At 72.4% G+C, this 112,246-nt stretch carries 105 protein-coding genes, 2 tRNA genes and 4 pseudogenes (1 of these 111 running past the window's edge); 46 read left to right on the top strand and 65 right to left on the bottom strand.

The window, feature by feature from the left end; all coding sequences use genetic code 11:
- Positions 1-15, top strand: partial view of a GNAT family N-acetyltransferase gene (locus N8I86_RS22640; RefSeq protein ID WP_198960297.1) — the end only. It extends 441 nt beyond the left edge of the window; only the last 15 of its 456 coding nucleotides appear in the window; the start codon falls outside the window, past its left edge; it ends in the stop codon at positions 13-15.
- Positions 16-488: 473 nt separating this feature from the next.
- Here the strand turns inward: N8I86_RS22640 and N8I86_RS22635 are convergent, their stop codons facing one another.
- From N8I86_RS22635 to galT, 8 genes are all read right to left on the bottom strand, one after another.
- The gene (locus tag N8I86_RS22635) at positions 489-1,148 is read right to left on the bottom strand and encodes a hypothetical protein (protein WP_263278571.1); all 660 of its coding nucleotides are present in this window, start codon (positions 1,146-1,148) and stop codon (positions 489-491) included.
- Entirely contained in the window at positions 1,141-1,383 is a 243-nt protein-coding gene (locus N8I86_RS22630; RefSeq protein WP_263278570.1) for a hypothetical protein, read from the bottom strand. The genes N8I86_RS22635 and N8I86_RS22630 overlap by 8 nt, the downstream gene beginning before the upstream one ends.
- A gap of 136 nt (positions 1,384-1,519) precedes the next feature.
- A complete protein-coding gene (locus N8I86_RS22625; protein ID WP_263278569.1) occupies positions 1,520-2,125 on the bottom strand; it encodes a hypothetical protein in 606 nt (201 codons plus the stop codon).
- Positions 2,126-2,151: 26 nt separating this feature from the next.
- Positions 2,152-4,329 (bottom strand): hypothetical protein, encoded by a 2,178-nt coding sequence (locus tag N8I86_RS22620; protein WP_263278568.1) that lies wholly within the window; start codon positions 4,327-4,329, stop codon positions 2,152-2,154.
- A gap of 6 nt (positions 4,330-4,335) precedes the next feature.
- On the bottom strand, positions 4,336-4,782 hold the full coding sequence (locus N8I86_RS22615; protein WP_073888548.1) for a hypothetical protein: 447 nt from the start codon (positions 4,780-4,782) through the stop codon (positions 4,336-4,338).
- A 216-nt stretch (positions 4,783-4,998) separates the two neighbouring features.
- Complete coding sequence (gene galK / locus N8I86_RS22610) at positions 4,999-6,153, bottom strand: galactokinase (protein ID WP_073888546.1); 1,155 nt, start codon at positions 6,151-6,153, stop codon at positions 4,999-5,001.
- The gene (gene galE / locus N8I86_RS22605; protein WP_123437006.1) at positions 6,153-7,115 is read right to left on the bottom strand and encodes a UDP-glucose 4-epimerase GalE; all 963 of its coding nucleotides are present in this window, start codon (positions 7,113-7,115) and stop codon (positions 6,153-6,155) included. The genes galK and galE overlap by 1 nt, the downstream gene beginning before the upstream one ends.
- The gene (gene galT, locus N8I86_RS22600; protein WP_263278567.1) at positions 7,112-8,173 is read right to left on the bottom strand and encodes a galactose-1-phosphate uridylyltransferase; all 1,062 of its coding nucleotides are present in this window, start codon (positions 8,171-8,173) and stop codon (positions 7,112-7,114) included. The genes galE and galT overlap by 4 nt, the downstream gene beginning before the upstream one ends.
- Before the next feature lie 209 nt (positions 8,174-8,382).
- On the opposite strand from galT, the gene N8I86_RS22595 reads away from it, so the two are divergent.
- Positions 8,383-10,074: a sodium:solute symporter family protein gene (locus N8I86_RS22595; protein ID WP_073888540.1), complete on the top strand. Its 1,692-nt coding sequence runs from the start codon at positions 8,383-8,385 to the stop codon at positions 10,072-10,074.
- 21 nt (positions 10,075-10,095) lie between these two features.
- Positions 10,096-10,440 (top strand): hypothetical protein, encoded by a 345-nt coding sequence (locus tag N8I86_RS22590; protein ID WP_073888538.1) that lies wholly within the window; start codon positions 10,096-10,098, stop codon positions 10,438-10,440.
- A 76-nt stretch (positions 10,441-10,516) separates the two neighbouring features.
- Here N8I86_RS22590 and N8I86_RS22585 read toward each other — a convergent pair whose 3' ends face one another.
- From N8I86_RS22585 to rsmI, 10 genes are all read right to left on the bottom strand, one after another.
- The gene (locus tag N8I86_RS22585; RefSeq protein ID WP_073888536.1) at positions 10,517-11,203 is read right to left on the bottom strand and encodes a helix-turn-helix transcriptional regulator; all 687 of its coding nucleotides are present in this window, start codon (positions 11,201-11,203) and stop codon (positions 10,517-10,519) included.
- A 236-nt stretch (positions 11,204-11,439) separates the two neighbouring features.
- Positions 11,440-13,290 (bottom strand): outer membrane protein assembly factor BamB family protein, encoded by a 1,851-nt coding sequence (locus N8I86_RS22580; RefSeq protein WP_263278566.1) that lies wholly within the window; start codon positions 13,288-13,290, stop codon positions 11,440-11,442.
- 82 nt (positions 13,291-13,372) lie between these two features.
- Positions 13,373-15,199, bottom strand: coding sequence for an outer membrane protein assembly factor BamB family protein (locus tag N8I86_RS22575; RefSeq protein ID WP_073888533.1), 1,827 nt, complete (start codon positions 15,197-15,199; stop codon positions 13,373-13,375).
- A 234-nt stretch (positions 15,200-15,433) separates the two neighbouring features.
- The gene (locus N8I86_RS22570) at positions 15,434-17,242 is read right to left on the bottom strand and encodes an ABC-F family ATP-binding cassette domain-containing protein (RefSeq protein ID WP_123437011.1); all 1,809 of its coding nucleotides are present in this window, start codon (positions 17,240-17,242) and stop codon (positions 15,434-15,436) included.
- A gap of 204 nt (positions 17,243-17,446) precedes the next feature.
- Positions 17,447-18,340, bottom strand: coding sequence for a 4-(cytidine 5'-diphospho)-2-C-methyl-D-erythritol kinase (locus N8I86_RS22565; protein ID WP_263278565.1), 894 nt, complete (start codon positions 18,338-18,340; stop codon positions 17,447-17,449).
- 96 nt (positions 18,341-18,436) lie between these two features.
- Positions 18,437-19,306, bottom strand: a complete 870-nt coding sequence (gene rsmA, locus N8I86_RS22560; RefSeq protein WP_073888528.1) for a 16S rRNA (adenine(1518)-N(6)/adenine(1519)-N(6))-dimethyltransferase RsmA — start codon at positions 19,304-19,306, stop codon at positions 18,437-18,439.
- Between the two features lie 119 nt (positions 19,307-19,425).
- Complete coding sequence (locus N8I86_RS22555; RefSeq protein WP_073888526.1) at positions 19,426-20,904, bottom strand: resuscitation-promoting factor; 1,479 nt, start codon at positions 20,902-20,904, stop codon at positions 19,426-19,428.
- Positions 20,905-21,061: 157 nt separating this feature from the next.
- Positions 21,062-21,958: a TatD family hydrolase gene (locus N8I86_RS22550; RefSeq protein ID WP_263278564.1), complete on the bottom strand. Its 897-nt coding sequence runs from the start codon at positions 21,956-21,958 to the stop codon at positions 21,062-21,064.
- Between the two features lie 47 nt (positions 21,959-22,005).
- Positions 22,006-22,428 carry a hypothetical protein gene (locus N8I86_RS22545; RefSeq protein ID WP_073888522.1) on the bottom strand — a complete coding sequence of 141 codons (423 nt, stop codon included), beginning with the start codon at positions 22,426-22,428 and terminating at the stop codon, positions 22,006-22,008.
- A gap of 354 nt (positions 22,429-22,782) precedes the next feature.
- Positions 22,783-23,631 (bottom strand): 16S rRNA (cytidine(1402)-2'-O)-methyltransferase, encoded by an 849-nt coding sequence (rsmI, locus tag N8I86_RS22540; protein WP_073888520.1) that lies wholly within the window; start codon positions 23,629-23,631, stop codon positions 22,783-22,785.
- 137 nt (positions 23,632-23,768) lie between these two features.
- On the opposite strand from rsmI, the gene N8I86_RS22535 reads away from it, so the two are divergent.
- Positions 23,769-25,526: a dolichyl-phosphate-mannose--protein mannosyltransferase gene (locus tag N8I86_RS22535; protein ID WP_263278563.1), complete on the top strand. Its 1,758-nt coding sequence runs from the start codon at positions 23,769-23,771 to the stop codon at positions 25,524-25,526.
- An 84-nt stretch (positions 25,527-25,610) separates the two neighbouring features.
- Here N8I86_RS22535 and N8I86_RS22530 read toward each other — a convergent pair whose 3' ends face one another.
- Positions 25,611-25,826, bottom strand: a complete 216-nt coding sequence (locus N8I86_RS22530) for a hypothetical protein (protein ID WP_073888516.1) — start codon at positions 25,824-25,826, stop codon at positions 25,611-25,613.
- Between the two features lie 228 nt (positions 25,827-26,054).
- On the opposite strand from N8I86_RS22530, the gene N8I86_RS22525 reads away from it, so the two are divergent.
- Together N8I86_RS22525 and N8I86_RS22520 are read left to right on the top strand one after the other, a co-directional pair.
- Entirely contained in the window at positions 26,055-27,689 is a 1,635-nt protein-coding gene (locus N8I86_RS22525) for a penicillin-binding transpeptidase domain-containing protein (protein WP_263278562.1), read from the top strand.
- 97 nt (positions 27,690-27,786) lie between these two features.
- On the top strand, positions 27,787-29,454 hold the full coding sequence (locus N8I86_RS22520) for a penicillin-binding transpeptidase domain-containing protein (RefSeq protein ID WP_123437017.1): 1,668 nt from the start codon (positions 27,787-27,789) through the stop codon (positions 29,452-29,454).
- 44 nt (positions 29,455-29,498) lie between these two features.
- Here N8I86_RS22520 and N8I86_RS22515 read toward each other — a convergent pair whose 3' ends face one another.
- Complete coding sequence (locus N8I86_RS22515) at positions 29,499-29,837, bottom strand: SsgA family sporulation/cell division regulator (protein ID WP_263278561.1); 339 nt, start codon at positions 29,835-29,837, stop codon at positions 29,499-29,501.
- Between the two features lie 181 nt (positions 29,838-30,018).
- On the opposite strand from N8I86_RS22515, the gene N8I86_RS22510 reads away from it, so the two are divergent.
- The 6 genes from N8I86_RS22510 to N8I86_RS22485 all read left to right on the top strand — a co-directional run bounded on the left by N8I86_RS22510 (position 30,019) and on the right by N8I86_RS22485 (position 35,030).
- Positions 30,019-31,071, top strand: a complete 1,053-nt coding sequence (locus tag N8I86_RS22510) for an energy-coupling factor ABC transporter permease (protein ID WP_263278560.1) — start codon at positions 30,019-30,021, stop codon at positions 31,069-31,071.
- Position 31,072: 1 nt separating this feature from the next.
- Positions 31,073-31,834, top strand: coding sequence for a cobalt ECF transporter T component CbiQ (gene cbiQ, locus N8I86_RS22505; protein ID WP_073888508.1), 762 nt, complete (start codon positions 31,073-31,075; stop codon positions 31,832-31,834).
- Entirely contained in the window at positions 31,822-32,589 is a 768-nt protein-coding gene (locus tag N8I86_RS22500; RefSeq protein ID WP_123437019.1) for an energy-coupling factor ABC transporter ATP-binding protein, read from the top strand. The genes cbiQ and N8I86_RS22500 overlap by 13 nt, the downstream gene beginning before the upstream one ends.
- A gap of 68 nt (positions 32,590-32,657) precedes the next feature.
- The gene (locus tag N8I86_RS22495) at positions 32,658-33,131 is read left to right on the top strand and encodes a MarR family winged helix-turn-helix transcriptional regulator (RefSeq protein ID WP_123437020.1); all 474 of its coding nucleotides are present in this window, start codon (positions 32,658-32,660) and stop codon (positions 33,129-33,131) included.
- A 177-nt stretch (positions 33,132-33,308) separates the two neighbouring features.
- Positions 33,309-33,755, top strand: a complete 447-nt coding sequence (locus tag N8I86_RS22490; RefSeq protein WP_073888502.1) for an organic hydroperoxide resistance protein — start codon at positions 33,309-33,311, stop codon at positions 33,753-33,755.
- 114 nt (positions 33,756-33,869) lie between these two features.
- Complete coding sequence (locus N8I86_RS22485; protein WP_263278559.1) at positions 33,870-35,030, top strand: serine hydrolase domain-containing protein; 1,161 nt, start codon at positions 33,870-33,872, stop codon at positions 35,028-35,030.
- A gap of 31 nt (positions 35,031-35,061) precedes the next feature.
- Here the strand turns inward: N8I86_RS22485 and N8I86_RS22480 are convergent, their stop codons facing one another.
- The 6 genes from N8I86_RS22480 to N8I86_RS22455 all read right to left on the bottom strand — a co-directional run bounded on the left by N8I86_RS22480 (position 35,062) and on the right by N8I86_RS22455 (position 40,966).
- Positions 35,062-35,337: a DUF1876 domain-containing protein gene (locus tag N8I86_RS22480; RefSeq protein WP_073888498.1), complete on the bottom strand. Its 276-nt coding sequence runs from the start codon at positions 35,335-35,337 to the stop codon at positions 35,062-35,064.
- 107 nt (positions 35,338-35,444) lie between these two features.
- Complete coding sequence (locus N8I86_RS22475) at positions 35,445-36,335, bottom strand: NAD(P)-dependent oxidoreductase (RefSeq protein ID WP_263278558.1); 891 nt, start codon at positions 36,333-36,335, stop codon at positions 35,445-35,447.
- A gap of 154 nt (positions 36,336-36,489) precedes the next feature.
- Positions 36,490-37,335: a DMT family transporter gene (locus tag N8I86_RS22470; protein ID WP_263278557.1), complete on the bottom strand. Its 846-nt coding sequence runs from the start codon at positions 37,333-37,335 to the stop codon at positions 36,490-36,492.
- Complete coding sequence (locus N8I86_RS22465) at positions 37,332-37,847, bottom strand: YbaK/EbsC family protein (protein WP_263278556.1); 516 nt, start codon at positions 37,845-37,847, stop codon at positions 37,332-37,334. Before N8I86_RS22465 ends, N8I86_RS22470 begins: the two co-directional genes overlap by 4 nt.
- Before the next feature lie 148 nt (positions 37,848-37,995).
- Positions 37,996-40,197 (bottom strand): MMPL family transporter, encoded by a 2,202-nt coding sequence (locus N8I86_RS22460; protein ID WP_263278555.1) that lies wholly within the window; start codon positions 40,195-40,197, stop codon positions 37,996-37,998.
- 163 nt (positions 40,198-40,360) lie between these two features.
- Positions 40,361-40,966 carry a TetR/AcrR family transcriptional regulator gene (locus N8I86_RS22455; RefSeq protein WP_073888488.1) on the bottom strand — a complete coding sequence of 202 codons (606 nt, stop codon included), beginning with the start codon at positions 40,964-40,966 and terminating at the stop codon, positions 40,361-40,363.
- 203 nt (positions 40,967-41,169) lie between these two features.
- On the opposite strand from N8I86_RS22455, the gene N8I86_RS22450 reads away from it, so the two are divergent.
- Positions 41,170-44,466, top strand: a complete 3,297-nt coding sequence (locus tag N8I86_RS22450; protein WP_263278554.1) for a S41 family peptidase — start codon at positions 41,170-41,172, stop codon at positions 44,464-44,466.
- Positions 44,467-44,631: 165 nt separating this feature from the next.
- Here N8I86_RS22450 and N8I86_RS22445 read toward each other — a convergent pair whose 3' ends face one another.
- From N8I86_RS22445 to N8I86_RS22430, 4 genes are all read right to left on the bottom strand, one after another.
- Positions 44,632-44,904: a hypothetical protein gene (locus N8I86_RS22445; protein WP_263278553.1), complete on the bottom strand. Its 273-nt coding sequence runs from the start codon at positions 44,902-44,904 to the stop codon at positions 44,632-44,634.
- A 94-nt stretch (positions 44,905-44,998) separates the two neighbouring features.
- Entirely contained in the window at positions 44,999-45,883 is an 885-nt protein-coding gene (locus N8I86_RS22440; protein WP_263278552.1) for an SDR family oxidoreductase, read from the bottom strand.
- Positions 45,880-46,833 (bottom strand): alpha/beta fold hydrolase, encoded by a 954-nt coding sequence (locus N8I86_RS22435; RefSeq protein WP_263278551.1) that lies wholly within the window; start codon positions 46,831-46,833, stop codon positions 45,880-45,882. The genes N8I86_RS22440 and N8I86_RS22435 overlap by 4 nt, the downstream gene beginning before the upstream one ends.
- Positions 46,830-48,407, bottom strand: a complete 1,578-nt coding sequence (locus N8I86_RS22430; protein ID WP_263278550.1) for a flavin-containing monooxygenase — start codon at positions 48,405-48,407, stop codon at positions 46,830-46,832. The genes N8I86_RS22435 and N8I86_RS22430 overlap by 4 nt, the downstream gene beginning before the upstream one ends.
- Positions 48,408-48,596: 189 nt before the next feature.
- On the opposite strand from N8I86_RS22430, the gene N8I86_RS22425 reads away from it, so the two are divergent.
- Entirely contained in the window at positions 48,597-49,229 is a 633-nt protein-coding gene (locus N8I86_RS22425) for a MerR family transcriptional regulator (RefSeq protein WP_073888477.1), read from the top strand.
- Between the two features lie 16 nt (positions 49,230-49,245).
- On the opposite strand, the gene N8I86_RS22420 is transcribed toward N8I86_RS22425, so the two are convergent.
- Complete coding sequence (locus N8I86_RS22420; protein WP_073888475.1) at positions 49,246-50,049, bottom strand: exodeoxyribonuclease III; 804 nt, start codon at positions 50,047-50,049, stop codon at positions 49,246-49,248.
- 81 nt (positions 50,050-50,130) lie between these two features.
- On the opposite strand from N8I86_RS22420, the gene N8I86_RS22415 reads away from it, so the two are divergent.
- Positions 50,131-50,607: a GNAT family N-acetyltransferase gene (locus tag N8I86_RS22415; protein ID WP_123437029.1), complete on the top strand. Its 477-nt coding sequence runs from the start codon at positions 50,131-50,133 to the stop codon at positions 50,605-50,607.
- Between the two features lie 134 nt (positions 50,608-50,741).
- Here N8I86_RS22415 and N8I86_RS22410 read toward each other — a convergent pair.
- The 7 genes from N8I86_RS22410 to galU all read right to left on the bottom strand — a co-directional run bounded on the left by N8I86_RS22410 (position 50,742) and on the right by galU (position 56,378).
- Positions 50,742-50,815, bottom strand: a tRNA-Ala gene (locus N8I86_RS22410).
- Between the two features lie 85 nt (positions 50,816-50,900).
- Entirely contained in the window at positions 50,901-51,974 is a 1,074-nt protein-coding gene (gene sepX, locus N8I86_RS22405) for a divisome protein SepX/GlpR (RefSeq protein ID WP_450169253.1), read from the bottom strand.
- 371 nt (positions 51,975-52,345) lie between these two features.
- Complete coding sequence (locus N8I86_RS22400; protein WP_241840769.1) at positions 52,346-53,026, bottom strand: GNAT family N-acetyltransferase; 681 nt, start codon at positions 53,024-53,026, stop codon at positions 52,346-52,348.
- A gap of 20 nt (positions 53,027-53,046) precedes the next feature.
- Positions 53,047-53,547 (bottom strand): MogA/MoaB family molybdenum cofactor biosynthesis protein, encoded by a 501-nt coding sequence (locus N8I86_RS22395; protein ID WP_073888467.1) that lies wholly within the window; start codon positions 53,545-53,547, stop codon positions 53,047-53,049.
- The gene (gene moaC / locus N8I86_RS22390; RefSeq protein ID WP_073888465.1) at positions 53,544-54,023 is read right to left on the bottom strand and encodes a cyclic pyranopterin monophosphate synthase MoaC; all 480 of its coding nucleotides are present in this window, start codon (positions 54,021-54,023) and stop codon (positions 53,544-53,546) included. Before moaC ends, N8I86_RS22395 begins: the two co-directional genes overlap by 4 nt.
- Positions 54,024-54,147: 124 nt before the next feature.
- Positions 54,148-55,470, bottom strand: a complete 1,323-nt coding sequence (glp, locus tag N8I86_RS22385) for a molybdotransferase-like divisome protein Glp (protein WP_263278549.1) — start codon at positions 55,468-55,470, stop codon at positions 54,148-54,150.
- A complete protein-coding gene (galU, locus tag N8I86_RS22380) occupies positions 55,467-56,378 on the bottom strand; it encodes a UTP--glucose-1-phosphate uridylyltransferase GalU (protein ID WP_073888461.1) in 912 nt (303 codons plus the stop codon). Before galU ends, glp begins: the two co-directional genes overlap by 4 nt.
- A 134-nt stretch (positions 56,379-56,512) precedes the next feature.
- Between galU and N8I86_RS22375 the strand changes: the two genes are divergently transcribed.
- Positions 56,513-57,094: a 5-formyltetrahydrofolate cyclo-ligase gene (locus tag N8I86_RS22375; RefSeq protein WP_073888459.1), complete on the top strand. Its 582-nt coding sequence runs from the start codon at positions 56,513-56,515 to the stop codon at positions 57,092-57,094.
- A gap of 83 nt (positions 57,095-57,177) precedes the next feature.
- Here the strand turns inward: N8I86_RS22375 and N8I86_RS22370 are convergent, their stop codons facing one another.
- Complete coding sequence (locus N8I86_RS22370; RefSeq protein WP_263278548.1) at positions 57,178-60,006, bottom strand: penicillin acylase family protein; 2,829 nt, start codon at positions 60,004-60,006, stop codon at positions 57,178-57,180.
- Positions 60,007-60,192: 186 nt separating this feature from the next.
- Between N8I86_RS22370 and N8I86_RS22365 the strand changes: the two genes are divergently transcribed.
- From N8I86_RS22365 to mscL, 6 genes are all read left to right on the top strand, one after another.
- The gene (locus N8I86_RS22365; RefSeq protein ID WP_404830826.1) at positions 60,193-61,779 is read left to right on the top strand and encodes a potassium/proton antiporter; all 1,587 of its coding nucleotides are present in this window, start codon (positions 60,193-60,195) and stop codon (positions 61,777-61,779) included.
- A 343-nt stretch (positions 61,780-62,122) separates the two neighbouring features.
- Entirely contained in the window at positions 62,123-63,421 is a 1,299-nt protein-coding gene (locus N8I86_RS22360) for an MFS transporter (RefSeq protein WP_263278547.1), read from the top strand.
- Positions 63,422-63,488: 67 nt separating this feature from the next.
- A complete protein-coding gene (locus N8I86_RS22355; RefSeq protein ID WP_263278546.1) occupies positions 63,489-63,797 on the top strand; it encodes an FmdB family zinc ribbon protein in 309 nt (102 codons plus the stop codon).
- Positions 63,798-63,894: 97 nt separating this feature from the next.
- Positions 63,895-64,728: an S-methyl-5'-thioadenosine phosphorylase gene (locus tag N8I86_RS22350; RefSeq protein WP_263278545.1), complete on the top strand. Its 834-nt coding sequence runs from the start codon at positions 63,895-63,897 to the stop codon at positions 64,726-64,728.
- 365 nt (positions 64,729-65,093) lie between these two features.
- On the top strand, positions 65,094-65,711 hold the full coding sequence (locus N8I86_RS22345; RefSeq protein ID WP_385323551.1) for a CpaB family protein: 618 nt from the start codon (positions 65,094-65,096) through the stop codon (positions 65,709-65,711).
- 138 nt (positions 65,712-65,849) lie between these two features.
- The gene (gene mscL / locus N8I86_RS22340; protein ID WP_123437037.1) at positions 65,850-66,323 is read left to right on the top strand and encodes a large conductance mechanosensitive channel protein MscL; all 474 of its coding nucleotides are present in this window, start codon (positions 65,850-65,852) and stop codon (positions 66,321-66,323) included.
- Between the two features lie 82 nt (positions 66,324-66,405).
- On the opposite strand, the gene N8I86_RS22335 is transcribed toward mscL, so the two are convergent.
- Complete coding sequence (locus N8I86_RS22335; RefSeq protein ID WP_107423580.1) at positions 66,406-66,582, bottom strand: hypothetical protein; 177 nt, start codon at positions 66,580-66,582, stop codon at positions 66,406-66,408.
- A gap of 103 nt (positions 66,583-66,685) precedes the next feature.
- Here N8I86_RS22335 and N8I86_RS22330 point away from each other — a divergent pair, with 103 nt between their 5' ends.
- The 3 genes from N8I86_RS22330 (at position 66,686) to N8I86_RS22320 (ending at position 70,033) form a co-directional block, all read left to right on the top strand.
- On the top strand, positions 66,686-67,711 hold the full coding sequence (locus N8I86_RS22330; RefSeq protein ID WP_263278544.1) for a P1 family peptidase: 1,026 nt from the start codon (positions 66,686-66,688) through the stop codon (positions 67,709-67,711).
- Between the two features lie 197 nt (positions 67,712-67,908).
- Entirely contained in the window at positions 67,909-69,129 is a 1,221-nt protein-coding gene (locus N8I86_RS22325) for a L,D-transpeptidase (RefSeq protein ID WP_263278543.1), read from the top strand.
- A gap of 157 nt (positions 69,130-69,286) precedes the next feature.
- A complete protein-coding gene (locus N8I86_RS22320) occupies positions 69,287-70,033 on the top strand; it encodes a DUF6227 family protein (RefSeq protein ID WP_263278542.1) in 747 nt (248 codons plus the stop codon).
- 31 nt (positions 70,034-70,064) lie between these two features.
- On the opposite strand, the gene N8I86_RS22315 is transcribed toward N8I86_RS22320, so the two are convergent.
- From N8I86_RS22315 to N8I86_RS22295, 6 genes and pseudogenes are all read right to left on the bottom strand, one after another.
- Positions 70,065-70,316 carry a hypothetical protein gene (locus tag N8I86_RS22315; RefSeq protein WP_093475581.1) on the bottom strand — a complete coding sequence of 84 codons (252 nt, stop codon included), beginning with the start codon at positions 70,314-70,316 and terminating at the stop codon, positions 70,065-70,067.
- Between the two features lie 109 nt (positions 70,317-70,425).
- Positions 70,426-72,039: a PTS fructose transporter subunit IIC gene (locus N8I86_RS22310; protein WP_404830825.1), complete on the bottom strand. Its 1,614-nt coding sequence runs from the start codon at positions 72,037-72,039 to the stop codon at positions 70,426-70,428.
- A gap of 89 nt (positions 72,040-72,128) precedes the next feature.
- Positions 72,129-72,578 (bottom strand): annotated as a pseudogene (locus N8I86_RS39405) (PTS sugar transporter subunit IIA); the annotation flags it as partial.
- A gap of 209 nt (positions 72,579-72,787) precedes the next feature.
- Complete coding sequence (gene pfkB / locus N8I86_RS22305) at positions 72,788-73,735, bottom strand: 1-phosphofructokinase (protein ID WP_073888439.1); 948 nt, start codon at positions 73,733-73,735, stop codon at positions 72,788-72,790.
- On the bottom strand, positions 73,732-74,493 hold the full coding sequence (locus N8I86_RS22300) for a DeoR/GlpR family DNA-binding transcription regulator (protein WP_073888438.1): 762 nt from the start codon (positions 74,491-74,493) through the stop codon (positions 73,732-73,734). The genes pfkB and N8I86_RS22300 overlap by 4 nt, the downstream gene beginning before the upstream one ends.
- A 227-nt stretch (positions 74,494-74,720) precedes the next feature.
- Positions 74,721-76,157, bottom strand: a complete 1,437-nt coding sequence (locus tag N8I86_RS22295) for an MFS transporter (RefSeq protein WP_317633652.1) — start codon at positions 76,155-76,157, stop codon at positions 74,721-74,723.
- A gap of 209 nt (positions 76,158-76,366) precedes the next feature.
- Here N8I86_RS22295 and N8I86_RS22290 point away from each other — a divergent pair, with 209 nt between their 5' ends.
- Positions 76,367-77,329: a helix-turn-helix transcriptional regulator gene (locus tag N8I86_RS22290; RefSeq protein WP_263278540.1), complete on the top strand. Its 963-nt coding sequence runs from the start codon at positions 76,367-76,369 to the stop codon at positions 77,327-77,329.
- A gap of 171 nt (positions 77,330-77,500) precedes the next feature.
- Here N8I86_RS22290 and N8I86_RS22285 read toward each other — a convergent pair whose 3' ends face one another.
- The 3 genes from N8I86_RS22285 to N8I86_RS22275 all read right to left on the bottom strand — a co-directional run bounded on the left by N8I86_RS22285 (position 77,501) and on the right by N8I86_RS22275 (position 81,148).
- The gene (locus N8I86_RS22285; protein ID WP_263280138.1) at positions 77,501-78,187 is read right to left on the bottom strand and encodes a TetR/AcrR family transcriptional regulator; all 687 of its coding nucleotides are present in this window, start codon (positions 78,185-78,187) and stop codon (positions 77,501-77,503) included.
- Positions 78,188-78,931: 744 nt separating this feature from the next.
- Positions 78,932-79,930 carry a sigma-70 family RNA polymerase sigma factor gene (locus N8I86_RS22280; RefSeq protein ID WP_073888432.1) on the bottom strand — a complete coding sequence of 333 codons (999 nt, stop codon included), beginning with the start codon at positions 79,928-79,930 and terminating at the stop codon, positions 78,932-78,934.
- 429 nt (positions 79,931-80,359) lie between these two features.
- Positions 80,360-81,148 (bottom strand): dioxygenase family protein, encoded by a 789-nt coding sequence (locus N8I86_RS22275; protein WP_073888430.1) that lies wholly within the window; start codon positions 81,146-81,148, stop codon positions 80,360-80,362.
- A 104-nt stretch (positions 81,149-81,252) separates the two neighbouring features.
- Between N8I86_RS22275 and N8I86_RS22270 the strand changes: the two genes are divergently transcribed.
- Positions 81,253-81,762, top strand: a complete 510-nt coding sequence (locus N8I86_RS22270) for a MarR family winged helix-turn-helix transcriptional regulator (protein WP_073888428.1) — start codon at positions 81,253-81,255, stop codon at positions 81,760-81,762.
- Positions 81,763-81,772: 10 nt separating this feature from the next.
- Here N8I86_RS22270 and N8I86_RS22265 read toward each other — a convergent pair whose 3' ends face one another.
- Both N8I86_RS22265 and N8I86_RS22260 read right to left on the bottom strand, forming a co-directional pair.
- Positions 81,773-83,311 carry an MFS transporter gene (locus N8I86_RS22265; RefSeq protein WP_073888426.1) on the bottom strand — a complete coding sequence of 513 codons (1,539 nt, stop codon included), beginning with the start codon at positions 83,309-83,311 and terminating at the stop codon, positions 81,773-81,775.
- A 150-nt stretch (positions 83,312-83,461) separates the two neighbouring features.
- Positions 83,462-84,112 (bottom strand): TetR/AcrR family transcriptional regulator, encoded by a 651-nt coding sequence (locus tag N8I86_RS22260; protein ID WP_079192302.1) that lies wholly within the window; start codon positions 84,110-84,112, stop codon positions 83,462-83,464.
- A gap of 338 nt (positions 84,113-84,450) precedes the next feature.
- On the opposite strand from N8I86_RS22260, the gene N8I86_RS22255 reads away from it, so the two are divergent.
- Positions 84,451-85,728, top strand: a complete 1,278-nt coding sequence (locus tag N8I86_RS22255) for a M6 family metalloprotease domain-containing protein (RefSeq protein ID WP_263278539.1) — start codon at positions 84,451-84,453, stop codon at positions 85,726-85,728.
- 121 nt (positions 85,729-85,849) lie between these two features.
- Positions 85,850-87,552: pseudogene (locus N8I86_RS22250) on the top strand (IclR family transcriptional regulator domain-containing protein).
- Between the two features lie 36 nt (positions 87,553-87,588).
- Here N8I86_RS22250 and N8I86_RS22245 read toward each other — a convergent pair.
- Positions 87,589-87,771: a hypothetical protein gene (locus N8I86_RS22245; RefSeq protein ID WP_073888420.1), complete on the bottom strand. Its 183-nt coding sequence runs from the start codon at positions 87,769-87,771 to the stop codon at positions 87,589-87,591.
- Positions 87,772-88,228: 457 nt separating this feature from the next.
- On the opposite strand from N8I86_RS22245, the gene N8I86_RS22240 reads away from it, so the two are divergent.
- Positions 88,229-88,301 (top strand) — tRNA-Arg (locus tag N8I86_RS22240).
- A 312-nt stretch (positions 88,302-88,613) separates the two neighbouring features.
- Complete coding sequence (locus tag N8I86_RS22235) at positions 88,614-89,114, top strand: allene oxide cyclase barrel-like domain-containing protein (protein WP_263278538.1); 501 nt, start codon at positions 88,614-88,616, stop codon at positions 89,112-89,114.
- A gap of 277 nt (positions 89,115-89,391) precedes the next feature.
- On the opposite strand, the gene N8I86_RS22230 is transcribed toward N8I86_RS22235, so the two are convergent.
- The 3 genes from N8I86_RS22230 to N8I86_RS22220 all read right to left on the bottom strand — a co-directional run bounded on the left by N8I86_RS22230 (position 89,392) and on the right by N8I86_RS22220 (position 91,317).
- The gene (locus N8I86_RS22230) at positions 89,392-89,706 is read right to left on the bottom strand and encodes an antibiotic biosynthesis monooxygenase family protein (protein ID WP_073888412.1); all 315 of its coding nucleotides are present in this window, start codon (positions 89,704-89,706) and stop codon (positions 89,392-89,394) included.
- A 417-nt stretch (positions 89,707-90,123) separates the two neighbouring features.
- Positions 90,124-90,585 (bottom strand): hypothetical protein, encoded by a 462-nt coding sequence (locus N8I86_RS22225; protein WP_123437069.1) that lies wholly within the window; start codon positions 90,583-90,585, stop codon positions 90,124-90,126.
- Between the two features lie 108 nt (positions 90,586-90,693).
- Complete coding sequence (locus N8I86_RS22220; RefSeq protein WP_123437070.1) at positions 90,694-91,317, bottom strand: hypothetical protein; 624 nt, start codon at positions 91,315-91,317, stop codon at positions 90,694-90,696.
- 15 nt (positions 91,318-91,332) lie between these two features.
- On the opposite strand from N8I86_RS22220, the pseudogene N8I86_RS39055 reads away from it, so the two are divergent.
- The 4 genes and pseudogenes from N8I86_RS39055 to N8I86_RS22205 form a co-directional block, all read left to right on the top strand.
- Positions 91,333-91,692, top strand: a pseudogene (locus N8I86_RS39055) (helix-turn-helix domain-containing protein); the annotation flags it as partial.
- A 398-nt stretch (positions 91,693-92,090) separates the two neighbouring features.
- Positions 92,091-93,071 carry a hypothetical protein gene (locus N8I86_RS39050; RefSeq protein ID WP_317633618.1) on the top strand — a complete coding sequence of 327 codons (981 nt, stop codon included), beginning with the start codon at positions 92,091-92,093 and terminating at the stop codon, positions 93,069-93,071.
- 118 nt (positions 93,072-93,189) lie between these two features.
- On the top strand, positions 93,190-93,441 hold the full coding sequence (locus tag N8I86_RS22210; protein ID WP_073888405.1) for a hypothetical protein: 252 nt from the start codon (positions 93,190-93,192) through the stop codon (positions 93,439-93,441).
- A gap of 11 nt (positions 93,442-93,452) precedes the next feature.
- Positions 93,453-94,637, top strand: a complete 1,185-nt coding sequence (locus N8I86_RS22205; protein WP_263278537.1) for a flotillin family protein — start codon at positions 93,453-93,455, stop codon at positions 94,635-94,637.
- Here the strand turns inward: N8I86_RS22205 and N8I86_RS22200 are convergent.
- Positions 94,634-95,206, bottom strand: a complete 573-nt coding sequence (locus N8I86_RS22200) for a hypothetical protein (protein WP_263278536.1) — start codon at positions 95,204-95,206, stop codon at positions 94,634-94,636. The genes N8I86_RS22205 and N8I86_RS22200 overlap by 4 nt on opposite strands.
- Positions 95,207-95,292: 86 nt before the next feature.
- Between N8I86_RS22200 and N8I86_RS22195 the strand changes: the two genes are divergently transcribed.
- Positions 95,293-95,616: an STAS domain-containing protein gene (locus N8I86_RS22195; protein ID WP_198960295.1), complete on the top strand. Its 324-nt coding sequence runs from the start codon at positions 95,293-95,295 to the stop codon at positions 95,614-95,616.
- A gap of 89 nt (positions 95,617-95,705) precedes the next feature.
- Here N8I86_RS22195 and N8I86_RS39400 read toward each other — a convergent pair.
- From N8I86_RS39400 to N8I86_RS22180, 4 genes and pseudogenes are all read right to left on the bottom strand, one after another.
- Positions 95,706-95,801: pseudogene (locus tag N8I86_RS39400) on the bottom strand (hypothetical protein); the annotation flags it as partial.
- Positions 95,802-95,889: 88 nt separating this feature from the next.
- Positions 95,890-96,132, bottom strand: a complete 243-nt coding sequence (locus tag N8I86_RS22190) for a hypothetical protein (protein WP_263278535.1) — start codon at positions 96,130-96,132, stop codon at positions 95,890-95,892.
- A 39-nt stretch (positions 96,133-96,171) separates the two neighbouring features.
- On the bottom strand, positions 96,172-96,300 hold the full coding sequence (locus N8I86_RS22185; RefSeq protein WP_263278534.1) for a hypothetical protein: 129 nt from the start codon (positions 96,298-96,300) through the stop codon (positions 96,172-96,174).
- Between the two features lie 55 nt (positions 96,301-96,355).
- A complete protein-coding gene (locus tag N8I86_RS22180; RefSeq protein ID WP_317633651.1) occupies positions 96,356-97,843 on the bottom strand; it encodes a serine/threonine-protein kinase in 1,488 nt (495 codons plus the stop codon).
- Between the two features lie 233 nt (positions 97,844-98,076).
- Here N8I86_RS22180 and N8I86_RS22175 point away from each other — a divergent pair, with 233 nt between their 5' ends.
- The 4 genes from N8I86_RS22175 (at position 98,077) to N8I86_RS22160 (ending at position 100,095) form a co-directional block, all read left to right on the top strand.
- Positions 98,077-98,283 (top strand): hypothetical protein, encoded by a 207-nt coding sequence (locus N8I86_RS22175; protein ID WP_263278532.1) that lies wholly within the window; start codon positions 98,077-98,079, stop codon positions 98,281-98,283.
- A gap of 51 nt (positions 98,284-98,334) precedes the next feature.
- The gene (locus tag N8I86_RS22170) at positions 98,335-98,778 is read left to right on the top strand and encodes a DUF6233 domain-containing protein (protein WP_241840728.1); all 444 of its coding nucleotides are present in this window, start codon (positions 98,335-98,337) and stop codon (positions 98,776-98,778) included.
- 27 nt (positions 98,779-98,805) lie between these two features.
- On the top strand, positions 98,806-99,066 hold the full coding sequence (locus N8I86_RS22165; RefSeq protein ID WP_263278531.1) for a hypothetical protein: 261 nt from the start codon (positions 98,806-98,808) through the stop codon (positions 99,064-99,066).
- A 162-nt stretch (positions 99,067-99,228) separates the two neighbouring features.
- Positions 99,229-100,095, top strand: coding sequence for a slipin family protein (locus tag N8I86_RS22160; RefSeq protein ID WP_073888391.1), 867 nt, complete (start codon positions 99,229-99,231; stop codon positions 100,093-100,095).
- Here N8I86_RS22160 and N8I86_RS22155 read toward each other — a convergent pair.
- On the bottom strand, positions 99,998-101,230 hold the full coding sequence (locus tag N8I86_RS22155) for an MFS transporter (protein ID WP_263278530.1): 1,233 nt from the start codon (positions 101,228-101,230) through the stop codon (positions 99,998-100,000). The two genes, N8I86_RS22160 and N8I86_RS22155, sit on opposite strands and share 98 nt — an antisense overlap.
- Before the next feature lie 87 nt (positions 101,231-101,317).
- Here N8I86_RS22155 and N8I86_RS22150 point away from each other — a divergent pair, with 87 nt between their 5' ends.
- The 3 genes from N8I86_RS22150 (at position 101,318) to N8I86_RS22140 (ending at position 103,837) form a co-directional block, all read left to right on the top strand.
- A complete protein-coding gene (locus N8I86_RS22150; protein WP_073888387.1) occupies positions 101,318-102,331 on the top strand; it encodes an ArsR family transcriptional regulator in 1,014 nt (337 codons plus the stop codon).
- Positions 102,332-102,341: 10 nt separating this feature from the next.
- Positions 102,342-102,848 (top strand): glutathione peroxidase, encoded by a 507-nt coding sequence (locus tag N8I86_RS22145; RefSeq protein WP_073888385.1) that lies wholly within the window; start codon positions 102,342-102,344, stop codon positions 102,846-102,848.
- Positions 102,849-102,967: 119 nt separating this feature from the next.
- On the top strand, positions 102,968-103,837 hold the full coding sequence (locus N8I86_RS22140) for a MerR family transcriptional regulator (protein WP_073888384.1): 870 nt from the start codon (positions 102,968-102,970) through the stop codon (positions 103,835-103,837).
- A gap of 145 nt (positions 103,838-103,982) precedes the next feature.
- Here the strand turns inward: N8I86_RS22140 and N8I86_RS22135 are convergent, their stop codons facing one another.
- The 3 genes from N8I86_RS22135 to N8I86_RS22125 all read right to left on the bottom strand — a co-directional run bounded on the left by N8I86_RS22135 (position 103,983) and on the right by N8I86_RS22125 (position 106,229).
- Complete coding sequence (locus N8I86_RS22135; protein ID WP_073888382.1) at positions 103,983-104,174, bottom strand: DUF397 domain-containing protein; 192 nt, start codon at positions 104,172-104,174, stop codon at positions 103,983-103,985.
- A gap of 188 nt (positions 104,175-104,362) precedes the next feature.
- Positions 104,363-105,220: a helix-turn-helix domain-containing protein gene (locus N8I86_RS22130; protein ID WP_263278529.1), complete on the bottom strand. Its 858-nt coding sequence runs from the start codon at positions 105,218-105,220 to the stop codon at positions 104,363-104,365.
- Between the two features lie 253 nt (positions 105,221-105,473).
- On the bottom strand, positions 105,474-106,229 hold the full coding sequence (locus tag N8I86_RS22125; RefSeq protein WP_263278528.1) for a GOLPH3/VPS74 family protein: 756 nt from the start codon (positions 106,227-106,229) through the stop codon (positions 105,474-105,476).
- A 181-nt stretch (positions 106,230-106,410) separates the two neighbouring features.
- Between N8I86_RS22125 and N8I86_RS39045 the strand changes: the two genes are divergently transcribed.
- From N8I86_RS39045 to N8I86_RS22115, 3 genes are all read left to right on the top strand, one after another.
- The gene (locus tag N8I86_RS39045; protein WP_317633617.1) at positions 106,411-108,048 is read left to right on the top strand and encodes a hypothetical protein; all 1,638 of its coding nucleotides are present in this window, start codon (positions 106,411-106,413) and stop codon (positions 108,046-108,048) included.
- Positions 108,049-108,089: 41 nt separating this feature from the next.
- Positions 108,090-109,301, top strand: a complete 1,212-nt coding sequence (locus N8I86_RS39040; RefSeq protein ID WP_317633616.1) for a D-alanyl-D-alanine carboxypeptidase — start codon at positions 108,090-108,092, stop codon at positions 109,299-109,301.
- Positions 109,302-109,494: 193 nt separating this feature from the next.
- Positions 109,495-111,381 (top strand): MFS transporter, encoded by a 1,887-nt coding sequence (locus N8I86_RS22115; RefSeq protein ID WP_263278527.1) that lies wholly within the window; start codon positions 109,495-109,497, stop codon positions 111,379-111,381.
- Here the strand turns inward: N8I86_RS22115 and N8I86_RS22110 are convergent, their stop codons facing one another.
- Positions 111,382-112,230 (bottom strand): hypothetical protein, encoded by an 849-nt coding sequence (locus tag N8I86_RS22110; protein ID WP_263278526.1) that lies wholly within the window; start codon positions 112,228-112,230, stop codon positions 111,382-111,384. It abuts the gene before it with no gap.
- Positions 112,231-112,246 lie beyond the last annotated feature (16 nt).

The following is a 112,246-nucleotide window of genomic DNA, read 5'->3' as shown; positions in this document are numbered from 1 at the left end:
AAGCGCCTGACCTGACGGCGGCTCACCCCCGCGGAGCGGGCGGAGCGGGAGGCGGCGGGTAGGGGGGCCGCGGCGGGATCCTCGTCCCGGGCGGTCCCACCGGCGGCGGTGGCTGCGGCTCCATCGACCGGCGCGGACGGGCGCCGGCGGCCGGGGGACGAAGGGCGGTGCCGGGGCGGGCGGAGGCGGCGGGGGCAGCAGCGCCTCGTCGTCCGCGAGCAGGGGCCCGCCGGCCCGCAGCCGCTCGACGGTCCGCTCGGCCCGGCGCCGGGCCCGGGGGTCGTCGTCACGCCGGAAGACGAGCTGCACGGTGGCCGGGGGCGGCGGAAACCCGAGCACGGGGCCGGGCCCACCAGTCCGCTCGGCGGAGACCAGCTCGTAGCCGAGCACGTACGCGACCCTCTCGGCCCGCTCCTTCAGCGACACCCTGCCACGGAGCTCGACCACCCCCCGCCCGTCGAACCGGGCCCGGATCTCGTCGTCGTCCATCAGCGGTCCTCGTACCTGGGCAGTTCGTCGGGGAAGTCACGGGGCTTGTCGCACTCGGCCAGCCGGTAGGCGTGCTCAGAGAGCCGGTAGGCGAAGTCGGTCAGGGCCTGGCCCAGTTCCGTGCCGGAGATCCTGGCCTTCCCGATCACATATGCCTCGGCGACGACGGCGTAGGACTGATCGGCGTCGCCCGCCCGGACACCGCGGGGGGTGCAGGGGACATAGACGGAGGAGCTGACGCGGTCACCATGTATCTCTGCCAGGGCTTCGATCCCGCCGGAGGACGCCCGCACCGTACGGCGGTCGGAGGAGCCGGCGTAGTGGCTGAACCAGGTCTGCGGGGAGGCGTCGTCCACCCGCGCCACACCCGAGAGGATGGAATCCGCACTCGTGTACACGTGGCAGGAGAAGCGCAGGTCAGCACCTTCGCGCCGACGCTCGGCCCCTTCCTCCGCCGTCCGTGTACGCGGGAGCGTACGGATCACCAGGTCCCGCTCGACAGCACCGTCACACACTTTGGACGGCAGCCGCTCGAGCCCCGTCGTGAGGGCGAACCAGGTGCCTGTGCCGACGAGAAGAAGACCCACCACGCAGGCGATGAACTTCTTCGCGCTGTACTCCCTGGGCCCGCGTTCTCCGCTGCCGGACCGGTCATCCACGCGGACGCTCCTTCGTGTTGCTCAAGAACTCACTGGCGTCGTCCCAGCCTTCGTTGACCGCACGACGGACAGTGTCGTTGGTGCCGTCCTTGGGGAGATCCACATGATGCTGCTCCAAGGCGTCCGCGACGGAGGATTGCGTCTGCTGGTTCACCGAGTCCCGAGTCGCGTACAGGTCCTTGGCGCTGGCGTAGAGGGCGCCGTCGCGGGCATCTTCCCTTTTCTGGCCCTGCATCAGACGGGGCGTCGGCGGCCGGGGGACGAAGGGCGGTGCCGGGGACGGCGGAGGCGGCGGGCGTCGTCGCGCCAGGCACCCCGAAGCTCCACGATCCCCCGCCCGTCGAACCGGGCCCGTATCGCGTCGTCGTCCATCAGCGGTCCCGGTACCTGGGCAGTTCGTCGGGGAAGTCACGGGGCTTGTCGCACTCGGCCAGCTTGTAGGCGTGCTCGGTGAGCCGGTAGGCGAAGTCGGTCAATGCCTGCCGCAGCGGCACACCGGCGGCCCTGGCCTGTCCGTCTGTACGGGTCTCGCCGACGACCGCGTAGGGCTGGGAGGCCTCGTCCGGGCCGAGGCCGGGCGGATCGCAGGGCACGTACACCGACGACGTGTCCCCATCGGGACCCATCTGTGCCAAGGCTTCCACGTCGCCCACGGAGACACGGAGGACCTGATGCCTTCCCCCCGCGTTCCTGTAGTCGTCGAGCCACTTGTCGCGCGAGACTTGGACGACTCTCGCCTCCCCGGAAAGGGAATCGTCATCGCTGGTGGTCACGTGACACCAGAAACTGAGGCGGCCTCCGGCTTCCTGGCGGTCGGATCCGCTGTCGGCCGATCGCGCCCGCGGTAGCACTTGCTCGACCGTGTCCCGTGCGAGAGTGCCTTCGCACATCCTGGCCGGGAGCAGGTAGAGGCCTTTGTTCAGAAAGAGCCAGCCGGCACCACAGAAAAGACCCAGAGCGACGAAGAACAGAACCATGACCTTGGTACTACGCCATTTCTCCACTACGGACGCTCCTTGGTTCTGCTCAGGTACTCACTGCTGGCGTCCCAGCCCGCGTTCACCGAAGTGCGAATGACGTCGTTGGCGTCGTCCTTGGGTACGTTCACGTGATGCCGGGCAAGTGCGTCTGCGGTGGACCACTGCGCTTGCTGCGTGACCGAATCCCGCATGGCATACAGGTCCTTGGCGCTCGTGTACAACCCGCTGTCCTTGGCCCCATGCATCTGCTGTGCCTCGATCAGTCGGTCGACCGCCCCGTTGGCGACGGCTCCGGCCGTTCCGCCGACTGCGGCTTCCATGATCTCGCCGCCGTAGTGGGCGGGAACCTCGAGCCCGGTGAAAGCGATGGTGATCCAGCTCTTGGCTGCATCCCCCTTGTCCTTCAACGCACTGTTGTAGTCGGTCTCTCCGTCGATGGCGGCCTTCACTTCGCCATCGGCGACGGAATGCCCGACGATTCCCTCGATGACACCCGCGTTCCTGCCGATGTCTTCGAGAACGTGCTGACGTGACCCTTGGAACAAGGACGGGTCCGACAGGTGTGACTCAAGGAGGCTGCCGGTGTAGATGCTCTCCCCGAAAATGATCCCGGCCCTGCCTGCCGGGTCGGCGGACGTAGCGGAAAGAAAGCGCACCACATCGCGGACGCCCTCTCCTTGGAAGGCGTCGGGGGCATCGCTGTGCGTGAGGAAGGCGGCATCGGAGTTCGGGCCGGCCAGAGCCTGGCTGATCTCCGGCATGTACGCCGCGGCCATGTCCCCGAAGCTCTCGCCCAGCCCCTGGCTCACCAGGTTCGCGCCCCCGTCGGGGTCGGCCACCGCCTTCATGATGTTGGCCATGATCTTGACCTGGGCCGTGCTGTGCGGCGGGGCCGCGGCAGAGGTGTCACCGGCCGCGACCCCGGTGACAGCACTCTCCAGAGCCCGCCCCAAGGACTCGCCCCTGTCCGTGTACGTCGTCGTACCGAGCATGTGATCCAGGTCCGCCTTGGACGCGAAGGCGTGCTCCGACGCCTCGGGGTTGTGGGAGAGGCCGTCGAAGAGTCCCTCCAGCGGGTCCCGGCCGTCGCCGTCGCCGAAGCCGAGATCCAGGCCGTTGTAACCCTTGACCCACCGGTCGTCGGTGTTCGACTCTCCCGCACCCCTGTCCGCCTTGAACACGTCCTTGCGATAGGCGTCGAGGAACTCGGTGTCGTACTGGCCGTTGCGCATGAGGCTGCTGATGACCTGGTAGCCGAGGGCGCCGATCGGGTTCGGGGAATTGGGCGCGCGGAAGTTCGTGGTGGTCTCGTCGAGCAGGTTCTTCTTCCACCCCTGCATCGCATCCGAGTCCGAGAAGGAGGCCGTGGCCAGAGTCAGGCTCAGGTTGTTCTGCAGGTCCTTCATCGTCTCGAGTTCCGGCCCCTTGGCGCCGGCGTGGGCGTAGGTCATCTCGGTCCAGAACTGGAGCGTCCCCTTGGCGCCCAGACCCCTCGCGAACTTCTCGGCGAACAGCGGGTCGTCGTGGTACTTCGCCATCTCGCGGTTGAAGGCCTTGATGTCGTCCAGGGACATGTCCGACGGCTTCTTGGCCATCTTGGCCAGTTTCTCGGCTGCTGCGACCGCTGCGGCGGCCTCGTCCCGGTTCGCGTAGGAGGCGTCGGAGAAACCGTACTTGGCCTGGTCGACAAGGAGCCTGAGGGCTTCCGCCGCGGTGTCGTCGCTCTGTGTCGCCTTGGTCAGGATGCCCTGGATCTCCGTGACGAAGGCGTCCACGGTCTTCTGGTCGGTCGCGCCGGTCTTCCCGCTGGGGTCCGACGACCAGTCGGGTCGGGTGTTGCCCATGACGGAGAACGTGCCGTCGTGGTTGTCGACCACGGTCAGATTCTGGTCGTTGGCCCGCTTGATCGCGTCGTTCACCTGGGTGCGGTAGCCGATGAGCTCGCCCCGGGTGTCGCTGAGGATCTTGGTGATGGAGTCGGCCTGGGTGTGCGCGTCGGCGAACTCGGCGGCCGTGCGATCGATGAACTCGCGGCTGACGGTGGCGTTGACGCCCTTCCACTTGGCGGCGTCGGCCTTCGCCTTGAGCTTGCTCTCGGCGTCCTCCTTCAGCTCGGCCAGCTTCTTCGTCATCTGCTCCCAGTCGGTGACCGCATCGCCGAGTTTGGCGAAATTGCCGTGGCGCAGTGTGTCGAGGTGCATCGGCGCTCAGTGGCCCTTCCGGTCGTCGAAGCCCTTGTCGAGCGTCGCGATGCTGCTCACCGCACCGGCGATGTAGGAGTCGTCGGCGGCGTGCTGGTTCTTGGTGTACCGCAGGTGGTTGGAGATGTGGGCGCAGGCGTCCAGCAAACTCTTCGTCTGCTCGCTCCAGCGCTCCGTCACATGCTCCAGCGCCCCTCCCAGGGCGAAGCCCTCGCCCTTGAGCCCGCCCGCGGCCGCCTCGGACGCCACACGCGCGTGGCCGCTGTAGGTCGTGAAGTGGCCGAAGAGGTCATGGGCTGCATGGCCGACCTGCTCCAGGTCTTTGTGGCCGACGACGAGGTCCCCTTGAGTGCTGCCACCTCCCTGGTCGGCCGGGTACTGATTGAGCTGCATCCGTGTGGAATGCCGATCGGCCGCCTGGGCCTTCAGCTGCTCCCACTCCTCCCACGCCATGTGTGGTCTCCCCCGTGTCTTGCGGTCCGGTTCCGGCCCGGGCGGGCGGGACCGGCACGCAGCGCCTCACTGAGCGGCATGTACATTACCGGGCCGTCGGTAAGTGGCCTTGGGCGCAGTGGGCTTCGGCAGGACCCGGGCGGGTCAGGTCGCGGAGCGGACCGGCCCGCCGCGCGTCTGTGGCGTGCGGCGGGCCGGGGTGGGGCGGGGGGGGTGTCAGGTCAGGCGGTGGGCTCCCGCCGACGGGGTCGCCTCGAAGACGCGTGGGGGTGTGAAGGCGGCCGCGGCGAAGGCTTCCTCGATCGACTTGGTCAGGGTGTCGGCGTCCGTCGCCCGGGTCAGGACGATCGCCGAGCCGCCGAAGCCGCCGCCGGTCATCCGGGCGCCGAGCGCGCCGCCCGCGAGGGCGGTGTCGACGACCAGGTCCAGTTCCGGGCAGGAGATGCGGAAGTCGTCGCGCAGCGAGGCGTGTCCCTCGGTGAGGACGGGCCCGATCTCGTGGGTCCGTCCGGCGCTCAGCAGGTCGACGACGCGTTCGACGCGGTGGTTCTCGGTGACGATGTGCCGGACGAGACGGACCACCTCCTCCTCGTCGCCGAGCCGGGCGAGGGCCGCCTCCAGTCCGTCGTGGGGGACGTCCCGGAGGGCGTCGACGCCCAGCAGGGCCGCGCCCTTCTCACAGCCGGCCCGGCGCTTGCCGTACTCGCCGCCGCTGTGGGCGTGCTTGACCTGGGTGTCCACGACGAGCAGGCGCAGGCCCTCGGCCGCCAGGTCGAAGGGGATCTGCCGCTGGGACAGGTCCCGGGTGTCGAGGAACAGGGCGTGCCCCGACGTGCAGCACGCGGACGCCGTCTGGTCCATGATGCCGGTCGGCGCGCCGACGTAGACGTTCTCCGCGCGCTGGCACAGCCGGGCGAGCTGCCACCGCTGGAGACCGAGTCCGTACAGGTCGTCGAGCGCCAGGGCGATCACGACCTCCAGCGCGGCGGACGAGGACAGGCCGGCGCCCGTGGGGACCGTCGAGGACAGGTGGACGTCCGCGCCGGTCACCTCGTGGCCCGCCTCGCGCAGCGCCCAGACCACGCCGGCCGGGTAGGCCGTCCACGCGCTGTCGGACCCCGGGGCGAGGCCGTCCAGGCGCAGCTCGGCCACGTCTCCCGCGACGTCCGCCGAGTGCAGGCGCAGCAGCCCGTCGTCCCGGCGGGAGACGGCCGCGACCGCCTGGTGCGGCAGGGCGAACGGCATGACGAAGCCGTCGTTGTAGTCGGTGTGCTCGCCGATCAGGTTGACCCGGCCCGGCGCCGCCCACACGCCTTCGGGTGCGGTCCCGTACAGCTCGGTGAAGCGCTGTGCGACCTGCTGTGCCCCCACTAGTGCTCCTCTGTGATGCTCTGCGCGAACTCCCACGCGTCCGCGACGATTCCGGCGAGGTCCGCGCGGGTCGGGTGCCAGCCCAGCTTCTCGCGGGCGGTGTCCGCGGCGGCGACCAGGACCGCCGGGTCGCCGCCGCGGCGCGGGGCGACCACCTCGGGGATGGGGTGGCCGGTGACCTCGCGGACGGTCTCGATGACCTGGCGGACGGAGAAGCCGCTGCCGTTGCCGAGGTTGCAGATCAGGTGCGTGCCCGGCCGGGCGGCCCGCAGGGCGAGCAGGTGGGCCTCGGCCAGGTCCGCCACGTGGATGTAGTCGCGGACGCAGGTCCCGTCGGGGGTGGCGTAGTCGTCGCCGTAGACCGAGATGGCGTCGCGGCGGCCCTGGGCGACCTGGAGGACCAGCGGGATCAGGTGCGACTCGGGGTCGTGGCGCTCGCCGTGGGCGCCGTAGGCTCCGGCGACGTTGAAGTAGCGCAGGGACACCGCGGCCAGGCCGTGGGCGTTGGCCTCGCTGGTGATCATGTGGTCGACGGCCAGCTTGGTGGCGCCGTAGGGGTTGGTCGGCCGGGTGGGGGCGGCCTCGGTGATCGGGACCTGCTCGGGCTCGCCGTAGGTGGCCGCCGTGGAGGAGAAGACCAGCGTGCGCACGCCCGCGTCCCGCATGGCGCCGAGGAGCGCCAGGGAGCCGGCGACGTTGTTCTCCCAGTACTTCTCGGGCTTCGCCACCGACTCGCCGACCTGCGAGGACGCGGCGAAGTGCAGGACGCCCTCGTAGGAGGCGTCGAGCCACTTGGCGGCGTCGCGGATGTCGCCCTCGACGAACGCGGCGCCGGCCGGGACGCCCTCGCGGAAGCCGGTGGAGAGGTTGTCGAGGACGGTGACCTCGTGGCCCGCCTCCAGCAGGTGCTGGGCCACGACACTGCCGACGTATCCTGCGCCACCCGTCACCAGGTACTTCATGAACTCGCTACCTCTCGCAGTCGCTCGGCCGCGCGCTCCGGCGGCACGTCGTTGATGAACACGCTCATGCCGGACTCGGAACCCGCGAGAAACTTCAGCTTGCCGGAAGTGCGGCGGATGGTGAAAAGCTCGAGGTGGAGCGCGAAGTCGTCGCGCGTGACACCGTCGAACCCCTCCAGCGTGCCGAACGGGGCCTGGTGCCAGGCCGCGATGTACGGCGTCGGAGGCTCTTTGTCCCCGAAGATCCGGTCGAAGCGCCTCAAGAGTTCCAGATAGATCTGGGGGAACTCTGTGCGTGCCGCCTCGTCGAGCGCCGGCAGATCGGGCACGCGGCGCCTCGGGTACAGGTGGACCTCGTACGGCCAGTGCGCCGCGTACGGCACGAAGGCCACCCAGTGTTCACCCGCAAGGACGACCCGCTCACCGGCGAGTTCGCGCTCCAGCACCGCGTCGAACAGGTTCTGTCCGCCGGTGGCCTCCTGGTGGGCGGCGAGCGAGCGGAGCATCAGCGCGGTGCGCGGCGTGGTGAAGGGGTAGGCGTAGATCTGTCCGTGCGGGTGCCCGAGGGTCACACCGATCTCGGCGCCGCGGTTCTCGAAACAGAACACCTGCTCGACGGAGGGCAGATGGGACAGCTCCGACGTCCGGTCCGACCACGCCTCCAGCACCAGTCGTGCCTGCTCCGGGGTGAGGTCGGCGAAGGAGGCGTCATGGTCGGACGTGAAGCAGACGACCTCGCAGCGGCCGGAGTCGCCGGCCAGCGACGGGAAGCGGTTCTCGAAGACGACGGCGTCGTAGGAGGAGTCGGGGATCTCGCTCAGCCGCTCACCCCGGGTCGGGCACAGGGGGCACTCGTCGGCGGGCGGGTGGTAGGTGCGGCCCTGGCGGTGGGAGGCGACGGCGACCGCGTCGCCGAGCAGCGGGTCGCGGCGGACCTCGGAGGTGGTGACGGTGGGGTCCAGCGGGCGCCGGTCCACGGCGTCCCGCACGGCGTCGTCCCGAAGGTCGTAGTAGATCAGCTCACGACCGTCGGCAAGCCGGGTCGAGGTCTTCTTCACGCCTGGCTCCTTGTCCGACACCCCGCGGGGACATCCGTGGAGGCTGGTCAGCACCCACTCACTCAACACAACCAAACATAACAAACCACAACTCGACAACACCTCGGTCGATCACAATCAAACAAAGAACACCACCGGAAGTGTTCAAATACTGAACACGTCGGCGTAGGTTCCGCTCTGGATCAGTTCGCGCAACGAAGCGAGTACTCATGCAAACCCCCACAGAAGCACCCGCCGTCCTGGCGGCGGAGCTACGGCTCCCCACGAACTGGCTGGACTACACGATCCTGGCGATCTACTTCGTCGTCGTCCTGGGCATCGGCTTCGCGGCCCGCCGCTCGGTGAAGACCAGCCTGGACTTCTTCCTCTCCGGACGCTCGCTGCCCGCCTGGATCACCGGCCTGGCCTTCATCTCCGCCAACCTGGCCGCCACCGAGATCCTCGGCATGGCCGCGAACAGCGCCCAGTACGGCGCCTACACCGTGCACTGGTACTGGATCGGCGCCATCCCCGCCATGGTCTTCCTGGGCCTGGTGATGATGCCCTTCTACTACGGCAGCAAGGTCCGCTCGGTCCCCGAGTTCCTGCTGCTGCGCTTCGACCGGGCGGCCCACCTGCTCAGTTCGATCCTGTTCGCGTTCGCCGCCATCCTGATCGCGGGCGTCAACCTCTACGCCCTCGCGATCGTCGTCGAGGCCCTGCTCGGCTGGCCGCAGTGGGTCGCCATCGTGGTCGCCGGCGCCTTCGTGCTCGCGTACATCACGCTGGGCGGCCTGTCCTCGGCGATCTACAACGAGGTGCTGCAGTTCTTCGTGATCCTCGCCGCCCTCATCCCGATCACCGTGCTCGGCCTGAAGAAGGTGGGCGGCTGGGGCGGCCTGACGGACAAGCTCACCGCCACCCACGGCGCCGACTTCACCACGGCCTGGGGCGGCACCGGCATCGGCTCGGCCAACCCGCTGGGCGCCAACTGGCTGACCATCGTCCTCGGACTCGGCTTCGTGCTGTCCTTCGGCTATTGGACCACCAACTTCGCCGAGGTGCAGCGCGCCCTGTCCGCGAAGAACCTCTCCGCCGGCCAGCGCACCCCGCTGATCGCCGCCTACCCGAAGATCTTCATCGTCTTCCTGGTGATGATCCCCGGCCTGGTCGCCGCCGCGGTCGTGCCGAAGTTCGGCACCACCGGCTCCGGCTACCAGTACAACGACGCCATCCCCTACCTGATGCAGGAGCTGCTGCCCAACGGCGTGCTCGGCATCGCGGTCACCGGTCTGCTGGCGGCCTTCATGGCGGGCATGGCGGCGAACGTGTCGTCCTTCAACACGGTGTTCACCACCGACATCTGGGCGAAGTACGTGGTGCGGGGCCGCGAGGACGGGTACTACGTGCGGTTCGGCCGCCTGATCACCGCGATCGGCGTCTGCGCCTCCGTCGGCACCGCGTTCCTCGCCTCGTCGTTCTCGAACATCATGTCCTACCTGCAGACGCTGTTCTCCTTCTTCAACGTGCCGATGTTCGTCGTCTTCATCGTCGGCATGTTCTGGAAGCGCGCGTCCGCCAAGTCCGGCTTCTGGGGCCTGCTCGCCGGCACCGTGACCGCGATGGTCAACTACTTCGTGTTCTACAAGAAGGGGATCATCTCCATCCCCACCGACCAGGGCGCCAACTTCGTCTCCGCCATCGCCGGCTTCGTCGCCGGCGCGGTCGTGATGTTCGCCGTCTCCCTGTTCACGAAGCCGAAGCCGGCCAACGAGCTGCAGGGCCTGGTCTACGGCACCCGCTCCCCCGGCATGTCCGAGCCGCCCGCCAAGGGCGACGACGCCTGGTACCGCAGGCCCGCCCTGCTGGGCTGGGGCGCGATCGTGCTGGCCGCCGCCTGCTACATCCCGTTCTCGTTCTGACGCGGGAGGACCGAGGAAACCATGACCGAGAACCCCGACCGCCCCGAGCGGTTCCACTACTCCGAGGACGACGTCCAGCGGGAGGTCACCGAGCTGGAGGGCAAGTCCGAGACCGCGGCCCGGCTGTTCGACCTGCGCCGCATCATCGGCGGACTGTTCGTCGTCTACGGCGTCATCGTCACGATCACCGGCATCACCGACTCCCCGTCCGCCATCGACAAGGCCCAGGGCGTCAACATCAACCTGTGGACCGGGATCGGCATGCTCCTGCTGGGCGTCTTCTTCCTGGCCTGGCTGAAGCTCCGGCCCACCCCGCCGCCGCTCCCCCCGGAGGGCCTGCCCGAGGAGCCGGCGGAGAAGCACTGACCGCCCACCGGCCCCGGACCGGGGCGCGCGGGAGCCGATCACGCGGTTCCCCGCGCCCCCTCGGCGCACCGGGCGGCTACTGCGGCCCGGACTCCCGCAGGGAACCCGCACGGTCCAGCAGTCCCGTCCGCGCGGCCAGTGCCGCCGCCTCCAGCCGCGACCCGACCCCGAGCTTCATCAGCACCCGCTGCACGTGCGTACGGGCGGTGCTCGGCGCGATCCCCATACCGGCCGCGATCAGCCGCGTGTCCTCGCCGTCGGCCACCCGTACCAGCACCTCGACCTCCCGCGGCGTGAGCATCTCCAGCAGCCGCTGGGCCTCGTCGTCGGGCTGGGCGGCCGGGTTGAGCAGCTCCCCGAACGCCCCCTGGAGCAGCTGCGGAGCCACCGCCGCCTCCCCCGCGCGGGCCTTCATGATGGCCCGCTCGACGCCCTCGATCCGCTCGTCGTGCCGCACGTACCCCGACGCGCCCGCCGCGAAGGCCGCCGCGATGCCCCGCGGTGACGGGACCGGTCCCAGCACCAGCATCGCCACCTGCGGCCGCTCCCGCTTGATCTTCACCACCGGGTCGAAGACGCCCGGCTCGGCCGGGGCCGCCGTACCCAGCAGGCACACCTCCGGCGCCCGCGCGATCACCAGATCCGCGGCGCCCGCGGCCGGCGCCGCCGCGGCGAGCACCCGGTGCCCGCGCAGCTTGAGCGCGGACGCCAGCGCCTCCGCGAGCAGGCGATGGTCGTCGACCACCATGAGCCGCACTCCCATAGAGCAACCCCCCAGTCCCCCCCATGGATGCCCCACTATGGACGCCCACGGGTCCGCAAGGACAGAGGGCCCCCCGGCGCCCCGCCCCTATCTGCCCCCGGAAGCTACACGCTTGTTCGACGTCGCGCTGCCCCTACTCATGAGAAGTGCCCCGGATCGATGAAATCCGGGGCACTTCTCGGCAAGTCACCCTTTCGGGCGTGAGCGGCGCGCGGGGGCCCGGCGCCGCCGGCCGGTCAGCCGTCCGTGCCGAACGCCACGACCAGGTACTGCTTGCTGCCCGAGCCCGAGCTCTTCGTCTCGGTGAACACCTTGGACATGTACAGCCGCCCCTCGCCGAACAGGATCTCGGAGTAGTCCGGCAGCATGCTGCTCTCCGCCTCCTGCGCGATACCGGTGGCCGGGTTCTGCAGCAGCTTGGTCTCCTTGAAGCTGCCGCCGTCGATGCTGACGACCTGGCCGCCCTGGTCGTACGGCGTCCGCTTGTAGGCGATCAGGTTGCCGCCGTCCATGCGCAGCGGGGAGAGCGTGCAGCCGTCGCCGGCCTCGGCGCGCTGGCCGGTCTGCTTGCCCGTGTCGAGGTCGAAGGAGACGATCTCGTTGGTGTCCTTGTAGGCGGCGGAGCCGTCGTGCTCCTCGGTCGGCAGGTACAGCCGGCCGTTGCCCGCGACGATCTGGTGGCAGTCCTCGACGCGGGTGATCCCGTCGCAGCGGCCGCTGTACGTCTTGCCGGGCGCGGAGATCCGGGCGAGCAGGCTGCCGGTCCTGGCGTCGATGGAGAAGTAGTCCGAGATGCCGCTGCCGTCACCGGCACTGTCGCCGACGTCGGCGGCGACCACCAGCGGGTCGGTGGAGACGACGGCGGCGTACTCGACGCCCGCGGGCATCTTGTACTCGGCGATCACCTTCCCCGTCTTGGGGTCGATGTTCTGGATGTGCAGCTGCCGGTTGCCGTAGTCGCCGCACTTGCGCACCGCGACCAGCTTCGCGCCGCCGCCGTATCCGGCGTCGTAGCAGGTGTCGCCGGCCTTCGGCTGCCACAGCAGCTTGCCGGAGTCGAGGTCGAAGGCGGCGCCGCCGCCGGTGCTGCCGACCGCGACGGTGTGCTGGGCAACCGTCAGGTTCTGGAAACTCACCGGGTAGTCACCGGACTTGACGGACTTCGTCCACAGCCGCTTGCCGGTGTCGAGGTCGATCCCGGAGATCAGGCTGCATCCCGAGGTGGCGTCCTTCTGGGACATCTTCGGCCGGAAGGCGATCGCCGTCCGGTTCTCCGAGTTGACGTGACCGGTGGTCGCGCAGACCGGGCCGGGCAGCTTGATGGTCCAGTTCTCGGTGCCCTTGACGGGGTCGTAGCCGACGATCTCGGCCACACCGCTCTTGGCGTACACCTTCTCGGTCAGCCAGGAGCCGGTGGTGCTCGTCAGCTCCTTGGTCGTGGGCATCGCGACGTTGAAGAGGGGCTTCGCCGAGGGGTCGGACGGCACCTTCTCCTTGCCGCCGCCGGTGGTGCCCCCGGAACCCTTCTCGTTGCCGCCGCCGGTGCCGCCGTCGGAGGACGCGGTGTCGTGCTTCTTGCCGTCGTCCCCGGAGGACTTGGCGTACCAGATGCCGCCGCCGACGATCAGCGCGATGGCGACGACCGCCGCGACGACGATGTACAGCGCGGTGTTGTTCCGGCCGCCGCCGCTCTGCCCCTGCTGCTGCATCGGCATGGTCGACGGCTGCCCCGGATAGCCGTACCCCGGCTGCGCGGGGTGCATCGGCTGGGTGGGCTGCGCGTAGGGGTTCTGCGGGTGGGCGCCGTAGGCGGGGGGCTGCTGACCGTAGGCCGGGGGCTGCTGGGCGTACGGGTTCTGCTGGCCGCCGGGGTAGCCGTAGCCCGGCTGGGGCTGCGGGGGCTGCGGGGCCGGGGCGGCCTGCGGGTAGCCGTAACCGGGCTGCGGCTGCGGGGGCTGCGGCGGCTGCTGCTGCGCGGGCGGGGTCGCCGGCGGCCCGGCCGGGGGCGCGGGCGGCTGGTCCTGGGGGGAGCCGGAACCGGGCTGCTGCGGGGGCTGGTTGGGCGGCGGAGGGGGCGGCTGGGTCATGGGAGCGGATACCTCGGTGAAACGCTGAAGGCCGGACGGCGGAGGGGACTCGGGACGTGGTGCGAAGGGATGTGCGCCGGGGTCAGTTGCCGAAGGCCATCATCAGCTTCTCCTTGGACTGGTCGCTGCCGGACAGCCGGCCGGAGGAGATGAAGAACCGCCCGTCCACCCAGTCGACGACGCCGTTGTAGAAGGCGTCCTCGACGTCGGCCGCGCCCTGCGGGTTCTGCAGCAGCTTCGTGGGCTTGTGGGAGGAGCCGGCGACCGGGATCGACACCACCTGGCCGCCCGCGTCGTACGACGGCTGCACGTACGCGACGAGCTTGCCGCCGTCGATCTTCAGCGGGGCCATCGGCTCCTCGGCCGGAGACTTGGCCCGCCACTTCTCCTTGCCGTCGGCGAGGCCGATCGCGACGATCTCGTTGGCGCTGCTGAGGGAGTCCGTGGGCAGGTACAGGGTGTCGGCGTCAACCGCGACGCCCTGGCAGCCCTGGAGGTCGCGTTCGAGGATCGCCCAGCCGCAGCGGGGCGCGAACTTCTCGTTGACCTTGACCTCCGAACGGAACTTGCCGTCCTTGGTGAAGGTGGAGATGTTCCACGCCTTCTTGTCCTGGTTGGTCAGGTAGACCACGAGCGGGTCGACGGAGTACGTCCTGGTGACCCGCCAGCCCTTCTTGACCGGCTGGGTCCACCGCGCCTTGCCGGTGGCCGGATCCAGCTCCTGGATCTCGTCGTGCTCCTTGTCGGTGCCGGCCGCGCAGGAGGCCACCTGGACCAGCCGGCCGGTGCCGCCCGCGAACGCGGTCGGGAAGCAGGCCGCTCCGTACTTCTTCTTGTCGTACAGCTTCTTGCCGCTGGTGATGTCGTAGGCGGTGCCCGACTGCGAGCGGCCGACCATCAGCGTCCTGCCGCTCACGGTCAGTTCGACGGAGAGCGAGCTGTCGAACAGGCCGCCGTCGGCGACCTCGCCGCTCCAGCCCTTCTTGCCCGTCGCCAGGTCGATCTGCTGGAGCTGGTTGCACTTGGCCCGGTCGCCCGCGCCGTTCATGTACGCCACGACGACCTTGCCGCCGGCCGCCTGGGGGGTGGCCGCGCAGATCTTCTGCGGGAAGTCGATCGGACCCCAGGCGGTCCTGCCGTCGGCCGCGCCGAAGGCGAAGACCTGCTTGTAGGCCGCCTTCACCGCGGTGTCGCCGGTGACCCACATGCCGGGCGCGTCGGCGCCGGAACCGGGGGCGTCGGGCGCCGACTTGTACCAGAGCACCTTCGCCTCGCCCGCCCGGCGGCCCTCGTTGAGGTTCTCCGGGTCGTCGCCGCCGGTGCCGCCGGCGGACTGGGTGGGCTCCGCGGAGGCGGAGTGCTTGGGGTCGTCGCTCTGCTGGGCGACGGGCTTCTTCTTGCCGTCGTCGTCGCCGCTGAGCGCGTAGACGGTGCCGCCGACGACGAGCAGCGCGGCCACCGCGGCACCGATGATCAGCAGCGGCTTCTTCTTGGATCCCGGCCCACCGCCCTGGGGCGCGCCGGGGAAGGGCGGCTGCTGCGGGTAGCCGTACCCGGGCTGCGGTGCGGCGCCGTAGGGGCCCGCCTGCTGCGGCTGCTGCGGGTAACCGTAGGGGCCGGGGGCACCGGGTGCGGCGGGTGCGCCGTACGGGCCCGGGGTGCCCGGTGCGGGCGGGGCGCCGTACGGGCCGGGCTGCTGCGGGTAGCCGTAGCCGGGCTGGGGCTGCGGGGGGCCCGCGGGCGGCTGCTGCGGCGGTGGGGGTGTGGCGGGTGCGCCGAATCCCGGCTGGGCCGGAGGTGTCTGCGGGGGGCCGAACCCGCCGCCGCCCTGGGGCGGCTGGTCCTGCGGCGACTTCCCCTGTGGCGCTCCGAAACCGTCCTGCGGCGGCTGGTTGGGCGGCTGAGTCATCAGCGCTCTTCCCCCTCGTTCACTGATTTTTAGCCACGCCCTGAGGTTCGCGATGGACCCAAGGTCGTACTCAGAAAGTTCTCAGACGGCCCTTTGTATCACCCGGCACCGACAGCGCACGGCCCCGGACAGCCCGCTGTTCCCAAGGGAGAACCGGCCTGTGATGCCGCCGTTACGCGCCTTCACGCCCCCTTCACGCGGCGCACGCGCCAGCATCGCGCGCCCCACCGCTGCTTACGCGTCCTCCGCCAGTTCCAGCCAGCGCAGCTCCAGTTCCTCGCGCTCCCCGGCGAGATCGCGCAGCTGGGCGTCGAGTTCGGCGACCTTCCCGAAGTCGGTGGCGTTCTCGGCGATCTGGGCGTGCAGCTTGGTCTCCTTCTCGGAGATCTTGTCCAACTGGCGCTCGATCTTCTGGAGTTCCTTCTTCGCCGCCCGCTGGTCGGCCGCGCTCTTCTCGGTGCCGGCCGGCTTGGGCGCCGCGGCCGGCGCCTGCGCGGCGACCGCCTCCTCCATGCGCCGGCGCCGCTCCAGGTACTCGTCGATACCGCGCGGCAGCATCCGCAGCGCGCCGTCGCCGAGGAGGGCGAAGACCCGGTCGGTGGTGCGCTCGACGAAGAACCGGTCGTGGGAGATCACGATCATCGAGCCGGGCCAGCCGTCGAGGACGTCCTCGAGCTGGGTGAGGGTCTCGATGTCGAGGTCGTTGGTGGGCTCGTCGAGGAAGAGGACGTTGGGCTCGTCCATGAGGAGGCGCAGCAGCTGGAGCCGGCGGCGCTCACCGCCGGAGAGGTCCCCGACCGGCGTCCACTGCTTCTCCTTGCTGAAGCCGAACGTCTCGCACAGCTGACCGGCGGTCATCTCGCGGCCCTTGCCGAGGTCGACGCGCTCGCGGACCTGCTGCACGGCCTCGAGGACCCGCAGAGCGGGGTCGAGTTCGCCGACCTCCTGGGAGAGGTAGGCGAGCTTGACGGTCCTGCCCACGGCGACGCGCCCGCCCACGGGCTGCGCCTCGCCCTCCGTGCGGGCCGCTTCGGCCATGGCGCGCAGCAGGGAGGTCTTGCCGGCGCCGTTGACGCCGACGAGACCGATCCGGTCGCCGGGGCCGAGCTGCCAGGTGACGTGCTTCAGCAGCACCTTGGGGCCGGCCTGGACGGTGACGTCCTCCAGGTCGAAGACGGTCTTGCCCAGCCGCGAGGAGGCGAACTTCATCAGCTCGGCGCTGTCCCGGGGCGGCGGCACGTCCGCGATCAGCTCGTTGGCGGCCTCCACGCGGAACCGCGGCTTGGAGGTACGCGCGGGGGCGCCGCGCCGCAGCCAGGCCAGCTCCTTGCGGACCAGGTTCTGCCGCTTGGCCTCCTCCGTGGCGGCGATCCGCTCGCGCTCGGCGCGGGCGAAGACGTAGTCGGAGTAGCCGCCCTCGTACTCGAAGACGTCCCCGCGCTGCACGTCCCACATGCGGGTGCAGACCTGGTCGAGGAACCACCGGTCGTGGGTGACGCAGACGAGCGCCGAGCGCCGGGTCTGCAGGTGCCGGGCGAGCCAGGCGATGCCCTCGACGTCGAGGTGGTTGGTGGGCTCGTCGAGGACGATCAGGTCCTGCTCCTCGATGAGCAGCTTGGCGAGCGCGATGCGGCGCCGCTCGCCACCGGAGAGCGGTCCGATGACCGTGTCGAGGCCCTTGGGGAAGCCGGGCAGGTCCAGTCCGCCGAACAGGCCGGTCAGCACGTCCCGCACCTTGGCGTTGCCGGCCCACTCGTGGTCGGCCATGTCGCCGATGACCTCGTGGCGGACGGTGGCGGACGGGTCGAGGGAGTCGTGCTGGGTGAGCACGCCGAGGCGCAGCCCGCCGGAGTGGGTGACCCGTCCGGTGTCGGCCTCCTCCAGCTTGGCGAGCATCCGGATGAGGGTGGTCTTGCCGTCGCCGTTGCGGCCGACGACCCCGATCCGGTCCCCTTCCGACACACCGAGCGAGACGCCGTCGAGCAGGGCACGGGTGCCGTACACCTTGCTGACGTTCTCGACATTGACCAGGTTGACGGCCATTTCACTCCTGTGCGCGGGGCGGTATCGACATGCGGCTCCGCCGCGGGGGTCAGCCTTCTAGCGTAGGGCCTGGGCGGGGGGCGGCGGCGCGGCCGGGGTGGTCCCCGGCCCCGGACCCGGCGGGCGCGGTGCCGGCGGGCGCGGACCCGGCGGGTGCGGTGCCGGCGGGTGCGGTGCCGGCGGGTGCGGTGCCGGCGGGTGCCCTCAGATCACGGTCGCCCCGGGCACCGGGCCCGCGGCCGTCCGCACCGACCGGCAGGTGCCGGACGCGCGCAGCGCCTCGGCCACCTTCTCCGCCGAGCCGGCGTCGCGCGCGAGGAAGGCCGTCGTGGGCCCGGAGCCGGAGAGGAGCGCGGTCAGGGCGCCCGCGGCCCGTCCGGCGGCCAGGGTGTCGGCCAGTTCGGGGAAGAGGGACAGGGCGGCGGGCTGGAGGTCGTTGGAGACGGCCGACGCCAGCGCGTCCGGGTCTCCCTTGGCGAGCGCCTCCAGCAGGTCGGGGGAGGCGACCGGCGCGGGGATGTCGCGGCCCTCGGCGAGCCGGTCGAACTCGCGGAACACCGCCGGTGTGGACAGTCCGCGCCCGGCCATCGCGAACACCCAGTGGAACGTGCCGCCGAGTTCGAGCGCGGTCAGCCGCTCACCGCGCCCGACGCCGAGGGCGGCCCCGCCGACCAGGCTGAACGGGACGTCGCTGCCCAGTTCGGCGCAGAGCGCGAGGAGCTCCGCGCGGGAGGCGCCCGTGCCCCAGAGCGCGTCGCAGGCGAGCAGCGCGCCCGCGCCGTCCGCGCTGCCACCCGCCATGCCCCCGGCGACGGGGATGTCCTTGGCGATGTGGATGTGCACGGCCGGTTCGATGCCCCGCCGGGCGGCGAGCTCGACGGCGGCGCGCGCGGCGAGGTTGGTGCGGTCCAGCGGGACCTGGTGGGCGTCGGGGCCCTCGCAGGTGACGCGCAGCTCGGCGGCCGGGGTGACGGTGACCTCGTCGTACAGGCCGACGGCGAGGAAGACGTTGGCGAGGTCGTGGAACCCGTCGGGGCGGGCGGCGCCCACCGCGAGCTGGACGTTGACCTTGGCGGGGACGCGGACCGTGACGCTCACTGCTGACCGGGCTCCTTGCTGGGCGGGCGGGGTGGACGTGGCCCGGCGGGCACCGGTCGGCTCCGCCGGTGCCGGGTGCCGTCCGGGGCCTTGCGGCTAGGCGGCGGGCTGGGCGTTCTCGGCGATGCGGGCGAACTCCTCGACCGTGAGGGACTCCCCGCGAGCCTGCGGTGAGACCCCGGCCGCGACCAGCGCGGCCTCCGCGGCGGCGGCGGATCCGGCCCAGCCGGCGAGTGCCGCGCGCAGGGTCTTGCGGCGCTGCGCGAAGGCCGCGTCGATCACCGCGAAGACCTGCTTGCGGGAGGCGGTCGTCCTGATCGGCTCGGTCCGGCGGACGAGGGAGACCAGTCCGCTGTCGACGTTGGGCGCGGGCCAGAAGACGTTGCGGCCGATGGCGCCGGCCCGCTTCACCTCGGCGTACCAGTTGGCCTTGACCGACGGCACGCCGTACACCTTGGAGCCCGGCGCGGCGGCGAGCCGGTCGGCGACCTCGGCCTGCACCATCACCAGGGTGCGTTCGATGGTGGGGAAGGTCTCGAGCATGTGCAGCAGCACGGGCACGGCGACGTTGTAGGGCAGGTTCGCCACCAGGGCGGTGGGCGCGGGGCCGGGCAGCTCGGTGACGTGCATGGCGTCGGAGTGGACCAGCGCGAAGCGGTCGGCGCGCTCCGGCATGCGCGCCGCGACGGTCGCGGGCAGCGCGGCGGCGAGGACGTCGTCGATCTCGACGGCGGTGACCCGGTCGGCGGCCTCCAGCAGCGCGAGGGTGAGGGAGCCGAGCCCCGGGCCGACCTCCACCGCGACGTCGTCGGGACGGACCTCGGCGGTCCGGACGATACGCCGGACCGTGTTGGCGTCGATCACGAAGTTCTGGCCGCGCTGCTTGGTGGGACGGACACCGAGGGCTGCCGCGAGTTCGCGGATGTCGGCCGGACCGAGGAGGGCGTCGGGGGTGGGGCTGCTCACGGGACAAGGGTACGGGGGCGCGGTGGGCCGGATCGCCAGGTGTCCGGCGTGCGGGCGCACCGCACTGCCGGACGTCGTGGATCGGCGCCCGCCGCCCCCGCGCCGGGGATCGCCCGCGGCTACCCGTGCAGCCGTCTGCCGCAGGCCGGCCAGGGCGTCGCGCCCCGGCTCACGTACAGCTTCTTCGCGCGGAGGGTCTGCTCCTCGGCCGGGGCGTCCTGCGGGCGGCCGCGGCCGCCGAGGCTGTGCCACGTGTGCGCGTCGAACTGGTAGAGCCCGCCGTACGTGCCCGAGGCGTCGACGGCGTGCGGCCGGCCGCCGGACTCGCAGGCGGCGAGGGCGCGCCAGTTCAGGTGGTCCGCGCCGTGCACGGAGGGCGGCAGCGGCTTGGTGCCGACCCTGACCACCTGGCGGCGCGGGCGGCGCACCACCTCGGTCTTCTCCCGGCGCGGCGTCTGCCGGACCCCGTTGACGGTGCGCACGAGGAAGGTGGTCCGCCGCAGTCCGGGCTGCCCGGGCTCGGAGACGACCTCGGTGCCCTTGAACAGGGAGGGGTCCTCGGTCCGCCGGACCCCGAAGGGGATCTGCTCCTCGCGGATCTCGCGGCTGCCGGTCACCCGCAGCACGGTCACCGTCTGCCCGTCGCGCGGGAAGCTGTCCCCGGGGACGGAGGTGGTGTCCTGGCCGCGCAGGGTGATCCCGGCGTCCTCGATCGCCTCGCGGACGGTGGCGGCGTTGGTGCGGACGGTGCGGGCGCGGCCGTCCGCCATGATCGTGACGGCCCGCTCGGTGCGCACGTCGAGGGCGAGTCCGGCACGTCCGATGCTCTGGGAGCGCGAGGCGGACAGGTACGCGCCCTCGGCGCGCACGCCCAGCTCGTGCAGCGCTCCCTCGACGGTGCCGGCGGTCGTCCACACCTCGTGCCGGTGGCCGTCCAGGGTGAGCCGTACGGGGCGTCCGTAGCGCACGGCGATCCGGTCGCCGCCGGCGAGCGCGGTGCCGGGGGCGGGCGCGACCATGTCGTGGGCGCCGACGTGCACGCCCTCCTCGGCGAGCAGTTCGCCGACGTCGTCGGCGAAGGTGTGCAGGCTGCGCTGCCGCCCGTCGACGCTGAGCTCGACCGCCTTGTCCTGGGCGACGAAGGCGGTGGTGCCGCCCGCCAGGAAGGCCACGACCAGCGCCTGCGGCAGCAGGCGGCGCACCGCGGACTCCGGGCGCTCGGCGGAGCGCGCCCTGCGCCGGCGTGCGGCCCGCCCGCTGCCGTCGGCGTACCCGTCCTGAACGAGGGTGTCCCGGTCCTCGGCACCCAGGATCTGCACGAGCGTGTCCTCGTCCGGCGGGCGAGTGTCCTCGACCAGCTCGACCAGGGTGTCGCCGCTCTGGCGCGGCAGCAGCGGTTCGGTCGCGAGCTCGTGCGCGGGTACGGACGCCGGGGCCCGCACCCCGGCCTCGTAGGCGGGCCGGTACGTGTCGTCGTACGGCACCCCGTTCGGCACGGTCTCGGCCTCGTGCAGGCCGGGCCAGGGACCGCCGGGCGGACCGGCCGGAGCGGTGTAGGGGCCGTACGCCTCGTAGGTCTCGTACTGCGACTTGCTCACGCCGACACGCTCCAGAGGGCCAGACGGGTCCGGAAATCGGGCCCAGAACCTAGCGGAGCGCCGGTCACTCTCCAAAGCGGCGCGACTACGCAACGTGGCGCTCGAACCCAAGCCCGAGCCGCCGGTCCGTTACCGGGCGGTTATGTTCGGCGTACGGTCAGTAACCGAAGGCGCGGGCGGTGTTCGCGCCCAGGGCCGTCGCCAGCGCGTCCTCGTCGAGGCCGCGCACGGCGGCCATCGCCCGGACCGTGACCGGAATGAGATACGGGGCGTTGGGCCGTCCGCGGTACGGCGCCGGGGTGAGGAAGGGCGCGTCCGTCTCCACGAGGACCAGTTCCAGCGGGGCGACGGCGAGCGCGTCCCGCAGGTTCTGGGCGTTCTTGAAGGTGACGTTGCCGGCGAAGGACATGAAGTAGCCCTCGCGGGCGCAGATCGCGGCCATGTCGGCGTCGCCGGAATAGCAGTGGAAGACGGTCCGCTCGGGGGCGCCCTCCTCCTTCAGCACGCGCAGGACGTCGGCGTGGGCGTCGCGGTCGTGGATGACGAGCGCCTTGCCGTGCCGCTTGGCGATCTCGATGTGGGCGCGGAAGGACCGCTCCTGCGCCGCCTTGCCCTCGGGGCCGGTGCGGAAGTGGTCGAGGCCGGTCTCGCCGACGCCCTTCACCTGGGGCAGCGCGGCCAGCCGGTCGATCTCGGCCAGGGCCTCGTCCAGGGCCGCGTCGCCGCCCGGCTCGCGGGCGCCCTGCCGGGACCAGCCGTCGGGGTCGCCGTGGACGATGCGCGGCGCCTCGTTGGGGTGGAGGGCGACGGTCGCGTGGACGTTCTCGTGCTCCGCCGCCGTCTCGGCGGCCCAGCGCGAGCCGGCGAGGTCGCAGCCGACCTGGACGACCGTCGTGACGCCCACTGACGCCGCCTTCGCGAGGCCTTCCGCGACCGTGCCGGACTGCATGTCGAGGTGGGTGTGGGAGTCGGCGACGGGCACCCTGAGGGGTGCCGGGAGCGGCGGAGCCGCGTTCTTGTCGTCACGGGTGGTCCGGCCGGTGTTCGAAGGCATGCCCCGATCCTACGAAAGGGGCATGCGCCCGAGAGCCGGTGATCCGTTCAGCCGGCCTTGCGCTGGAACGGGTGGAGGAGATCGGACAGGTGCCAGTGGTGCGGCTCCCTGGGCTGCGCGGGCACCTCGGGCGTACCGGGCACGTCCGGCACCTCGACGGGGCCCGCCGGGGGCACCCGGTGCGGGTGGCCCTGCGCCGCGCTGCGCACCGACGAGACCTGGCCCGCGCGCATGATCCGCAGGACGTGGCCGTCGCAGTTCTGGCAGCTCGGCCGGCTCAGCGGTGACGGCACGACGCGGCCGTCGGCCACGTAGCGCACGATCTGCTGTCCGTCGGCGTCCGTGTGGTGCTCTATCTCGTACGACTGTTCCCAGCCGTGCCCGCAGCGCATGCAGGCGAACGAATACGACTCGTGAACGACGGCGGTGGCCGTGCCGTGGAGGCCGGTCTGCCCTGCGATCTCACTCATGCCAGCTCCTCTTGTCCGCTGGACAAGCGCCCCGGCTCGGGATTCCCCCCGGAACCCCTGGGGCGAGGGACGGGTGCGTCCCTTCGACCAGTGGACGCCTCCGCCGGCGTGAATGCAGCAGGCCTGTCGAGTGTTGGAGGCGATTTGGTCGTTCCTTGCAGAAACCACCCTCTTCATGCCCCTCGGGCTTTGCTTTCGGCGCCAGTCTTTTGCCCGCCCATGGGGCGTTCGCTCACCCGAGGACAGACCTGCTCAGAGGGAGCGTTTCCGCAGGCCAGGGGCGCACGGGCGGATAGAGGGCGCGATGGGCGGCGCGCTCGGCCCGCGGGGCCGCGGGCCCGCCGGCGCACCCCCTCAGGCGCCGGCGGTCTTGGCCGCGACCACGGCGTCGAACACCACCCGCTTGGGCAGCCCCGCCTCCACGGCCACCGCCGCGATGGCCTCCTTGCGGCGCTCGCCGGCCTCCTCGCGCACCCGCACCCGGCGGACCAGTTCGGCGGCGTCGAGTTCCCCGGGCCCGGTCTCCGGAGCACCCTCGACCACGACGGTGATCTCGCCCCGCACGCCCTCCGCGGCCCACCGCGCCAGCTCGGCCAGCGGGCCGCGCCGTACCTCCTCGTACGTCTTGGTCAGTTCGCGGCACACGGCGGCGCGCCGCTCGGCGCCGAAGACCTCGGCCATGGCGGCGAGGGTGTCGTCGAGCCGGTGCGGGGCCTCGAAGTAGACGAGGGTGCGCCGCTCCTCGGCGACGTCCCGCAGCCGGGACAGCCGCTCGCCCGCCTTGCGCGGCAGGAAGCCCTCGAAGCAGAACCGGTCGACGGGCAGCCCGGACAGGGCGAGCGCGGTGAGCACGGCGGACGGTCCGGGCACGGCGGTGACCCGGACGTCCTTCTCCACGGCCGCCGCGACCAGCCGGTACCCCGGGTCGGAGACGGACGGCATCCCGGCGTCGGTCACCAGCAGCACGCGCGCGCCGCCGAGCAGCTCCTCGACCAGTTCCGGCGTACGGGCGGTCTCGTTGCCCTCGAAGTACGACACCACGCGGCCCCTGGGCGTCACCCCCAGCGCCTGGGTGAGCCGGCGCAGCCGCCGGGTGTCCTCGGCGGCGACCACGTCGGCGCCGGCCAGCTCCTCGGCCAGCCGGGGCGGCGCGTCCGCGATGTCGCCGATGGGGGTACCTGCGAGGACAAGGGTTCCAGTCACGCCCCCATCCTCCCAGGCGCGCGGGGACACACGGGCGGCGGTCGGGACCGCCTCCGCAGCCACAGGAAACGCATCGCGTACCGACCGGTACCGCACATGCACGGGACTCGCACAGAACGGTTCCCTACGATGGCGCGGTGACCAGTACCGCGTCCTCCATGGACCTCCGGCAGGGCCAGACGCCGCACGACCGGCGGCCGTCCTGGCAGCAGCGGCTGCGCCGATTCGGGTACGCACCGGCGAAGGACGCGCCGGAGGGCGACGTACGCGACCGGCTGGTGCCCCCGTACGCCGAGCCGAGCACCCGGCTGTGGCAGGCGCTCGGCATGTCACCGGTCCTCGCCGAGCGTCTGGTGCGCTGGTCGGGCTGGGGCGGTCCGCTGCTGGTGACGCTCATGGCGGGCCTGATGCGGTTCTGGAACCTGGGCAGCCCGCGCGCGGTGATATTCGACGAGACGTACTACGCCAAGGACGCCTGGGCGCTCGTCCACCACGGTTTCGAGGTGAACTGGGACAAGTACGGCAAGAGCGCCAACGACCTGGTCCTGTCCTCGCACGGCCATCTGGCGGTCCCGACGGATCCGGCGTACGTCGTGCACCCGCCGGTGGGCAAGTACGTCATCGGACTGGGCGAGCTGATGTTCGGGTTCGACCCGTTCGGCTGGCGGTTCATGACGGCGGTGCTCGGCACGCTGAGCGTGCTGCTGCTCTGCCGGATCGGGCGCCGGATGTTCCGCTCGACGTTCCTCGGCTGCCTGGCGGGCGCGCTGATGGCGGTGGACGGCCTGCACTTCGTGATGAGCCGGACCTCGCTGCTCGACGGCGTGCTGATGTTCTTCGTGGTCGCCGCGTTCGGCTGCCTGATCGTCGACCGGGACCGGGCGCGGGAGAGACTGGCCGCCGCCCTGCCCGTCGGCCCGGACGGCCGGGCCCGTCCCGACGCGCGGATCGCCGACACCTTCCGCTTCGGGCTGCGCCCCTGGCGCTGGGGTGCCGGGGTGATGCTCGGCCTGGCGATCGGCACGAAGTGGAACGGGCTGTACGTGCTGGCCGCGTTCTGCGTGATGACGGTGCTGTGGGACGTCGGCGCCCGCAAGGTGGCCGGCGCCCGCCACCCGTACGCCGCCGCCCTGAAGTACGACACCGGCATCACCTTCCTGGCGACGGTGCCGGTGGCGCTCGTCGTCTACCTGGCCTCCTGGACCGGCTGGATCCTTTCTCCGGCCGACGGCCGCGGCGGGTACTACCGCAACTGGGCGGCCACCGACGGCAAGGGGGGCGGCTGGACCTTCCTGCCGGACTGGCTGCGCAGCCTGTGGCACTACGAGCACGAGGTCTACAACTTCCACGTCCACCTGTCGTCACCGCACACGTACCAGTCCAATCCCTGGAGCTGGATCGTGCTGGGCCGCCCGGTGTCGTACTTCTACGAGTCCCCCTCCCCCGGCGCCGACGGGTGCCCGGCGGACGCGGGCCAGAAGTGCGCCCGGGAGGTGCTGGCGATCGGCACGCCGGCGCTGTGGTGGGTGGCCTGCTTCGCGCTCCTGTACGTGCTGTGGCGGTGGGCGTTCCGCCGCGACTGGCGGGCCGGCGCGATCGCCTGCGGCGTGGCGGCGGGCTACCTCCCCTGGTTCATGTACCAGGAGCGCACGATCTTCCTGTTCTACGCGGTCGTGTTCCTGCCGTTCCTGTGCCTGGCGGTGGCGATGATGATCGGCGCGATCGTCGGCCCACCCGGCTCCACGGACACCCGCCGCGTGATCGGCGCCTCCGCGGCGGGCGTCCTGGTCCTGCTGATCGCCTGGAACTTCATCTATTTCTGGCCGCTGTACACGGGCCAGGCCATCCCGATCGACAGCTGGCGGTCGCGGATGTGGCTGGACACCTGGGTCTAGCCGGGCGGACGTCACGAGGGCGCGGCCGTCCGGCCACGCGGGAGCGCCCCGCGGCGCATGGCCTGCGGGGCGCCCGGCGGGTGTTCAGTCGACCATCTGCCCGTCGCCCGTACCACCGACGCACTTCATCCCGACCACCTTTCCGCCGCCGTCCACGCACTCACCCGGGGTGAGGCTTTCGGTGTGGGCGTTGGCGGGGGTGTGGTGGGTGGCGGCCGTGGCGGTGGCGGCACCTGTGAGGCCGAGCCCGGCGAGGGCTGCCGTGGCGAAGACGGCGGCGAGAGTTCGTCGCATGCGCATGGGGATTCCCTTTCGCGGATTGCCTCGGTTGGGGCACCTCTCAGCTTGATCTTCACCCATGTGGGTGGCGCGTTTGGTTACTCCATTCGAGTGAAACCTGCCGGGGCGGGTCCGGCAACTCGGGGCGCGCGGGCGCCGCTTACCGCTTACAGTGCTCACGCAGCCTGTTTTTGAACGCGTTCAGGAAACGTGTCGCAGGGTGACGGGGAAACGGGGAGGGGTGCGCGGATGCGCGGCGGGGTCAAGGGTGCGGTCATAGGCGGCGTCTGTGCGGTGATGCTGGGGGGCGCCGGGTACGGGGCCTACAACTTCCTGCACGCGCTGAGCGACGACGGGGGGACCGGTGTCGCCGCGTCCGTGAAGTCCGGGCCGCCCGACGGTGGCGAAGTGAAGGACGCGACCGGCAAGTTCTTCGCCGCCTGGGAGAAGGGCGACGCGGCGACGGCGGCGTCCTACACCAACTACCCGGAGGCGGCACGGCGGTTGCTGACCGCCTACGGCGACGACGCGCACATCACGAAGGTGCGCATCACGCCCGGCACGGCCGACGGCAGGACCGTGCCGTTCTCGGTCAGGGCGACGGTGTCGTACCGCGGCAGGAGCGAGCCGCTGCACTACCGCACGAGCCTGACCGTCGTACGCGGCGCCAACTCGCACCGCCCGCTGGTCGACTGGCGGCCCTCGGTCGTCCATCCGCGGCTGCGCGAGGGGGACACCCTCGTCACCGGTGCGGCGGCGGCCCCGCCGATCGAGGCCGTGGGCCGCGAGGGCACCGTACTGACCGAGGAGAAGTACCCCTCCCTCGGCCCGGTCCTGGACGAGCTGCGCAAGCGGTACGGCGACAAGGCCGGCGGCCGGGCCGGTGTGGAGCTGGCCGTGCGCCACGAGGCCGGCGCGGACGGCGGCCAGGCCGCCGACACGCCCCTGCTGACCCTCGTGAAGGGCAGGGCGGGCAGGCTCACCACGACCCTCGGCGCGAGCGCCCAGGCCGCCGCCGAGACGGCCGTACGGAAGTACACCGACGCCTCCGTCGTGGCCGTCCAGCCGAGTACCGGCGAGATCCTGGCCGTCGCCAACCACCGCTCCGACGGTTTCGACGCGGCCCTGCTCGGCGAACGCGCGCCCGGCTCCACCATGAAGATCGTCAGCGCGGCGGCCCTCATCGACAACGGTCTGGCCACCGCGAACGGCCCGGCACCCTGCCCCGCCACCGCCGTCTCCCTGAGCCAGACCTTCCACAACCTCAAGGACCTCCGGCCGGACGAGCACGCCACCCTCTCCGACAGCTTCGCCCGCTCCTGCAACACCGCGTTCGTGAAGTTCGCCGACGAGGTCCGGCCCGACACCCTCACCAAGGAGGCCGAGGAGCGGTTCGGGCTCGGGAGGAACGACTGGCGGATCGGCGTGCCGTCCTTCGACGGCCGGGTGCCCGCCGCCGGCGGCTCCGACAAGGCGGCCGGCCTCATCGGCCAGGGCCAGGTCCAGATGAGCCCGCTGAACATGGCCTCGGTGACGGCGACCGCGATGACCGGCGCCTTCCGGCAGCCGGTGCTCGTACCGCTGGAGCTGGACCACCGGGAGCCGGCCCACGCGCGCGGGCTGCCGTCGGGCACCGTGGCACAGCTGCGCGGCATGATGAACCGCACCGCGCGCAGCGGCACCGCCGCGGCCGTGATGGCCGGGATGAGCGGGGACATCGGCGCCAAGACCGGCTCCGCGGAGGCCGCCGGGCTGGCGAAGTCCGACAGCTGGTTCGCCGGTTACCGGGGTGACGTCGCCGCCGCCGCGCTGGTGCAGGACGGCGGACACGGCATCGACGCGGCCGGTCCTATTGTCGCAAGCGTGCTACGGAACGCCGGCTGACGTCACCCGCCGAGGTCGGGACCTTAGGGTGAGGGACGTCGTTGGGGAATTGTGAGGGCCGCGGGGACCCTGAGGAAGGCGCGGAGGAACTGAGGCTGTGGGCAAGAGAAGGCGCGTCGCCGAGCGACGGAAGACCCCGCCCGCCGTACTCGGCGGGATGATCGCCGTGGTCGTCGGCGGCGCCGGCATCGGCGCCTACGCCCTCTACGGCGGCGGCGCCGCGGCCGACGAGGGCACGTCCGCGCAGGGCGGCCACAAGACCGTCAGGACGGGCCCGCTGACGACGGCCGAGGTCCGCACCGCCTCCACGCACTTCCTCACCGCCTGGCAGAAGGGCAGCGTCACCGACGCGGCGGCCGCCACCGACGACCCGTCCGCCGCCGGCCCCCTCCTCACCGGCCTCACGAAGGACGCCCACCTGACGGACCTCACGCTCACCGCCGGCCGGGCCAGGGGGGCCGAGGTGCCGTTCTCCGTGAAGGCGACCGTGTCGTACCGGAAGCTCAGCAAGCCGCTCGCCTACGACAGCGCGCTCACCGTCGTGCGCCGCAAGAGCGACGGCAGGCCGATGGTCCAGTGGCACTCCTCGGTCGTCCACCCCGACCTGAAGGACGGCGACAGGCTGGTCACCGGCGAGTCCGGGACCCCGCCGGTGACGGCGCTGGACCGCGACGGCGGGAAGCTGACGGACACGGAGTACCCGTCCCTGGGCGTGGTGCTGGACGGCCTGCGCGAGAAGTACGGCAAGACGGCGGGCGGCAGGGCGGGCGTCGAGCTGCGCGTGGTGCGCGGCAAGGCGGCCAGGGCGGACAAGCTGTCCGACAAGACGCTCGTCGAGCTGAGCAAGGGCACGCCGGGCACGGTGCGGACGACGCTGAGCCCGTCCCTCCAGGCCGCGGCCGAACGCCAGGTCGCCAAGCGCACGCGCGCCTCCGTGGTCGCCCTGCGGCCCTCGACCGGCGAGATCCTCGCGGTCGCCAACAGCGGGCACGGCTTCAACACCGCCTTCCAGGGCTCGCTGGCGCCCGGCTCCACGATGAAGGTCATCACCTCGTCGCTGCTGATCGACAAGGGCCTGGCCTCGGCGGACAAGGAGCACCCCTGTCCGAAGACGGTCACCTACGGCGGCTGGAAGTTCCACAACGACGACGACTTCCAGATCAAGGACGGCACGTTCAAGGCGAGCTTCGCGCGCTCCTGCAACACCGCCTTCATCAGCCAGGCGAAGAAGCTGAAGGACGACGACCTGACCAAGCAGGCGCAGCAGGTCTTCGGTCTGTCCATGAACAACTGGGCGATCGGCGTGCCCACCTTCGACGGCGCGGTGCCGGTGCAGTCGCAGGCGCAGATGGCGGCCTCGCTGATCGGGCAGGGCGGGGTGCGCATGAACCCGCTGAACATGGCCTCGGTGGCGGCGACGGTGAAGTCGGGCGGCTTCCACCAGCCGTACCTGGTGTCGCCCTCCGTCGATCACCGCAAGCTCGCCACGGCGTCCCGGAAACTGTCCGCCAAGACGCTGTCCCAGCTGCGGGAGCTGATGCAGTACACGGCCGCCTACGGCACCGCCGCCGAGGCCATGTCCGGGCTCGGCCCGGACTACGGCGCGAAGACCGGCTCGGCGGAGGTCGACGGGCAGAAGAAGCCGAACGGCTGGTTCACCGCCTACCGCGGCGACCTGGCCGCGGCGGGTGTGGTGCAGGCGGGCGGCCACGGCGGCGACACGGCGGGCCCGATCGTGGCGACCCTGCTGAAGTCGGGCGGCTGAGGGCATCCCTCGCGGGCGGTCAGGTCCGCACCGTGCGCGGGCGGTCAGGTCCGCACCGGCTCCACCGTGTAGGTCCGGCGCAGGAACCTCACCAGCGCCTTGGACTCGAACTGCACCACGGCGACACCGTTGTCCGTCTGCAGTTCCACGATCGCCTGGACCCGTCCGCACGGCCACACGCGCACGTCACCGCTCTCGGCGGGGACCCGCAGTCCGCGTTCCAGCAGCGCACGGGAGAACGTCCACTCGTGGGGGCCCGGCAGTCCGACCCGCACCGAGCGCGGATCACTGTCGGGGTCGTACCGCAGCACCACGGGTACGGCCCCAGGGTCCTCCTCGTCCGTGACGATATGGGCGCGCGCGTACTGTTCGACCACAGACATCGGACCGCCCTCTCACGCTGAGTGACCTAGGTGAAAGCTGTGCATCCGCTTCTCCTCCAATGTCGCACATTTTCCCGTTCACGCTTCCCGGAGGCCGGGATCCCGCGGGCCGGCGGCCGCGGTCGGCGGACGACCGACTGGTACTTGCAAACCCTTCGCAACAACCCTTTAAAATCAAACGGTGCACGTACCTGACGGATTCATCGACGCCCCCACCTCCGCGGTCACCGGAGTGGTCGCCGCCGGCGCCCTCGCCGTGAGCCTGCGCGGCGCCCGCCGCGAACTCGACGAGCGAACCGCACCGCTGGCCGGTCTGGTGGCGGCGTTCATCTTCGCCGTACAGATGCTCAACTTCCCCGTCGCGGCCGGAACAAGCGGCCACCTCCTCGGTGGCGCCCTGGCCGCGATACTCGTCGGCCCCTGCACGGGCGTGCTGTGCGTGTCGGTCGTGCTGCTCATGCAGGGTGTGCTGTTCGCCGACGGCGGGCTGACCGCGCTCGGCGTGAACATCACCGACATGGCGCTCGTCACGACCGTCGTCTCCTACGCTCTCTTCCGCGGACTGCTCGCCGTGCTGCCGAGCGGGCGGCGCTCGGTGACGGCCGCCTCGTTCGTCGCCGCGCTGGTGTCCGTGCCGGCCGCCGCCGTGGCCTTCACGCTGATCTACGCGATCGGCGGCACCACCGACATCTCCATCGGCAAGGTCGCGACGGCGATGATCGGTGTGCACGTGCTGATCGGTATCGGCGAGGCGGTCATCACCGCCCTCACGGTCGGTGCCGTCGTCGCCGTACGGCCCGACCTGGTGCACGGCGCGCGCGGTCTGCGGCAGCGGCTCCAGCTCCGGGTGAACGGCACGCTGGTGGACGCGCCCGCGCCGACGGCGCCCGTGGCGGCCCGCACCTCCCGGCGCACACTGTGGGTGACCGGTCTCGTCACCTCCCTCGTGCTCGCCGGCTTCGTCAGCTTCTACGCCTCCGCCGACCCGGACGGGCTGGAGAAGGTCGCGCACGACAAGGGCATCGACAAGAAGGCCGAGGCGCACGCCGCGTCCGACTCCCCGCTCGCCGACTACGGCGTCAAGGACGTCTCCGACGCCCGGCTGTCCGGCGGTCTCGCCGGGGTGATCGGCGTCGGCGTCACCGTCGTCGCGGGCAGCGCGGTCTTCTGGGCGGTGCGCCGGCGCCGCGACGCGGACGTCTCGCCCGCCTCCACGGCGGGCACGGGCGCCTGACATGGGGGCGGGACACGCGCACCGGCTCTACCGGCACGGGCACTCGCCCGTGCACGCCCTGCCGCCGCACACCAAACTGGCGGCCGCCTTCCTCTTCGTGGTCGTCGTGGTGTCGACCCCGCGGGAGGCGATGTGGGCGTTCGCCGTGTACGCGGTCCTGCTCGGCTGCGTCGCACACCGGGCCCGCGTGCCCGGCGGTTTCCTGCTGAAGCGGCTGCTGATCGAGGTGCCGTTCGTGGCGTTCGCGGTCCTCATGCCGTTCGTCGCCGAGGGCGAACGGGTGCACGTCCTCGGCATGTCGCTGAGCGTGAGCGGACTGTGGGGCGCCTGGAACGTGCTCGCCAAGGGCACCCTCGGCGTCGCCGCGTCCGTGCTGCTCGCCGCCACCACCGAACTGCGGGAACTGCTGCTCGGCCTGCAGCGGCTGAAGCTGCCGCCGCTGCTCGTGCAGATCGCGTCCTTCATGATCCGCTACGGCGACGTCATCACCGACGAGATGCGCCGGATGCGGATCGCCCGCGAGTCGCGCGGCTTCGAGGCGAGGGGCGTGCGGCACTGGGGCGTCCTCGCCAAGTCGGCCGGCGCGCTGTTCATCCGCTCCTACGAGCGCGGGGAGCGCGTGCACCTGGCCATGGTGAGCCGGGGGTACGCCGGCTCGATGCCGGTGATCGACGAGGTGACCGCGTCCCGGGCGCAGTGGTCGCACGCCCTCGCCCTCCCCTTCGCCGCCCTCGCCGTCTGTCTGCTGGGATGGGTCCTGTGACACCTACGCTGGAAGTGGCCGGACTGGCCTTCGCCTACCCGGACGGCCACCAGGCGCTGTTCGGCGTCGACTTCACCATTGCGCGCGGCGAACGCGTCGCGCTGCTCGGCCCCAACGGCGCCGGCAAGACCACCCTGGTGCTGCATCTGAACGGCATCCTGGGCGGCGGCACCGGCACGGTGACCGTGGCCGGGCTCCCCGTCTCCAAGCAGCACATGGCCGCCATCCGGCAGAAGGTCGGCATCGTCTTCCAGGACCCGGACGACCAGCTGTTCATGCCGTCCGTGCGGGAGGACGTGGCATTCGGGCCCGCCGCCGCCGGGCTCAAGGGGGCGGAGCTGGAGGAACGGGTGCGGCGCGCGCTGGAGCGGGTCGGCATGCAGGACTTCGCCGACCGGCCGCCGCACCACCTGTCCTTCGGTCAGCGCCGGCGTGTCGCGGTGGCCACGGTGCTCGCCATGGAACCGGAGATCCTGGTCCTGGACGAGCCGTCGTCGAACCTGGACCCGGCCTCGCGCCGTGAGCTCGCCGACATCCTGCGCTCCCTGGACGTGACGGTCCTCATGGTCACCCACGACCTGCCGTACGCCCTGGAGCTGTGCCCGCGCTCGCTGATCCTCAGCGACGGCGTGATCGCGGCCGACGGCCCGACCGGCGAGCTGCTCTCCGACGACGCGGTGATGCGGGCGCACCGCCTGGAGCTGCCCTTCGGGTTCGACCCGCGCGCGGCGGCGCCCGCGCCGGGGCGCGCGTGACACCGGCCGCGCCTTTGTGACCGTACGGGCGGCGCTCGGCGCGGCAGTACCCCGACAATGGGGGCGTGATGCGTCAAGAGGACCGGGACGACCCGGGGGCCACCGGGTCGCTGCTGCTGGAGGACCAGCTGTGCTTCGCGCTGTACGCGGCGCAGCGCGCGGTGACCGCGGCGTACCGCCCGCTGCTGGAGGACCTCGGGCTCACCTACCCGCAGTACCTCGTGCTGCTCGTGCTCTGGGAGCGGGGCGAGGCCGGCGTGAAGGAGCTGGCGGGTGCGCTCCGGCTGGACTACGGCACCGTCTCGCCGCTGCTGAAGCGGCTGGAGGCGGCGGGGCTGGTGCGCAAGGAACGTGCGGCGGACGACGAGCGCTCGGTGCGCGTCGCGTGCACCGGACGCGGTGAGCAGCTCCGGGAGCGTGCGGTGCGCGTGCCCGGCACCCTCCTCACCTCCACAGGGCTCGCGGCGCAGGAGGTCGCGCGGCTGCGCGAGGAGCTGTGGCGACTCACCGAGCGCGCGGCCGCGGCGGCGGACCGGTACTGAGCACGATCACCGGCGCCCCGGCCACCGGCACTGATCCCGGTCACCGGCGCCCCTCCCACCGGTACTGATCCCGGCCTCCGGCCCGCCGTTCGCCACCCTGCCGGTGCCTGCTGACCTACCAGCCAGTACCTTGTGCGCAATGTACTTGTGTACCACTAGTTCTGGGGGAGGCCGGCCATGACCGAGGGCACCGCCGTCGACACCCGTCCGACGAAGATCGTGTACGTCGCCGAGGCCACCGCACACGGCGGCCGGGACGGCCATGTCACCAGCCAGGACGGCCGGCTCCAGCTGAAGGTCGCCATGCCGCCGGCGCTGGGCGGCGACGGCGACGGCACCAATCCGGAGCAGCTGTTCGCGGCCGGGTACAGCGCCTGCTTCCACAACGCCCTGATCCTCGTCGGCAACCGCGCGGGCTACGACCTGGCCGGCTCCACGGTGGCCGCCAAGGTCGGCATCGGGCCGAACAGGACCCGCGGCTACGGCCTCGCGGTCGCGCTCAGCGTCTCGCTCCCGGTGCTGGACGCCGAACTCGCGGCCCGCCTGGTGGACGAGGCGCACGAGGTGTGCCCGTACTCGAACGCGACCCGCGGCAACATCGACGTGACGATCCTGCTCGGCTGACCGGCCGGGGCGGCTGTAAGACACCTCACGTCCGCCCCCCTCCCGCCGAGGAATCGCAGGCGCACGGCCGATGTTGCAGCCACTGTCGCAGGCGATCGGAAGGGACGGCGGGGCGTGGACGTGAACGGCACTGTGGCCGAGGGCTTCGAGCCGGTCAGGGAGGCGTTCGCAGCGAACTTCGCGCTGCTCGGGGAGCGGGGCGCGGCCGTCGCCGTGTACCGCGACGGACACCGGGTCGTGGACCTGTGGGGCGGCACCAGGGACGTGGACGGCGGCACCCCCTGGGAGGCCGGGACCGCGCAGATCGTGCGTTCCGCGACCAAGGGCGTCGCCGCGGCCGCGCTGCTGCTCCTGCACCAGCGCGGCGAACTGGACCTGGACGCCCCCGTCGGCACGTACTGGCCGGAGTACAAGGCGGCCGGCAAGGAGCACACCCGGGTCCGGCACCTGCTCGCGCACCGGGCCGGCGTGCCCGTGCTGGACCGCCCGCTGACCCCCGCCGAGGCCGCCGACCCCGACCTGGGCGCCGCGGCCGTCGCCGCGCAGGCCCCGGCGTGGGAGCCGGGCACGGACCACGGCTACCACGCCCAGACCTACAGCTGGCTGACCGGCGAACTCGTCCGGCGCGTCACCGGCCGCCCGATCGGCGAGTGGATCGCGGACGAGATGGCCCGCCCGGTCGGCGCGGACCTGTGGCTCGGCCTGCCGGAAGCGGAGCACGCGCGCGTGGGGCGCGTCGGCCCCGTCGAGGGACCGCAGGCCGCGGGCGCCCTCAGGACCCGGCCCAAGCGCGCGGTGACGGAGGCCTACGCCGACCCGGAGTCGCTGACCCGCCGCGCGTTCGCGGCGATCACCCCGCTGCCCGACGAGAACGCGCCCTCCTACCGCGCGGCCGCCCTGCCCGCCTCCAACGGCATCGCCACCGCCGACGGACTGGCCCGCCTGTACGCCTCGCTGATCGGCGAGGTCGACGGCGGCACCCGCCTGTTCACCCCGGAGACGACGGAACTGGCCCGCACCGAGCAGTCCGCCGGGGCCGACCGGGTCCTGGTCGTCGGCACCCGCTTCGGCCTCGGCCACATGCTGCACGGCAGCGCTTCCCCGCTGCTCTCCCCCACCTCCTTCGGCCACCCCGGCCGCGGTGGTGCCCTCGGGCTCGCCGACCCGGAGACGGGTGTCTCCTTCGGCTACGTCACCAACGGCTTCAGGCAGAGCGTGACGGCGGACCCGAGGGCACAGGCACTGCTGCGGGCCCTGCGCTCGGCGCTCGCGTAGGACGCGGGACCGGCGCGGGGCCCGCCCCGCGTCACACGTTGATCGGGTGCGAGATCCGGCCGGAGACCGCGTCGATCTCCTCGTGCGCCTTGCTCAGCAGCTGCATGGCCAGTTCGTTCAGGGCGCGGGCGCCGGCGATCTCCTCGCCGACCCTCGGCTGGTTGGAGTCGACGTCGTGCCGGCTGGCCCGGCCGTGCGCCCGTACCTCCGTGCCGTCGGGCAGACGCACCATGGCCGCCGCGCGCGTGTGCTGATCGTCCTCCATGAACTCCAGCTCGACGTGCCATCCCACAGTGGTGTGCATCATGTCGGACCACCTCCGAGAATTCCTGCTTCCAGGGTGCGCCCGGGCATCCCGGCACGCACTCCTGGGGCTCGTGGAGACCGGACCGGGGTCGCGGCCCCCTGGCGTGCTCAGCCGCGCGGCTTCTCGTCGAAGCTGGCGAAGTACGCGGCGGCCATGTCCTCGTCCGCGTGGCCCTGGGCGGCGGCGCGCGCGAACCGCTCGGCGGTCGCGGCGGCGACGTCGAGCCGTACGCCGTTGCCCTCGCCCGCCTCGACGATGAGCCGGGCGTCCTTCTCCGCGGTCGCCACCGCGAAGGACGCCGGTGACAGCTGGCCGTCCAGCACCAGCGCGGCCTTGGCACGCAGGTACCCCATGTCCAGCGGTCCGCCCTCGATGAGGTCGAAGAACATGTGCGGGTCCACGCCGAGGGCCTTCGCGAGCGCCAGGACCTCGCCCGTCGCCGCGGTCGCCGCGAGCACCCAGCTGTTGGCGACCAGCTTGAGCCGGCTGGCGCTGCCGGCGCCCGGGTCGTCCCCGGTCCACAGGGTCTTCGCGCCCACCGCGTCGAAGACCGGCGTCACCTTCTCCCGGCCCTCCTCGGGCCCGGCGGCCAGCACCGTCAGCTGTCCGGCCTCCGCGGGCTGACGGGTGCCGAGCACCGGGGCGTCGTAGAGGACCAGCCCGTGTCCGGCGGCGAACGCGGCCAGGTCGGCGGCCAGGTCGATGCCGGCCGTGGTGCACTGCGCCCACACCGCCCCGGGGCGCAGGCCCGGCGCGGCCTCGCGCATGACGTCGAGGACGGTGGTGCCGTCGTGGAGCATCGTCAGGACGACGTCCGCGCCCTCGACGGCCTCGGCGGGCGTCCCGGCGACCCGCGCGCCGTCGGCGGCCAGCGGCTCGGCCTTCTCCCGGGTGCGGTTCCAGACGCGGACGGCGAACCCCGCGCGGCACAGGTTCCGCGCCATCGCGGCCCCCATGATGCCGGTGCCCAGGACACTGACGGTCGGCTTGTCGGTCATTGACGGCTCCCTGTCGTCCGGTTGCTGCCTCGTGCTCCGACGTCATCCTCGTACGGATCACGGCACCGGTCGCGGTAGGGATCGCGGTACGGGCGCGCCAGTACGGGGGACGCGCACCGGGTGCCCCGCGGGCCCCGCGCCACCCGCGCGGTCCCTATCCGGCGTGCAGCATCAGGCCTATCCCGACCACCAGCAGTCCCGCCGCCGCGATGCGCGGGGCTCCGAAGCGCTCCTTGAAGAACACCGCGCCGATGGCCGCCCCGACGATGATGGACGACTCCCGCAGGGCCGCGACGGGCGCCAGGGCCGCGCGGGTCTGCGCCCACAGGACCAGGGCGTACGCGGCGACGGACAGGACGGAGCCGAGAAGGCCGAGACCGGCGTGGGGCCGCAGCAGCCGTACGGTGTCGCCGCGCCTGCGGGCGTACGTGTACGCGGGGATGACGACGCCCTGGACGGCCATGAGCCAGGCGATGTACCCGAGCGGCGAATGGGCCGCGCGTACGCCGAGGCCGTCGAGCACCGTGTACGCGGCGATCGTCAGGCCGGTCGCGAGGGCCGCGCCGATCGCCGCCCAGTCGGGCCGCCGCCCGCGCAGGCCCCACACGCTGACTCCGGTGAGTCCGAGGCAGGACACGGCGATGCCGGCCGCCGCCCAGCCGGAGGGCAGTTCGTGCGCGAAAACGGCGGCGAGCACGGTGACCACGAGGGGCGCGCTGCCGCGCGCGATGGGGTACGCCTGCCCGAAGTCGCCGAGCCGGAAGGAGGTCATCAGCAGGGCGTAGTAGGCGATGTGCACGACCGCCGACGCCAGCAGGAACGGCCAGGCGGCCGCGGCCGGACGGGCCACGAACGGTGCCACCGCGAGCCCGATGAGCACCCCGCCGCCGGAGATCAGGGTGAAGCCGACCAGCTTGTCGGTGATGCGGTGCGCGATGGCGTTCCAGCTCGCGTGGGTGACCGCGGCGAGCAGGACCGCCGCGGTGACCAGCGGCGTCACGCGGTCTGCTCGCGCACGTCCACCAGGTCGGCGCCGGCGTGGGCGACGAGGTCCTTCGGCTGGATCGGGAAGACGGCGTGCGGGGTCCCGGCCGCCGCCCACACCACGTCGTGCGCGAGCAGCGAGCGGTCGGCGAGGACACGCGTGCGCGTCCGGTGCCCGAAGGGCGGTACGCCGCCGATGGCGTACCCGGTGGTCTCGCGGACGACGCCGGCGTCGGCGCGGGTGACCTTCGCCGCGCCCAGCTCGCCGCGCACCCGCTCCACGTCCACGCGCGAGGCCCCGTCCATCAGGACCAGCACCGGCACGCCGTCGGCGGCGAAGATCAGGGACTTGCAGATCTGGCTCAGCTCGCAGCCGACCGCGGCGGCGGCTTCGACGGCGGTCCGGGTGCCCTCCGGGAACCGTCGGGTACGGGCGAGCACGTCGTCCAGCCCGAGGGTCCGCAGCGCCTCGGCGAAGCGGGGGTGGGCTCCCGACCCGTCGGCGTCGTTGGCGGCTGTCGTCGTCATGGACCGCACGCTACGGCATCACCGGAGCCGCGTTCACGGGGTTCACCCGCGCGCCCCGCCGCCCGCCCGCCGGACACGCGGGAAGCCGGTGAGGGTGCAGCCCCGTCCCCACGGGCACCCTCACCGGCGGTCCTTGTGCGCCGTTGCGTCAGGCGCGCACCAGCTCCCGGTCCCCGTCGGGGTCGGCGTCGCGCAGGCCCTCGCCCTCGACGTCGACGTTGGGCAGGGCGCGGTCCAGCCACTTCGGCAGCCACCAGGCCCGCTTGCCGAGCAGCGCGAGCACCGCCGGGACGATGGCCATGCGGACGAGGAACGCGTCGAAGAAGACGGCGACCGCGAGGCCGAAGCCGATCATCTTGACCATCGACTCGCTGGAGCCGATGAAGCCGGAGAAGACGGCGATCATGATGACCGCGGCGGCCGTCACGACCCGGGCGCCGTGCCGGAAGCCGGTCACCACCGCCTGGCTCGGCTTCTCGCCGTGGACGTACGCCTCGCGCATGCGGGTCACGAGGAAGACCTCGTAGTCCATGGCGAGTCCGAAGACGACGCCCACCATGAAGATCGGCATCATCGACATGACCGGGCCGGTCTGCTCGACGTTCATCAGGCCGGACAGCCAGCCCCACTGGAAGACCGCGACCACGGCGCCGAGCGCGGCCAGCACGCTGAGCAGGAAGCCGAGGGCCGCCTTCAGCGGGACCAGGACCGAGCGGAAGACCACGATCAGCAGCAGGAAGGCGAGGCCGACGACCAGGGCGAGGTAGGGCAGCAGGGCGTCGTTCAGCTTCTGCGAGACGTCGATGTTCATCGCCGTCGAGCCGGTCACCAGGATCTCGGAGTCGGTCTTCGCCCCGATCTCCGTGCCCTCGTCACGGATGGTGTGCACCAGGTCCTCGGTGGTCTTCGAGGACGGCTTGGACTTCGGCACCACGGTGATCGTCGCGGTGTCGCCGGCCTTGTTGGGCGCGGCCGGGGTGACCGTGACGACGTCCTTCAGGCCCTCGATCCGGTCGCCGACCTCGGTGAAGACCTTCTTGGGGTGGGCGCTGTCCTTGGCGTCGACGACGACCATCAGCGGGCCGTTGAAGCCCGGCCCGAAGCCCTCGGAGAGGAGGTCGTAGGCGCGGCGCTGGGTGGTGGAGACCGGCTGGGAGCCGTCGTCGGGGAGGCCGAGTTCGAGGGAGGCGGCCGGGATGGCCGCCGCGCCGAGGCCGAGCACGCCGAGCAGGAGGACGGCGACCGGGCGCCGGACGACGAAGCTGGCCCAGCGGGTGCCCATGTTGGGGCGGCCCGGCTTCTTCGGTGTGCGGCCGCCGCCGAGCAGCTTGCTCTTCTGGCCGGCCGGCTTGATCCTGCGGCCGGCGTAGCCGAGCAGCGCGGGGATGAGGGTGAGGGCGATGAGGACGGCGATGGCGACCGTGCCCGCGGCGGCGACGCCCATCTTGGTCAGCATCGGGATGTTGACCACGGAGAGGCCGACGAGGGCGATGACGACGGTCAGGCCGGCGAAGACGACCGCGGAGCCGGCCGTGCCGACGGCGCGTCCGGCCGCCTCCTCGCGCTCGCGGCCCTCGGCCAGTTCGGCGCGGTAGCGGGAGACGATGAAGAGGGCGTAGTCGATGCCGACGGCGAGGCCGATCATCGAGGCCAGGGTGGACGTGGTCGAGCCGAGGTCCAGGGCACTGGCGAGCGCGGTGATCGTGGAGACGCCGATGCCGACGCCGATGATCGCGGTCAGCAGCGGGAACCCGGCCGCGAGGAGCGAGCCGAAGGTGATGACGAGGACGACCGCGGCGATCGCGATGCCGATGACCTCGCTGGAGCCGGTCTCCGGGGTGGCCGTCAGCGCGTCACCGCCGACCTCCACGGTGAGACCCGCGTCCCGCGCGTCCTGCGCGGCCTCCTTCAGCGCGTCGCGGGAGGAGTCCTCCAGCTCCATGCCGGAGACCTCGTACTTCACCGAGGCGTAGGCGACGGTGCCGTTCCTGCTGACGGCGTGCGCGAGGTAGGGGTCGGCGACGGAGGTGACCTCCGAACCGCTCGCGAGTTCCTTGACGGTCTTCTTGACGGTCGCCTTGTTGACGGCGTCCGTCATCTTCTCGCCGGCCGGTGCCTTGAAGACGACCCGGGCGGTGGCGCCGTCGGCGCTCATCCCGGGGAAGCGCTGTTCCAGCAGGTCGAAGGCCTTCTGGGCCTCGGTGCCGGGGATGGAGAAGGACGTGTTGCCGGCGGCCGGCGCGGAGGCGGCGCCCACCCCGGCGAGGGTGAGCAGCGCGACCCATATGAGGGCGGCGAAGTGCCGTCGCCGGAAGGCGAGGCGGCCGAGTCGGTAGAGGAACGTGGCCATGGAGGCGTACTCCCGGTCAGGTCGTGGGGTGAATCTGGGCAGGGGCGATCAGCCCGACGACGTGAGCGGTGACGTCAGGTTGCTGGGCTTGCGGGGAGGATCGCGCGGTACCTGATCGGGAACCGCGATCAGGCGGACCGGCGGACCGGGGTGGTCCGGCCGGTCAGGTGGTGCGGGCGCCGAGGGCGGGGAGGACCACGGCGTCGATGTACGAGAGGAGGAAGGACTGCGTCGGCGGCTGCTCGTCGATCATCGTGCGGGCGGCGAACCCACCGATCATCATGTGCATCACGAAGTCGATCGCCGGGTTGTCCGCACGGACCTCGCCCCGGTCGATCGCGCGCCTGAGCACACGGTGGAACTCCGCCATCTCCGGCTCGATGAGGTGCTCCCGGAACGCCTTCAGGAGGTCCGGGTTGGAGTGGGTCGCCATGGCCAGGCCCCGCATCAGCGCGGAGTTCTGTTCCATCTCGCAGTCGTCCGCACGCATGGTGAGCGCGTGCAGATCGCCCTTGAGCGACCCGGTGTCGATGTCGTCGGCGGAGGCGCCGGGCTTGCTGTGCCGCACCGCCTTCGCCACCAGCTCGGCCTTGCCGCCCCACTGGCGGTAGAGCGTGGCCTTGCTGGAGCGCGTGCGGGCGGCCACGGCGTCCATGGTGAGGGCGTCGTAACCGACTTCCCGGAGCAGGTCGAGCACGGCCTCGTACAACTCGGCCTCGCGCTCGGGCGTGATCCGACTGCGACGCGCCGTTGCGACGACCTCGGTCATGCCTGTCACCTTCTCGCTCCGGAGCCTGCCGGCTCGTGTTCCGTACGTCTTTGAAGATACCCCTCCAGCAAGCGAAACGAAACCGTTTCGTACGTGTGGTGGGTCACGCCCGCCGGAATTCCCCGAGACGGGCCCGTGCGCGGCGCCGAAAACCCCCCTGTCCACGAGTTGCCCGGGCCCTTTGCCCGGAAAAGCATGGGGAGGTGAGCTATCTGCGCTTTCCCCACATCAACGGCGACCTGCTGTGCTTCGTGTCCGAGGACGACCTCTGGCTGGCCCCCCTGGACTCCCCGGGCCGCGCCTGGCGGCTCACCGCCGACCGCACGAAGTCCGGCCACCCCCGCTTCTCGCCCGACGGCAGCCGGATCGCCTTCACGACGTGGCGCAGCCTGGTCCCGGAGATCAACCTCGTCGCCGTGGACGGCGGTCCCTCACGGCAGCTGACGTACTGGGGCAGCGTCGACACCCAGGTCTGCGGCTGGACACCCGAGGACAAGGAGGGCCACACCGACATCCTGGCCGTCGCCTCCCACGGGGAGCCCTTCTCCTACTTCACCTGGGCCTACAAGGTGCCCACCGACGGCGATCCGGGCGGGCGCCTGCCCTGGGGCCCGGTCGCCGACATCCAGGTCGCCGACGTCGACGGCGAGCACCGGACCCTGCTGCTCACCGGCACCCCACCGCACGAACCGGCCTCGTGGAAGCGCTACCGGGGCGGCGCCACGGGCCGCCTCTGGCTGCACGGGCGGCGGCTCCTGCCGGACATCGGCGGCCACCTGGCCAGCCCCATGTTCGTCGCCGGCCGGATCGCCTTCCTCTCCGACCACGAAGGCGTCGGCAACCTCTACTCCTGCGCCCCCGACGGCACCGACCTGCGCCGCCACACCGACCACGACGCCTTCTACGCCCGCAACGCCGCGACCGACGGCACCCGGGTGGTCTACCAGTGCGCGGGCGACCTGTGGCTGGCGGACGACTTCTCCCCGGGCGGCACGCCGCACCGGCTCGACATCAAGCTCGCCGGAGCGGCCACCGGCCGCCGCCGCTACCAGGTGCCGGCCGCGCAGAACGTGGACGGCATCTCCGTCGATGAGACGGGGCGGGCCAGCGCCGTCGTCGTACGCGGCAGCCTGTACTGGCTCACCCACCGCGACGGCCCGGCCCGCACGATCACCGAGACGGCCGGCGTCCGGGTGCGGCTGCCGGAGATGCTGGGCTCCACCGGGCAGGTGGCCTACGTGACCGACGCGGAGGGCGAGGACGCCGTCGAGATCGCCCGGCTCCCCCGCGCCTCCGGCGACCGCCCGCCGCGCCGGCTGGCCTCCGGCGAGCTGGGCCGGGTCCTGGAACTGGTCTCCGACCCGCTCGGCGAGCGCTTGGCCATCGCCTCGCACGACGGGCGCCTGCTCCTGCTGGACGTGCCGGAGGAGGCCGGGGAGGAGGCGGGCGAGGAGACCGGGGAGGAGGCGGTCGCCGACGCGGGCGGCACGGTCGTCGAGCTGATCCACTCCGGCAACGGACCCGTGCGCGACCTCGCCTTCTCCCCCGACGGCTCCTGGCTCACCTGGTCCCACCCGGGCATCGGCCGCTCGCTGCGCATGATCAAACTGGGCCGGATCAAGGACCGGCTGATCGTCGACGTGACGAACGGCCGCTTCGAGGACGAGAGCCCCGTCTTCACCCGCGACGGCCGCTACCTCGCCTTCCTCTCCTGGCGCGGCTTCGACCCCGTGTACGACGTCCACACCGGCGACCTGTCCTTCCCGCTCGGCTGCCGCCCCTACCTCGTCCCGCTGTCCTCGGCGACCCCCTCCCCCTTCGCCCTGAGCCCGGAGGGCCGCCCGGCCGCCGGCGGCCTCGACCCGCTGGAGGAGGAGGACACCGGTGAGGGCGGCACGGTCACCGTCGAGGTGGAGGGCCTGCCGAGCAGGGTCACGCCGTTCCCGGTCATCGCCTCCAAGTACTCCGCGCTGTACCCGGTCGCCGGCGGCGGACTGGTCTGGCTGCGCTGGCCGATCTCCGGCGCGCTCGGCGAGACCTTCGCCAGCCCCGACGACACCACCGGACGCCCGACCCTGGAGTACTTCAACATCACCAAGGCCAAGAAGTCCGAACTCGTCGGCCACCTCGACTGGTTCGCGGTCAGCGGCGACGGCACCCGGCTGGTCGTCGTGGACGAGGGCGACCTGCGGGCCGTGCCGTCGACCGAGCCCGGCGACGGCGACACGACCGTCTGGATCGACCTGCGCCGCATCCTGCACGAGGTCGACCCGCCCGCCGAGTGGCGGCAGGCGTACGAGGAGGCCGGGCGCCTCATCCGCGCCTACTTCTGGGACCCGGGCATGTGCGGCATCGACTGGGACGCGGTGCTCGCCCAGTACCGGCCGCTGGTGGACCGCGTCGACTCCCCCGACGAGTTCGCCGACCTGATGCGCGAGGTCCTCGGCGAACTGGGCACCTCCCACGCCTACGTCACCGCGGCCCGCCGCAACGAGGGGCCGCCCCACTACCAGCGCTGGCAGGGTCTGCTCGGCGCCAACTTCGTCCGCCGCGACGGCCGCTGGACCATCAAGCGCATCCTGCCCGGCGAGTCCTCCGACTCCAAGGCGCGCTCACCGCTGGCGGGCACGGGCATCCGCGAGGGCGCCGTCCTCACCCATGTCGACGGCCGCCCGGTCGACCCGGTCACCGGCCCCTACCCGCTGCTCGCCGGCTCGGGCGGGACGACCGTGGAGCTGACGTTCACCCCGGCCGAGGGCGGATCCGCCCATCCCCGCCGGGTCGCCGTCGTCCCGCTCGTCGACGAACGCCCCCTGCGCTACCAGGACTGGGTGGCCAAACGCCGCGCGGTCGTGCGGGAGTTGAGCGGGGGCAGGTGCGGATACCTGCACATCCCCGACATGGGCGGCTCCGGCTGGGCGCAGTTCAACCGCGACCTGCGCATGGAGGTGTCCCGGCCCGCGCTGATCGTGGACGTGCGCGGCAACGCGGGCGGCCACATCAGCGAGCTGGTCATCGAGAAGCTGACCCGCACGATCCTGGGCTGGGACCTGACCCGGAACGCCCAGCCGGTGTCGTACACCTCCAACGCGCCCCGCGGCCCGGTGGTCGCGCTCGCCGACGAGGCGACCTCCTCGGACGGCGACATGATCACCGCCGCCGTCAAACTCCTCGGGCTCGGCCCGGTCGTCGGCCAGCGCACCTGGGGCGGCGTGGTCGGCATGACGGGCCGGCACCGGCTCGGCGACGGCACGGTCATCACGGTGCCGATGAACGCGGCCTGGTTCGACGCCTACGGCTGGTCCGTGGAGAACCACGGCGTCGCCCCCGACCTGGAGGTCCTGCGCACCCCGCTGGACTGGGCGGAGGGCCGGCACGCCCAGCTCGACGACGCCGTCCGACTCGCCCTGGAACTGCTGGAGACCAACCCGCCGGCCGTCCCGCCCGGCTACGACGACGTCCCGGACCGCTCCCGCCCGAAGCTCCCCCGGAGGCAGTAGGGACGCGCCCCGAAGGGGCGCGGGGAACTGCGCGACAGGCCCCCATGGACCGGTACGACGGACAACGCACCCCAGCCACCCCGGACATGGGCGCGGACACGGGCGCAGGGCACCCCTCACCAGGAGGAGTGCCCCACGTCCTACGGCCAAGGCCGAGCGCAGCGGCTACGCGTCGTAGTCGCGGTCGAAGCGGTCGTCCATCTCCCGCTCCGTCTCGTCGGTGTCGCGCATGTTCTGGCGACCACGCTCGGACTGCGGCTGCTGGCCACCGCGCGGCGGCTGGTGCTGGCCGCCGCGCTCACCGCGCTGGGGCTGCTGGCCACCGCGCTGCGGCTGCTGGGTGCCGCGCTCGGTGCGCTCGCGGCCCTGGCCCGCCTTGTCCTTGGCCTGGTTCTGCCACTCGTTGGCCTTGTCCTGCATCTGGTCCTTCATACCCATGTGGGTTCACTCCTGTGGTGAGTGAGGGTGGGGAGTCGGCCCCTCGGTGGGGCCTCGACCAGATTCACACGGGCGAACACGCCCCGCATGTCGATCAGTTACGGTGCGTAGCACGGGCCGCCTCGTCGGCCTCCCCACCTGCGCCGACGAGTCCCGAGCGCATCCCCTGGAGCCGGGGCGCGAACCGCTTCATCTCGCGCTGGCCGACGGTCCCGATGAGCGCGGGGAGGTAGCCGCGCACGCCCTGCATGCCCCGCAGCCACCACTGCCCGTACACGTGCGCCGAGCGCCGCTCGACACCCGCGACCAGCCGGTCCACGGCGGGACCCAGCGGATACGTCTTGTTCGACGGCCACGGCAGCCGCCGGCGCAGCTCCCGCATGACGTCGTCCTGATCGGCGCCGCGCACCATGTCGGTGTCGGTCCAGGACAGGTAGCCGACCCCGACGCGCACGCCCTGGTAGCCGACCTCGGCGCGCAGGCTGTGCGCGTACGCCTCCACACCCGACTTGGACGCGCAGTACGCCGTCATCATCGGCGCCGGGGTGATCGCGGCGAGGGAGGCGATCTGGAGCAGGTAGCCGCGGCTCTCGACGAGCACCGGGAGGAACGCGCGGGCGGTCACCGCCGACCCGATCAGGTTCACCTCGATCACGCGCCGCCACGCCTGCGGATCGGAGTCGGCGAACGGGCCGCCCGTCGCCACACCGGCGTTGGCGACCACGATGTCGACCTTCCCGAACCGCTCCTTCACCTCTCCCGCGACCCGGCTCATGGCCTCGTGGTCGGTGACGTCGGCGTACCAGTACGCGCTCTCGCTGTGCAGCCGTCCGGAGACCTCCTTGAGCGCCTCCTCCTCCAGCCCGACCAGGGCCACCTTCGCTCCGCGCGCGGAGAGCTTGCGTGCCAGCAGCTCTCCGACGCCGCGCGCCGCTCCGGTGACGACCGCGACCTGCCCCTCGAGGCTGACCCTGCTCATGCGCCCTCCTTGATCTGCTCAGGGGTGGAACCGGGCTCCGGGGCCGCCCCCTTGACGTACGTGCTGACGAGCTCCCGCATTCTGGCGCTGACCGGCTCGGGAGCCTCGATCGGAGTCATGTGGCCGATGCCGGGAAGATCGGTGAGACCGACGCAGTTCGGCAGCGCGGCGACCAGGGCGCGGGCGTGCACGGGAGGCGTGAGCCGGTCGGACGCGCCGTGCAGCACCGCGGTGGGCGCGTGCAACTCCCTTACGCCGTGGTCGAGGTCGAGCGCCTCCAGGACGGCCGCCCAGGCGTGGCGCGCGGCCCGCGGGCAGGCGTGCACGATCCGCGCGCACGCCTCGACCATGTACGGCGCCGAACCGGCGCCCATGGTGGCGTACTTGAGGATGCGCTTGGCGACCGGCGTGACCGGCCCCAGCGGCGCGCGCGAACCGAGGACCCGCCCGGTCAGCCAGGTGCGGGCCCGCCCGGCGCGCCACGGCACCACGCGCGCCTCCGCGACCAGCCGCGAACTTCCGGTGCTGCACAGCAGGACGGCGGCGGCGTGCTCCCGGAACCGGGGGCGCGCGGCGGCGGCCATGACGGTCATGCCGCCCATGGAATGACCGGCGATCAGGGCCTTCTCCCCGGGCGCGAGGGTCGCGTCGAGCACCGCTTCCAGGTCGTCCGCCAGCGCCTCGGTGGTGCAGGCGGGGCTCGCGGGACTGCGCCCGTGCCCCCGCTGGTCGTAGGTGATCACCCGGTGGTCGGTGGAGAGGTCCCGCACCTGGGCGGCCCAGAAGGCGGTGGAGCAGGTCCAGCCGTGCGCGAGGACCACCGCGGGAGCGCCGTCGGGTCCGTGCACCTCGGCATGCAGCCGCGCGCCGTCGGCGGAGACGACGGTGAGCGAACGGGAGGGGACGGGCGGGGCGTACGGACCGGAGGTCACGTGGGCGAGGCGGCTCATGCGGCGCTCTCGCTCTTCTCCGTGGCGGTCCGCGCCTTCTGTGCGGAGGCCGGCCGCTGCTTCCCGTCGGGCCGCCGCTCCCCGGCGGGCCTCCGCTCCCCGGCGGGTTTGCGCAGGACCTCGTACTCGGCGAGGTCCACCCGCCGGGTCGCGCGCCGGAACTCGGTCGTCGTCCCGGGCCAGATGGTGGTGTTGCGGCCGCTCGGGTCCAGGTACCAGCTGGTGCAGCCGCCGGTGTTCCACACGGTCCGCTTCATGCGTTCCTGGACCTTGTCGTTCCAGGCGTCGACGGCGGCGGGCCGCGCGTCGAGGGCGGTACGGCCGCCGAGCACGTCGAGCTGGCGCAGGTAGTCGGCCATGTAGTTCAGCTGGGACTCGATCATGAGGATCATGGAGGAGTTCCCGAGGCCGGTGTTGGGCCCGATGATCGTCATCCAGTTGGGGAAGCCCGCGGCCGCGGCGCCGCGCAGTGCCTGCATGCCGCCCTTCCAGGACTCGGCGAGCGTGACGCCGTCCGCGCCGACCACCCGCTCGGCGATGGGCATGTCCGTGACGTGGAAGCCCGTACCGAAGACGATCGCGTCGGCCTCGGTCTCGGTGCCGTCGGTCGCGACGAGGGTGGACCCGCGGACCTCGGCGAGCCCGGACGCGACGACGTCCACGTTGGGCCGGGCGAGCGCCGGGTAGTACGTGTTCGACAGCAGGATCCGCTTGCAGCCGATGCGGTAGTCGGGGGTCAGCTTGGCGCGCAGCGCCGGGTCCTTGACGGCGCGGGCCATGTTCCGCCTGGCGAGGCGCTCGACGAGGCCGAGTTCCTCGGGGTGCTTGGTGAACGCCTGGACCTGCAGCTCCCTGATGCCCCACAGCACCCCGCGGCGCAGCTGGGTGGTGAAGGGGACCGTCCGGTGCAGCAGGCGCTCGGCACCGGTGATGGGGCGGTCGAGGCGCGGCATCACCCAGGGCGGGGTGCGCTGGAAGAGGGTGAGCCGGCCGACCTGCGGCTGGACGGCGGGCACGATCTGGATGGCGGAGGCGCCGGTGCCCACCATCGCGACGCGCTTGCCGCGCAGGTCGTAGTCGTGGTCCCAGCGTGCGGAGTGGAAGACCTTGCCGGGGAAGGACCCGAGGCCCGGGATGTCCGGGATCTTCGGGTCGGACAGCGGTCCGGTGGCGGAGACGACGACATCGGCGGTCAGGGTGCCGCGCGCGGTCTCGATCACCCAGCGCAGGTTCTCGGCGTCCCAGGTCATCAGCTCGACCTCGGAGCCGAGGCGGAGGTGCGGGCGCAGGCCGAAGAGGTCGGTGACGTGCTCCAGGTAGGCGCGGATGTGCTGCTGGCCGGAGAAGGTGCGCGGCCACTCCGGGTTGGGCGCGAACGAGAACGAGTACAGGTGGGAGGGCACGTCGCAGGCGCACCCGGGGTAGCTGTTGTCGCGCCAGGTGCCGCCGACCTCGTCGGCCCGCTCCAGGACGACGAAGTCGGTGATCCCCTCGCGGCGCAGCCGTACGGCGGCCCCCAGACCGCCGAAGCCGGACCCGATCACCGCCACCCGTACATGCTCGTGCTCGGTCATCCCGAAGCCTCCACGCATCACCTTGGACCCTGCCAGTGAACACTGGCGCAATGGGACTGTAGAGCAGCTCCGTACCGAGCGGTAGGGGGCGCGGGAAGGAAAGTTACCGGCGGTACAACATAGGCTTCGGGGGTGGCAGGAGACGCAGAACACCCGGCGGCACACCCCCAGGACCGGCGCGAGTACCGCATGGAGGAACTGGCCCGCCTGGCCGGCATCACCGTACGCACGCTGCGCTTCTACCGGGAGCGCAAGCTGCTCCCGGCACCCCGCCGCGAGGGCCGTATCGCCTGGTACGACGACCACCACCTGGCCCGTCTGCGCACCATCGCCGCCCTGCTGGAGCGCGGTCACACCCTGAACGGCATCGCGGAGCTGGCCGAGGCCTTCGACCACGGCCGTGACGTCGCCGACCTCCTCGGGGTGGGCACCCCCACCGAGGAGGAGCCGGTCCGCCTGACCCCCGAGGAACTCGCCGCCCGCTTCGAGGGCGAGGTCACCCCCGAGAACCTGGCCGCCGCCATGGACCTCGGCTATCTCGGCACCGACGGCGACGAGATCGTCCACATCAGCCGCCGGCTGCTGGACGTCTCCTCCGCGCTGGTCCGCGAGGGCATCCCGCTCGCCGACGTCCTCACGGCCGCCGCCCGGGTGCGCGAGCACGCCGACGCCCTGGCCGAACTCTTCGCCTCCCTGATCCTGCGCCACGCCCCCGAGGAGGACCTCCACCGCCTGCGCCCGCTGGCCGGCAGCGTGGTGGAGGCGGAACTCTCCCTGGCCCTCGACCGCCGCATCACCAAGGCGACCGGCGGCACCGCCTGAGGGCGCGGGCCGCCGCCTACAGGTCGTAGACGACGGTTACGGGCGCGTGGTCGGACCAGCGCTCGGCGTGGGTGGCCGCCCGCTCGACGAAGCCCTTGACGGCCTGGCCGGCGAGCCGGGGCGTGGCCGTATGGAGGTCGATGCGCCAACCCGTGTCGTTGTCGAAGGCGCGCCCGCGGTACGACCACCAGGTGTACGGCCCCTCCACGTCGGGGTGCAGGGTGCGGACGACGTCGACGTAGCCGCCGTCCTCGGGGGCGAACACCCGGTCGAGCCAGGCCCGTTCCTCCGGCAGGAAGCCGGAGCTCCCGGTGTTGCCGCGCCAGTTCTTGAGGTCGGCCCGCTGGTGGGCGATGTTCCAGTCGCCGCAGACGACGACCTCGCGCCCGTCGGCGGCGGCCCGCTCGCGCAGCTCCTTGAGGTACGCGAGGAACGCGTCCATGAAGCGGACCTTCTCGTCCTGCCGCTCGGTGCCGACCTCGCCGGAGGGCAGGTACAGGGAGGCGACCGTCACACCGGGCAGGTCGGCCTCGACGTAGCGGCCACTGTCGTCGAACTCGGCCGAGCCGAACCCGATCCGCACCCGGTCCGGCTCGCGCCGCGTGTACAGGGAGACGCCGGCCCGGCCCTTGGCGGCGGCCGGGGCGTGGACGACGTGCCAGCCCTCGGGCCGTCCGACCCCGTCGGGCAGCTGGTGCTGCTCGGCGCGCACCTCCTGCAGGCAGACGACGTCCGCGGAGGTCTGGGCGAGCCACTCCACGAAGCCCTTCTTGGCGGCGGCTCGCAGCCCGTTCACGTTCACCGAGGTCACAGTCAGCACCCGGGCACGATACCGGCACACTGGTGGGAGCCCTCACCGTCCGAGGCCACCGGCCACCTGCATAGAAGTACGATACCCCGTATGAATATTCGCTCCGTCCGCTTCGATCACCCCGACGCCGTCAAGCTCAACGACGAGGTCCAGGCCGAGTACCACGTGCGCTACGGCGACGGCGGCGACGCCACCCTCCTCGACCCCACGGACTTCGACCCGCCGCGGGGCGTGTACCTGATCGCGTACGACGAGCACGGCCGCCCCGTGGCCACCGGCGGCTGGCGCAGCCAGGACACCAACGACGAGGGCAACGAGGACGGCGACGCCGAGCTCAAGCGGATGTTCGTGGTCGAGGCGATGCGCGGCCGGGGCCTCGCCCGCCGCATGCTCGCGGCCCTGGAGGAGGACGCCCGCACGGCCGGCCGGGTCCGCATGGTCCTGGAGACCGGCAGCAAGCAGCCGGAGGCTCTCGCCCTGTACGCGTCCAGCGGGTACGAGCCGTGCGCCAAGTTCGGTTACTACCGCCACTACGACGAGAGCCGCTGCTTCGCGAAGAAGCTCTGAGGCGCATTTCCCTGTAACTCGGATCACAGGGGGCCCGCTTGGAGCCACGAGGCTTTCCGGCGGGCCCGCCACCGGGCCCCCGCACAAACGATGAAGCCCCAGCCGAAGTGAATCGGCTGGGGCTTCATGCTGCGTGGACCTGAGGGGATTTGAACCCCTGGCCCCCTCGATGCGAACGAGGTGCGCTACCGGACTGCGCCACAGGCCCTTGCAACGAGTGAAACTTTAGCATCCCGATCGGGCTGCTCGGAAATCCGCTCCCGGACCGGTCGGAGCGGGAGTTTCCGAGGGGCTCACTCGTTGGCGGCGAGCGGCCGGTCGCCGTCCTCGTACTGGTCGAAGAGGGGGGTGTGGCCGCGCTCGCGGGACCGGCGGGCCGAGGCCGCGCGGCGCGCGTCGCTGCGGCCGTCCACCGGCTTGCCCGCGGCCGCGGGCGCCGTCCCGTCCGCCACCACCGCCTCCTGCGCCCGGCCCGTCTCCTGCTCCGGCAGGACGGGACCCGAGCGCGCCGCGCTCCAGGTGTCGGGCGCGCCCAGGTCCACGTCGGAGGAGGCACGCGGCGCGACGGGCGCGGTCACGTACGTCGGCAGCGGGACCGGCACCGGGTCCCAGCTGTCGCCCTGGCCCGGACGCCGCTCGCGCTCGCGCTGCTGGTCGACCCACTCGGCGTGGTCGGTCTGCTCGACGAGGGCGCGCCGGTCCGCGGCGAGCGCGGAGAGACCGGTGTCCGGGTCGGTCGCCGGAACCTCCTCCGGTTCGTCGGCGACGGGGGCGTCGAGCGGGGCGCGCCGCCGGGGCTGCCTCTCCCGCTCGCGCAACCGCTGGGCCGCCGCCTCGGCGCTGCGGCGGTCCATCTGGTAGGCGAACCGCCGGCGCTCCTGGGAGCGCAGGTAGGCGATGTAGGCACTGAGCAGGACGGCGGGCGCGGCGGGCGCCCACAGGAAGGCGAGTCCGCCGACGGCGGCCACGATCGCGCCGAGGGTGAAGGCGAGGAAGAGCATGACGGTGGTGCGCCGTCGGCGGGCGAGCACCTTCGTGCGCTGGGCGCGTGCCGCCGCCGCCTGCGCCGAGGGGCCTGCCGCGCGGTCGGCACCCGCTTCTGCGCGGGTACCGACGCACCGGCGTGCGCGGATGCGCCCGTGGAGTGGTGCGCGGGCACGGACCCGGACCTGGGTGCCGGTGCGTCGTCGGGACCGGGGGCCGGCTCCGCGCGGGAGGGCGTCTCGGGCTCGGCCTCCCCACGGGCCTGACGGCGGGTCGGAGGCACGGCGAAGGACCGGACGTCCACCGAGTCGGTGACCGCGTCCGGAACGCCGGCGTCGGGCTCCCCCTCCTCGGTGGAGCGCGCCCGCAGGTCCTTGGCGTATCGGCGCTCCATGCCCGCCCGTCCGGACAGCAGCCGGATGGCGGTGCTGAAGCGTTCCGTCGGACGGGCCTCGTTCAGCTCGTCCTGCCTACGGAGCCACATCGGCACCAAGTAGGCGGCCCAGGCCCCGACAATGACTGCGTAGATGAGGCCGCTGCTGCTCACTCTCACACCGTAGAGGGGTTTGCACGGGGCCATCGGCCAATTGGGCCGGTGTGTCGCACGATCCGGCTGATATTTCCAGCTTTTTTCGCGACCGATGCGATCACCGGACCACCCTCGTCCGGAATTCAATGCCCGGAGACGGTCAACTCCGGACCAATTTCGAACATGTATTCAATTTCGCGGCCGGGCGGGATTCCCTGGTGTGTTCTACGGATTCCACGGCCCGCGGGGCGTGCCCGAGGCGTCCTGGGAGCCCGCCGCGCCGGTACCGCCCGCCCGGCGCTCGGTGCGCTGCGCGTCCCGCGCGCGCTCCCGCCGCCAGCGTGCCAGCAGCCCTTCGGGCACCTCTTCCGCGGTGAGCGCGAAGACCATGTGGTCGCGCCAGGCTCCGTCGATGTGCAGATAGCGCGGCCGGATCCCCTCCTCGCGGAATCCGAGTTTCTCCACGACACGGCGGCTGGGCCGGTTCTCCGGGCGAATGCACACCTCGATGCGGTGCAGCCCGACGGCACGGAAACAGTGGTCCACCGCGAGCGCGACCGCCGTCGGCATCACGCCGCGTCCGGCCACCGCCTCGTCCACCCAGTAGCCGACGTGCCCCGAGCACATCGACCCCCAGGTGATCCCGGCGACCGTCAACTGGCCGACGAGCCGCCCCTGGTACTCGATGACGAAGGGCAGCATCCGGCCCGCTCCGGCCTCGGAACGCAGGTGCCGGACCATCTGCCGGTAGGTGGGCCGGTGCGTGATCGGCCCGCTCGGCGTGGGTGGCGGGATGGTGGCCTCCCAGGGGCGCAGCCAGTCCCGGTTGCGCCGGTTCACCTCGCGCCAGGCCGCCTGGTCGCGCAGCTTTATGGGCCGGAGGACGACATCGCCGTCCACCAGCACCACGGGCCAGGACGGGCTGTTCAGCTCGCACCCCCGCTCTCGGGTCTGGGGTGGTCGCCGCCGCGGATCTGGTCGACCGCGTGCGCCAGCAGCGGTTCCAGCACCGCGAGGCCGTCCTTCACCCCGCCCGTGGAGCCGGGCAGGTTGACGATCAGGGTCCGCCCGGCGACACCGGCCAGGCCCCGGGACAGCGCCGCCGTCGGCACCTTCTCCCGGCCGAAGGCGCGGATCGCCTCCGCGATGCCCGGGACCTCGTAGTCGATCACGGCACGGGTCGCCTCGGGCGTGCGGTCGGTCGGCGAGACGCCGGTGCCGCCGGTGGTGACGACGGCGTCGTACCCGGCCTCGACGGCGGCGCGCAGCGCCGCCTCCACGGGGTCCCCGTCGGGCACGACCTGCGGGCCCTCGACGGCGAAGCCGAGGCTTCGCAGGCCGTCGGCGACCAGCGGGCCGCCCCTGTCCTCGTAGACACCCGAGGCGGCCCGGTTGGAGGCGGTGACCACCAGAGCGCGCATGGTCATGCCCGGCTCCAGTCGCCCGACTTGCCGCCCGTCTTCTCCTCCACCCGCACGTCCGTGATGACCGCTCCCTTGTCGACCGCCTTGACCATGTCGATCACGGTGAGCGCGGCGACCGTCACGGCGGTGAGGGCCTCCATCTCGACGCCCGTCCGGTCCGTCGTCTTCACAGTGGCCTGGATCTCCACGGCGTCGTCCGCGACCGACAGATCCAGTTTCACACCGGACACCGACAACGGGTGGCACAGCGGGATCAGGTCGGGGGTGCGCTTGGCCCCCATGATGCCCGCGATCCGCGCGGTGGCGAGGGCGTCGCCCTTGGGGACCCCTTCGCCGCGCAGCAGCTCGACCACGCGCGGTGAGACGAGGACCCGGCCGCTGGCCCGGGCGGTGCGCGCGGTCACGTCCTTCCCCGATACGTCGACCATGCGGGCCGCGCCCGCCTCGTCGATGTGCGTCAGCCGTTCCTGCGTACTCATGGTGTGCCGCTCCCGGTCCGGGCCCGTCGCAGTGCGGTGCACGGGCCTGTTGTGCGCGACACGGTACCCCCAAGGCGGGGCGCGCAGCGGACCAGGACCGGCACCGCGGTCGGCGCGGGCACCCTCAGCCGAGCAGCACGACCTCCACCTCGGCGCCGGGCTCGACGGATTCCGCGTCCTCGGGTACGACGATCAGCGCGTCGGCCTGCGCCAGCGCCGCGATCAGGTGGGAACCCGCGCCGCCCACGGGGGCCACCTCGCCGTCGGTGTACGCGCCCCGCAGGAACTGGCGCCGGCCCTTGGGCGAGCGGAGCGCCCTGTCGCCCTTCAGGACGGCCCGCGCGCGGGGCCGGTGGAGATCCGTGAGGCCCATGAGGGCGCGGACGGCGGGGCGGACGAACAGCTCGAAGGAGACGTAGGACGACACGGGGTTGCCGGGCAGGGCCAGCAGGGGCGTGTGGTCGGGGCCGATGGACCCGAAGCCCTGGGGCTTGCCGGGCTGCATGGCCAGCTTGCGGAACTCGACACCGGCGCCGGCCACGTCCTCGTCGCCGACGGACTCCAGCGCCTCCTTGACGACGTCGTACGCGCCCACGCTGACCCCTCCGGTGGTGACCAGCAGGTCGGCGCGGATGAGCTGGTCCTCGATGGTGGAGCGGAGGGTCTCGGCGTCGTCGGCGACGGCGCCCACCCGGTAGGCGATCGCGCCGGCGTCACGGGCGGCGGCGGTGAGGGCGAAGCTGTTGGAGTCGTAGATCCGGCCCGGGCCGAGCTCCTCGCCCGGCTGGACGAGTTCGCTGCCGGTGGAGAGCACGACCACGCGCGGGCGCGGACGCACCCGCACGGTGCCGCGGCCGATCGCGGCCAGCAGCGCGATCTGCGGCGGGCCGAGGATCGTCCCGGCCTCCAGGGCGAGGTCTCCGGCGCGCACGTCGCTGCCCTTGTCCCGCACGTGCGCGCGTGCCACGGCGGGGCGGTGCACGCGCACGTGCCCCGCGGCTCCCTCGGGGGCCAGGCTGCGCGCCCGCATGCCGCTGACGGGCCCCTCACCGAGCCCGCCGTCGGTCCACTCGACGGGCACGACGGCCTCCGCCCCGGGCGGCAGCGGGGCGCCGGTCATGATGCGGGCGGCCTGGCCGGGGCCGACCCGCACCGGGTCGGCCGCGCCCGCCGCGACGTCCCCGACGACGTCCAGGACGGCCGGGAACTCCTCGCTCGCGCCCGCGACGTCCGCGACCCGCACCGCGTACCCGTCCATGGAGCTGTTGTCGAACGGCGGCAGTGACACCGGCACCGTGACGTCGTCGACCAGGACGCAGCCCTGGGCGTCGAGCAGTTGCAGCTCGATGGGTTCGAGGGGGCGGACCGTCGAGAGGATGTCCTCCAGGTGCTCGTCCACCGACCAGAGGTGGTCCGAGTCGGCGGAGCGGGTCGCGGCGCTGCTCAAGATTGCTGCATCTCCTCGGCTACGAAACTGCGGAGCCAGGTCCGGAAGTCCGGGCCCAGGTCTTCACGTTCGCACGCGAGTCTGACAATGGCACGCAGATAGTCGCCGCGGTCGCCGGTGTCGTAGCGGCGGCCCTTGAAGACGACGCCGTGCACCGGGCCGCCGACCTTCTCGTCCTGGGCGAGCTGCTGGAGGGCGTCGGTGAGCTGGATCTCGCCGCCGCGGCCGGGCTCGGTCTTGCGGAGTATGTCGAAGATGTGCGGGTCGAGGACGTACCGGCCGATGATCGCGTAGTTCGACGGGGCGTCCGCCGGATCCGGCTTCTCGACCAGGCCGGTCACCTTCACGACGTCCCCGTCGGCGGTGGCCTCCACGGCGGCGGAGCCGTACAGGTGGATCTGCTCGGGCGCGACCTCCATGAGGGCGATCACGCTGCCGCCGTGCCGCTCCTGGATCTCGATCATGCGCTGGAGCAGCGGGTCGCGCGGGTCGATCAGGTCGTCGCCGAGCAGGACCGCGAAGGGCTCGTGGCCGACGTGCGGGGCGGCGCACAGCACGGCGTGACCGAGACCCCGGGGGTCGCCCTGGCGGACGTAGTGCATGGTGGCCAGGTCGCTGGACTCCTGCACCTTGGCGAGCCGTTCGGCGTCGCCCTTCTTCTCGAGCGCCGATTCGAGCTCGTAGTTGCGGTCGAAGTGGTCCTCGAGAGGACGCTTGTTGCGTCCGGTGATCATGAGCACGTCGTCGAGCCCCGCCGACACGGCCTCCTCGACCACGTACTGGATCGCCGGCTTGTCGACGACCGGCAGCATCTCCTTGGGAGTGGCCTTGGTGGCCGGCAGGAACCGGGTGCCGAGGCCTGCCGCGGGAATGACAGCCTTGCTGATCCTGGGGTGCGACTGAGTCATGCCCGCAACCTTATCCGTTGCCTTAGATGGGAATCTGTGGCTCAGGTTCGATTGCCCCTCATATGACTGCATTACGAAGGGTGCGGGAACGACCAGTGGAACATGCCGGACCTGAGGGCGACCCTGACAAGCGAATGTTGCGGCGGGAGTTCCTCACGGTGAGGAACAGGTTGACGGGCGATGACGTCCGCGCGGCGGGCCTGGCGCTGGCCGAGCGCGCGCTGGAGCTGCCGGAAGTGGCGCGGGCGCGGACGGTGGCGGCCTACGTCTCCGTCGGCGGCGAGCCGGGTACGGGCGCGCTGCTGGACGCCCTCCACGCGCGTGGGGTGCGCGTCCTGCTGCCCGCGCTGCTGCCCGACAACGACCTGGACTGGGGCGAGTACACCGGCCCGGACTCGCTCGCACGGATCCAACACGGCGGGAAGATGGCGCTTTTCGAGCCCTCCGGCCCGCGCCTCGGCCCGGACGCCGTGACGGAGGCGGACGTCGTCCTGCTGCCCGGACTCGCGGTGGACGCGCGCGGGATGCGGCTTGGGCGGGGCGGCGGCTCGTACGACCGCGTGCTGGCCCGCCTGGAGCGCGCGGGCGCCCGTCCCCGGCTCGTGGTGCTGCTGTACGACGCGGAGGTCGTCGCACACGTCCCGGCGGAGGCGCACGACCAGCCGGTGCACGCGGTCGTGACACCCTCCGGCACCCGCCGTTTCGCGACCGGCTGAGCCGCCTCGCCGCCCTGCCCCGGAACGGGGAACGGCCCTCCACGCGCGCGTGGAGGGCCGTTTCGGCCGAGTGCCTCAGCGGCTCACGGCTTGAGCACCAGGGTGTCGCTCGTGCTCTTGCCGACCGCCTTGTCCGAGAAGGACCACGGCAGCAGCTCGCCCTTGGCCCACATGCCCGTCTGGTCCGTGTAGTGCGCGCTGAAGGCGTGCCCGGAGGCGCCCGTCAGGTTGATCCACCTGGACTTGTCGAGGTCGGCCAGATTGACCACCATCCGCATCGACGGCACCCAGACGACGTTGTAGCCGCCGGCCGCGTTCCAGCCGCTCGCGTTGACCGTGGACTCGCCGCCGCTGAGCTTCCAGGGGCCGCGGTTCAGCACGTACTGCAGGAACTTGGGGCCCTCGGTGCCGAGCGTCTGGTTCTTCAGGAACAGGCGGTGCAGCCGGCCCCAGCTCCAGGTGTCGATGTCCTTGCCGAGCTTGGCGGTCAGCTCCCAGCGGGCGTCGATCATGGCGCGGGCGAACAGCTGGTCGCGGTTCTCGGCCTTCGGGCGGGTGCCCGAGGCGGGCGTCTTCCACCAGTCGCTGCCGGGCTTGTCCATCAGGGTGCGCACGACCTCGAACCAGCGGTCGCCGCCGTCCGGCTGCGCCTGGTCGGCGTCGCGCTCACCGCACTCGCGGACCTTGGTGTCGTCGTCCACCGGGCCGGTGCTGTCGATCTTGTCGACCCACAGGCACTGTCCCTTGACGCGCACCTCCTTCGGCAGCTTGTTGCCGAAGCCGAGCTTGAGGATGTTGCGCCAGACGGCGTTGAAGTACGCGGCCGCCGCGGAGTCGGCGTCCTGGGTGTAGTCCCAGCCCTCCAGGAGCTTCTGCGCCTGGCGGACCTCCGGGTCGTCAAGGTTGATCTTCAGCAGCTTGGGCACGAGGAGCTTGGCGATCTCGCTGCTGTTGTCCAGCTGCATCTGCCGCATGTCGTCCGTGGAGATCCGGCCGCCGTCCTTGATCTTGGACTCGATCAGGTCGGTGATGCGCTGGCTGCGGGTGCCGTAGCCCCAGTCGGTGGTGAGCGTGTACGGGTACGTGTCCTTGTCGACCACGGCCTGGTTGGCGGTCACGATGTAGCCGCGCTCGGGGTCGTACTCGTAGGGCAGCTCGTCCTTCTTGATGAAGCCGGTCCACTTGTACTTCGATTCCCAGCCCGGTGCCGGGATGGCGCCGTCGTCCACCGAGGAGCGGGTGGGGATCTTGCCGGGCAGGGTGTAGCCGATGTGCTCGCCGTCCGCGTAGATCAGGTTCTGCGAGGGCACGTCGAACAGCGCGGCGGCCGCGCGGAAGCCGTCCCAGTCCGCCGCCCTGTCGAGGGCGAACACGGCGTCCATGGAGGTGCCCGCGTCGAGCGCGGTCCACCGCAGGGCGATGCCGTAGCCGTCGCCGCGGTCGGGGGCGGCCGTGGTGACGGACGCCTTCTTGCCGACCTGCACCAGTTCGTCGTCGCGGTCGGACAGCAGCGGCATCCCGTCCCGGGTCTGCCGGACCACGATGGTCTTGGACTTGCCGCCGGCGACCTTGATGGTCTCCTCGCGGGTCTTGAAGGGGCGGATCTTGCCGTCGTAGAGGTAGCCGCCCGCGGTCACCTTCTCCAGGTACAGGTCGGTGACGTCGACACCGGAGTTGGTCATGCCCCAGGCGATCTTCGCGTTGTGCCCGATGATCACACCGGGCATCCCGGCGAAGGTGTAGCCCGTGACGTCGTACTGGCACTTGGCCGACACGGCCCGGCAGTGCAGGCCCATCTGGTACCAGACGGACGGCAGCGACGCCGACAGGTGCGGGTCGTTGGCCAGCAGCGGCTTGTGGGTGATCGTGTACTTCCCGGACACGACCCAGGAGTTGGAGCCGATGCCCTGGCCGTTCACGCCGACGGCCGTGGGGACGTCGTCGAGCACCTTGTACAGGCCCGCCAGCTGGCTCGTGAGGCCCGAGCCGGTCGCGCCCGAGGTGGTGGAGCCGGTGGCCCCCTGGGAGGTGCCCGTGCCGCCCTGGGTGGTGCCGGTGGTGCCTTGGGTCGTGCCCGTGGAGCCCTGGGTCGTGCCCGTGGAGCCGCTCTGCCGGAACGTCTCGGTCAGCTTGTCGTACTGGCCTTCCTGCACGATCGGCTTGTTGCGGCTGTAGGGGTACTCCGGGTACAGGTCCTGGATCTGCTGCGGGCCCAGGCGGCTGGTCATCAGGGCGCGGTCGATCTCGTCCTGCATGTTGCCGCGCAGGTCCCAGGCCATCGCCTTCAGCCACGCGACGGAGTCGACCGGGGTCCACTTCTCCGGCTTGTAGTCGTTGGTGAGGCCCAGCGCCGCGTACTCCAGGGAGATGTCCTCGCCGTCCTTGCCCTGGAGGTAGGCGTTGACCCCCTTGGCGTACGCCTGGAGGTACTTCTTCGTGGAGGCCGACAGCTTGGTGTCGTACTCCTCCTTCGCGACGCGGTCCCAGCCGAGGGTGCGCAGGAAGGCGTCGTTGTCGACCTGGCCCTTGCCGAACATCTCCGACAGGCGCCCGGAGGTCATGTGCCGGCGCACGTCCATCTCGTAGAACCGGTCCTGCGCCTGGACGAAGCCCTGCGCCATGAACAGGTCCGCGTCGGAGGAGGCGTAGATCTGCGGGATGCCGTAGCCGTCCCGCTTCACGTCGACCGGCCCCGACAGGCCCTGGAGCGTGATCGAGCCCTTGGTCTGCGGGAAGGAGGCGCGGACCGTGCTGATCGACCAGTACGCCCCGTACGCCAGGCCTCCGATGAGGGCCAGGACCAGGACCAGTACGACGAGTCGGGCTTTGCGCCCCTTCTTCCTGCCGGACTTGACGGGCGTGGCACCGGTTGTGGCGGTGTCACCCGTTGTGGCGGTGGTGTTGGGGGGCATCGCTGTCCTTGCTGTCCTAACGCGAGCGGCAGGTCGGGCTGTGACTTTGAATGAGCGCTGGAGCAACCATAGGCGCAGGGCCCTTCGCCGCTTGACGCGGAGTCGGGAACCGGCGCGCACGAGCGTTCGATCTTGCCCCGTCGAGCGTCAAGAAAGCGTCAAGAGTTAGGTAAGGTAACGAAGTACTTGGATGCGGTGCGCCGCAGCCTCGGGTCGCTGTACGTGCGTCCGCGCGCCCCGCGCGCGGGCCAAGGAAGGGAACCGCCGCTGACTGTCCACCACCTCAACCAGCTGCTGCTCGTCTGCTCCGTCGTCCTGCTCGTCGCCGTCGCGGCCGTCCGGGTCTCCTCCCGCAGCGGGCTCCCCAGCCTGCTCGTCTACCTCGGCATCGGCGTCCTCATGGGCCAGGACGGCGTCGGTGACATCCACTTCAACAGCGCCGAAGTGACCCAGGTCATGGGATACGCGGCCCTGGTCGTGATCCTCGCCGAGGGCGGCCTGGGCACGAAGTGGAAGGAGGTCCGGCCGGTCCTGAAGTCCGCCTCCGTCCTCGCGACGGCGGGCGTCGCGATCAGCGTCGGCGTCACCGCGGCGGGCGCGCACTATCTGGTCGGGCTGGAGTGGCGGCAGGCGCTCATCATCGGCGCGGTGGTGTCGTCCACGGACGCGGCGGCGGTCTTCTCCGTGCTGCGCAGGATCCCCCTCCCCGCGCGCGTGACGGGCACGCTGGAGGCGGAGTCCGGCTTCAACGACGCACCGGTGGTCATCCTGGTCGTCGCCTTCTCCCAGGCCGGCCCGGTCGAGCACTGGTACACCCTGGTCGGCGAGATAGCGCTGGAACTGGTCATCGGGGCGGCGATCGGACTGGCGGTGGGCCTGATCGGGGCCTGGGGCCTGCGGCACGTGGCCCTGCCCGCCTCGGGCCTGTATCCCATCGCCGTGATGGCGATCGCCGTCACCGCGTACGCCGAGGGCGCCCTGGCGCACGGCAGCGGCTTCCTCGCCGTCTACCTGGCCTCGATGGTGCTCGGCAACGCCAAGCTGCCCCACTGGCCGGCCACGCGCGGTTTCGCCGAAGGGCTCGGCTGGATCGCGCAGATCGGCATGTTCGTCGTGCTCGGCCTGCTGGTCACCCCGCACGAGCTGGGCGACGACGTCCTGCCCGCGCTGGTCATCGGGCTGGTCCTGACCATGGTCGCCCGCCCCCTGAGCGTGGTCCTCAGCCTCGCCCCGTTCCGGGTGCCGTGGCAGGAGCAGGTCCTGATGTCGTGGGCGGGCCTGCGCGGCGCCGTGCCCATCATTCTGGCCACCATCCCCATGGTGAACGGGGTCGCCGGCAGCCGCCGGATCTTCAACATCGTCTTCGTCCTGGTCGTCGTCTACACCCTGGTGCAGGGGCCGACGCTGCCCTGGCTGGCCCGCATGCTGCGGCTCGGCGAGAAGGGCGAGGCCTCCGACCTGGGCATCGAGTCGGCACCCCTGGAGCGGCTGCGCGGCCATCTGCTGTCCATCGCGATCCCCACGGGCTCGCGGATGCACGGCGTGGAGGTCGGCGAGCTGCGGCTGCCGCCGGGCGCCGCCGTCACGCTGGTCGTGCGCGAGGAGAAGTCGTTCGTGCCACTGCCCTCCACCGTCCTCAGGCGGGGCGACGAGCTCCTGGTGGTCGCCACCGACCCGGTCCGCGACGCGGCGGAGCGGCGGCTGCGCGCGGTGGCCCACGGCGGCAAGCTGGCGGGCTGGCTGGGCACCGACGGGGCCGACGCGGGGCGGTGAGCCGCGGGCGCGTACCGCACCTACCGGGGCGCGCGAGACGGCGGTGACCCGTGCGAGCTGCGCGGTCGTGCGTTACGGGTGCGTTTCAGGCGATTCACACCCGCGCCAATCACAGGTGAACGGGCGTCGTGGTGCTCGTTTTCACAGGGGCGCAAGGCGGTGATCCCTGTAGTATCAAGGCACCCCTGATCGAACCAACTCTGCCTGATGCAGAGCTGGCGCGACCGTATGGCGGCCGGCACGCCCACCACCGTGGCACCGGTATCTACCGCAGTTCAGCGCAAGAGGACAGCTCTCGGCGCCCCCGCACGGGCGCGCTACCAGGCGGCAGAAAGGCACGGCCGTGGAATCCACGGTCACCACCGAGCCGTCGCGGAACCCGGCGGCACCGTCCCGCCCGGGCTACGGACAGCTGCTGCGCACCCGCGGCGCCTGGACGTTCCTGCTCCCCGGCTTCGCGGCACGCCAGCCGTTCGCCATGCTCACGATCTCGATCGTGCTGCTCGTGCAGCACACCACCGGCTCGTACGGCGCCGCCGGTGCCGCCGCGGCCGCCACCGGTGTCTCCATGGCGCTGTTCGCGCCGTACAGCGGCCGTCTGGCCGACCGCTACGGGCAGCGTGCGGTGCTGATCCCCGGCGTACTCGTGCACACCCTGGCGGGGCTGACGCTCACCGCGCTCGCGCTGGCGCACGCGCCCCTGTGGGCGCTGTTCCTCGCGGCCGTCCCGACCGGCGCCTCCGTGCCGCAGGTCGGCCCGATGGTCCGCGCGCGCTGGGGCGTGAAGCTCCAGGGATCGCCCCTGATGACCACGGCCGCGGCCTTCGAGTCGGTCACCGACGAGCTGACCTTCGTCGTCGGCCCGCTGCTCGCGACCGCCCTGTGCACCGCCGTGACCCCGTCGGCCGGCCTGATCACCGAGGCGGCACTGACCCTCGTCGGCGGCCTGTTGTTCGCGGCGCAGAAGAGCACGCAGCCGGCGGTGGACGCCGCCGCCGGCGGCCACGCGCGCGTGCGGCACGCCTCCGCCCTGCGCGTCCCCGGCGTGCGGGTGCTGATCGTCACCTTCCTCGGCATCGGCTCCGTCTTCGGCGGCATGCAGGTGTCGCTGGCCGCGTTCACCGAGTCGATCGGCGAACCGGGTCTGAACGGCGTCCTGTACGGCGTCTTCGCCGCGGGCAACATGCTGTCCGGCGTCGCCTGCGGCGCGATCGCCTGGAAGGTCGCCCCGCAGCGGCGCCTGGTCGTCGGCTACGCGGCCCTCGCGCTGACCGCGTCCGCCCTGTGGACCGCGCACTCGGTGCTGCTGCTCGCCGCGCTCGGCCTCCTGGTCGGCATGTCCATCGCGCCGTCGCTGATCACCGGCTACACGCTGGTCGACAGCCTGGTCCCGGCCGGCGCCCGGACCGAGGCCTTCACCTGGCTGACCGGTGCGGTCGCGCTCGGCCAGGCCGCCGCCGTCACCGTCGCCGGACAGCTGGAGGACCGGCTGTGGGACGGTGCGGGATTCCTGGTGCCGATGGCCGGCACGGTGCTCGCCCTGGTCACCCTGGTGGCGCTGCGCTCCCTGCTGGCCGGCCCACAGCGGAACCGCACCGTCGCACGTGGCGTCGGTCACCGCGTGCCGGTGACGGTGGACTGATCCCCGGGAATACGTCACTATGGATCGTCGTTAGCACTCATCGAGTGAGAGTGCCAGGAGGAAGACAGTGCCGACGTACCAGTACCAGTGCACCGAGTGCGGCGAGGGCCTCGAGGCGGTGCAGAAGTTCACCGACGACGCCCTGACCGAGTGCCCCAACTGCAGCGGCCGCCTGAAGAAGGTGTTCTCCGCGGTCGGCATCGTCTTCAAGGGCTCCGGCTTCTACCGCAACGATTCGCGCGGCTCCACGTCGAGCAGCAGCCCGGCGTCGAAGACGAGCTCGTCGTCCTCCGACGCTAAGCCGGCCTCCTCGGCGTCCTCGGCGTCGTCGTCCTCGTCCTCGTCGTCGAGCTCCGCCAGCAGCCCGGCCGCCTGAGACCTCCCACCCAGGCCCTGCCGTCCACGACGGCGGGGCCTTCGGTATGCCCGACGCCCGCTGCCGCGCGGTTCGGCGGCCAGCTAGTGTGCTGGTCATGGCGAACGCAGAGATCGGCGTAATCGGCGGCTCGGGCTTCTACTCGTTCCTCGACGACGTGACCGAGGTCGAGGTGGACACCCCCTACGGGCCGCCCAGCGACTCCCTCTTCCTCGGCGAGATCGCCGGCCGGCGGGTCGCCTTCCTGCCCCGGCACGGCCGCGGCCACCACCTGCCGCCGCACCGCATCAACTACCGCGCCAACCTGTGGGCCCTGCGCTCGGTCGGGGTCCGCCAGGTCCTCGGCCCGTGCGCGGTGGGCGGCCTGCGCCCCGAGTACGGACCCGGCACGCTGCTGGTGCCCGACCAGTTCGTCGACCGTACGAAGTCCCGGATGCAGACCTACTTCGACGGACTGCCGCTGCCCGACGGCACCGTGCCGAACGTCGTGCACGTGTCCGTGGCCGACCCCTACTGCCCCACCGGCCGGTCCGCCGCGCTGAAGGCCGCGCGCGGGCGGGACTGGGAGCCCGTGGACGGCGGCACGCTGGTCGTCGTCGAGGGCCCGCGCTTCTCCACCCGCGCCGAGTCGCTGTGGCACCGGGCGCAGGGCTGGTCGGTGGTGGGCATGACCGGCCACCCGGAGGCGGCGCTCGCCCGGGAACTGGAGCTGTGCTACACGTCGCTGACCCTGGTCACCGACCTGGACGCGGGCGCCGAGACCGGCGAGGGCGTCTCCCACGAGGAGGTGCTGCGGGTGTTCGCCGCCAACGTGGACCGGATGCGGGGCGTGCTGTTCGACGCGGTGGCGGCCCTGCCGGAGACCGGCGCGCGTGACTGCCTCTGCGTGAACGCGCTCGGCGGCATGGACCCGGGCTTCGACCTGCCGTAGCCCGGCCGGGCCGACGGGGCCGGCGGGTGGCTCCGGGGGTGCGGGTGCGGTGCCGGCCGGCGATCGCGGATGGGCCCACGGGACACGGGTGCGGTGTGCGCCCGGGGATCGCGGTGGGCCCGGTGGATGCGGGTGCGGTGCGCCCAGCCGTCGCGGGCGGGCCCGGGGGTTGCTGGTGCGGTGGCCCGGCTGGGGGTCGGTGGTGGTGACCCGCTTCGGGCGACGCGAGATCGGTGGGCGGAACTCCTCGTTCGGGTGGGCGGGTTGTCCACAGTCCGTCCGCCGTCCACCGGCTCCGGCGGGATGCGGTGCGGGACCTCATCGTGGTGTCGCAGGCCCATTCCTCGTCGCAGGCGGTGATTCCCGTGTCCGTGCCCGTTTCCTCGTCGTCCCCCGATCCGTCCCCCTTCCTCCCCGGCCACCCGCCGGCCCGTTCCCCCTTCCCGCCGCCCCTCCGTCTCCCGCGCCCCCTGGGCACGGACGCCCCCGCGACCTGTGCGATCCCGCAGTTCGCCCCGGTGCGCGTGCGCGGCGGCCGGTATCAGCTGCAGCGGCTCCTGCGGCACCGCAGGCGGGCCGTCGCCGCCGGTCTCGCGGTGACCGCCGCGGCCCTGGTGGCCGCGGGACCGCGTGCCGCGAGTGAACCGCACCGGGCGGAGCGGCCCCGGGGACATCCGGCCGCGGAGCCGGTACGGCGGCACCCGGCGGCCGGCGTCGTGACCGCGCCGGTGCGGATCGCCGACGCCGCCACGGTCCGGCTCCTGCGCGCCGGTGACCGCGTCGACGTCGTCGCCGCCGAGGACGCCTCGGCCGGTGGCGCGGTCCGGGTGCTCGCGCGGGGTGTGCGGGTGACGAAGGTGCCGGAGCCGCTGGAGGGCACGGCGGAGGGCGGGGCGCTGGTCGTGCTGTCCGTGCCGCGTGCCACGGCGGCGAGGCTGGTCGGCGCGAGTGCCACGGCACGGCTGGCGGTGACGCTGTGCTGAACCGGCTGCTTCGCTTTCTTGGCGGCGGGCCGTCAAGTCACACCATCGGGCAACAGGACTGGACAGGACGGCCGCACCGTGCCGTAGGTTGCGGAGCGTTTCGTTCCACAGCCTGTGCACGCGAGGAGAGTCCCCTAGGTGAGCGCGAAGAAGGAACCGAGCGTCTGGCAGGGCTTCAAGGCCTTCCTGATGCGCGGAAACGTCGTCGATCTGGCAGTCGCGGTGGTCATCGGCGCGGCCTTCACGAACATCGTCAACGCGGTGGTGAAGGGGATCATCAGCCCGCTGGTCGGCGCGGTCGGCACGCAGAACCTCGACCACTACAGCTCGTGCCTGAAGGCCCCGTGCAAAGTGGCCCCCGACGGCACGGTCGAGGGGGTCCAGCTCCTGTGGGGCTCGGTCCTCGGGGCGACTCTCACCTTCGTGATCACCGCGGCGGTCGTGTACTTCCTGATGGTCCTGCCGATGGCCAAGTACCTGGCCCGGCAGGCGGCCCGCAGGGCGGCGCGCGAGGGCACGAAGGAGGTCCTGGAGGTGACCGAGCTGGAGCTGCTCAAGGAGATCCGCGACGCCCTGGTCGCCCAGCGGGGCTCCGGGCACGACGAGCGCTAGCCGGTCCTCCGCGGGCGGCGCGGACGGCCCGGCCGGCGGTGCAAAGGCCCCTTCGGGCGGCGCAAAGGCCTCTGCGGGCGGTTCAGATGTGGTGGGGCGGCTTCTCGTCGAGGAAGCGCTTGAGGTCGGCGGCGCTGTCGCCGGCCGGGCGCTCGCCCCACCCGCGGTCGGTGTCGTCCGAGGACTGCTGGTCCAGCGGGTCGTCGAAGACCAGTGCCGGCCTGGGCTCGCGCTGCTCGGGTTCGGGGGCGGTGCTCATGCCTCAAGGGTACGGCCCCGCCCCTGGCGGGCCGGTGTGCCTCCACGGACTCCCCGGGCGGGGACGGCCCGGTCCCGGGGCGGCCGGGGACAGACTGGGCCCCATGACAGTTGACGCATTGACGGACGTCGCCGGGCTGCGGGTGGGGCACGCCTCCCGCAGCGGCGGCGGCTGGCTCACCGGCACCACGGTCGTCCTCGCCCCGGAGGGCGGTGCCGTCGCCGCGGTGGACGTGCGCGGCGGCGGGCCCGGCACCAAGGAGACGGACGCGCTCGACCCGCGCAACGTGGTGCGGACGGTCGAAGCCGTGGTCCTCACCGGAGGCAGCGCCTACGGCCTCGACGCCGCGTCCGGTGTGATGGCGTGGCTGGAGGAGCGGGGGCGCGGGGTGCCCGTCGGGACCGACCCGGCGCACGTCGTGCCGGTGGTGCCCGCGGCGTGCGTCTTCGATCTGGGGCGCGGTGGCGACTTCCGCGCGAGGCCCGACGCGGCCATGGGCCGTGCGGCGGTGGAGGCCGCGGCGGCGAGTGAGCCGGGCGCCCGGGTGCCCGAGGGAGGCGTGGGCGCCGGGACGGGCGCCGTGGCCGGCGGCCTCAAGGGTGGGGTGGGCACCGCGAGCACGGTGCTCGGCTCCGGGATCACCGTGGCCGCCCTGGTGGTCGCGAACGCCGCGGGGTCGGCGCTGGACCCCGAAACGGGGGTGCTGTACGGGGAGTTGTACCAGGGCCGGGTGGAGTATCCGCCGCAGCGGGTGCACGAGGCCGCGCGCCGGCGGCTCGCGGAGGCGGCCGCGGACAACGCGCCGCCGCCGCTCAACACGACGCTCGCGGTGGTCGCGACCGACGCTGACCTCTCCAAGGCGCAGGCGCAGAAACTCGCCGGCACGGCACACGACGGGATCGCGCGCGCCGTGCGGCCGGTGCACCTGCTGCACGACGGGGACACGGTGTTCGCGCTGGCGACCGGCGCCCGCCCGCTCGACGCACACCCGTTGGCGCTCAACGAGATCCTGGCGGCCGGCGCGGACCTCGTGACGCGCGCGATCGTGCGGGCCGTCCGCGCCGCCGGGTCGGTCGACGGGCCGGGCGGAGTGTGGCCGTCGTACGGGGAGTTGTACGGCACGGCGTAGAGGCATCGCCTAGCGGCACGGCGCAGCGGCACGGGCGGTGCCGGGCGCGGCGGCGGGTCGCCGACGGGTGCGGATTGTCGCGGTTCTGTCACGTGACGGCGTTCAGGAGGCACGGAGGGAACCCCACCGTGCGCCGGGGCCCTCTTTCCCCACGCACTGGAACGGATCACGCACATCACACGAACATGGAGCAGCCCGTGGCAACGCCGGACATTCGAGCGCGGCGCGTACTGGGGGCCTGTGCCGCCCTGGTGGTCGGCGCCCTCACCCTGACCGCCTGCGGAGGCGACGCCAGCGCCGAGAGCAACGACGGCAAGGGCGGCAAGGGTTCCGCCGACACGTCGACGGCGAAGATCGCGATCTCGGCCAAGGACGGTTCGACCGGCGCGTCCATCAACGCGACCGGGGTGAAGGCCAGCGGCGGCAGGCTGACCCAGGTGAAGATGACCGTGGCGGGGTCGGGTCAGGCCGTGCCGGGGTCGATCTCGGCGGACGGCGGCAGCTGGAAGCCGAAGCAGCAGCTGGAGCGCGGGACGAAGTACGAGATAAACGCGACCGCCAAGGACGCCGACGGGCGTACGGCCGCGGCCAACTCCATCTTCACGACCGTCTCGCGGGCGAACAGCTTCATCGGCACCTACACGCCGGACAACGGCGCGACGGTCGGTGCGGGCATGCCGGTGTCGTTCACCTTCGACAGGTCGATCACCGACAGGAAGGCCGTCCAGTCGCACATCACGGTCAGCTCCAGCAGCGGTCAGCAGGTGGCGGGGCACTGGTTCGGGGACCGGCGGCTGGACTTCCGGCCGCAGGACTACTGGAAGGCCGGCTCCAAGGTCACGATGAAGATCGACCTGGACGGGGTGCAGGGGGCGAAGGGCGTCTACGGGGCGCAGAAGAAGACCGTCTCCTTCACCGTGGGCCGGTCGCAGGTCTCCACGGTCGACGTCGGCACGCAGACGATGACGGTGGTGCGGGACGGCAGGACGATCAAGTCGGTGCCGATCTCGGCGGGCAGCGCGGAGCACACCACGTACAACGGCCGGATGGTGATCTCCGAGAAGTTCACGCAGACCCGGATGAACGGCTCGACGGTCGGATTCGGCGGGGAGTACGACATCCCGGACGTGCCGCACGCGATGCGGCTGACGTCGTCGGGCACGTTCATCCACGGCAACTACTGGTACGACAAGGGCAATCCGCCGTTCGGGCGGCAGGGCACCAGCCACGGCTGCGTCGGCCTCGCCGACGTGCAGGGCGCGCAGGGCGACACGACGGCCAAGTGGTTCTTCGACAACTCGCTCGTCGGCGACGTCGTGATCGTGAAGAACTCCCCGGACACGACCGTGGCCCCGGACAACGGCCTCAACGGCTGGAACATGCCCTGGAGCGCCTGGACCGCGGGAAGTGCCGTCTGAGCGGCGGCTTTTGACGGAACTGGGGACCGCGCGGGAACACCTCGCGCGGTCCGCGCGTTTTCCGGGCAGACGTTTTCTCGGTTCGCGGACATGATGTCCGACCGAGGGGCTACGGTATGCACCCACTAGGTGACATGCAGCAACGCCGGGAGATGCCTTGAGCGTTCCGTACGAGACGGCAGCGTACGAACCAGCCGAGTCGCCCGAGTCTCCGGAGGAGCACCTCGCGCGGCTCCTCGGCCGTGCCCTGAACTCCTTCGAGCTGCCCGACGAGGTGATACGGCGGCTTGACTGCGCGCTCGCGCACGACAGTTCGCTGCACTCGGCGCACCACTGCGCGGGGCTGCACCGGGAGACGTACCGGCACACCTGGCTCCTCGCCGACGGCGCGGCCGTCACCCTGTGGGAGCTCGTCCACAACGCGGTGCCGGGCGGCCCCGCGGAGCACGAGGTGTACGCCGACGAGGAGGAGCTGCAGGCGGCCACGGGCCGGCTCGGCCTGCCGGAGGACACCCCGGACTTCGAGCTGCCCGCGCTGATGCGGCTGTGGTCGATCCCCGCGCCCCGGCACGTCTTCGCCTCGCAGGACTCCGCGGACCACGCGCGCCGGCTGCTGCGCCGCGCGGAGAACCCCGACCGGCCGGGCGCGGAGACGGCGGCGCTGCTGGCGACGGCGACCGCCCACGAGATCACGCAGGCGTTCGGCCGCCCCGGGCGGGCCGGCCGCGCGGCACTGAGCTACACGCTCTACGAGCACGCGTTCCTGCTGCCGGGCGGCGACGAGGTGTCCCTGTGGGAGGTCGAGCACACGGCGACCCCCGACGGACGGCACATGTGCGAGGTGTACCTGTCGGAGGACGCGGCGCGCGGCGCCATGGAGAAGCGCGCGGCGCGCCGGGGATAGTCCCGGACCCCGGTGCCGGGTGTCCGTCCGGTCAGCGGCCGCCGAGTTGCCGTACCAGCCCGGCGAAGGCGTCGCGCTCGGCGGCGGTCAGTTCCACCTTCTCCAGGGCGGGGCCGGCCTGCCGCTGCGGCGGGAGGACCGGGAGCCGGACCGTCGGGATCTCCCGGAGGGCCTGCGCACGGAAGCGGCGCAGCAGGCGCAGGACGACGATCGCCCAGGCCACACCGGCCAGGGTGAGGACGACCGCGCCGGTCCACTGGAGAGTCGAGACGTGCTCAGGCATGCGTTCCAGTACACACCACGGTCCGGGACTTTGGCCCCGGACCGTGACGTATCTCGCAGGTGCCGTGAACAACTCACAGCGAACTTAAGGGACAAGGGTGGCGGGGTGATCAGGCCGCCACCGGCTGCTTCGCCCCCGTCGGGGAACCGGCCGCGCCGGCGGGGTCGGTGGCCGCACTCCCCGGGGCCTGCTTGCGCATTCCCTTGAGCAGGATCACCAGGGCCGTGGTGGCGCACACACCGGCCGCGACGGCGACCAGGTAGAGCAGCGGGTTGCCGATCAGCGGCACGACGAACACGCCGCCGTGCGGGGCACGCAGGGTGGACCCGAAGACCATCGAGAGGGCCCCGGTGAGCGCGCCGCCCACCATGGCGGACGGGATGACCCGCAGCGGGTCCGCCGCCGCGAAGGGGATCGCGCCCTCGGAGATGAAGGAGGCGCCCAGCACCCAGGCGGCCTTGCCGTTCTCCCGCTCGGTCCGGGTGAAGAGCCGGCCGCGGACCGTGGTGGCGAGGGCCATCGCCAGCGGCGGGACCATGCCGGCCGCCATCACCGCCGCCATGATCTTCATGGCGGAGTCGCTGGGGTCGGAGACCGCGATACCGGCGGTGGCGAAGGTGTAGGCGACCTTGTTGACCGGACCGCCCAGGTCGAAGCACATCATCAGCCCGAGCAGCGCGCCGAGCAGGACGGCGTTGGCGCCGGTGAGGCTGTTCAGCCAGTCGGTGAGGCCCTTCTGGGCGGTGGCGATGGGCTTGCCGACGACGACGAGCATCAGGAATCCGACGATCGCCGAGGAGATCAGCGGGATCACCACCACCGGCATGATGCCGCGCAACGGCGTCGGGATGTTCACCTTCTGGATCGCCATCACCACGCCGCCGGCGATCAGACCGGCCACCAGTCCGCCGAGGAAGCCTGCGTTGATGTCGAGGGCGATCGCACCGCCGACGAATCCGGGCACGAGACCGGGCCGGTCGGCCATGCCGTAGGCGATGTAGCCGGCCAGGACGGGGACGAGGAACTTGAAGGCCACGCCGCCGATCTGGAAGAGCAGGGCGCCCCAGCTGTCGGTCTGCGTCCAGATGAAGTGGTCCATGACCGACGGTGCCTTGTTGACCTGCCAGCCGCCGATCGCGAAGCCCAGGGCGATGAGCAGGCCGCCCGCGGCGACGAACGGCACCATGTAGCTGACGCCGGACATCAACCACTTGCGGAGCTTGGTGCCGTAGCCCTCGGTGGAGTCGCCCGCCCGGTCGACGGGTGTACCGCCCGCCGCCGCCGGGGCGCTCACCTCGCCGCGCGCCGCCTTCTCGCGGACCTCGGCGATGAGTTCGGCGGGCCGGTTGATGCCGGCCTTCACCCCGACGTCGACGGTGGGCTTGCCCGCGAAGCGGTCCTTGTCGCGTACGGAGACGTCGTGCGCGAAGATCACGCCGTCCGCGCCCGCGATCACCGCCGGGTCCAGCCGGGTGAAGCCGGCGGACCCCTGGGTCTCGACGAACACCTCGACGCCCGCCTCACGGCCCGCGTTCTCCAGGGACTCGGCCGCCATGTAGGTGTGGGCGATGCCGGTCGGGCAGGAGGTGACGGCGATCAGACGGAAGGGGCGCTCTCCGGCGGCGGCGCCGGAGTCCGCGTCCGCGGGGGCCGCCGGGGCCGGGACGGAGGCGTCCGGTGCGGGCGCCGTACTGCCCGCCGCGGCGCCGGCGGAGGCCGCCACCGGCGTCGCGGCGGTGTCCTGGGGGTGCCGCTCGCGGCGTCGGCGCCCGGTTCGGCACCGGCGCTCGCGGTGTCCCGCGCGCTCTCCGCCGGTGCCGGCTCCTCGCCGCGGATGAGTGCCGCCGTGGTGGCCGTGTCGTCCGCCGCCCGCAGCGCGGAGGTGAAGTCGGCGTTCATCAGCTGGCGGGCCAGGGAGGAGAGGATCGTCAGGTGGGCGTCGTCGGCGCCCGCGGGAGCCGCGATCAGGAAGATCAGGTCGGCCGGTCCGTCCGCGGCGCCGAAGTCGACGCCGGCGCGGCTGCGCCCGAAGGCGAGGGTCGGCTCGGTGACATGGGTGCTGCGGCAGTGCGGGATGCCGATGCCGCCGTCGAGGCCGGTCGGCATCTGGGCCTCGCGGGCGGCGACGTCGGCGAGGAAGCCCTCCAGGTCGGTCACCCGGCCCTGGGCCACCATGCGCTCGGCGAGAGCGCGCGCCGCCGCTTCCTTGGTGTCGGCGGACAGGTCGAGGTCGACCAGGTCCGCGGTGATCATGTCGCTCATCGCGGGCTCCTATGCGCGCGTATCGCCCGGGGGAGAGGTGGGCGGCGGGAGGGGGACGGGGGTGCGGTGCGGGGAGGCGGTGGGTGCGGCCGGCGTGGTGGGTGACGGGGAGCCCCGCCACGGCCGGTGGAGCGGGATCGCGGGACGGCGGAACCTGGCCGTACGCCCGGTTGCCCGGGCCGGGTCGACGCGGCGGCGGGCCGGGGCGTTCATGACGCCGGCTCCGTCAGTTCGCGGTCGAGCGGGATCTCCGCGGTGACCGTCACCGCGGCCGGATCGAGGTCGGCGGGGGTCGGCATCACGCTGCCGGGGAGCTGGACCGCGGCCGCGCCGTGGGCGACGGCGGAGGCGAGGGCCTCCGGGCCGGTGCCGCCCGCGACGAGGAAGCCGGCGAGGGAGGAGTCGCCCGCGCCCACGTTGCTGCGGACGGTGGTCACGCGGGCGCGGCCGAACCAGGCACCGGTCTCCTCCACGAGGAGCTGGCCGTCGGCGCCGAGACTCGCGAGCACGGCGCCCGCGCCCAGCGTCCGCAGTTCCTCGGCCGCCTTGAGCGCGTCGCCCACGGTCGCCAGGGGGCGTCCCACGGCCCGCGCCAGCTCCTCGGCGTTGGGCTTGACCACGTCGGGCCGGGCGCGCAGCGCCTCCAGCAGCGCCCGCCCCGAGGTGTCCAGGGCGATGCGCGCGCCTCCGGCGTGCGCCCGCATGACCACGTCGGCGTACCAGGAGGGTGCGAGGCCGCCGGGCAGGCTGCCGCAGCAGGCGATCCAGTCGGCGTCGCGCGACTGCGCGCGCACCGTCTCCAGGAGCAGTTCCTGCTCGGCCGCCGACAGGTCGGGCCCGGGTGCGTTGATCTTCGTCAGCACCCCGTCGGACTCCGCGAGCGCGATGTTGGAGCGGGTGGCTCCGGCGATCGGGACCGGCGCGACCTCGATGCCCTGGGCGTCGAGGAGTTCGGCGACGAGCGCGCCCGGCGCACCGCCCAGCGGGAGGACGGCGAGCGTGCGCCATCCGGCGGCCGCGACGGCCCGCGAGACGTTGACGCCCTTGCCGCCGGGGTCCGTGCGCTCGGTCTCGGCGCGGATGACCTCGCCGCGCTTCAGCGCGAGGACCTCGTAGCTGCGGTCGAGGGACGGGTTGGGGGTGACGGTGAGGATCATGCGCGCACCACTTCCGTGCCGCCGCGCTCGATGACGGCGGCGTCTTCGGGGCTCAGCCCGCTGTCGGTGATCAGGAGGTCCACGTCGCTCAGGTCGCCGAAGCGGGCGAAGTGCTCCTGGCCGTGTTTGGTGGAGTCGGCGAGCAGGACGACCCGGCGGGCGGCGGCCACCGCTGCCCGCTTGACCGCGGCCTCGGCGAGGTCGGGGGTGGTCAGACCGTGCTCGGCGGAGAAGCCGTTGGCGGCGACGAACAGGACGTCGGCGCGGATCTCGCCGTAGGCGCGCAGCGCCCAGGCGTCCACGGCGGCGCGTGTGCGGTGCCGGACGCGCCCTCCGACCAGGTGGAGCTGGATGCCCGGGTGGTCGGCGAGGCGGGCCGCGATGGGCAGGCTGTGGGTGACGACGGTGAGGGCCGACTCCAGCGGGATGGCGGCGGCGACCCGGGCGACCGTCGTACCGGCGTCGAGGATCGTCGTGCCCTCGGCCGGCAGTTCGGCCAGGGCCGCCTTGGCGATGCGGTCCTTCTCGTCGGCGGCGGTGGACTCGCGCTCGGTGAGGTCGGGCTCGAAGTCCAGGCGGCCGACCGGGATGGCGCCGCCGTGCACGCGGCGGACCAGGCCGGCCCGGTCGAGGGCCTTCAGGTCGCGGCGGATCGTCTCCGCCGTGACCTGGAACTCCTCGGCCAGCGACAGCACGTCCACCCGGCCGCCGTCACGGGCGATCCGGAGGATCTCCTGCTGCCGTTCCGGTGCGTACATGTCCGCTCGCCTCCGCCTGGGTGTCCGACCCGTTCCGACTCATGCCCGAACGTGTGGTTTCCCAAGCGAGGCTACGCCCGCGTATGCGGAAAGTAAACAGGTTCGGGCGACAATCGGGCATGAACGGACTTCCGGAGGTCTCCGGTGCGGCTCGGGGGCACGGAAGAGCCCGGCACCTGCTCGGTGCCGGGCTCTCGGGTCCGCTCGCCTTCCTCGGCCGCGTCCGGTCAGGACACCAGCTCGGGCTCCTTCGCCGGCTCCGTCGACTCCGCCGCGGCGCCCTCGACGTGTACTGCCGGCCGCTTCGGCAGGGCGGACATCAGCAGGAAGATCACGCCCATGATCCCGGCGACCCACCACAGCGCGTGCTGGAAGGCGTGCACGAAGGCGGGGCCGACCTGGACGAGGGTCAGCCGGTCGCCGATCTCCCCGAAGAAGACCACCGAGACGAGGCCCAGCCCCAGCGCGTTGCCCATCTGCTGCACGGTGTTGGTCAACCCCGACGCGGAACCGGCGTGCTCGCGCGGCACCTCGGAGAGCACCGCGTCGGTCAGCGGGGCGACGATCAGCCCCATGCCGGCGCCCATCACGACCAGCGGGAGGGCCATCTGCCAGGAGGCGATGGAGAGGCCGTACCGGTTCGCCTCCCACAGGTAGAGCAGCACGCCCGCGCCCATGATCAGCGCACCCGCCTGGAGCACCTTGCGGCCGAACCGCGGGACCAGCTTCTGCACGGACATGCCCGCCGCCGTGGACACCGCGAGCGAGAACGGCACCCCGGTCAGCCCGGCCCGCAGCGGGGTCCAGCCGAGACCGATCTGCATGTACAGGGTCCAGACCAGGAAGAAGATGCCGAGGGCCACACCGAAGACGGTCTGTACGGCGATGCCGGCGGCGAAGCTCTTCACCCGGAACAGGGACAGCTCGACCAGCGGGGAGCCGTCCCGGGCGGCCTTGCGCCGCTCGTACGCCACCAGCGCGGCGAAGACGCCGAACGCGCCCGCCATCGACACATGGCCCCACAGCGGCCAGCCCAGTTCGCGGCCGCGGGTGAGCGGGTAGAGCAGCATCAGCAGGCCCAGCGTGACCAGGGCGACGCCGACGAGGTCCAGCTTGAGTGCCTTCGGGGCGCGGGACTCGGTGATGAAGCGGCGGCCGAGCAGCCAGGCGGCGACGCCGACCGGCAGGTTGATGAGGAAGATGGGCCGCCACTCCAGGCCGAACAGGTTCCACTCCGTCAGCAGCGCGCCGAGCAGCGGGCCGGAGACCGCGCCCAGACCGACGATCGCGCCGAACAGGCCGAAGACCTTGCCGCGTTCGTGGGCCGGGAAGGTGGCGTGCACGATCGACAGCACCTGCGGCACCATCATCGCCGCCATGCCGCCCTGCAGGAGGCGCGAGGCGACCAGCATCTCCGGGTTCGCGGCGAAGCCGCACAGCGCGGAGGCGAGGGTGAAGCCGCCGATGCCGATCAGGAACACCCGCCTGCGGCCGTGGATGTCGCCCAGCCGGCCACCGGTGATCAGGCCGGCGGCGAAGGCGAGGGCGTAGCCGGCGGTTATCCACTGGATCTGGCTGACCGAGGCGTGGGCGGTGCGCTCGATCGACGGGATGGCGATGTTGACGATCGTGACGTCGACCAGGTCCATGAAGGCGGCGGTCATGACGATCGCGAGCGCGAACCAGCGCGTTCGGTCGGTTGCGGCGGGGTGCGCCGTGGGTGCGGACACGGCGGCCGCGCCGTCCGTCCGTCGCGGCTCGTCGCGCAGTTTTCCGCGCCCCTTCAGGGTCGTGCGGTCGTTGTCGGTCATGAGAAGAAGGTAGAACCCGATTAGGTCAGATCGTGTCCTAGTTCTCCGGCATTCTGAGGGGCATGACGACGGACACACCGGCACGGCTGCTCCAGCTCCTCTCGCTGCTCCAGACGCCCCGCGAGTGGCCGGGCGGGGAGCTGGCCGACCGGCTCGGGGTGTCCCGGCGCACCGTGCGGCGGGACGTCGACCGGCTGCGGGAGCTGGGCTATCCGGTGCAGGCCTCGAAGGGCGCGGACGGCGGGTACCGACTGGTCGCGGGCAAGGCGATGCCGCCGCTGGCACTGGACGACGAGGAGGCGGTGGCGATCGCCGTCGGGCTGCGGGCCGGCGCCGGGCACGCACTGGAGGGCGTGGACGAGGCGTCGGTACGGGCCCTGGCGAAGCTGGAGCAGGTGCTGCCCGCCAGGCTGCGGCACCGGGTGGCCACGCTGCAGGCCGCCACGACGGCACTGACCAGCGGGGACGGGCCGAGTATCGCCCCCGAGACGCTGACGGTGATGGCCTCGACGGTGGCCGGGCGGGAGAGGCTGCGGTTCGCCTACCGCGACAAGGACGGCAGCGAGTCGCGGCGGCTGACCGAGCCGCACCGGCTGGTGTCGACCGGACGGCGGTGGTACCTGGTCGCCTACGACCTCGACCGCGCGGACTGGCGCACCTTCCGGGTGGACCGGGTGAGCGCGCCCTTTCCGACCGGAGTCCGGTTCCCGCCACGGGAGTTGCCGACCGGCAACGCGGCCGAGTATCTGCGCCGGTCCATCCACCGGCGGCAGGAGACGTACGAGTTCGCGGTGCGGTTCGCCGCCCCGGCCGAGCGGATGGCCACGCGGCTGCCGGCCTGGGTGGGTGCGCCGGAGGACGACGGGCACGGCGGGTGCCTCCTGCGCGGCGCCACCGGCGATCCCATGGAGTGGCTGGCGGTACGGCTGGTGATGGCGGGCTGCGAGTTCACCGTGCTCGAACCCGCCGAACTGATCTCGTGTGTGAAGGAGTTGGGCGGCCGCCTGACCCGCGCGGGAGGCTGACCCCCGGGCCGTCCGGCTCCCCTGGGGCACCCGACTCCCGCCCGGTGACAGGGCGGCCGGTCCGCGGACGCCGAGTCGTCCCGCAGGGCCCACCCCGGACCACCTCCGCAGGCGCCGGCGGCAGCGGTGGGCACCGCGCGGTGCGGTCGGCCGCCGCCCCGGGAGGCGCGGCTAGCCCTCCGCTGTCCAGTCGAAGTCGCGCAGCGCCCGCAGGTTGCGCAGTGCCAGGGCCGCGGGACCTTCGGGGCCGGTGGGCCGGGCCCCCGTGGCGGCCCAGGACTCCACGGCCACCCGGACGGCGGCTCCGGCCACGGCAGCGGCGAAACGGAGGCCGGGGGTGAGCGGGGCGGGGCCGGACGGCGGGGAGCCGTCGGCAACGTTGTCGTCGGCCGGCCTCTCCTCGCCCGGCTCGGCGTTCCCGGCGTTCTCGCCACTCTCGCCACCCGCGTCACCCGCCGGGCCGGTCCGTGCCGCGAAGATCTCCGCCAGCGTCGTCTCCGACGCCTGGCACACCTCCGCCCACACCTTGCGCAGGGCGGGGCTCGTGTCGGCCAGGCGGATCAGGGTGCGGGCCCACTCCCAGGACGCCGGGGAGACACCGGCTCCCGGGGTGAAGGTCTCGCGGACGGCGTGTTCCAGTGCCTCGGGGACGCCGAGGTGGGCCGGGGCCGCGTGGACCGCTTCCGCCCAGCGTCGGGCACCCTCGGCGTAGAGGGGGGCGACCGACTCCTCCTTGGTGGCGAAATAGCGGTAGAAGGTCCGCGGGGCGATGCCCGCCGCGTGGGCGATGTCCTCCGCGCGGGTGGCCCGCAGGCCCTGGTGGACGAAGAGGCGGGCCGCCGCCCGGGCGATCTCCATCCGGGTCTCGGCCTTGCGCCGCTCGGTCAGGGAGAGCGGCGCGGAGGCGGAAAACGGCTGGTGGGCGGTGTTGCGGGTGGTGCTCATCCCGGCAGGCTATGCCCATGTGACAGAATCTGCCATCCAGCGGTCCACCCCGGGGTTCAGGTACGGGGTGGGCCGCCGTTTCCCTGCGTTCCCCCACCGTACGAGGGTGCCGCGGAGGCCGCCTGACGAGGACGGATGCCCACCGGCGGCGGGCCCGCACCCGGGATGGCGGCGAATGCCCGTCCCACAGATCCCCACCTCGCCCTGCCCGGGCACGAAGAGAGCCGGGCCCCGGCGCCCGGGGGGGGGATGGGCGCCGAAGCCCGGCTGGGAAGATCCCGGCGCCGGGGGGGATAGCGTCGGGACCTGGCTCATGTGGTGTCGGCCGGTGGTGCGGTGCCGTGTGCGGTGTCGCGCTCGGGCGGACCGGACCGCGAAGGTCCGGGCGTCCGCCAGGCTCGGCCGGTGGGGCCGGCCGGTGGGGTGGGGGTGGGCCGTGCGGGTGCGTGACGTGGTGCGCTGGGGAGTGCGGTCGCGGTTCCCGGGGCCTCGATCCCGGGCCCGGAAGGGTTTTTCCCTCGGGCCCCGGAGTTGAAGCGACGGGACGACGTCGTGTTTGCGCCGTCTTTCACCACCGGGCGTGCGCGTGGCGAGGGGCGAGCATCACGCACGCCGGTCTCACCACCGTCCCGGAACCGGGCCCACTCCTCCGCGCCGTCAGGCAGCCGCGTCGAAGCCGGTGTCGCGGGCCAGCTTCTTCAGTTCGAGCAGGGCGTGCTTCTCGATCTGGCGAATGCGCTCGCGGGTCAGGCCGTGCTCCTTGCCGACCTCGGTCAGGGTGCGCTCGCGGCCGTCGTCGATGCCGTACCGCATCTTGATGATCGAGGCCGTGCGCTGGTCCAGGCGGCCGATCAGGTCGTCCAGTTCCTCACTGCGCAGCAGGGTCAGGACCGACTGCTCCGGGGAGACCGCGGAGGTGTCCTCCAGCAGGTCGCCGAACTGGGTCTCGCCCTCGTCGTCCACCGACATGTTCAGCGAGACCGGGTCACGGGCCCAGTCGAGGACGTCGGTGACGCGCTCCGGCGTGGAGCCGAGCTCCGTGGCGATCTCCGCAGGCTCCGGGTCGCGGCCGTTCTCGCGGTTGAACTCGCGCTGGACGCGGCGGATTCGGCCCAGCTCCTCCACCAGGTGGACGGGGAGCCGGATCGTGCGGGACTGGTCGGCGATGGAGCGGGTGATGGCCTGACGGATCCACCAGGTCGCGTACGTCGAGAACTTGAAGCCCTTGCGGTAGTCGAACTTCTCCACGGCGCGCACCAGGCCGGCGTTGCCCTCCTGGATCAGGTCGAGCAGGGGCAGGCCGCTGCGCGGGTAGCGCCGGGCCACCGCGACGACCAGGCGGAGGTTGGAGCGGATGAAGACGTCCTTGGCCCGGTCACCGGCGGCGACGAGCGCCTCCAGTTCCTCGCGGCTGGCGTCCGACGCGCTCTCCTCGAAGCCGTCGAGGACCTGCCGCGCGAACACACCCGCCTCGATGGTCTGCGACAGCTCGACTTCCTTCGCGGCGTCGAGCAGCGGTGTGCGCGCGATCTCGTCGAGGTACATGCCGACCAGGTCGCGGTCGGCGATCTCGCCGCCATGGGCGCGAACACTGCTTGCCGAGTCGACCGTCTCGCCGGTGGCGGACTGACGACGGGCGACGGCACGGGTTGCCATGCGTGCTCCCTTGCGATGGTGGGCTGGCGGGTGGTCGTGAACGCCGGGCACTCCGGGGGTGTCTCCGGGACTCTTTCCGAGTGCCCTGCATCCGAGGGGAACAACGACTGGAATCAGGACAGAATTCCCAACCCGCACCCCGAATTTTCTGATCATGCAGTACCCTGTCGGCCACCTGGCGCGCAGGATGGCGTCGTCACGCACAGAGGTGCAGGTCAGAGCCTGGACCGAGGAACACCTCCGCACCCTCCCGACCCTCTGCCACCACCGCGCGCGTGAGACGGCCGTCACATTCCGACACGGCTGGTCCTCACTGCGGGAGAGCGTCGCCTTCGACCGCCCTCCCACCCCGGAAGACGGCCCGCGTCGGCCGTTGGTTGCCACGGACGCGCGCTCACAGGAGATTCATGGCCCGCGGCCCCCTCCCGGTCAGCCGAACTGCACGGACCGCTTCGCCATTCCCATCCAGAAGCCGTCGATCACGGACTTCTGCGCGTCGAGCTCGCCGCCCGCCTCGGCGGCGCCCATGGTGACGAACAGCGGGGCGAAGTGTTCGGTGCGCGGGTGGGCGTACCGGCCGGCCGGGGCCTTGTCCAGGAAGTCGAGCAGGGCGTCCCAGTCGCGGGCCTCCAGGGCGCGCCGGCCCCAGTCGTCGAACTCGGAGGACCAGCTCGGGACACCGCCGGCGTGCCGGAGCGCGGCGAGGTTGTGGGTGAAGAAGCCGGAGCCGACGATGAGGACGCCCTCGTCGCGCAGCGGGGCGAGCCTGCGACCGATGTCCATCAGGCGGACCGGGTCGAGGGTGGGCAGCGAGACCTGCAGGACGGGGATGTCGGCGGCCGGGAACATCTCGACCAGGGGGACGTAGGCGCCGTGGTCGAGGCCGCGGTCGGGGATGTCCTGGACGGGGGTGCCGGGGGCGCGCAGCAGCTTGCGGACGGACTCGGCGAGCGCGGGGGCGCCGGGGGCGGCGTACCGGACCCGGTAGTAGTGCTCGGGGAAGCCCCAGAAGTCGTACACGAGCGGGACGGTCTCCACCGCGCCGAGCGCGAGCGGGGCCTCCTCCCAGTGGGCGGAGACCATCAGGATCGCCTTCGGCCGGGGCAGTCCGGCGGACCAGGCGGCGAGCTGGCCGGGCCAGACCGGGTCGTCCGCGAGGGGCGGGGCGCCATGGCTGAGGTACAGGGCGGGCATGCGCTCCTGGGCGGTGACGGACATGGTCGCGGCTCCCAACATCCTGTTGCTTTAACTCTCAAGCTTTCTATTCCAGAATACGACCAACTTGTTCAAGTTTCAAGGAGCTGCCTCGTACAGTGGGACCCATGAACACGGCACCGGACTCCGCGGCGGGGCACCGCTGGCTCACCGACGAGGAACAGCGCGTGTGGCGCGCCTACCTGCACGCCTCCACCCTGCTGGAAGACCACCTCGACCGGCAGTTGCAGCGTGACGCGGGCATGCCGCACATCTACTACGGCCTGCTCGTCGGCCTCGCCGAGGCACCGCGCCGCCGGCTGCGGATGACCGAGCTGGCGATGCAGGCGAAGATCACCCGCTCCCGGCTGTCGCACGCCGTCGCCCGGCTCGAGAAGAACGGCTGGGTGCGCCGCGAGGACTGCCCCTCCGACAAGCGCGGCCAGTTCGCGGTGCTCACCGACGAGGGTGTCGAGGTGCTGCGGCGCACCGCGCCGGGCCATGTGACCGCCGTACGGCAGGCGCTGTTCGACCGGCTCACGCCCGCACAGCAGAAGGCCCTCGGCGAGATCATGGAGATCGTCGCCGAGGGCCTCCAGCCCAACGAAGCGGGTGCGGACCTGCCCTGGCTCCGCTAGCGGCCCCGGGTCAGTGGGCCACCACCGGCACCGGCAGCTCGTCCTCGACGCCCTCGCCGGAGGCCACCGGGGTGCTGCCCGGACGGCCCGCGTTGACGAAGGTGAAGGCGATCAGGGAGGCGAGCGCCAGGATGCCGACGGCGAACCAGATCGCACTGGTGTAGCCGTGCACCATGGCCTGGAGCTTCACCAGCTCCGCCTGCGGCTTGGCCGTGACACCGGCGATGTGGTCCGTGATGTACGAGGTGGTCGCGGACGCGGCGATGGTGTTCAGCAGGGCGGTGCCGATCGCGCCGCCCACCTGCTGCGAGGTGTTGACCATCGCGGAGGCGACACCGGCGTCCCGGGGCTCGACGCCCTGCGTGGCCAGCGACATGGCCGGCATGAACGCGGTGCCCATGCCGAGGCCGAGCAGCACCATCGCCGGCAGGAGCAGGGCGCCGTACGAGGAGTCGATCTCCAGCTGGGTCAGCAGCAGCATGCCGAGCGCGGCGACGAGGAAGCCCGGGCCCATCAGGAGGCGGGCCGGGACCCGGGTCATGAGCCGGGTGCCGATCTGGGTGGAACCGGTGATCATGCCGGCCACCATCGGCAGGAAGGCGAAGCCGGTCTTGACCGGGGAGTAGCCCTTCACGACCTGCAGGTAGTAGGTCAGGAAGAGGAACAGGCCGAACATGCCGATGATCGCGAGGCCCAGGGAGAGGTAGATGCCGCCGCGGTTGCGGTCGGTCACCACGCGCAGCGGCAGCAGCGGGGCCTTGACCCGGGACTCGACCAGCGCGAAGGCGAGCAGCAGCACACCGGACGCGACGAACATCGACACGGTCACGGCGTCGCCCCAGCCGTCGGACTCGGCGCGCGTGAAGCCGTAGACGAGGGAGACCAGGCCGAGGGTGGACAGGATCACGCCGGGGACGTCGAGCGGGGAGCGGTTGCGGCCGCCCTCGGGCTCACGGACGACGAAGTAGGCGCCGGCCGCGGCGACGACGGCGAACGGGACGTTGACGAAGAAGGTCCAGCGCCAGTCCAGGTACTCGGTGAGGAAGCCGCCGAGGATCAGGCCGACGGCACCGCCGCCGCCCGCGATCGCGCCGTAGATGCCGAACGCCTTGGCGCGCTCCTTGGCGTCGGTGAACATCACGGCCAGCAGCGAGAGCGCGGCCGGGGCGAGCAGGGCGCCGAACACGCCCTGGAGGGCACGGGCGCCGAACATCATCGCGCCGGTGGTGGCGGCACCGCCGAGCGCGGACGCGGCGGCGAATCCGGCCAGTCCGAGCACGAACGCGCGCTTGCGGCCCCACAGGTCGGCGATGCGGCCGCCGAAGAGCAGCAGACCACCGAAGGCGAGGGCGTAGGCCGTGACGACCCACTGCCGGTTGCCGTCGGATATCCCGAGGTCCTGCTGGGCGGAGGGAAGGGCGATGTTCACGATGGTGGCGTCGAGGACGACCATCAGCTGGGCGAGCGCGATGAAGACGAGCGCCTTCCAGCGGTTGGCGTCACCGCTCGGTGCGGCGGCGCCGGGAGCCTTGAGGGCTGTTTCGGACATGGGGATACCCACTTCGGGACTTCGTGACGGAAAAAACGGAAAGATTGGGAAAAACAGGAAGAACGGACAAGCGCGAAGAACGACGAGGAACAGCGAGGCACGGCGAGGGGATCGCGCAGGGGCTCTCAAGGGCGGAGCCGAGCCGGTCGGTCAGGGCGAGCGCAGCTCCTCGATCGTGACGGCCGTGCCCGGCAGGACGGAGCGGGCGGGCGCCCGCAGGCCGTCGAGGAACAGTTGGAGATGGCGGTGGACGAAGCGGTCGCCGCGGACGCAGTCCGTACCGGCCGGGGGCCGGCTGAGCTGGGCCACGACGATCATCAGGTCGCCGACGCCGACGTCGGGACGGAGCTGCCCGGCCGCCTTCGCCCGGCCCATGACCTCCTCGATGAGCTGCTCGACGCGCTCCCGGGAGGCCTCCAGGTCGGGATGGTGCCGGTCGAAGCCGTCGGACATCATCGGGCACAGCGCGCTGAGCCGCTCGTCAGCTGAGGCGTGTACGAAGTGCTCCAGCGCGGCGAAGGCGTCCCCGGTCTCCGTGAGGGCCGCCTCGGCCGCCTCGGCCGTACGGTCCATGACGGAGCAGACGACCTCGCGCACGAGGGCCTCGCGGTCGGGGAAGTTGCGGTACACCGTGGCGTTGCCGACGCCGGCGCGGCGGGCGATCTCGTCGAGCGGCACGTCCGGACCGTGCTCGACGAACATCTCGCGGGCGGCGGTGACGATCCGCTCCCGGTTGCGCACGGCGTCGGCGCGGGGCCGGGGCACCTTGCGCTGCGCGGGGGATGCGGTCGCGGTCGGCACGGCGTACTCCTTCAGTTGCTGAGGACGATCAGTTGCTGAGGACGATCCGGTTCGGGTGGGGGAACGATCCGGTTCGTGGTGAGGCGATCCGGGGAGGCAGTCCCCGTTTCGCTCGGACACAGGGCTAAACGGGGAGAGGGTCCCCGGTTATTTCCCGGTACCGGAAAAGAATCGATGTGACCTGCGCCACACTCAACGTCCGCCGGGATTCACCCTCGTGCGGCCCCGCTTTCCCACGATCGGTCTCCTCCAGCGCGCGCCCGCCACCCCGTCGACACAGGGTGATCGCAAGGGTGCAGCCGGCGACCGGCGGCTGCCGTGGAGCGAAGGGCCCGTGCATGCCGCCGCAGCCGCCCCGCCGTCACATACGCCCGCGCCGCGTGGCCGCCCTGACCCTCGTGACCGTGCTGACCATGGCGGTCAGCACCTCGGCCGGGACCGGGCATCCGCCGGCGCCCACCACCGCCGGGCCCGTGGGCCTGGCCCGCTCCGCCGCCCTCTCGCCCTGTCTGATCCACGGCGGCCTCGACGTGCAGATGACCGAGGGCGTCCCCACCCCGCACGGCTACTCCCGCTCCACGGGCACGGTCCACGCCCTGACCCTCATGGTCGACTTCTCCGACGCGCCCGGCCAGGGCAGCGCCATGGACCGCTTCCACGAGTTCTTCCCGCAGACCCAGGAGTGGTTCCGCACGGCCTCCTACGGCCGCCTCGACTACCGGCCCGAGACCCCCGTCACCGGCTGGCTGCGGATGCCGAAGTCGTTCCGCCAGTACGGCATAGAGCGCGGCGCCCCCTTCGACCCCGGCTACCGGCAGCTGGTGCAGGACATAGTGGCCGCGGCCGACCCCACCGTGGACTTCCGCTCGTACGACCTGCTGAACGTGCTCGTCACCCCGAACGCCGGGCCGTCCGCCCTGGACACCGTGCTGTCCGTGACCTTCGCCGGCAACGGGGAGGCCCCGGTCGCCGACGGGGTGCCCGTCGCCAACGCCTCCTTCGTCTACTCCCGCCAGGACGACGGCTCCGGTTCCTACGACCGCACCGGCTACCGCGTCCTGCCCCACGAGAACGGCCACACCTTCGGCCTGCCCGACCTGTACACGCAGGAGGGCGGGGGCACGGTCGGGCACTGGGACATCATGAGCGAGGACTGGGGCGCCAACAACGACCTGCTCGGCTGGCACAAGTGGAAGCTGGGCTGGCTCGACGGCGGTCAGGTCGGCTGCGCGACGACCGACGGGACCGTCGAGTACACGCTGTCCCCGCTGTACAAGCCGGGCGGCGGCAAGCTGATCCTCGTACCCATCGACGTGCGGACCGCCTACGCGCTGGAGGTGCGGGCACAGGGCGGCAACGACGAGGTGGTGTGTCGGCCGGGCCTCCTCATCTACAAGGTCGACGCGACCGTGGACACCGGGCGCGGCCCGGTCACCGTCTACGACAGCACCCGGGGCAGCGGCGGCTGCACCCGCAGCCCCAACGTCCACACGGAGCTCTCCGACGCACCCTTCGTCCCCGGCGAGACCTTCAAGGACCCCAAGCACGCCATCGCGGTCCACGTGGTCGGCACGGACGCGGACGGCAACTACCGGGTGCGGATCACGCGGGGCTAGCTGAAGGGGGCGCCCGACGGGGTTCACCGTGGGCGCCGGACACGGGCCGCAGGCCGGGTTTACCGTGGGCGTCCGGCACGCCCTACGGTGGGCGTCCGACGCACGCCGTACCGGAGAGACGATGCCCGCGCAGACCGCCCAGGATTCCGGCAGCCGTGCCGAGGCCCGGCCCCCGGCGGGGACGGTCGAGGCGGCGGCGGGAACGGACGGGCCGCCCGCGGAGGCGGTCGGGCCGCTGCTGCGCGGGGTCGCGGTACTGCGGCGGCTCACCGAGGCGGGCGGCACGATGAGCCCGAGCGCGCTGGAGCGGGCCACCGGACTCGCCCGGTCCACCGTCGACCGGATCACCGCGACCCTGGCCCGCATGGGACACGTCCGCATCGACGGCCGGGACGTCGTCCTCACCCCGCGCGTGATGGAGCTGGGCAACGCCTACCTGACCGCCCTGCGCCTGCCCGCGCTGCTCGGCGCGCAGGCCGACGCCGTCGCCGACGAGCTGGACGAGTCGGTGTCCCTGGCGGTGGCCGACCTCGACGGCATCCGCTTCATCCACCAGGCGACCCGCCGCCGCGCGATGTCCGTGAGCTTCCGCATCGGCGACCTGCTGCCGGCCGAACGCACCGCCCCCGGGGCGCTGTTCGCGACCGAGTGGGATCCGGCGGACTGGCGGCGCTGGCACGCCCGGCACGCCGGGGACCCGGCGGACGCCTCCTTCCCCGCCGTGCCGCCCCGGTCCCCGGCCACCGCCGGCGACTTCGCCGCCCGGGTGGAGCGGGCCCGCCGGGACGGCTGGGCGCTGGACGACCAACTGGTCGAGCCGGGACTGGTCGCGGTGTCCGTGCCGGTGCGCGAACCGGACACCGGCCGCGTGGCGTGCGTGGCGAGCGTGGTCAGCCACACCAGCCGGCACACGGCGGCCGGTCTGCGCACCGCCCTGCTCCCCCGGCTGCGTACGGCGGTGGCGGCGATGGAGGCCGAGCTGCGCACCGCGCCGCCCCCCGAGCCCGGGCCGCCGCCCTCGGAACTGGCCGCCTGGACGGGGGCGTCCAAGCTCGAACTGGGCCGGGACTTCGTGGAGTCCCTGGCCCGGGGCCTGACCGTGCTCACCGCGTTCGGCGCGGGCCGGTCCGCGCTGCCGCTCGCCGAGGTCGCACGGGCGACCGGGCTGTCCCGCGCCACCGCGCGCCGGGCCCTGATCACCCACGAACACCTGGGCCTGGTGACCGCGCGCCCCGACCACACCTTCGCCCTCACTCCACGCGTGCTGGACCTGGGCTTCCCGCCGCTGTCGCGCAGCACGCTGCCCCGGCTGGCCGAGCCCCATCTGCGGGCGCTCGCAGGCCGGCTGCACGAGCCGACGGCGCTCGCGGTGCTGACGGGCGGCGGCACGGAGATCCAGTACACGGCCGGGGCGGCCGCGAGCCGCGTGCTGACCGTGCACATCGCCGTCGGCACCCGGCTGCCCGCCGCCGCGACCTCCTCGGCCGGGTCCTCCTGGCCGACACCACCCGACCGGCGTCCGCGGAGCCGCAGGACATCCGCGCGCCCGGCCAGGCCGTCGCCGGTGAGGAGCTGGAGGCGGTCCGTGCGCGCGGCTACGCCCTCGTCGACGAGGAGCTGGAGTCCGGGCTGCGCTCCATCGCCGTACCGGTACGGGACCGGACGGGCCGGGCCGTCGCCGCGGTGAACGTGTCCACGCACGCGGCCCGCCGCACGCTGGAGGACTGCGTGCGCGACCTGCTCCCCGAACTCCGCGCGACCGCCGACCGCATCCAGTCGGACCTGCGCGCGGCGGACCGCTTCACCCGGGTGCCGGTGCTGTGACCGCCCCTGCCGGAGGGGCCGCCCGGGATGCCGGCGTCAGCCGCGGGCATCCCGCCGACGGCCGAAGCCGTAGTAGAGGCCGATCAGCACGCCGCCGATCACCGCGACGGCGCTGACGGCCCGGCCCGAGCCGAAGGCGGCGGTGAGCCCGACGGCGACCCCGTAGCCGGCCGGCAGCAGCCAGTTCGGACGGAGACCCGATCTTGAGGTCCGCTCCATGGTTTCCCCCTGTTTCGTCCTGTCCGGACCGTTGTCCGTACGGACTTGATCATGTCATCCGGGGCACCGGGCCGAAACGGGTTCGCGGGCATCCCGGGCGGGTCCGAGGGGCCCTCATATTCCGGGCAGCGGCTGGCGCTTGCCGGCGAACCCGGCCTGACGGGCTACCCGTCAGCACCCCCGACCGCGCCTCGTAGGCACCCTTGGAGGATCCGCCGGGCGCCACCGCGAAGCGGCCCCGGTCGGCCCGCTTCGAACCGACCCGCACCCCGGCGCCGGGTCAGTCGAATCGCCCAGGGTGACGGGTCACCGGTCGGACCGTGACCGCCCCGACCGGATCACCCCAGCGCGTTCCCTCCCCCGTCCGCTAGGCTGTCCCCGGTACCTCTCCCACCCCTGGGAGGAGGCCGGGGCTGATCTCTCACCCCGCCCCCTGCCAAGGACAGACAGAGGCACTGCCTTCGTAGCTCAGGGGATAGAGCACCGCTCTCCTAAAGCGGGTGTCGCAGGTTCGAATCCTGCCGGGGGCACACGACCAAGGGCCGGTCCAGAGGCTTGACCCTCTGCACCGGCCCTTTGTCGTGAGCACGGCCGTGCCACACGGCCGTCACAAGGTCGGCCAGGCCGTTTCCCCCGTGCTCATGGCCCGGCACCGCCTGGAGTTGCCGTTCGCCTTCGTGCTGAACCCCGCCGCCCGACTTTGGTCCGACCGGCTGGATGTGCCGGTGGTTCATGCCGGGGCACTCCGCGGCGCGGCGGAGTCGAGGTTATGAAGGATATCGAACGGAATCGGATGGAAGTTCGCCATCCGCTCGTTCCCGGACATCAACCTCAGGAGTCACATGATGCGCCCCATCAGAGCGGCCTGCCTCGGCGCGGCCACGCTGGCCACTGTCCTCGCCTGCACCCCCGTCGCGGCCGCCGCGACGGACACCGGTTCCGCCCAGGCCGGGAACACGACCCGAATCATCACAGTCCTGGCCGAAGTGCAGCAGCTGACCCGCTTCCCCGTCGCCCCCGGCAGCGTCTCGCAGGGCGATCAAGTCGTCGTCCGCTCGGACCTCTTCGACGCGGCGCACAACAAGGTCGGCGAGACCCACGGCACCTGCACCACCACCCGGGGCGGCGTCGATGAAGCGGAGCAGTGCGTCGTGACCTACGTCCTCCCGGGTGGCCAGCTCACCGTGCAGGGACTGTACTTCAACTACCTCGACCAGGGTCCTTTCGACAACGCGATCACTGGCGGCACCGGGGAGTACAAGAAGGCTCGCGGCTGGGTCCACTCCGACACGATCGCCACCACCCCCAAGGTAGTGAGGCGCTTCACGATCCACCTCGTCTGACGGACCTGGACGTCCACATAACCCCGGAATCCGGCCTTCTCCCCTCGCGTCGCACCCTGGGAGGCGGTCGTACGAAAGAAAGTGCGGGTCAAGGGGACGTCCAGGATGCCTCACCCTTCAGACCGTGGCATAGAGCCAGCGACGTTCGCGAACTTCCCCGCGCACAAGTCCGATGGTGCAGGTAGAGGCGGGCGTGGCACGGCCCCCGGCGTGCCACTCTCGTGCCAGACCGGGCTCTCCCGAAGTGGGTCTCCAGCTCGCTGACCGAGTTCTGACGTCAACGCGGGCCGGCACTGACGACGGACGTCCTCGTGTAGTGCTTCATCTCCTCGATGTCGCCGATGTAGGAGCGGATCTCGGCGAGGAACGGGGGGAAGTGCGGGCCGCCGCGGAAGCCCTTCTCGTGGTCCTCGACGGAGGACCATTCGATCCGCAGGATGTAGCGCTCGGGTTCCTCGATGCCGTGGGAGAGCTCGTATCCGAGGCACTGGGGGGCGAGGTCCAGCTGCTGGGCGGCGGCCGTGTAGGCCTTCTCGAAGTCGGCGCGGCGCTCGGGTTCGGCGATGCGGTAGCGGATGTATTCCACGATCATGGTGATCCTCCGTAGGTCGCTGCCGCCAGGACTCCAGCGGCCCTCACGAACCCGGCGGAGTTCGCGCAGAGCGCATCCGACGGATGCCGGCCGCCAAGGCCGTGTCCGTCCGAGGGCGACCGATCACGGGTCCGTCACTCCGCCGGACGCCGAAGGACACGAAGGGCGCCGTCGCGAGGGTCGCCGCCGGCAGCAGCCCGCCTGCACCGCCTACGCCCGGTCGTCCCACCTTCCCTGCGCAGCCAGCGTCCACAGACGGCGACTTGACCGTCTCGGGACCCTTGAGCCTTCGTAGGCACCGTACGGGCCGCGAGCCGCCCTCTCCGGATCCGTGCCGGAACGGGCGGGCTCGCGAGAAGGCCACCTACGGGTGTCCGCAGGTGGCCTTCCGTGTACGGGCGAGGTGCGTCCCGGGACCTACTTGTGGGCCGCGCCCTTCTCGCCGATGTGGACGATCTTGTGGCTGCTGCGGCTCATGTCGACGACCAGCTTGCTCGTGCTGCCCCGGCTCCAGGTGAGGGTGACCACAGCCTCCGTGGTGGTGCGGGTGGAGCCGCTCTCGGTGACCTTCCAGGCCAGCGGGACGTTCTGGGCGCGCAGGACGCCGTCGGCGTGCTCACGGTTCTCCCAGGCCGCCAGCTCCTTCTGGAAGGCGGGGGTGAGGTAGTGGCTGCGCAGGTCCTTGCCGAGCTTGCCGCTGTCCTCGTCGGACACCGCGTCGATGTAGGTGCCGTAGAAGTTGGCGATGCGCGTGATGTTGTCGTTCGTCTTGCCGCTGACGCTGCGCGGGGCGCCCGCGGAGGCCTGGGCGGTGGCGCCGAGGCCGAGGGCGGCGGCGAGGACGCCGGCGGTCAGGACGGTGCGGGTCTTGCTGTTCATGTGAGTTCCCCGTTTTCGGAGTCGTGCCGGATCACGCCGAATGGCGCCGGCGGTGGTCGATGGGTGCTCTCCCCACCCCCGTGGCGGAGAGCGGCCCCGGTCGTGCGGTCAGTTGAGCTTGTTCACGGCCGTGACGGTCGTCTTCTTGAAGGCCTTCACCGGTGCGCCCCTGAAGTCGCCCAGCTGTCCCCAGTCCACGACCGTGACGGTCCTGCCGTCCCGGCCGACGGAGAGCAGGCGGATGTCGGAGGCACCCCAGGAGGTCTCCGTGTGCAGGCCGTAGACGTGGGCGCCCTCCTCGACCGGGAGCGTGCCGTAGTCCCGCAGCGTCGCCTCGGTCTCCGGGTCGGCCTTCTCGATGCGTGCCGCACAGGACTTGATGTCCTTGTTCAGCCGCGAGAAGCGCCCCTTCGCCGCGGCGGTCGTGGACAGCCGCACGCTGACCTGACGGGCGCTCGTGTCGAGGTCGGTACGGAACTCCCGGTACCAGGTGTCCGAGCCGCCGCCCAGGGCCATGCTCAGGCAGCGGTCCTGTTCCACCGCCTCCGGTACGCCGGCGGTCACCTTGCCGGCCGTCCAGGTCGAGCTCGGGTGCGGCGGAAGATCGGCCGCCTTGAGGAAGCCGGGCGCCTTGGCCGCGGCGGCGTTCGCCGGTGTGGCGAGCGTCGCGCCGAGGGCGAGGCCCGTGACGGCGACAGCGAGAAGCGCGCCTGCTCGGGTGCTCTTGGGCATGGGTGTCCCCCGTGGATGAGTGCATGGGTGTCGTCTGTCGCTCGCCGCCGGCTGGTCGGTCGGGCCCTGATCGGTGCGACACCAAGAGCATTGGCCGTCGGGGCGGCCCGGCGCAACGCCGGAAGCCCGTCCGGCGACGGTGGAACCATCCCAGCCCATCTGACGTGCAGGTATATGGGCCGCCTGGGATGCGGGGACACGGGGGAGACGGGGGCAGCGGTGCCGACCGGGGACGACGTCGAACAGTTCGCGGCGCTGCTGCGCCGGCTGAAGGACCGCACGGACCGGAGCTACGGCTCCCTGGCCCGGCGCGTCAACATGAACACCTCCACGCTGCACCGCTACTGCGCGGGCGAGGCGGTCCCGCAGGACTACGCCCCGGTGGAGCGTCTGGCCGCCTTCTGCGGGGCGACACCGGAGGAGCGCCTCGAACTGCACCGCCTGTGGCTGCTCGCCCTGACGGCACGGCAAGTGACGGCACGCCAAGTGACGGCACGCCAGCGGCCGAAGGCGGGCGACGGGGCGGCGGAGCCGGCCGGGGCCGAGGGGGTGCGGGAGTCGGCCGTGGGCGAGGGATCGCGGGATCGGTCCCGAGCCGAGGGGGTGCGGGAGCCGGCCGTGGGCGAGCGGGTTCCGGGTCCCGACCGCCGGGCGGAGCCTGGGGGCAGCCCCGACGACGGCAGGGAAGGCAGCGGCAGCGTCCCCGGCACCGGCCCGTCCGCCTCCGACGCCCCCGCCCCGGCAGCCCCGAGCCGGCACCGCACGCGGACGCGGTGGCGGTTGCGGACCGCCGCTCCACCGGACGGCGCTGGTACCGCCGTCGCCGTACCGTCGTCGGCGCCGCCGTGGCTACCGTCCTGCTGGCGACGCTGGGCAGTCTGCCGGCGCTGTCGGCCGGCGGGTCCGGCGGCGACCAGGCGGCCAAGGCCCCCGTCCGGTCCCGTACGACGGGAATGGGTACGGCGGGAACCGGTGCGCCGGCCCGTCCCTCGGCCGCCTCGACCGGCCCCTCCCCCGGCGGCAGTTCGTCGGCACCGCCCTCCGCGAAGGCACGGCCCTCGGGGCGACCCGAGGTGAAGGGCGGACCGTCGGCGGGGGCGAAGAGCGGCGCCCCGGTGCCGACAGGTGTGCCGCTCACCTGGACCGCCGACTCGCAGGTCTGGCAGGGCGGTTGCGGGCACGACTACGTGATCGGCAAGAAGCCCGACCAGGTGCCCCCGCCGCCGGTGCAGCAGGACGCGGGGGCGTGGGCGGCGACGCAGGGCGCGGTGCACGGGCGGCAGACGATGGTGCAGATCTCCGTGCAGGGGAAGTCGTCCGCGGCCGTGGTCCTCACGGCCCTCCGGGTCCGTGTCGTCAGCCGCGGTACGCCGCTGCCCGGTACGGCGTACGCCATGGAGCAGGGCTGCGGCGGCGACCTGACGCCCCGTGAGTTCTCGGTGAACCTGGACGTCGACCGGCCGATCGCGCACGCGCGTCCCGGCAACGACACCGGCAGGCCCATCCCCGCGGTGCGGTTCCCCTACCGCGTCTCCGCCGAGGACCCGGAGGTGCTGCTGGTCACCGCGACGACCGAGGCCCACGACTGCCAGTGGTACCTGGAACTCGACTGGTCCGCGCGGGGCCGCACCGGCACGGTCCGCGTCGACGACCACGGCCGGCCGTTCCGCACCAGCGGCATCAAGGGCCTGCCCCGCTACTGGTACGGCACGAACGACCAGGGGGTGCGCCAGTGGGTGCCGGCCGACTCCTAGCGCGCGCGGAAGGCGCCGGCGTCCGGGGGCGCGGGCCCGGACGTCCTGCCCGTTGGGTCCCGGCCGGACTGGGTCTATCGTCGGAATCATGGGGCCAGGAAGAGGAGGACGGCCGGTGATGCCGCAGGACGAGGCCGTGATCGGCTGCACGGGGAAGGTACTCATCGGAACGCGCGGTTCCACGGGTCCCGGCGAGGTCCTGGTGCGCGTCAGAGGCGGTTCGGAGACCTTCCTCGCCTGGTCGGAAACTCCCCTGGCCGTGGGCACGACCGTGCTTGTGATCGAATCACGAGGATGCCGCGAGGTCGGCGTCATCGAGTGGGTGGATCCATTGGACGCGCTGGGCGGGGACACCGCCCGCGCCGACTGAGGAGTACGTGCATGTTCGGATACCGCGTCCCCGCTCCCGACGAGGCGATGTTGATCTCGGGGGGCAGGCGGGGATTGGGGGGCGCGCCGTTCCGAGTGGTCACCGGGCACGGGAAGTTCGTGCTGCCGGTGTTCAGGAAGGTCCGGTTCCTCACGCTCTCCATGTGCGAGGCGGAGGTCACCGAGACCTGCGTGACCAGGCAGGGCATCGCGTTGCACGTCCGTGCCGTGATCGCCTTCAAGGTGGGTAACGACCACGAGAGCATCATCAACGCCGGCCAGCGCTTCCTCTCCGACCAGGAGCAGATGTCGGTGCTCACCGGCCGGATCTTCGCCGGTCACCTGCGGGCCATCGTGGGCTCGATGACGGTCGAGGAGATCGTCACCGAGCGGCAGAAGCTCGCCGCCGAGGTCCTGGACACCTCCAAGACCGAGATGGCGAAGATCGGTCTGATCGTCGACTCGCTGCAGATCCAGTCGATCGACGACGGCGACACCGGTTACATCGACGCGATGTCCGCGCCGCACAAGGCGGCCATCCAGCGGCAGGCGCAGATCGCCCAGGCGCAGGCGACCCAGGCCGCGGTCGAGGCGGAGCAGGCGGCGGCCCGTAAGCAGGCCGAGTACGCCCGGCAGACCGCCATCGTCAAGGCCGAGTACTCGGCCGAGGTGGACCGTGCGCAGGCGCAGGCCGGGCAGGCCGGACCGCTGGCGCAGGCGCACGCCCAGCAGGAGGTGCTCGCCGCCCAGACGGAGCTGGCCGAGCGCCAGGCCAAGCTGCGCCAGCAGCAGCTGGTCGCCGAGGTCGTGAAGCCCGCCGAGGCCGAGGCCGAGCGGGTCAGGATCCTCGCGGCCGCCGAGGCGCAGCGTATGAAGATCCAGGCGGAGGCCGCCGCCTCGTACGACCGGGTCGCGCTCGACCGGATGCTGATCGACCAGCTCCCGCAGATCGTCAAGGAGGCCGCGGGCGGTCTCGCGGGCGCCAACGTCAACGTCCTCAACGGTGCGGACGGTCTGGGCGAGATCGCCGCCGGCCTGGTGTCCCAGGGTCTGACGATCCTCGACTCGGTCCGGCAGAACCTGAACGGCCCGGACACCGACGGCCACCGCTCCTCGGAGAGCGAGGGCAACGGCCTCTTCCAGCTGCCCACCAGCAAGGGCAGGAAGTCGAACGACGGCCCGGTGGACGTCGACTAGCGGCACCGGCCGAGCGCGCTGACGGCGACCACCTCCTCCCGCTCGGATTCAGGGACGTCGGCGATCTGGACCGTGATCCTCTGCACGGACGGGGCAAGGCGCCGGACCCGTGCCGTGACGGGCCGGTCGTACCCCATCCAGCACTGGAACTCGACCTCGTGGTACCGGTCGTCGGACAGGGAGTCCGCCAGCACGTCGGGTCCGCCGAGCAGCGGGGCTCGCCCGCAGTCCGACGTCTGGCGGGAACCGAAGAGTGCGTCCGTGAGCGGATGGACGACGGCAGTCCCGCGGCGCCGAGCTGCTTGGGCGGGCAGCCGGACGTGGTGCCGGCGGACGTAGTGCGCCGGCTCGGCCGGCCAGAACCAGGTGCCGCCGGTGACGAGGGACCCGGCGCCGGGGATCCAGGTGTCCCCGGTGACCACGTCCCGCTCGGCCCCCAGGACGGAGTAGATCTCGGTGGACGACTCCAGGTAGGCGACGAGGCTGTCCTCGTCCTCCTCCCCCGTGGCCCGTGCGGTGTGGCCGAGAGGGTTGTCGGGCCGGCCGGTGAAGCCCGCTCGGTTGATCATCTTCTCTCCTGCTCCGGGGTCATACTGAGGGTGTGAGTGCGGCTCGCACGGGTGATGGCGCAGCGAAGGGGCAGGTCGGGCGGCCTGTGCCGCGGGCGGCTGCGATCATCCAGTACGAGTGGGACGCCGCGTGGGTGATCGTCGCGTACGGCGAGTACGACATCGGATGCGTCGCGTCCCTGGCGGAGGCCCTGGAGATCGCGTCCAAGAAGTACTCCAAGGTGGTCGTGGACGCTTCTCGGCTCACCTTCGCCGACTCGGCGTTCCTGAACCTGCTGCTCAGAGTCAACAACACGACCGCGCTGCGGGTGGCCGAGCCCGCGCCGCAGTTGCGGCGGTTGCTGCGGCTCACCGGGGCGGACTCCGTGCTGGACGTCCGCGAGTCGGTCGAGGAGGCCGCGGCCTCCTGACCCGCCGCGGCCCGTGCCCGCGCGGTGAGCGGTGCCCGGCCGGTCTCCTCCGGGAGGTTCGTGCCCTGCACCCCGTCGAGGACCTGCTCCGCGACCGTCCGCGGCTTGACGTCGGCGGTCCGGGAGACCTCCGTCAGGATCCCGAGCGCCTGCTCGGGCCGCAGTCCCTCCAGCGCCATGACCACCCCGATCGCCGTGCCTGCGGGCGGCCAGGTGGGCCCGGTTCACACATGGCGGAGGCCGTGCCGCACCGCGCGCGTGCCCACCGGCCGGTCAGACGGGGATCCGGGCCGGCCACGAGGGCGGGACATCGCTCGCGGGGCAGAGGCCGGAGTCGCCGGGACAGCCGTCCAGCGTCCCGCGGGTCGCGAAGAGCCACCACGCCGCCGACGCCGTCGCGACGATCACCGGCAGTGCCGGCAGCGACATCCGGACGGCCGCCGGTGCCCCGAACGCCAGGCGCCGGCCGACGGCCGGCGCCACGAGCCCGACCGCTGCCCCGGCCGCCACGGTCACGGGGAGCAGGAAGGTGAGTTCGAGGCGTCCGCCGGCGTCTTACCCCGCGTCGCAGTACGCCCGCGCCCGGACGGTCAGCACCCAGGCGACGCAGCCCATGGCGGCCCCGAAGAGGGCGGAGCCCGCCCAGGGGAGGGAGGAGCCGGATCCCGGCTCGGCTGTGTTCACGACGTTCACGACACAGCACGCCATCGACCCCCGCGCCCGCGGTTCCCCGTACCGCTCAGTCGTCCTCGTTCTCCTTGTGCGTGGTCGTCCCGGGACGCGGGGGCTTGCCGGCCTTCGCGGGTGATCCGTGGTTGCCGTGCGGCTTGTGACGGGGGTGATCGTCCCGGGAGCGGGGCGGCTTGTGACGGGGGTGATCGTCCCGGGAGCGGGGCGGCTTGGGCTGGTGCGGGTCGGCGCCGTGGTGGCGGCCCGACGGGGCCGCCCGGCCGGGCGGGTTCCGGGTCAGGGAGACCGGCTCGGCGCGGGCGCCGGTCGTCGCGGACGCCGGCCCCGACGCGCTTGCGGCAGCGGGCCGAGCGCCGTGGGATCCGCTGGACGGGGCCGCACTCGGCCCGCCGCCCGGTGTCGCCGTGCCGGACGACGGGCGCGTGGCCGTCGAGGCCGCGTCGGCCCGGTCCTCGCTGCTGCCGCTCGTGCCCGGGGCGACCGCGAGGGTCGTCCCCAGCGCCACGGATATCGCGGCCAGGACGGTCCCCACGGCCAGGCCGCGGCGGTGCCGGACGCCTCGGGTGTCACTCGGCGGCCCGGCCCGCCCGGTGAGGGCCAACTCCTCCGTGCGTACGGGCTCGTTCCCCCCGGGGTGAGCCGCGCGGGGCAGCGGCAGCCGGACCACGGCGGGTGACGGCTCGCGCCGGTCGGGCCCGGGCGTCAGGGAGGAGAGCGCCCGCGCGCACTGTTCGGCGTCCGGGCGTGCCTCCGGGTCCCGGTCGGTCATGGCCCGTATCAGGGCGGCCAGGTCCGGGGAGAGCCAGGCGGGGACCGTGGGCGGCCGGTGGAGGCGGGCCACCGCTGCCTCCAGCGGGGTGCCGTGGTACTCCAAGTCCCCTTTCAGGCACTCCAGGAGGACCAGACCGAGCGCGTAGACGTCCGCGGCCGGTCCGACGCGGCCGCCCTCGACCTGCTCGGGCGCCAGGTAGGCGGCGGTCCCTGTCAGTACGTCGGGTGCGGTGTGCCGGGTGGCGTTCGCGAGGCGGGCGATGCCGAAGTCCGCCAGGTAGGGGTCGCCGGCCGTGTCGAGCAGGACGTTCGACGGCTTGATGTCGCGGTGCACGATGCCGGCCCGGTGCACATGCGCGAGCGCCCGTGCGAGGGCGGTGCCCAGCTCGGTCACGCGCCGCCGGGGCAGTGCCCCGCGGGTCAACAGGCCGCGCAGGGTGGGGCCGTCGACCAGTTGCATGACCAGGTAGGCGCGGTCGTCGTGACGGCCGGCGTCGTAGACGGTGACCAGTCCGGGATGCTGCAGGCGGGCGAGGAAGACGGCCTCGGCGGCGAGACGGTCCTCGGTCTGGGGATCGGAGCCCGGCCGGAAGACCTTGACGGCCACGGGCCGGCGCAGACGCGTGTCGACGCCTTCGTAGACGTCGGCCATCCCTCCGGAACCGATTCTCGAGCCCAACCGGTAGCGGTCGCACAGGACTTGGGCGGACTGTGTCTCCGCGGGGACCGGCGCGGGAGCCGGCAGGGCTGCTGATCGGCGGGCCATCATCTGCTTCTCCGTTGCTGTCACCTGCTGTCACCGCATTCGGGCTCGGCCGGGGGCGTACTGCGAAGCGGGTACCCCGGGCCGTGTCAGGTAGCCGGACGAAGTCGGCGCCGCGACGGGAACCGGACCTCCGGGCGGCCCGGCGGAGCCCCTCCCCTTCCGTCACCCCGGTCTCGCCACTCCGTCCCCGGCACGGCTCGCGCCAGAAATCGAACACATGCTTGAATTCAGCCATGCGACCGATTCCCGACGACCTCGCCCACGCACAAGAGGAGTGGCACGCCACCTACCGGCAGCTCGCCGTGCACCCGCGCACCGCGCTGCGGCGGCGGCTGATCCGCCTGTCGTCCCAGGTGCTGTTCCACCCGTACTGGCAGGGGCGCGGTACGGCCGCCCGGTCGGCGTTGTCCGTCCCCGGGCGGGGTGGAAGGAGCCGGTGATGCACGGTCGCGTCCGGTGCGCGGCGACGGGCCGCGGGGATGGTGCGTGCCGTGTCCCTGCTGCCGCCTGATCCGCGCCGGCTCCGGGCGATCCTCGCGTACCTCGACGAGCGGCTCGCCCAGAGCGAGACGGTCGCCGTCTACCTCCGGCTCCAGCGGGAGGCCGTACTCGCCGCGCTCGCCGGCACCGAGGGAGGCGGACGCCCCGCGCGGCGGCGGTCGAGGCGCGGCGGCGACGGCGTCGGGGGCGGGGAGAGCGGCGGGCCGCCGCCCGGCCCCGCCGCGTCGGCGCCGAGGAGCGGGTACGCCGTCGAGCGGAAGCGCACCCCGCACGGGCGTGAGCCCGCCGTCGTCCACCGGGCCCTGTGCACGATGATCGACGGCACCCCGCGCCACCTTGGGGCCGACGAGGCGCGGGCCGCGCTCACCGACCCGGACGGCGAACCCTGCCCGTTCTGCCGGCCCGACACGGAGCTGGGCACGGACCTGGCGTGAGCCGGAGGGGCGGGCCGGGGGGCCGTCGTGATCCCTGTGGCCGTCCACGAGCTGCCGTGCCGGGCGGACGTACGTACCGTCGGCACCATGGACGGGATGCCGCGGCGCATCGAACCCTCGACGGACCGGACCGCCGCGGCGCGCATGCTGGACTGCGCGCCGGACGAGGTCGGCTATTGCCCGCGCTGTCAGGGGCTCACCCGCCGCTACGGCCGCGGTGCGCAGATCATCTGTACGGCCTGCCGGGCGGCCGAGGAGGCCGGGCGGGCGGCGTCCGGGGCCGGCTGAGTCCGCGCGGTCGGCCCACGGCGGCCGGGCGGCCGTCGCCCGGGGCGCGCGAGGCGGTTTCTTTACCCTTCCCTGACGCCCCTGCCGCATCCATCGGTCCCGTGCCGGTGTCCTCCCCGTTGTCCGCAACTGGCGGGAGTCATGTCGGAGAGGGGAAGTGCCATGGAAGGCACCGTCGTCGCAGTGGTGGCCGTCGGCCTGCTGCTGCTCGTCCTCAAGAGCGGGATGCGCGTCGTCAACCAGGTGGAGCGGGGGGTCGTGTTCCGGTTCGGGAAGGCGCTGCCGAGCCACCGGCAGCCCGGCATCACCTTCCTCGTCCCGTTCGCCGACCGGATGCGCAAGGTGAACGTGCAGGTCGTGACCATGCCGGTGCCCACACAGGAGGGCATCACCCGGGACAACGTGTCCGTGAAGGTCGACGCGGTCGTCTACTTCAGGGTGACCGATCCGGTCCGCGCGGCCATCGAGGTGCAGGACTACACCTTCGCCGTCGGGCAGGTCGCCCAGTCCTCCCTGCGGTCCATCATCGGCAAGAGCGACCTGGACGACCTGCTGAGCGACCGGGAGCGGCTGCACGAGGGGCTCGCCCTGATGATCGACAGCCCGGCGGCCGGGTGGGGCATCCACATCGACCGCGTCGAGATCAAGGACGTCCAGCTGCCGGAGTCGCTGAAGCGGTCCATGTCGCGGCAGGCCGAGGCGGAGCGGGAGCGGCGGGCCCGGGTCATCACCGCGGACGGTGAGTTCCAGGCCGCGCAGCAGCTCGCCAACGCCTCGCGGATCATGTCGGACACGCCCGAGGCGATGCAGCTGCGGCTCCTCCAGACCGTCGTCGAGGTGGCCGCGGAGAAGAACTCCACGCTCGTGATGCCGTTCCCGGTGGAACTGCTGCGGTACTTCGACCGGGCCACGGCGCGGATCGACGCCGACCTCAGGACGGCGAGGGTTCCCGCGCAGACACGGACGGAGGCAGAGCCCCGGCCGGTGGAGCAGGAGACCGGCGGGCCGGAGTCCGCCGAGCGGCCGTAGCCAGCGCCAGCGTCACGCACACCGAGCCCGCCGCCGTCGCGGTCATCGCGGCGGCGGGCGAGGTGAACTGCGCCACCGCCCCGGCCAGCACCGCGCCGAGACCCTGGAGGGTGAGCATGCCGGCCGAGTGCAACCCGAGGGCCTGACCGGCGAGTTCGCCGGGGGTCAGCTCCATCAGCCGCTCCTGCTGCACCAGACTCGCGCCGAAGCCGGCCGAGGCGACCGTCACGCACACCGCGGCCACGAGCAGCGGCGGGCGGGCGCAGAACACCAGGAACGGCACCGCGAGCAGCAGCAGGAGCGGGGTGGCCAGCCGGCGCCGTACCCCGGGCCGCAGCAGCCGGCCGGCCGTCACGTCCCCGGCGAACATGCCGAGCGCCCCGCAGGCGAACAGGGCACCGGCCGCGTGCGGGGCGTACGACACGTACAGGGACTCGCAGCCGACCACCAGGCCGCCTGGCACCCACAGGCCCAGGTAGGTGAGGCGGCGCGGGCGGGAGGACCACAGCAGGGCGTTGGCACGCCAGGTCGCCGACGGGGAGGGGCGGCCCGTGGTCCGGGGCCGGCGGGCGGACAGGCCCAGCCGCAGGACGAGCGCGGCCGTCAGCTGGAGGGCCGCCGAGAGCAGCAGGCAGGCCCGCGGGGAGAGCGCGGCGAGCAGGGCGCCGCCGGTGGCGAACCCGGCCACCTGCAGGAGCCCGTTCATCATGTGGAACAGCGAACGCCCGGGCAGGTAACCGCCCTTGGGGAGGATCTCGTGCAGCAGGCCCCAGCGAACGCCGCCGCCGAGGGAGGCCACCAGGCCCAGCGCGAGGAGGACGGCGAAGACCGCGCCGACGGGCAGGCCGGGCACGGCCTGCACCGCCGTACCGGCCGCGAAGGCCAGCGCGATCGCCGACAGGGCCGTCCGCGGGGGCAGCCGGTCGGCGCCCGAGAGCAGCACGGTCGCGCCCAGCACCTGGGCGAGGGAGGGGCCGAACATGCTCACCGCCGACAGCAGCGGGGAGCCGGTCGCCCGGTACACGAGCGTGCCGAGGGCGAGACCGCCGACGGTCTGGGCGGCGGTCTGGGCGGCGGAGCCGAGGAGGAGCGGGGTGAACTCGGGGGTGCGGACCAGGGATCGGTAGCTGGGCATGTCCGGGAGTCTCGGGCGGTCCGGGCCGGGGCGGTTACTGTTTCGCGGCAGCGCGAAAGGTCCTACGGCCGTGAGGAGGGGTTTCCGGTGGGGTGGTGGCAGCTGAACGCGGACACCCTGGCCCGCAGCCGGTTCGTCGTCTCACCGCTCGCGGAGACCTTCGCCTGTCTGAAGCTGCTGCACGCCGGTGAGGGAGCGCATCCCGGGGAGCGGGACTGGCTGCGCGCCCACCTGCCCGGGTACCGGGCGCGGTCGGCCGCCGACCCGGTGACGGCGCTGCTGGTGCGCGCGGGACTCGGCCGGGAGTGGATCGCCGACTTCCTGACGCCCGCGCCCCGCGGCGGGGAGGGGTTCGCGGACGAGGTCGCCCGGGTGCGGTCGGTGGCGCCCGCGGCGGCCCGCGCCCAGCTGCGCACCGCCCTCGCCGGTCCGCTCCCGGACGCCCTGGACCGGGACGACCTGCCCGAGCGGGCGGCCGTCCTGCTGGAGTGGGTGTGGCGGGAGACGGTACGGCCGTACTGGGAGCGGCGCCGGCGAGTGCTGGAGGCGGACGTGGTGGCGCGCACCGCGCAGGTGAGCCGGGGCGGCTGGGTGAGCGCGCTGGACTCGCTGCGGCCGGGGCGCACCCGGTGGCTCGGAGAGAACCGGCTGCAGGTCAATCTGCACGAGTATCCGCCGCGCGAGATCTCCGGGGCCGAGATGCTCTTCGTGCCGGTGACACCGCAGCGGCACGGCTGGGTGGCCTGGGAGGACGGCGAACGGTACGCGGTGGTCCACCCGTGCGCCGGGGTTCTCGCCGACGCCGGGGACCGCGCTGTCCCGGCGGGCCTCGGCGCGCTGCTCGGGGCGGCCCGGGCCGGGGTGCTGGTGCTGCTGGACTCCCCCATGAGCACGAGCCAGCTGACCGCGGTGACCGGCCAGGGGCTCGGCTCGGTCGGCCGGCATCTGAAGGTGCTCCGGGAGGCGGGGCTGGTGACCCGCCGCCGGGCGGCCCGCTCGGTGCTCTACACGCGGACGGCGGCGGGCGAGGTCCTGGTGGAGGCGGCGGGCCCGGCCGGGGCGACGGGGCCGCGCGCCGGGGGCGTGGACGGGCAGGGCTAGCATCCGGGGCATGACGACTACTGACCACAACGGATCCGTGCTGGACACCGAGATCGGGGCCCTCAAGGGCGGCTCCGCGGACCTGCCGCAGTTCACCGGCAAGGCCGTACTGATCGTGAACGTGGCCTCGAAGTGCGGGCTGACCCCGCAGTACACGGGCCTGGAGAAGCTGCAGGAACGGTACGCCGAGCAGGGCTTCACCGTGCTGGGCGTGCCCTGCAACCAGTTCCTGGGGCAGGAGCCCGGGACCGCCGAGGAGATCGCGGAGTTCTGCTCCGCGACGTACGGCGTGTCCTTCCCGCTGACCGAGAAGGTCGAGGTGAACGGCGAGGGCCGGCACCCGCTGTACGAGCGGCTCGTGGGCTTCGCCGACGCCGAGGGGCACACCGGGGACATCCGCTGGAACTTCGAGAAGTTCCTCGTCGGCCGGGACGGCCGGGTCGTCGCGCGCTTCTCGCCGCAGACCGAGCCGGAGTCGGCGGAGGTCGTGGCCGCCATCGAGGGCCAGCTGGCCTAGGCGGTTGACCCTGCCCCTGGGGCAGGGACGAGCGTTCCCGTCACCGGGCGGAGAGGCCGCCCGGTGACGGAGGAGCGAGCGGCCGCGGGGCGGTCCGCTCGGCACGAGGGACGGACACCGTGGACGAGGAGCTGCTCACCATCGGCGCGTTCGCCGCGCGGGCCCGGCTGTCGGCCAAGGCCCTGCGGCTGTACGACCGGCTGGGCCTGCTGGCGCCGGCGCACGTCGACGGCGTCAGCGGGTACCGCTACTACCGCGCGGACCAGGTCGAGCACGCGCGTCTGGTGGCCCTGCTGCGGCAGCTCGACATGCCGCTCGCCCGGATCGCCGAGGTGACCGGTGCCGAGGGCGCCGAGGCGGCCGACCGGCTCGCCGCCTACTGGGCGGACGTGGAAGCCCGGGTGGCCGGGCAGCGGACCCTCGCCGAGTACCTCCGTGGACGGTTGTCGGGGAGGAGCTCCGAGATGTACGAGAAGTTTGCGATCGAAACCATCGACGTGCCGGCACAGGTGGTGATCACCGAGTCGCGGCACACGCTGGCGGACGAGTTGCCGACCTGGATCGGCGCGTCCCTGGGGCGGCTGGAGGCGGGCGCACGGGAGTGCGGGGGCGTGACGGGCGCGCCGTTCGTCGTCTACCACTCCGAGGTGTCGATGGAGAGCGACGGGCCCGCCGAGTCCTGTGTGCCGGTGGCGGACGAGGCCGCGGCCCGTGCGTGGGCCGGACGGCAGGGACGGGCCCGGGGGACGGCGGTACGGGTGGAGCCGGCGGTGCGGCTGGTGTACACCCGGATCACCAAGGCGCAGGTGGCCCATCCGCAGATCCTGGCCGCCTTCGAGGCGGTGGAGCAGTGGACGGCCCGCAAGGGGCTGTCGATCGCGGGGCCCTGCCGGGAGATCTACTTCGCCGACTGGGACGCGGCCGGGCCCGGTGACCCCGTGTGCGACGTGGCGTTCCCGGTGCGCCGGTCCGCGGTGAGCACGGAGTAGGCGCACCGGGCCCACGGAGAAAGGTGAGCCCTCTCGGCAAGGACGGCGACTCGTCGAGAGGGCGCTCCCGGTGGTGCCTGTGCGGTTGTGGGGGCCGGACCGGAACGTCCGGCTCGTCCGCGGACCAGGGTCAGGGAAGGTCTGCCTACGCCTTCACCGAGGCCACGAAGGCGTTCCACGCGTCGGTCGGGAAGGCCAGGACCGGGCCCTCGAGGACCTTGGAGTCGCGGACGGCGAGTTCGGCGGTGGTGGGCGACTTGACCTCGACGCAGGCGCCGTTGCCCGCGGAATAGGAAGACTTCATCCACGTCTCCGAAGCGCCCTGAATCAGTGCCATGTCCACTCCTGTTGCGAGTTGCGATAGTGCGGTTCACGCCAACCTTGCGACTGATTGGCGTGATCGACGCTACCGGGCAACTGCCCCCGCCGGAGTAGTCGTTCACTCAACCGGATGGCATATTCCAGGTGAGCCTTCCAATGGAGTGGACCGACGGTGTACGATCCGGCGCCCTCTGTGACAGCAGGTCATTCGGCGTAGTCTTTGGCCCGTTCCGCAATGAACTGTCGGGATTGCTCCACATTGAGGGACTGTGCCCGCAGATGCTCGTACATCACGGCGTACTTCTGCACGTCCTGCGCCTTCTCCAGGTACAGGTCGCTGGTGACGCCCTCCAGGTACACCACGCTGGAGTCGGCCGCGTCGGTGAACTCCAGGATCGCGTACTGGCCGTTGAGGCCCGGGTGCGCGCCCACCTCGAAGGGCAGCACCTGCACGGTGACGTGCGGCAGCTGGGACATCTCGATCAGGTGCTCGAGCTGCTCGCGCATCACCAGCTTGCTGCCGACGACCCGGCGCAGCGCCGCCTCGTCCAGCACCACCCACAGCCGCAGGGGGTTCCCCTCGGCGGTGATACGTTCCTGTCGCCGCATGCGCACCTGCACGCGCTTCTCGATCTCGGCCGTCGACGTCTCCGGCAACGCGCCCTGCACCAGGGCCTCCGCATACGCGCGGGTCTGCAAGAGACCGGTGACCAGCTGGGGTTCGTAGACCCGCAGGGACTCGGCGTCGGTCTCCAGGCCGATGTACACGCTGTACGGGATGTCCCCGAAGGTGTGCCACCAGCCCTGCTGCCGCGAGTCCCGGGCCATCTCCATCAGCGAGTCGACGATCCGCTGGTCGTCGACCTCGTACACCCCGCACAGGTCGCGCACGTCGCGCTGGCTGATGCTCCTGCGGCCGTTCTCCAGCCGGCTGATCTTCGACTGGGACACGAGCAGCCGCTCCGCGACCTCTTCGGCCGTCATGCCCTTGAGCTCACGGAGCCTGCGCAGCTCCTGACCCAGGCGGCGCCGCCTGACGGTGGGATTCACATTGGACGCCACGGGACGTGCACCTCCGGCTGCCTGCCTGTTTCTTGACACTTTCCGTATCTGCTGTTCAGCAGACTGCCACCAAGGTGCTTTCTACCGCTGGGAAACGGTGGATATGCGGCGCGTACGCGTCAGTTCGGGCACAGATACGAAAACCCGAGGCCACCGGGGACGCAGTCGAGCGGGGCGGAGGGATCACAGGATCTCTCCGCCCCGCTCGGACCAGCGGCTCCCGAACCGGGGCTGTGGGGACCGGGGTTGCGGCTCAGTGGGCCACGGCGCGTGCCATGGACCCGCGGTGCGGCTGCATCGGAACCCCGCGTGCGGGTTCCGCCGTGGACCTGCCTCCTGGCGCGGCCGGCCGGCCGGGCGAGGCCGGGCCACGGCGCGGCTGGGCGGCGGCGCCGTTCTGCACGTCCATCACGGCGTGCGCGACGAGCCCGCCCATCGGGTCGTGCCGGATCAGGTCCCGCAGCCGGGACCTGGACGAACGCCCCTCGTTGCCGGGGTAGAGATGCTTGCCGAGTCCGACGGCGTGCGCCAGGGCGGCGAGCGCCGCGGTCCGCGGGTCCGGCGGTACACCGGTGCGGATCGCGGAATCCAGCCGGGCTCGGATCTCCCGGCTGATCTCGTTGTCCGTCGCCTGATAGCGCGTCGTCGGCAGCACCCCGCACATCTGGCCCGCCACGGCATGCACCATGCCGCACCGCTCCAGGTGCGAGAGGTAGGTCTGACGGAGCCCCAGCCGGGGTCCGCCGATCCAGTGGACGGCACGTACCGGAGCGCCGCGCCTTCGCAGCAACTCCAACGCGCAGTCCAGAGTCGGATCTCCAGTCGGCCGTGGTGCCACCACGGCGATACGATCCCCGTCTGGGGCTATCCGTCCGGCCAGCGCCAGCTCCACTAGCTGTGCTCCGGCCAGACCGAGGTCGAGCGACTGCGGCTGTGCAGTGGTACCCGTGGTCGGGTCCAATGCCAGCAGCAGAAGCTCCTCCGGAAGTGTTCTGCGGCTCCTGCCCATCCATGCCTCCCCGCGTGGATGAATGACAGGGTGACCCCTCTCACATTCATCTGTCGAGGGTGCGTGACCGGTTCGTGAGGGAACCGGTAGGTATGTCGTTCTCGTCTACCACAGGGGCCAAGCCCTCACACAGGACACTGGTACATGGTTCGGACAGGGCGCGCGTGCATACGTGCGGCGCATGGAGGAGGCATCGGTGGCGGGCGAGTCCCCCGACAGGTCGAAGCAGCGCGAGTCGTCGGCGGAACCGACGTCGGGGAGCGGGGGTTCGGTTCCCGAGGCGCGTGATCCACGCCTCGCGGTCGCCCGCGAAAAGGATTCCTCGGGCGGTGGCACGGACACCGCGACGAAGATCCTGTCGGTCCGGGACGTGAAGGAACCGGCGGCGACGGAGGAGCCGGCGGAGGCGGAGGAGTCCGCGGGTTCCGGGGGCGCCGACGCCGAGGGGTCGGCCGACGCCGCCTCCGACGAGGACACCGCGCTGCGCGACGCCGTCTCGGCGTGGGTGCGCGGGGCGGACGCGGGCGAGCGGGAGGCGAAAGCCGACGCATCTGCAAACGCGGCGGAGCGACGGGAGTCGGGGGCCGACACGGATGCCGAGGCCGGCACCGACGCGGAGGCGGGGGCGAGTTCGACCGCCGACGCCGACACGGACGCGGAGTCCCGGTCCGAGGCCGAGTCCGAGTCCGAGTCCGAGTCCGGGAAGGCTGTCGAGGCCGGCACCGGTTCGAAGGCCGACGCGGCCGAGGAGACCGGCAAGGACACCGACGGCAAGGCGAAGGCAGGCGCCGCCGGGAAGGCGGACGCGGCGGTGCGGTCCGACGCCCGCGTGGCGGCCGCCGCTCGTGTGAAGGCGGCGCACGGCGGGGCGAACACCAAGGCGGGGGCGCGCTCTGACGCCGTGCCGGAGGCGGACACCGGCTCCGGCACGAAGGCCGACGCCGCCCGGGACACCGAGGCCGCCTCGAAGACCGGTGCGGCCTCGACGGCCGCCGCCGACGCACCGGCCGGCCCGGAGCGGAAGGCCGACGGCGACGCCGGGGCCGACGCGGACGCCCCGGCGGACGCCAAGCCGAAGGCCGACGCCGACTCGAAGACCGGCACCGGCTCCGAGGCGGACGTGAAGCCGACGTCCGCATCCGGCGCGAAGAGCGAGGCCGAGCCCGAGGACGCCACCGGCGCCAAGAGCGACGCCAAGCCGAAGCCCGGAACCGGCGCGAAGAGCGACGCCACGCCGAAGCCCGGAACCGGCGCGAAGAGCGACGCCGAGCCCGAGGACGCCACCGGCGCCAAGAGCGACGCCAAGCCGAAGCCCGGAACCGGCGCGAAGAGCGACGCCGAGCCCGAGGACGCCACCGGCGCCAAGAGCGACGCGGCGCCCGTCGACGCGAAGCCCGATGCCGGGGCCGACGCCGAGGAGGACGCGAAGCCCGAGGACCGCGAGGGTGCGGACGGGCCGCGGGTCGACCAGGCCACCGCCGTCTTCAAGGCCGTACGCCCCAAGGCGCCGCAGGTCGACCAGCCGACCACCATGCTCAAGCTGGGCGGCAAGCCCCGGACGCCCGCGCCCGAGAGCGAGCGCACCAGCAAGTTCGTCGCGTTGAAGAACGATCTGGGGCCCGCGCCCGCGAAGCCCGCCACCGCCACCCCCGGCACCACCGCCCCCGGCAGCGGCAAGCCCGCCGGCGACAAGCCCGCGGCCGCCGCTCCGGCCCCGCCAAGCCGGACGTCACCACCGCCGTCCCCCAGGTCGGCCCCGAGCGCACCACCCAGCAGCCGCTGCCGCCCAAGCCCCCGCTGGACCTGCTGGCGGAGCTGACGAACACCCCGCCGCCCCCGGAGACCCCGGTCCGCACCCTGGTGCGCCGCGTCAAGATCTGGACCCCGCTGGTCCTGCTCCTGGTGATCGTCCTCGCGGTCGTGCAGAACTTCCGCCCGCTCCCCCAGCCCACCCTCGACCTCACCGCGAAGGACAGCTACACCTTCGGCGGCTCCGACGCGAAGGCCGGCATCCCGTGGCCGGCCGACGGCCAGGCCGCGCTGGACGTCCAGGGCATCGGCAGCTTCGGCTCCTCGGGCACGCAGAAGCCCGTGCCGATCGCGAGCGTCGCGAAGGTGATGACGGCGTACATCATCCTGCGCGACCACCGGCTCAAGAGCGGCGCCGACGGCCCCAAGATCAAGATCGACAAGACCGCCGAGCAGCAGTCGAACGCGGGGCAGGAGTCCACGGTCCACGTCACCGCCGGTGACTCGATCACCCAGCGCGAGGCGCTGGAGAGCATCCTGATCGCCTCCGCGAACAACGTGGCCCGTCTGCTCGCCCGCTGGGACGCCGGTTCGGAGAAGGCGTTCGTGGCGAAGATGAACGCCACCGCCAAGGACCTCGGCATGACGAACAGCACGTACACCGACCCCTCCGGTCTGACGGACTCCACCGTCAGCACGGCCGTGGACCAGGTGAAGCTGGCCAAGGCCGCCATGACCGAGCCCGCCTTCCGCGAGGTCGCGGCGATGATGTCGTACGACGACTACAAGGGCGTGAACCACTCCAACTGGAACCACCTGGTCGGCAAGAACAACGTGGTCGGCATCAAGACCGGCACCACCACTTCCGCCCTCGGCAACCTCGTCTTCGCGGCGAAGAAGGACGTCGGCGGCGAGACGCGGACCATCGTGGGTGCCGTGCTGCGCCAGCCCGCGGGCGGTCCGGAGAACACCATCCTCAGCGCCGCCCTGGACCACAGCGACAAGCTGATCCGGGCCGCGCAGGGGGCGCTGAAGTCCGCGACGATCCTGAAGAAGGGCGACGTCGTCGGCTACGTCGACGACGGCCTCGGGGGCCGTACCCCGGTCGTGGCCACGAAGGACGTCAAGGCGGCCGGCTGGTCCGGTCTCCAGGTCGAGCTGGACTTCGCCGCCGACGAGGTGCCGCACACCGCGAAGGCCGGCACCCAGGTCGGCACGCTCACGGTGGGTGACGGCTCGGCCGGTGCGGTGAAGGTCCCGGTGGCCCTGGCCGAGGATCTGACCGAGCCCGGTCTCGCGGCCAAGCTGACCCGTCTGGGCTGACCGCACCACCTCGGTCCGCCCGCGCACCCCGTCGACGGCGCCCACCCGGGAGCCGGCCGGCGGGGTGCGTGCTAGCGTCACGAATCGGGGCAGCCGGCCGGTCAGGGGGACATGGCCGGGAACTGGACGTGAAGCGGCCGGGAACACTGAGGGACACGGCCGAGAAAAGAAGACGGGAACGGGGAGCCTTCAGGTGGCCACAGCGGAGCCGACACGCGCCGACGACGCCGATCCGGGCCCAGCAGCCGGCCCGCGAATACGCGTGTCCACACCTGACCGGGACGGCGCGGGCGGCACGCACGGTCATCACGAGGACCGGGCGGCGGCGCACCGCCCCGGCGGACGCGCACGTCTTCTCGCCTCCCTGGAACCCCTTCGGCAGCGGCTGCTGCTGCACCCCGTGCTCTCGGTCACCGCTCTGGCGGGCGTGCTGCACATCGTCTGGTTCTTCACCTTCGCCAACAGCGGCGGCGACCTCGCGGCCCAGGACGCCTGGGCCGAGTTCGTCGGCCGGCACCCGGACTCGGCGTACAACCTCGCCTGGTACGGGGGCATGCACCCGGTGTCGTACAGCGTGGTCTCGCCGTACCTGATGTCCGTCCTCGGCGTCCGTACGACGATGATGCTCGCCGGGACGGTGTCGGCGGGCCTGCTGACGCTGATCCTCATACGCAGCCGGGCGGTGCGAAACCCGCTGTGGGTCTCGCTCGCCGGGGTCTTCGCGTTCCTGTGCAACGCGATATCCGGGCGGGTGACCTTCGGGCTCGGCACGATGTTCGCGCTCGGCGCGGTCGCCGCCGTGCACTGCTGGCCGTACCGGTGGCGCTACAAACGCTGGGCGAAGGCGCTGGTCGCCGCCCCGCTGGCCGGCCTCGCCACGATGGCGTCGCCGGTCGCGGGACTGTTCGTGGGGCTGGTCGCGGTCGCGCTGTTCCTGCAGAAGCGGCGGCCGGGCGCCTGGGCGCTGGGTCTCGCGCCGGCGGCCGTGGTCGGCGTCTCGGCCTGGCTGTTCCCGTTCTCCGGCACCCAGCCGATGACGATCGGCTCGGTGGTCCTGCCGCTGCTCTACGGCCTGCTCTGCCTGTTCCTCGTGCCCAAGGAGTGGCTGACCGTCCGGCTGACGGCCGCCGTCTACAGCCTCGGTGTCGTCCTGGTGTGGCTGATCAGCTCGCAGATCGGGTCGAACATCTCGCGGCTGCCGATGCTCTTCGCGGGTGCGGCACTGATCGCGGCACTGCCGTACACCGTGCCGAAGTCCCGCAAGTGGTACGTGACCGTGCTGGCGTTCCTGGGCTTCGTCGGCTGGATCGGCTTCAAGACGGTCGACGACATCATCCACACCACCCCGGCCGCCTCCTGGGCCCGCGAGCTGGCCCCGCTGGTCAACGAGCTCCAGAAGAACGGCGCCGAGAAGGGCCGCGTCGAGGTGGTCCCGGCGCGCTCGCACCGCGAGGCGTCCGCGCTCGCGCCGTACGTCAACCTGGCCCGCGGCTGGAACCGGCAGGCCGACATGGAGCGCAACCCGCTCTTCTACGACGACACCCTGAACTCGGCGAACTACCACGAGTGGCTCCAGCGCTGGGCCGTCCACTACGTGGTGCTCCCCAAGGACAACCCCGACGGCGACGGCGGTGTGCGCGAGGTGCAGCTGCTGCAGCGGGGGATGCCGTACCTGAAGCAGGTGTGGGGCGACGCCAACTGGCAGCTGTTCCAGGTGACCGACCCGGCGCCGCTCGCCGAGCCCAACGCGGTGGTCGACCGGGCGGAGCAGGGGGAGATGACGCTGGAGGTGCGCGAGGCCGGGCGGATCCTGATCCGGATCCCCTACTCGCCGTGGCTCAGCGTCGTGGACGAGCACGGCAAGAGCCTGCAGCCGCCGCAGGAGACGGAGGCGTCCAAGCACCGGGAGCAGGGCACCCCGAAGACGTACGACAACGTCAACGGGTGCCTGATGGAGACGCCGGAGGACGCCAACGGGGACAAGTGGACGGCGCTGCTCGCCCCGCGGGCCGGCACCTACCACCTGGCGGCCCCCTACCAGCTGCCCCGCGGCACCCCCTGCCCCGACGAGCTGAAGTAGCTAGTCGGTGCCGCGCAGCTCCGTCACGTAGCGGTCCGTGCCCGGCACCGTCGGGACGAAGGGGGCCACCAGCTCCACCCGCCCCAGTCCCGAGCCCGCGACGTCCGCGTCCAGGCCGGTGAAGTGGTCCGTCCAGCACTCCCTCGGGTCCGTCTCCAGGAACCACAGCAGGGTCAGCCGGGTGTCCACGCCCTCCACCTGCTTCACATAGGTCATGCGGTCGCCTGGCAGCGGTGTCGGCCGGAACACGGTGACCATGGCGGCCGGGGACCCCGCGAGCCGGCGCGGCAGGTGCCGGGAGGCCAGCCACTCCAGCAGCTCGGCCCGCTGCCCCGGGGAGTCGGCGTCGACGACCTCCAGCACCAGACCCGCGTACGGGTGGTCGAGCGCGTGGACGTCCCTGGGCCCGGCGGCACCGTCCCGGTAGACGGTCGCCGCGTGGTCCTGGAAGGCCGTGAAGACGTGGGTGCGGTCGTGGTAGACCCGGGCGTCGCGGTTGAGGCGCCGGTTGACGGCGACCGTCCACTTCATGTGGTCGGCGTACCGGCCGGCGGTGATCCAGTAGGTGGAGAGGTAGCAGCCGGCGGTGACCGGCTGGGCGACCGCGGACTTCTCCGGGTAGCGCAGCAGTTGCAGCTCCCGGGTGGCGACCCAGCGGCGGCCGGCGTACATCCACGGCATGGCCATCGCGCCGGCGTAGTAGTGGTCGTCCTCGTACCAGCGGTTGTAGGCGTACTCGTGGCCGGGATGCGGTTCGACCATGGTGATCAGGGCGTGGCCCGGGCGGACGCCGTACGGGCCCACGGAGGCCAGTTCTCCGTACAGATCGCTCCGTGTGTCCTCGTTCATGCGGTTCCCCTTCCGT

The sequence above is a fragment of the Streptomyces albidicamelliae genome (genome assembly GCF_025642175.1).
Taxonomy (GTDB): Bacteria; Actinomycetota; Actinomycetes; order Streptomycetales; family Streptomycetaceae; genus Streptomyces; species Streptomyces albidocamelliae.
This window is presented reverse-complemented; position numbering and strand designations above follow the sequence as displayed.

What these genes read in the sequence shown, in the direction of transcription:
- N8I86_RS22290 (WP_263278540.1), top strand. Translation starts at nt 76,367, where the DNA reads ATGACGACGGACACACCGGCACGGCTGCTCCAGCTCCTCTCGCTGCTC.
- N8I86_RS22330 (WP_263278544.1), top strand. Translation starts at nt 66,686, where the DNA reads ATGACAGTTGACGCATTGACGGACGTCGCCGGGCTGCGGGTGGGGCAC.
- N8I86_RS22475 (WP_263278558.1), bottom strand. Translation starts at nt 36,335, where the DNA reads ATGACCGACAAGCCGACCGTCAGTGTCCTGGGCACCGGCATCATGGGG.
- N8I86_RS22465 (WP_263278556.1), bottom strand. Translation starts at nt 37,847, where the DNA reads ATGACGACGACAGCCGCCAACGACGCCGACGGGTCGGGAGCCCACCCC.
- N8I86_RS22280 (WP_073888432.1), bottom strand. Translation starts at nt 79,930, where the DNA reads ATGGCAACCCGTGCCGTCGCCCGTCGTCAGTCCGCCACCGGCGAGACG.
- N8I86_RS22255 (WP_263278539.1), top strand. Translation starts at nt 84,451, where the DNA reads ATGCCGCCGCAGCCGCCCCGCCGTCACATACGCCCGCGCCGCGTGGCC.
- N8I86_RS22630 (WP_263278570.1), bottom strand. Translation starts at nt 1,383, where the DNA reads ATGCAGGGCCAGAAAAGGGAAGATGCCCGCGACGGCGCCCTCTACGCC.
- N8I86_RS22350 (WP_263278545.1), top strand. Translation starts at nt 63,895, where the DNA reads ATGGCGAACGCAGAGATCGGCGTAATCGGCGGCTCGGGCTTCTACTCG.
- N8I86_RS22125 (WP_263278528.1), bottom strand. Translation starts at nt 106,229, where the DNA reads ATGGGCAGGAGCCGCAGAACACTTCCGGAGGAGCTTCTGCTGCTGGCA.
- N8I86_RS22200 (WP_263278536.1), bottom strand. Translation starts at nt 95,206, where the DNA reads ATGATCAACCGAGCGGGCTTCACCGGCCGGCCCGACAACCCTCTCGGC.
- N8I86_RS22440 (WP_263278552.1), bottom strand. Translation starts at nt 45,883, where the DNA reads ATGAGCAGGGTCAGCCTCGAGGGGCAGGTCGCGGTCGTCACCGGAGCG.
- N8I86_RS22110 (WP_263278526.1), bottom strand. Translation starts at nt 112,230, where the DNA reads ATGAACGAGGACACACGGAGCGATCTGTACGGAGAACTGGCCTCCGTG.
- pfkB (WP_073888439.1), bottom strand. Translation starts at nt 73,735, where the DNA reads ATGATCCTCACCGTCACCCCCAACCCGTCCCTCGACCGCAGCTACGAG.
- moaC (WP_073888465.1), bottom strand. Translation starts at nt 54,023, where the DNA reads ATGAGTACGCAGGAACGGCTGACGCACATCGACGAGGCGGGCGCGGCC.
- N8I86_RS22270 (WP_073888428.1), top strand. Translation starts at nt 81,253, where the DNA reads ATGAACACGGCACCGGACTCCGCGGCGGGGCACCGCTGGCTCACCGAC.
- N8I86_RS22585 (WP_073888536.1), bottom strand. Translation starts at nt 11,203, where the DNA reads ATGGGAGTGCGGCTCATGGTGGTCGACGACCATCGCCTGCTCGCGGAG.
- N8I86_RS22335 (WP_107423580.1), bottom strand. Translation starts at nt 66,582, where the DNA reads ATGAGCACCGCCCCCGAACCCGAGCAGCGCGAGCCCAGGCCGGCACTG.
- N8I86_RS22595 (WP_073888540.1), top strand. Translation starts at nt 8,383, where the DNA reads ATGCAAACCCCCACAGAAGCACCCGCCGTCCTGGCGGCGGAGCTACGG.
- N8I86_RS22375 (WP_073888459.1), top strand. Translation starts at nt 56,513, where the DNA reads ATGTTGCGGCGGGAGTTCCTCACGGTGAGGAACAGGTTGACGGGCGAT.
- N8I86_RS22550 (WP_263278564.1), bottom strand. Translation starts at nt 21,958, where the DNA reads ATGCCTTCGAACACCGGCCGGACCACCCGTGACGACAAGAACGCGGCT.
- galU (WP_073888461.1), bottom strand. Translation starts at nt 56,378, where the DNA reads ATGACTCAGTCGCACCCCAGGATCAGCAAGGCTGTCATTCCCGCGGCA.
- N8I86_RS22580 (WP_263278566.1), bottom strand. Translation starts at nt 13,290, where the DNA reads ATGACCCAGCCGCCCCCTCCGCCGCCCAACCAGCCCCCGCAGCAGCCC.
- N8I86_RS22135 (WP_073888382.1), bottom strand. Translation starts at nt 104,174, where the DNA reads ATGGCACTGATTCAGGGCGCTTCGGAGACGTGGATGAAGTCTTCCTAT.
- N8I86_RS22265 (WP_073888426.1), bottom strand. Translation starts at nt 83,311, where the DNA reads ATGTCCGAAACAGCCCTCAAGGCTCCCGGCGCCGCCGCACCGAGCGGT.
- N8I86_RS22435 (WP_263278551.1), bottom strand. Translation starts at nt 46,833, where the DNA reads ATGAGCCGCCTCGCCCACGTGACCTCCGGTCCGTACGCCCCGCCCGTC.
- N8I86_RS22575 (WP_073888533.1), bottom strand. Translation starts at nt 15,199, where the DNA reads ATGACTCAGCCGCCCAACCAGCCGCCGCAGGACGGTTTCGGAGCGCCA.
- N8I86_RS22225 (WP_123437069.1), bottom strand. Translation starts at nt 90,585, where the DNA reads ATGAACAGCAAGACCCGCACCGTCCTGACCGCCGGCGTCCTCGCCGCC.
- N8I86_RS22275 (WP_073888430.1), bottom strand. Translation starts at nt 81,148, where the DNA reads ATGTCCGTCACCGCCCAGGAGCGCATGCCCGCCCTGTACCTCAGCCAT.
- N8I86_RS22415 (WP_123437029.1), top strand. Translation starts at nt 50,131, where the DNA reads ATGAATATTCGCTCCGTCCGCTTCGATCACCCCGACGCCGTCAAGCTC.
- N8I86_RS22180 (WP_317633651.1), bottom strand. Translation starts at nt 97,843, where the DNA reads ATGGCCCGCCGATCAGCAGCCCTGCCGGCTCCCGCGCCGGTCCCCGCG.
- N8I86_RS22455 (WP_073888488.1), bottom strand. Translation starts at nt 40,966, where the DNA reads ATGACCGAGGTCGTCGCAACGGCGCGTCGCAGTCGGATCACGCCCGAG.
- N8I86_RS22245 (WP_073888420.1), bottom strand. Translation starts at nt 87,771, where the DNA reads ATGGAGCGGACCTCAAGATCGGGTCTCCGTCCGAACTGGCTGCTGCCG.
- N8I86_RS22295 (WP_317633652.1), bottom strand. Translation starts at nt 76,157, where the DNA reads ATGACCGCCGCCTTCATGGACCTGGTCGACGTCACGATCGTCAACATC.
- N8I86_RS22205 (WP_263278537.1), top strand. Translation starts at nt 93,453, where the DNA reads ATGTTCGGATACCGCGTCCCCGCTCCCGACGAGGCGATGTTGATCTCG.
- N8I86_RS22500 (WP_123437019.1), top strand. Translation starts at nt 31,822, where the DNA reads ATGGGTCCTGTGACACCTACGCTGGAAGTGGCCGGACTGGCCTTCGCC.
- N8I86_RS22175 (WP_263278532.1), top strand. Translation starts at nt 98,077, where the DNA reads ATGCGACCGATTCCCGACGACCTCGCCCACGCACAAGAGGAGTGGCAC.
- N8I86_RS22230 (WP_073888412.1), bottom strand. Translation starts at nt 89,706, where the DNA reads ATGATCGTGGAATACATCCGCTACCGCATCGCCGAACCCGAGCGCCGC.
- N8I86_RS22620 (WP_263278568.1), bottom strand. Translation starts at nt 4,329, where the DNA reads ATGCACCTCGACACACTGCGCCACGGCAATTTCGCCAAACTCGGCGAT.
- N8I86_RS22530 (WP_073888516.1), bottom strand. Translation starts at nt 25,826, where the DNA reads ATGCGCATGCGACGAACTCTCGCCGCCGTCTTCGCCACGGCAGCCCTC.
- N8I86_RS22460 (WP_263278555.1), bottom strand. Translation starts at nt 40,197, where the DNA reads ATGGCCACGTTCCTCTACCGACTCGGCCGCCTCGCCTTCCGGCGACGG.
- galE (WP_123437006.1), bottom strand. Translation starts at nt 7,115, where the DNA reads ATGAAGTACCTGGTGACGGGTGGCGCAGGATACGTCGGCAGTGTCGTG.
- N8I86_RS22160 (WP_073888391.1), top strand. Translation starts at nt 99,229, where the DNA reads ATGGAAGGCACCGTCGTCGCAGTGGTGGCCGTCGGCCTGCTGCTGCTC.
- N8I86_RS22445 (WP_263278553.1), bottom strand. Translation starts at nt 44,904, where the DNA reads ATGGGTATGAAGGACCAGATGCAGGACAAGGCCAACGAGTGGCAGAAC.
- N8I86_RS22590 (WP_073888538.1), top strand. Translation starts at nt 10,096, where the DNA reads ATGACCGAGAACCCCGACCGCCCCGAGCGGTTCCACTACTCCGAGGAC.
- N8I86_RS22210 (WP_073888405.1), top strand. Translation starts at nt 93,190, where the DNA reads ATGCCGCAGGACGAGGCCGTGATCGGCTGCACGGGGAAGGTACTCATC.
- N8I86_RS22315 (WP_093475581.1), bottom strand. Translation starts at nt 70,316, where the DNA reads ATGCCTGAGCACGTCTCGACTCTCCAGTGGACCGGCGCGGTCGTCCTC.
- N8I86_RS22495 (WP_123437020.1), top strand. Translation starts at nt 32,658, where the DNA reads ATGCGTCAAGAGGACCGGGACGACCCGGGGGCCACCGGGTCGCTGCTG.
- N8I86_RS22220 (WP_123437070.1), bottom strand. Translation starts at nt 91,317, where the DNA reads ATGCCCAAGAGCACCCGAGCAGGCGCGCTTCTCGCTGTCGCCGTCACG.
- N8I86_RS22545 (WP_073888522.1), bottom strand. Translation starts at nt 22,428, where the DNA reads ATGAGTGAGATCGCAGGGCAGACCGGCCTCCACGGCACGGCCACCGCC.
- N8I86_RS22370 (WP_263278548.1), bottom strand. Translation starts at nt 60,006, where the DNA reads ATGCCCCCCAACACCACCGCCACAACGGGTGACACCGCCACAACCGGT.
- N8I86_RS22625 (WP_263278569.1), bottom strand. Translation starts at nt 2,125, where the DNA reads ATGGTTCTGTTCTTCGTCGCTCTGGGTCTTTTCTGTGGTGCCGGCTGG.
- N8I86_RS22235 (WP_263278538.1), top strand. Translation starts at nt 88,614, where the DNA reads ATGATGCGCCCCATCAGAGCGGCCTGCCTCGGCGCGGCCACGCTGGCC.
- N8I86_RS22615 (WP_073888548.1), bottom strand. Translation starts at nt 4,782, where the DNA reads ATGGCGTGGGAGGAGTGGGAGCAGCTGAAGGCCCAGGCGGCCGATCGG.
- N8I86_RS22525 (WP_263278562.1), top strand. Translation starts at nt 26,055, where the DNA reads ATGCGCGGCGGGGTCAAGGGTGCGGTCATAGGCGGCGTCTGTGCGGTG.
- N8I86_RS22300 (WP_073888438.1), bottom strand. Translation starts at nt 74,493, where the DNA reads ATGTACGCACCGGAACGGCAGCAGGAGATCCTCCGGATCGCCCGTGAC.
- N8I86_RS22285 (WP_263280138.1), bottom strand. Translation starts at nt 78,187, where the DNA reads ATGGAGATCGCCCGGGCGGCGGCCCGCCTCTTCGTCCACCAGGGCCTG.
- N8I86_RS22480 (WP_073888498.1), bottom strand. Translation starts at nt 35,337, where the DNA reads ATGATGCACACCACTGTGGGATGGCACGTCGAGCTGGAGTTCATGGAG.
- N8I86_RS22490 (WP_073888502.1), top strand. Translation starts at nt 33,309, where the DNA reads ATGACCGAGGGCACCGCCGTCGACACCCGTCCGACGAAGATCGTGTAC.
- N8I86_RS22425 (WP_073888477.1), top strand. Translation starts at nt 48,597, where the DNA reads ATGGAGGAACTGGCCCGCCTGGCCGGCATCACCGTACGCACGCTGCGC.
- N8I86_RS22395 (WP_073888467.1), bottom strand. Translation starts at nt 53,547, where the DNA reads ATGACCATGCGCGCTCTGGTGGTCACCGCCTCCAACCGGGCCGCCTCG.
- N8I86_RS39045 (WP_317633617.1), top strand. Translation starts at nt 106,411, where the DNA reads ATGGAGGAGGCATCGGTGGCGGGCGAGTCCCCCGACAGGTCGAAGCAG.
- N8I86_RS22515 (WP_263278561.1), bottom strand. Translation starts at nt 29,837, where the DNA reads ATGTCTGTGGTCGAACAGTACGCGCGCGCCCATATCGTCACGGACGAG.
- N8I86_RS22145 (WP_073888385.1), top strand. Translation starts at nt 102,342, where the DNA reads ATGACGACTACTGACCACAACGGATCCGTGCTGGACACCGAGATCGGG.
- N8I86_RS22155 (WP_263278530.1), bottom strand. Translation starts at nt 101,230, where the DNA reads ATGCCCAGCTACCGATCCCTGGTCCGCACCCCCGAGTTCACCCCGCTC.
- N8I86_RS22570 (WP_123437011.1), bottom strand. Translation starts at nt 17,242, where the DNA reads ATGGCCGTCAACCTGGTCAATGTCGAGAACGTCAGCAAGGTGTACGGC.
- N8I86_RS22430 (WP_263278550.1), bottom strand. Translation starts at nt 48,407, where the DNA reads ATGACCGAGCACGAGCATGTACGGGTGGCGGTGATCGGGTCCGGCTTC.
- cbiQ (WP_073888508.1), top strand. Translation starts at nt 31,073, where the DNA reads ATGGGGGCGGGACACGCGCACCGGCTCTACCGGCACGGGCACTCGCCC.